The sequence below is a fragment of the Knoellia tibetensis genome, from assembly GCF_048606415.1.
Classification (GTDB): Bacteria; Actinomycetota; Actinomycetes; order Actinomycetales; family Dermatophilaceae; genus Knoellia; species Knoellia tibetensis.
Map to the genome: position 1 here is coordinate 1,302,913 of NZ_JBMBWF010000001.1, position 111,379 is coordinate 1,414,291.

Sequence of the window (111,379 nt, forward strand, 5' to 3'; positions counted from 1 at the left end):
GAGGTGTTGGCGAGGGTGCGTCCGTCGGCCCCGGGCCGGGGCAACCGCTCGACGAACGAGCCCGCGTGCAGGGTCACCCCGGTCTCGGTCGCCAGCGCCGTCATGGCCTGCACCCACGGCCCGTCGATCGGCTCGGCTGCGTCCTCCCACCGGCGGTAGTCGAAGCCGGTGGGAGCCCAGAGCTCGGGCAGGACGACGAGGTCGGGAGCCTCCGAGGCGCCTTGCGTCCGGCGTTCCGACGTCCTGGCCACCACATCTGCGGACGCAAGCCCACGACCTCCTTGCGTCCGGCGATCCGACGTCCTGGCCCCCACATCTGCGGACGCAAGCGAGCGCACCATCGCGGAGACGCGCTCGACCCGGGCGCCGAGGGTCTCGTCGTCGTCGTAGGCCACCTGCACCAGGGCGATCCGCATCGTCACTCGACCTCCTTGGCCTGTGAGCCGAGCCGCTGGAGTCGCGCGTTGTAGGCGCGCAGCGCGGCGTCGTCGTCGCGGTCGGCCTGCCGGTCGAGCCGCACGCTCTCCTGCTTCTCGCGGCGGAACCACTGCCGGGCGACGAGGATCGCGAGGACGAGTGTTGGCGCCTCGCCGAAGCCCCAGGCGATCTCACCCGCACGCTGCTGGTCGGCGAGCGGGTCCGGACCCCACGGCAGGTTGATCTGCTCGAAGAAGTCGGGCGCGAGAACGAACGACGTCCCGGTGAGCGCGACGCCGAAGAACGCGTGGAAGGTGATCGTCGCGAAGAGGATGAGCAGCAGGATCGCCGGCGACCACTTCGGCGGACCCGGGTCGATGCCGATGAGCACCCAGGTGAAGAGGTAGCCGGTGAGGAGGAAGTGGGCGAGCATGAGCAGGTGCCCCGTGTGCGTCGTGAGGGCGAGCTCGAAGAGCGGCGACCAGTAGAACGCGGCGAGGCTGCCGAAGAAGAGCACCGCGGCGACGACCGGGTTGGCGAGCACCCGCATCGCCCGCGAGTGGACGACCTGGAGGATGAGCTCGCGCGGACCCCACGTGCGGTCCGGGCGTGACCGGAGCGCGCGCAGGGCGAGGGTGAGCGGCGCCGCGGGCACGAGCAGCAGCGGCACGATCATCGCGACGACCATGTGCATGACCATGTGCACCGAGAACTGCACGCGGCCCCAGATGTCGGGAGCGCCGCTCGTCGCCCAGACGAAGGCCAGCCAGCCGAGGGTCCACAGGACGGTGCGGTGGACCGGCCACGCATCTCCGCGACGGGTGAGGCGGCGGGCACCGGCGACATAGAGCCCCACCGCGACGGCGGCGATAGCGAGCATGAGCCAGTTGGGCCGCCACTGCGTGAGCCAGTCGGAGGTCGACATCGGGCCGGGGTCGGGGAAGCCGGTGATCGAGAGCACCGCGCTCGGCGACTCCTCGGAGTCCGGCACCGGTGGAGGCGTCCGGCTGAGGACGGCGCCGAGCCCGAACGCCGCGCCCATGAGCCCGAGCTCGACGAGGACGAGCCGGGCGAACCCGCTGCCGTCCCGGCTGATCGAGGCGATGACGCGGCGACGCTGCTGCCAGCCCATGACGCCGAGCACGACGAGGATGACGGTCTTGGCGACGACCATGGCGCCGTAGGCCGACGCAACGCCGGACGGTCCGCCGAGCCGGATAAACGCCTGCTGCAGACCGGTGACCGCGACCGCGGCGTAGGCCCAGCCCGCGAGCACCGAGTAGCGCGAGACGGTCGCGGCGAGGTCCTGCCCGATCCGTGGCTGCATGAGGGCGACCGCGAGGAGGCCACCGACCCAGACGGAGACGCCGAGCAGGTGCACGCCGAGGGAGTTGACCGCGTCCTCGTGGCTCGCGCTGCCCGCCGAGTGACCGGTGAGCGCGACGACGACGATGCCAGCGAGCGCGACGGCCGCCAGCCACGCGTATGCCGTCCGCGTCCTTGCGAGGAGCGCGCCGGTCGTGACGACGAGGGCGACGCCGGTCGAGATCGACAGGACGCGGGTCACCTCGAGCGACCACACGAAAGTGAGGAACTGACGGGCGAGCTCGGGGTCGCCGAGGCGGAGGCCGGCGAGCGAGGCGAAGGTGAGGAAGACGCCGAGCCCGGCGGCGACGAACCAGACGACACCGGTGACGGCGGCGAGGCGGGACGCCTGGACGCGCCGCTCGGTCGTGCGCCGCTCCGGCACGAGGAACGCCGCGAGCACGAGGAGGCCGAAGGTCGCCGCCGAGGACAGGTCGCTCACGACCCGCACGAGCGGGAGCGCCCACCGCACGACCGGGCCCGGGTCGTCGAGGACGAGCGGGGCGAGCACCCCCGCGAGGGACGCCGCGACGAGGGCGACGACGAGGCCGCTCACACCCACGACGGCCGCGGGGCCGAGGGGTGTGCGGGCGATGGCGGGCGCGGTGCTCATGGCTCCCAGCGTAGGCAGCGCGCGGTCGAGCCGGTCCGCCACCCATCCCTGGCTCACCGCCCGTGCGGCCTCCCGTGCTGCGAGACTCGGTGCCGTGAGACCTGCGACCGCGTCCCTCACCCTCGGCCTCGACGTCGAGGCGCCGGCCGACGTCGTCTGGGACCTCCTGGTCCGCCTGTCCGAGTGGCCGGCGTGGGGACCCACCGTGCGCGGCGCCACGCTCGACGACGGCAGCGAGGTCCTCACCGCGGGAGCCACCGGTCGCGTCCGGACCGTGGCCGGACCGGAGCTGCCCTTCCGGGTCGAGGACTGGGCTCCCGAAGGAGCGGTGCGGCACTGGTCGTGGCGCGTGGCCGGCATACCGGCGACGGGTCACACGGTGAGGGTGCGTGGGTCCGGGTGCCGCGTGGAGCTGTCCGCTCCGTGGTGGGCCGGCGCCTACACCCCCGTCCTCTGGCTGGGCCTGCGGCGGATCAGAGCTCGGGCGGAAGGACGTCGAGCTGGAGCAGGCACCACGGGCTGACGTCGCGCCGGCCGGCGAGGGCGTCGGCGCGGAACGTCGCCCAGTCGACCCACTCGTGCTCGGCCACCTCGTCGGCGTCGGGGTCGAGCGAGCCCGGGTCGGCGCACCGTGCGACGAAGACCGGGCAGACCTCGTTCTCGACGACACCGTCGGGCATCACGGCGCGGTAGCGGAAGTCGGGCAGGACCGCCCGCAGGCCTTCGACCTCGAGGCCCAGCTCCTGCCGGAGCCGCCGGCGCACAGCCTCCTCGACGTCCTCGCCGGGAGCGGGGTGCCCGCAGCAGCTGTTGGTCCACGCACCCGGCCACGTCGGCTTCGACCACGCGCGTCGGGTGACGAGGAGGCGTCCGGCGTCGTCGAGGACGTAGCACGAGAAGGCGAGGTGCAGGGGCGTGTCGGCGTGGTGCACCTCGCTCTTGAGCGCCTCGCCGATGGGGCGCGCGTCCTCGGACAGCAGGACGACCCGCTCCGCTGCCTGCGGACGCGCGGTCATGCCGGCCTGGCCAGCTGGTTGACCGCGGCCCGGAAGACTCCCGGCGCCACCCGCGCCGCGGGGACGACGGCCCGGCGCACCGGGCGCAGCCGTGTCGCCGAGACGAGCCCGAGGGTGAGGAGGTCGTGGGTCCGGCCGAGCCGTCGCCACGTCGACTCGTATGCCGTCGGCTTCCCCGCCGCGACCGCGCGGACCGCTTCGCGGGCCTGGGCGAGGCCGAGCGCGAGCCCCTCACCGGTGAGGGCGTCGACGTAGCCGGCGGCGTCGCCGACGAGGAGCACCCGGCCCTCGACCCGCCTCCGCGAGCGCTGCCTCAGGGGACCCGCGCCGAGGACCGGCGACCATGGGTGACCGGTGAGCCGGTCACGGACGGCGGGGAAGGCGTCGAGGAGCTCCTCGAACGGTCGCCGCTCAGCACTGAGGAGGGCGACGCCGACCTGGTCGTGCCCGACCGGGGTGACGTAGGCCTCGCCCACGGGAGACCAGTGCACCTCGACCATCGACGTCCACGGTGCGGTGTCGACGTGGACGCGCAGGCCGTAGCGGCGCAGACCCGGACGACGCATCCGCGTCCCCGACCTCGCCGCGTCGAGCCCGAGCATCCGCCGGACCGGTGAGTGCAGCCCGTCGGCCGCGACGACGTGGCGCACCGGCTCACCGTCGACGAGGACGTCGTCGTCGCGCTGCTCGACCTTGCGGACACCCCGGGGCACCACCTCCACCCCGGCTGCGTGCACCGCGTCGAGCAGAGCCGCGTGCAGCCTGGTGCGCCGCACGCCGAGCCCGGGTCCGGAGGCGAAGGGAGCGTCGACGGCGTGCCGGCCGTCGAGGTAGCGGATCCCGTCGATCGGCCGGCCCTCGACCTCGACGCCGAGGTCGCGCAGCGCCGCGAGCGCGCCCGGCATGAGGCCCTCCCCGCACGCCTTGTCGATGATCCCGGCCCGCGGCTCGCGCACGGTGACAGCGAGACCGGAGCGGACGGCATACAGGGCCGTCGCGAGGCCGACGGGCCCGCCACCGACGACGAGGAGGTCATGCACGGCGGGCCGCCTCCAGGGTCGGAAGGGTCGCGAGCGCGGCGTTCTCCGTGCGCAGCCGGACCGCGAGGAGGGCGGCGTTGGCGACGGTGAAGACGAGGGCGGTGACCCAGCTGGCGTGCACGAGTGGCAGTGCGACGCCCTCGGCGACGACCGCGACGTAGTTGGGGTGGGACAGCCAGCGGTAGGGGCCCGAGCGCACGGGTGCGAGGCCGGGCACGACGATGACGCGGGTGTTCCAGCGGCGGCCGAGGGTGGCGATGCACCACCAGCGCAGCGCCTGGGCGGCCACGACGACCGTGAGCATCGACCACGCCAGGGCTGCGGGCACGACCGGTCGGCGCACGAACGCCTCGACCAGCATGGCGACGAGGAAGCCGGTGTGGAGGACGACCATGACCGGGTAGTGCCCCTGCCCGGTCTCGACACCGCCGCGCGACAGGCTCCACGAGGCGTTGCGCTTCGAGACGACGAGCTCGGCGAGGCGTTCGAGCCCGACGAGCAGCACGACGACGACGAAGGCGGTGAGGGTCGTCATCGCGCCCCGTCCTGCTCGTCGACGTCGAGGGCGCGCAGCAGCACGAGCTCGGAGCAGAAGCCCGGGCCCATCGCCATGAGCAGCCCGTGCGTGCCCGGTGTCGGCGGCCGGTCGGCGAGGGTGTCGGCGAGGACGTGGAGGACCGAGACGGACGAGAGGTTGCCGATGCGCGAGAGGCTGTCGCGTGTGAGCGAGACGTCGTCGTCGGTGAGCCCGAGGGTGTCGCGCAGGGCGTCGATGACCTTGGGGCCGCCGGGGTGGCAGACCCACCAGCCGATGTCCTTCCGGGTGAGCCCGTGGTCGGCGAGGAAGCGGTCGACGTCGCCGCCGAGGTGGCGCGAGACGATGGCCGGGACCTGGGCGTCGAGGACGATGCGCAGCCCGGAGGCGCCGACGTCGAAGCCCATCGTGCGCTCGCTGTCCGGATAGAGGCGGCTGCGGGAGTCGAGCACCTCGACCCGGCTCTCCCGCTCCGGGCCGCCGAGGACGACGGCCGCGGCGCCGTCGCCGAAGAGCCCGCTGGCGACGAGGTTGGCGGTGCTCGTGTCGTCGGGCTGGACGGTGAGAGAGCAGAGCTCGACGGCGACGAGGACGGCGACGTCGTCCGGGTGCCCGAGGAGGTGGTCGTGGACCCGGGCGATGCCCGCGGCTCCGGCGACGCAGCCGAGGCCGAAGAGCGGTATCCGCTTGACGTCCTCGCGCAGGCCGACGACCCCGGCGATGCGGGCGTCGAGCGAGGGGACGGCCAGGCCGGTGACCGTCGTCGAGACGATGAGGTCGACGTCGGTCGGGGTGAGCCCGGCGGCCTTGAGCGCGTCCTGGAGGGCGCGCGACCCGAGGGCGACGGCGTGATCGAGGAAGAGGTCGTTGGCCTCGTCGAAACCACCGAGCCCGGCGTAGGCGTCGAGCGGGAGGACGAGGTGGCGCTGGGCGACGCCGGCGTTGCCGTGGATCGAGCGCAGCAGCCGCGAGCTCACCTGGCCGCGCGCGCCGACGACCTGCTCGAACATGTCGGTGATCTCGCCCTGTGTGTGGCGGTGCGGTGGGAGGGCCGTCCCGACGGACAGCAGGCGGGTGCGCACAGGTGCCTCGCTTCGCGCCGATCGGCTCATCGGGCCACCAGGAGGACGACGTCGGTCAGGGCGATCCCGACGGCGGAGTAGAAGGGTGCCCGGCCGCGGCCGACGAGGGCGAGCGCTGCCAAGCCTGCCACGACGAGTGCCCCGACGGCGGACCCGGCGAGGCCGATCGTGCCGGTGACGAGCAGTGCGGTCGTCGCGCTGACGAGCAGCAGGACGGCGAGAAGGGTGCTGCCTCGGGCGCCGAGCCGGTGCGGCAGCCCGCGCACGCCGGTGGCCTCGTCGTCGGCGAGGTCGGGGACGACGTTGAGCAGGTGGGCGCCGACGCCGAGCAGCGCTCCCCCGGCGACGACCTCGGCCGGCGGCGTCGAGCCGCCGGCGAGGTGGACGAAGATGGGCAACCCACCGAACGACACGGCATACGGCAGCCACGACGCGGCGGTCGCCTTGAGCCAGAGGTTGTAGGCCCACGCCGAGGCGACGCAGAGCAGGTGCACGAGTCCGGGCGCGACACCGCAGGCGAGCGAGAGCACGACGGTCGCGACGACCGCGAGGGCGCACGCCCCCTGGACGAGCCGCACCGAGAGCTCGCCGGTCGCGAGCGGCTTGTCCGCCCGGCCGACGGCGGCGTCACGCGACCGGTCGCGCAGGTCGTTGGACCAGCCGACCGAGAGCTGCCCCGCGAGAACTGCGGCGGTGACGAGGATCGCCCTCGCGGGCCCGAGACCTGCGGAGACGGCGAGGAGCGCGGTCAGCACGGTGACCGCGAGCGCCGGACCGGCATGCGCCGCACGCAGCAGGGCACCCGCGCCGGTCGTCACCACCCCTTCACCCTAGGCACTCACTAGGGTGACGGCATGACGCTGCACCCGGCTCCACCCGAGGACCTGCCCGCGCTCACCGCGGCCTACGCCCAGACGGTCCAGGCGATCAGCGACCTCGGGCACTCCCTGCGTCCGGGTGACGCCGAGCGCGACACGGCCTGCCCCGGGTGGACCGTCCTGGACCAGTTCGCCCACGTCGTGAGCCTGGAGGCGTGGGTCCAGGGCGAGGACCCGCCCGGCCTGACGGCGGAGACCGAGGCGGGCTCGCCGCAACACATCGACGACATCGTGGACCGCTTCCTGCGCTCGCGACGCGGCCGCTCGCTCGAGGAGCTGCTCGAAGAGCTCGACGCGCTCGTCGCCAGCCGTGTCCGCCACCTTGAGGCGGAGACGACCGCGCCCGACGACCCCGCGACCGGGCCCTTCGGCCCGACGACGCTGCTCGGTCTCATGTCGAGCCGCCTCTTCGACCTCTGGGTGCACGAGCAGGACATCCGCGAGGCCATCGGCCGGCCCGGCAACCTCGACACCGCGGCCGCCGCGCACACGGTGAACCTCCTCTTCCGCGCCCTCCCCCGCATCGTCGCCCGCACCGCGGCCGTCCCCGCCGGGCACGCGGTCATCCTCGACCTCACCGGACCCGTCGTGGGCCGGTCCGGCGCCCGGGTGGAGGAGCGCGACGGCAAGGCGCACGGCATACCTCTCTTCACCGGCGACGCCGAGCAGCACCCGGACGTCGTCACGACGACGCTCACGATGTCGACGCAGGCCGCGACACGGCGAGCGGCCGGACGGGTGAGCACGGCCGACACCCACGTCACCGTCACCGGCGACGAGGAGATCGCGCGGCGCGTCCTCGACGCGCTCGTCATCGCTCCCTGACCACTCCGGTCCGCACCGGTTGCGGGTCCTCGCCGAGCTCGGTTGTGTGGTGCAACCATCGGGTGCACACTTGCTTGTATGCCGCAACCACCTGACAGCGCGTCGGTGCGCTCCTCCTTCGGGGACTCCCTCGTCCGCGCGATGAAGCTCATGGGCGCCGTGAAGCAGCGCGCACCCCGGGTTCACCCTCAGGTCGACCCCGTCGGCTACCCGCTGATGTTCAACCTCACCGGCGATCCCCGCCGGGTGTCCGAGATCGCCGAGCGCGTCCATCTCGACATCTCGACGGTGAGCCGCCAGGTGAGTGCCCTCGTCGCCCAGGGCTACGTCTCGCGTATCGCCGACCCGCGCGACGGGCGGGCGCACATGCTCACCCTCACCGATGAGGGTCGCGAGCTCCTCACGACCATCCGCGACCGGCGCAACCAGTGGCTCGGCGAGGTGACGTCCGACTGGAGCGAGGACGACATCGCCACCTTCGACACGTTGCTGCGCCGGTTCGCCGAAGACGTCGAGGCGCACCCGCTCTTCACCCCGCGAGACCCGTCCGCGAAGGACACCTCGCCCAAGGACCTTCCTGCCGAGGCCCTCGCCATCGAGGACCCCTCCGCCACGAACCTCTCCGCCACAGACCTCTCGAGCAAGGACCGTGCATGACCGCCGCCACCGACGAGCCGCTCACCCATCGGCAGATCGTCACGATCCTCGTCGGGCTCATGTCCGGCATGTTCCTCGCGGCGCTCGACCAGACCATCGTCGCCACCGCGATCCGCACGATCGCCGACGACCTCAAGGGCCTCGAGCACCAGGCGTGGGCGACGACCGCCTACCTCATCACCTCGACGATCGTCACGCCGCTCTACGGCAAGCTCTCCGACATCTACGGCCGCAAGAAGTTCTTCACCGCGGCCATCACGATCTTCGTCATGGGGTCGGTGCTCTGCACCTTCGCCACGTCGATGTTCGGGCTCGCGGCGTTCCGCGCGGTCCAGGGGCTCGGCGCCGGTGGCCTCTTCTCGCTGGCCCTCGCGATCATCGGCGACATCGTGCCGCCGCGTGAGCGCGCCAAGTACCAGGGCTACTTCCTCGCCGTCTTCGGGACGTCGTCCGTGCTCGGCCCCGTCATCGGCGGCTTCTTCGCCGGCGCCGACACGATCCTCGGCATCACCGGCTGGCGCTGGGTCTTCCTCGTCAACGTGCCGATCGGCATCGCCGCACTCGCGCTCGTCTCGCGGACCCTGCACCTGCGTCACCAGCGCCTCGACCACCGCATCGACTGGACCGGCGCCGCACTGCTCTCGGTCTCGCTCGTCCCCCTCCTGCTCGTCGCCGAGCAGGGCCGCGAGTGGGGCTGGGGCTCGACCAACGCCGTGCTCTGCTACGCCATCGGCATCGTCGCCGGCGCCCTCTTCTTCTGGCAGGAGAACCGGATGGGTGACGAGGCGATCCTCCCGCTGTCGCTCTTCCGCAACCGCACGGTCGCTGTGTCCTCGGCCGCCTCGATCCTCATCGGCATCGCGATGTTCGGCGGCCTCGCCTCGCTGCCGCTCTACCTCCAGATCGTCAAGGGCGCCTCGCCCACCGAGGCCGGTCTGCTCCTCGTGCCGATGACGCTCGGCATCATGTCGGGCTCGATCATCTCGGGTCAGGTCATCAGCCGCACCGGCCGCTACCGCTGGTTCCCCATCGTCGGCGTCGGTTTGCTCATGGTGTCGCTCTTCGTCTTCCACTACGTCGAGTTCGACACGCCGCTCTGGCAGACGATGATCGTCATGGTCCTCTTCGGCCTCGGGCTCGGCTTCAACTTCCAGCCGCTCACCCTCGCCGTCCAGAACGCCGTGCCGCCGCAGCAGATCGGTGTCGCCACCTCGACGGCGACCTTCACCCGTCAGATCGGCGGCACCATCGGGACCGCTGTCTTCCTCACCATCCTCTTCTCGCTCGTCCCGGAGAAGATCGCCGCGGCGATGCGCACCGTCGCGCCGACGCCCGAGTTCCAGGCGGCCCTGCGTGACCCCGCCAACGCCGAGTTCGCCCGCCAGATGGCGCAGTCACAGGCCTCGGGTGACGCCTCGGCCGCTGCGAGCAGCGGTGTGCTGCAGGACAGCTCGTTCCTGAGCACACTCGACGAGCGGCTCGCCAAGCCGTTCCTCATGGGCTTCTCCGAGGCGATGGACCACGTCTTCCTCGTCGGGGCCGCCGTCATGGTGGTGGGCTTCGCCATCATGTGGTTCCTGCCCGAGGTCGAGCTGCGCAAGGGCTCGGCCTACCAGGAGCGCAACGAGGCCGACGCCGAGGCTGCGGCCGGCCACTGAGGCGGTGAGACCGGCCCGCAGGCCGGCCCTGGGCCGCACGCACACCCGGCCGCGCGCCGCGCGATCAGGTGCGCGGGACCACGCCGGAGCGGCCGAGCCGGAAGCCGGCCGAGAAGCGCGAGCGAACCTGGAGGGCCTCGAGGATCTGGGCGATGTCGGAGCGGACCGTGCGCACGCTGACCTCGAGGCTGCGGGCCATCGCCTCGTCGGTCAACCCGGCCTGCATGAGCCCGACGATCCGGTGCTGGCGGTCGCTCAGCTGTGGGTCAGCGGCACGCTCCTGCCCGCAGGCGACGGCCGAGGACATGACGGCGTTCCAGTAGCGCATCGCCAGCTCGAGGACGCGCGGTGAGCGCACGACCATGACGGAGTAGTCGTCGCCGACGGTCGGGCCGTCGAGGAGCACGACCTCGTGGTCGACGACCTTCATCTGCGTCTCCGTGAGGCCGAAGAGGTAGTCGCCGACGGGCTCGTCGATGATGAGCTGGCGGGACTCGTCGTCGAGGCGCTCGTAGTCGAAGACGCTCACCATCTCGAGGCCCCGGAGCACCATGTCGCGGTTGTGCGGGAGGCTCAGCCGCAGCTGGGCGGCGGTGGCGGTCGGCCTCACCGAGAGGAGGTGGCGCCAGCCACGCGACTCGGACTGAAGCCAGGGGTTGACCTCGTCGCCCACGGCGCCCACGACGCAGTCACGCGCAGTGCCGTCCTCGATCGACTGGCAGAGCTGGCCGCGGGCGGCCCACAGGGCCATCCCCGCGTCGAGGACGGAGGCCCGCTGCGCGGGCGAGAACCGCGAACGCGGCCACGGCCTGTCGGTCTCCATGACGCCCCCTCCTGACTCCGGCCCGGAACGTCCCCACATTAGGACCTCAGGGCGTGGCGTGCCGCACGCCGGCGGCGATGCGCCGGCCCCAGGCCGCGGCGATGAGCGCCGCGAGCAGGGCGGCGCCCACCGGCAGGGCGAAGGTCTCGTGCGCGCCCCACCTGTCGACGAGCACCCCGCTGAGCGCCGTCCCCGAGGCAAGGCCGATGAGCAACCCGGTGATGACGACGGCCATGCCCTCGGTGAGGAAGGCACGCGGCACGAGGTGCTGGACGAGCGTCATGCCGGTGATGAGCGTCGGTGCCGTGGCCGACCCGGCGACGAACATGAGACCGGCGAGGCCCCACAGGTCGCCGACGAGGAGCACCGGCACCTCGAGGACGAACATCGCCGTCGCGCACCAGACGAAGCGCCGGGCGATCGAGCCCGAGAACCGGCGGGTGCCGAAGACGACCGCGGAGATCGCCGAACCGAGGGCGAACGCCCCGAGGATGACCGAGCTCATGCCGGTGCGTCCGGCCTCGTCGGCGACCGCGACCGCGACGACCTCGTTGCCCCCGAAGACGCCGCCGACCATGAACATCGCCGCCGCGACCGCCGCCACCCCGGGCCGGGCGATGGCGAGCCCGTGGGGACGCTCGTCGTGCGGGACGACCGGCGGCTCGGACCGCCTCTGCGAGAGGAAGAGCACCGATCCCGCGGTGAAGACGACATAGGCGAGCAGCAGCCCGGCCTCGGGGAAGAGCACCGTCGCCGCGAGCACGCCGAGCACCGGCCCGAGGACGAATGCCGCCTCCTCGACGACCTGCTCGAGCGACATCGCCGCGTGCAGCGCGTCGGGCTCGTCGCGCAGCAGCCAGGCCCACCGTGCCCGCGACATCGGCCCCATCTCGGGGAGGAAGGCCGAGACGGCATACCCGACGAAGAGGGTCCACGCGGGTGCGCCGACCGCGGAGAGGACCACGGTGACGAGCCCGGCGACGAAGGTGAGGAGGATGAACGGCATGGAGGCTCGTCGCTGGCCGTGCTTGTCGACGAGCCGTCCGATGACCGGCCCCGCGACAGCGAGGACGACGATGCCGCCGGCCGAGACGGCGCCGGCGAGGCCGTAGGAGTCGCGCCGGGTGGCGATCATGACGATGATCGCGACGCCGAACATCGCCCCGCCCACCCTCGACAGGGCTCCCGCGGCGAGGAAGCGCCACGCCCCGGGGATCGCGAACAGGGGGCGGTACGTCGAGAGCACCCGCCAACTCTGTCACGGGTCAGCGGGTGCTCTCGACCGACGTCGGTCCGGCGGGGTCAGCCCCAGACGAGGGCGCGCGAGGGGTCCTCGAGGATCGCGGCGACGTCGGCGAGGTAGCGCGACCCGAGCTCGCCGTCGACGAGGCGGTGGTCGAAGCTCAGCGCCAGCGTCGTCACAGACCGCGGCACGATGCGCTCCTCGCCGGACTCGTCGGTGACGACCCACGGGCGGCGGCTGATCGTGCCGAACGCGAGGATCGCGGCCTCACCGGGGTTGAGGATCGGCGTGCCCGCGTCGATCCCGAAGACACCGATGTTGGTGATCGTGATCGTCCCGCCCGACATGTCGGCCGGCTGCGTGCGCCCCTCGCGAGCGGTCGCGGTGAGCTGGCCGATGGCCTCGGCGAGCCCGCGGAGGTCGAGCCGGTCGGCGTCCTTGATGTTGGGGACGACGAGACCGCGGGGGGTGGCCGCGGCGATGCCGAGGTTGACGTAGCTCTTGAGGACGATCTCCTGGGCCTGCTCGTCCCACGCCGCGTTGATCTCGGGGTTGCGGCGCGCGGCGAGGACCATGGCCTTGGCAAGGATGAGCAGCGGCGTGACCTTGACCTCCTTGAACTCGCGGTCCTTCTTCAGCCGCGCGACGAGGTCCATCGTGGCGGTGACGTCGACGGTGACCCACTCGGTGACGTGCGGCGCCGTGAACGCGCTGCCGACCATCGCCTGCGCGGTCATCTTGCGCACGCCCTTGATCGGCACGCGCAGTTCGCGCTCGCCGGACGAGAACGGCCCGTATGCCGGTGCGGCAGAACCGATCCCGGCCGCCGGCGCCGTCGTGACCACAGCGGCGGGCGAGCCGGCGGCGGCGGGCGAGCCCGCGGCATACGACTCGACGTCGGCGCGCGTGACGATGCCGCCGTCACCCGAGGCGGGGACGGAGGCGAGGTCGACGCCGAGGTCCTTGGCGAGCTTGCGGACCGGCGGCTTGGCGAGCACCTTCCCGCTCGCGCCCGCCGGAGCGGCGGCCGGCGCCGCGGACGGCGCCGGCTCGGGAGCAGGAGGGGCTGGAGCAGCAGGAGCCGGAGCGGCGGGATCAGGGGCCGCCGAAGCGGAAGCCGCGGAGGGGGCCGCGGCCTTGCGGGCGCGACGGGTCGTGCCACCGGCCTTGGGGCCGTAGCCGACGAGGGTCTTGACCGGCTCCTCCTCGGCCTCGGTGTCAGCCGCAGCCGCGGCATTGCCCGGGCCGACCTCGACCGAGCTCTGCGCGCCGGCCGAAGCCAATGCCGACGTGGGGGCCGGTGCGGCAGAACCGGACTCGCCACCCTGGCCGTCGTCGATGGTGATGATCGGAGTGCCTACCTCGACCTCGTCGCCGACGTTGACGAGCAGCGCCGAGACGGTGCCGGCCCACGGGATGGGCAGCTCGACGAGCGACTTGGCGGTCTCGATCTCGACGACGATGTCGTTGACCTTGACGGTGTCGCCGACGGCGACCTTCCACTCGACGATCTCGGCCTCGAGCAGGCCCTCACCGGGGTCGGGGAGGTTGAAGTGCTTCGCACCCATGGGTGTGGTCTCTCCTCAGCGTCGGGTCAGTGGGCGAGCGCGCGGTCGACGCCGTCGAGCACGCGGTCGAGGTCGGGCAGGTAGTGCTCCTCCAGCTTCGATGCCGGGTAGGGCGTGTTCCAGCCCGCGACCCGGATGACCGGCGCCTCGAGCGAGTAGAAGCAGCGCTCCGTGACGAGCGCGGCGATCTCGGAACCCACCGACACGAACGACGGCGCCTCCTGGGCGACGACGAGCCGGCCGGTCTTCTCGACCGAGCGGGTGATGGCGTCGATGTCGAGCGGGCTCACCGAGCGCAGGTCGATCACCTCGAGCGAGGTGCCCTCCTCGGCGGCCACCTTGGCGGCGTCGAGGCAGGTGCGGACCATGGGTCCCCAGCAGGCGACGGTGACGTCGGTGCCCTCGCGCACGGTGTGGGCGGAGAAGAGGTCGCGCGGGGCGGCGGGAGCGTCGAGGTCGACCTCGCCCTTCTCGTGGTAGCGCCGCTTGGGCTCGTAGAAGATCACCGGGTCGTCGCACTCGATGGCCTGCTGGATCATCCAGTAGGCATCCTCGGGGTTGGAGCAGAAGACGACGCGCAGCCCGAGGGTGTGCGCGAAGTAGGCCTCGTTGGACTCGCTGTGGTGCTCGACCGCGCCGATGCCGCCACCCATGGGGATGCGGACGACGACGGGCACCTTGACGGCGCCGCGCGAGCGCGAGTGCAGCTTGGACAGCTGCGAGACGATCTGGTCGAACGCCGGGTAGACGAACCCGTCGAACTGGATCTCGACGACGGGGCGGTAGCCGCGCAGCGCGAGGCCGATGCCCGTGCCCATGATCCCCGACTCGGCGAGCGGCGTGTCGATGACGCGGTCCTCGCCGAAGTCCTTCTGGAGGTGCTCGGTGATGCGGAAGACTCCGCCGAGCTTGCCGATGTCCTCGCCCTGGAGGATGACCTTGGGGTCCTTCTCCATGGCCTTGCGCAGCCCGGCGTTGAGCGCCTTGGCGATGGTCGTCTTCTGCGTGGTCATGCCTGCGCTCCTTCCGTCTCGAACGACTCGTGGTAGGCGGTGAACGTCGCCTTGTCGTCCTGCACCTGGCGGTGCGGCTCGACGTAGACCTGGTCGAAGATGTCGGACACGTCGGGGTCCTCCATCGACACGGTCGCGCTGCGAACGTGCTCGCCGAGCTCGTCGGCCTCGCGGTCGACTCCGTCGAAGAAGTCGGCGTCGGCGATGCCCTCGGAGGTGAGCCAGCGGCGGTAGCGGGCGATCGGGTCGCGCAGCTTCCAGATCTCCACCTCGGCGGAGACGCGGTACTTCGTCGGGTCGTCCGACGTCGTGTGGGCGGCCATGCGGTAGGTGAACGCCTCGATGAGCGAGGGGCCCTGGCCGGAACGCGCGCGGTCGAGCATCGCGGTCGTCACGGCATACACAGCCAGGACGTCGTTGCCGTCGACGCGGATGCCGGGGAAGCCGAAGCCGTCGGCGCGCTTGTAGATCGGGGCGCGGGTCTGGCGCTCGTTGGGCTCGGAGATGGCCCACTGGTTGTTCTGGCAGAAGAAGACGACCGGGCTGTTGTAGACGCCGGCGAAGACGAACGACTCGTTGTTGTCACCCTGCGCGGTGGCGCCGTCGCCCATGCAGGCGATGACGGCGGCGTCGCGCTCGGGGTCGTCGGTGCCGACGGCGCCGTCGCGCTGGATGCCCATGGCGTAGCCGGTGCCGAGCAGGCTCTGGTTGCCGATGACGATCGTGTAGGGGTGGAAGCCGAACTCCGCCGGGTCCCACGCGCCCTTGTCGACACCGCGGTACATCGCGATGAGGCGCATCGGGTCGACGCCGCGCGCCCAGGCGATGCCGTGCTCGCGGTAGCCGGGGAAGCAGTGGTCCTGCTTGCGCATGGCGCGACCGGCGCCGATCTGGGCGGCCTCCTGGCCGAGGAGCGAGGCCCAGAGGCCGAGCTCGCCCTGTCGCTGGAGGGCGGTGGCCTCCTGGTCGACGCGGCGGATGAGGACGAGGTCGCGGTAGAGACCGCGCAGGTCGTCGTGGCTCATCGCGTCGATGACGGCGTCGTAGTCCGCGTGCGCGAGGCGCTCACCCTCGGGGGTGAGCAGCTGGACCATGTCGGGGCCGCCGTCGGCCGCCGCACGGGGCTCGGTCTGTGCTGCCGGGTCCACCGAGACGTGGTGGTCGATGCCACCGGTCGGCGGCGTGGCAGCGACGTCGGTGTCGCTCACGGGGGCTCCTGTTCCCTGGGACGCCCGCTCGTGGCGGTCGTCCGGTTCGGGCCGCCGGCTCCTCGCGCTCGTGCGCGCGCGGCCCGGACGGCGGTGTCTGGGGAGGGGCGTTCGGGGTGTGAACGACGCTTCCCAAGCCTGCTGGGCCAAACGTACCGCGAGGGTGGCGAGACCTCCCAAACGTGCTGGCCGCCGCGGCACGGAACCGCGGACCGATCTCGTCGCGTCGTAGGTTCGTGACCATGTCGCCGCGCCCGCCCCACCTCACGATCCCGTATGCCGTCACCGCGGCCTGTGTGCTCGGCCTCCTCACCGCGTGCGGCTCGGGAACCGGTGGCGACGGCGGGTCCGTGGGACCCTCGAGCATGCCCTCGTCGTCACCCTCGTCGTCGTCGCCCTCGTCGTCGTCGCCGACCCAGTCCGCCGGCGGGCCCGGGTCGACGACGCCGAGCATGCCGCCGTCGGGGCGCGCCCGCCCCACGACGATGAACGGCCGGGTCACGAGCACTGAGGGTGGCTGCACCGCCTTCAAGAACGACCGCGACGCGACGGTGTGGGTCCTCATCGGCGAGACGGGCACCCTCCGGGCCGGGACGGCATACCGGGTCGACGGGGTCGCGATGGACTCGATGGACCCGGCGTGCCCGCAGGGGCTGCCCTTCCACGTGAGCAGGGCGATCGAGGGAGGGTTCGTCGAGGACCTGCCCGTGCTGCCCACCCCACCGGTCGTGGGACAGACCGAAACGCTCACCGGCGTCGTGTCACCGGGCGTCGAGGCCGGGTGCCGCGTCCTCCAGAGCGACCAGGGTGCCTTCGTCCTCGTCGGCACGGTCACCGTCCCCGAGGGGCAGCGGGTGAGCGTTCGCGGCGTGCGCCGGGACGACGTCATGACGACGTGCCAGCAGGGACCGGCGTTCGAGGTGCAGACGGTTCTGCCCGTGCAGTGAGCCGACGCCCTCCGGCGTCGAGGGCCACCGGCGTCGAGGGCCACCGGCGTCGAGGGCCACCGGCGTCGAGGGCCACCGGCGTCACGACGCCGAGGACGGCGAAGGGCCCCGCGGCGAAGGTTCGCCGCGGGGCCCTCTGCGTGGGTCAGACCAGGGTCACGGGGTGACCGAGCCGATGAGGACCGCACCGGTGCCGAGCAGCGCGCCGGCCTCCGAGAGGACCTGCATCTCGCCGGAGACCTGGCGGCCGGAGGCGGGGACCGCCGCGACCGTCAGCTGACCGGTGACCGCCGTCGACGCACCCGTCGCCAGCTCGGTCGTCGTTGCGGGCACCGAGAGGGTGCCGAGACCGGCCGAGTAGAAGACGTCGAGGTAGTCGTACTGGCTCGAGCCGGCAGGGACCGAGTAGCCGTCGACCTCGACGGTGTAGGTGCCGGCGGCCGGTCCGTTGATCGTCACGGCCTCCTCGCTGTCACCGTCGGCCTGCTGGGCCACGATCGTCCCCGCCGCGTTGCGGACGAAGAGGTCGAGGTCGGCAGCCGGGTCGGCGGTGTTGCCGATCTTGGCGACGAACTTGGTCGCACCCTCGGGGATCGTGACCGTGAACTTCTGGAGCTCGTGGTTGGCGATCGTCTTGCGCTCCGACACGGCCGAGCCGAGCGGCCCGCCCTTCGGGGCGACGGTGACGGGCGCGAGGTCGTTCGTGACCGTCCACGAGACCGGGGCGGCCTCGCCGACCTTGGCCGACGGGACCGTCTGGGTCGCCGGGTTCACGGTGACGCCCTGGGCGCTGGCCGTGATCTCGAACGGGTTGTCCGTCGGGACCGTGGTGCGACGCGCCTCGACCTGGAGCTCCCAGATGCCCGGGAGCGGGTTCGAGTAGCTGCGCGACGTCGGGTTGCAGCCACCGCCGTCGTTGTAGTTGGTGAAGCAGACGAGCGACGACGTCGACTCGACCGGGTTGCCGTACGGGTTGTAGGCGATCCAGCGGACCTGCGACCCGTCGGCGTACTTGCCGAGGTTGACCTGGAGGGCCTTGGCGCCCTCCGGGACCGTGACGAAGAACTTCTGGAAGAGGTTGCGCTCCACCGTGCCGGTCTTGGACACCGAGTAGGTCGGGGCCTTGACGTCCTGCGCGAGGACGACCGTGAGGAGGACGCGCTTGTCGACCACAGAGGTGTTCGGGTCGTCGATCTCGAGGATCGCCGAGTGGACGCCGGGCTTCGAGGTGAGGACCTTGACCGGGATGTCGACCGAGCTGCCGAGCGGCTGCGGGCGCTGGGTCACCGGGAGGGTGAACGTGCCGTCGTTGCCGACGAGCCGCAGGTTGTGCTTGACGTTGCCCTTGACGCCGGAGGTGCGCGTCGAGGTCAGGGTGACGTTCTTCGAGACACCGGCGGAGAGGCCACCGGCGTCGGCGGCGCAGCGGTTGTAGAGGCCGGTGCCCTGGTGCGGCGTCGCGAGGAAGCCGGACAGCGGGGTGCAGACCGGCGCCGTGACGGTGTAGTCCTGCGACTTCGGGGCCGTCTTGAGCAGCGTCCACGCCTCGGGGACGTCGACGAGTCCGGCACCCTGGCCGATGGCCTCGATGTTGTCCTTGTAGTCCGCGGTCGTGTAGAGCGAGTCACGCAACTGACGCGGGGTCACCTTGACGTTCGTCGCCTTGGCGGCCGACAGGAGCAGGGCCGCGGCACCCGCGGTCTGCGGAGCGGCCATCGAGGTGCCGTTGAAGTGGGCGTAGCCCGCGGGCAGGGCGTAGCCGGCCTCGGGGACCGGGCCACCGGGCTGCCACGTCGGGATCGACGAGACGGCCGAGCCGGGCGCCATGACGTTGGGCTTGAAGCCACCGTCCTCGCGCGGGCCGCGCGAGGAGTAGTTGTGCAGGGCGATGTCCGAGGTGACGGCGGCGCCGTAGTTCGACTTCCACGTCTCCTTGGTGATCGAGGAGGCGACGGAGACGACGTCGGTGGCGACCGACGGGTCACCGATCGAGTTGATGCCCGGGCCGCTGTTGCCGGCCGAGATGACGATCTGGACGCCGTACTCCTTGATGAGGGAGTCGTAGAGGCGGGCGCGCGCGTTGTTGCCGTCGTTGAGGGCCGGGAGGCCACCGATCGACATGTTGACGACGTCGACGCCACGGTTGGCGACGAGGTCGACCATGCCGTCGGTCAGCGCGACCGCGGTGCAGCCACCGCCCCACGAGCAGGCGCGCGTCGAGACGAGCTTGGCGCCGGGCGCCTGGCCGTTCATCGTTCCGCCGAAGAGGCCGTTGGCCGCCGTGATGCCGGCGACGTGCGTGCCGTGCGCGGACTCGACGACGCCGATGTTGACGAAGTCGGCCTTCTGGCCGGGCATCCCGGCCGCGGTGAGGTCGACGTCCTCGCGGTACTCGACGACGAAGGGCATCGACTCGGCGATGTCGGTGGCGGGGTCGTCGACACCGAAGTGGCCGATGTCGAACTTCTCCTTGTAGGGACGCATCTTCTCGCTGTCGGAGAAGACGAAGTCCTGGTTGGCATCGACCCAGATGTCGTGGGTCGCCTCGTCGTAGAGGATGCCCCAGCGGTCGTTGGTGTCACCGTCGCGGTTGAAGTCACCCTTGGCGTCGGAGGCTGTCGAGATGTTCTCGGAGACGCGCTGGAACTTGTAGGTTCCGGCGGGCGCCGTGTAGGTGCCGACACCGTTGAGGGTGAAGGAGGGCCCGGTGACGGTCGTGAGCATCGCGCGCCAGGAGCCGTCGCTCTCGAGCAGCGGGTGCGTGCCGGTGACCCAGTCGACGATCTTGCGCTCGCCCGTCGAGGTCTTCTGCAGCGCCGGGTGGCCGAGGTCGACGCCCGAGTCGATGATGCCGATCGTCGTGCCGCGGCCGTCGAAGGTGGGGTTCGCCTTCTTGAAGGCGATCGACCCGATGTCACGGGTCGGCATGAAGGGGTTGTCGTCCGGGGTGGAGGCACCGGGGGCGGGAACCGACGCGGCCTCGGCACCGGACGCGGACTCGGCCTCGGGGCGGGGCAGAGCGATGCGCTCGTTGAGGTCGACCGCGACGATCGCCGCGTTCTTGGCGACGGCGTCCACCTTGCCGGTCGGGACGCTCGCGCTGATGTAGCCGACGCGGTCGTTGACCGTGGCCACCTGGCCACCGCTCGCCTCGATGGCCTCGACCGCGGCTGCGGTCTCGCCCTTCTCGGTCGAGATCATGACGACGACACGGGAGGTGTTGGCGTCCGCAGCCTTCTCGAGGAGGTCACGGTCGTGACGTCCGAGCTTGTCTGCCGGCTTGGCCTTTTTGGGCGTGCTGTTGGGCGACTGCGCGTTGGGCGCCTTCGCAATGGTGATCTCGCGGTCGCTCGGCGCAGCCCCGGACGGGGGTGCGGCTGCCGTGGCGGCGAGCGCCGCGGCAGCGAGTCCGGCAACCGTCGTCAGGCCTCGGCGCAGGGGGCGTCGGGTCACGTCGGTGTCCTCTCGGGTTCGCTCATGGACACCCCGAACGGCCCCCACGAGTCACCCGCTGTCGCGGGCATGAGAAGCAGTGTGACCTCTCGCCGCCCGACCCGCCAGAGGGTGGACAAAGAAATGTGTGCATTGTTCGGCGCGTCGCCGAACTTCCACCCCTAGGGGTGGGCCTGACCCGCCACACCACCCGCTCGGGCCGGTGTCGCCTGGCCAGTCCGGACCCGCCGCGCGGCCCGAAGGGCGCATGGTGGCTGGGGCCCCCGCGCACCGGCGCGTCTGGCACCCGGTTCCCGTCAGCCTGACGCGCGGCGTCCCGTCTCCCGCAGGGCGGCGACCGTCCGGCGGACGACCGCCCGCTCGGCCCGGTCCGGACGCGACATCGCCACGACCCACCGGCGCGCGTTGACCCCGCGCAGGGGCCGGGGCACGACGCCCTCGCGTGGCCGCGTCGTGAAGCGGGGCAGCAGGGCGAGCCCCGTGCCGGCCACGACGAGCGCCTCGGCGATGCGGTTGTCGCGGATGCGCTGGGCCACGGCGACCGACCTGCCCGTCGCCCGCTCGACCGACTCGAGCACGGTCGCGAAGGGGTAGCCGTCCGGCACACCGACCCAGGTCTCGTCGACGACGTCGCGCGGCCGGAGCACGTCCTTGGCCGCGAGCGGGTGGCCGGTCGGCACGGCGACGTCGAGCGGCTCGCGCAGGAGCACGGTGCGCACGAGGTGCTCGGCCCCCTGCGGGACCGGTCCGAGGAGGCTGTGGCCGATGACGACGTCATGGTCGGCGACGAGCCCGGCGTAGTCCGACTCGGAGACGTCGGTGTCGGTGAGCTCGACCTCGATGCCGTCGGCCGAGAGCGCGCTCATCGCACCGGGGACGAGGACCTCGGCAGCGCTCGTGAGGGCCGCGACGCGCACCCGGCCGGTCGGCCGGCCACGGAAGTCGTCGAGCCGAGCCTCGACCCGCGCCAGCGCCGCCTCGACGTCGAGGGCGGCCTCGGCGAGCAGCCGCCCCGCGTCGGTGAGCCGCAGCCCACGACCGGCCGGCTCGACGAGCCGCACGCCGAGGTCGCGCTCGGCGGTCCGGAGCTGCTGGGAGACGGCGGAGCCGGTGCGGTGCGTCGCCGCCGCCACGGCGGTGACGCTGCCCCGCTCGGCGAGCTCGCGCAGCAGGCGGAGGTGTCGCACGTCCATGCAGTCAACCTAATGGTTCTTTTCACAACGTTTCAGTAGACCGAAACAGTCCAAGCGGTCAGGCTGGACCGGTGCCCGCCCGCCACCGACTTCTCGCCGTCCTCGTCGCCGTCCTCTGGGGCGTCAACTTCATCGCCATCCACGCCTCGCTCGAGCAGTTCCCACCCTTCTTCACCGTGGCGTTGCGCTGGGCACCGCTCGCCCTCGTCGCGCTCCTCTTCGTCCCGAGGCCGGACGTGCCGTGGTGCTGGGTGCTCCTCTACGGCCTCGGCTTCGGCGTCCTCCAGTTCGCCTTCCTCTACTGGGGCATGGCATCGGGTATGCCGGCCGGTCTCGCCTCGCTCGTCCTGCAGAGCTCCGCGCCGTTCACCGTCGTGCTCGGCGCCCTCCTCGGCGAGCACCTCTCGGGCCGTCGCGGTCTCGGCGTGCTCGTGGCGATGCTCGGACTCGGCGTCGTCGGCTCGCAGCGCGGCGACGTCTCGGCGGTGTGGCCGTTCGTCCTCACCGTCCTCGGCGGGCTCGGCTGGGCGCTCGGCAACCTCGCGGTCCGTCGCGCCCGCTCGAGCCACCCGGTGCGGCTGACGATGTGGATGAGCGTCGTGCCACCGCTGCCGATGCTCGCCCTCAGCCTCGCCGTCGAGGGCCCTGGGCGCATCGGTGACTCGCTCTCGAGCGTCGTGTCGCCGGTCGGCGCCGCGGCCGTCGCCGGGCTGCTCTACACGAGCCTCGTCGCCACCGTCGTCGGGACGGGCATCTGGTCGTGGCTCATGGCCCGCCACCCCGCCGGCACCGTCGCGCCGTTCTCCATGCTCGTGCCGGTCACCGGCCTCACCGCGGCCTGGGTCGTGCTCGGCGAGCGTCCCTCAGGAGTGGAATGGCTCGGGTGCGCCGTCGTCGTGGCCGGCGTCCTGCTCACGGCCGGCGGGGGTCCCACGAGCCGGGTGGGACGGCATACGCCATCGGTCGTCGACGGCAGCAGCGACGCGCGTCAGGAACGCGGGAAGGCCGCCGCGACCTCGAGCAGCCGGTCGTTGGCCTCGGGCTCGGCGATCGTCACACGGACTCCGTCGGTGCCGTAGGGACGCACCGTGAGGCCGGCCTGCTGGAACGCCGCGGCGAGCTCGGGCGTGCGCTCGCCGACGCCGAACCAGACGAAGTTGGCGTCGGTGTCGGGGACGTCCCAGCCCTGATCCTCGAGCCCGGCGAGGACGCGGGCCCGCTCGGCGACGAGCTCCTTGACCCGCACGTCGAGCTCGTCCCAGGCCTCGAGCGAGGCGATCGCGGCGGCCTGGGCGAGCGAGTTGACGCCGAAGGGTATGGCCGCCTTGCGCAGCGCCTCGGCCACCGGCTCGTGCGCCACGGCGTAGCCGACGCGCAGGCCGGCGAGGCCGTAGGCCTTCGAGAAGGTGCGCAGGACGGCGACGTTGGGCCGGGCCCGGTGGACGGCCAGGGCGTCCGGCGCCTCCTCGCTCGTGACGAACTCGAGGTAGGCCTCGTCGAGGACGACGAGGACGTCGTGCGGCACGCGGTCGAGGAACGCCTCGAGCTCGTCGGCGCGCACGCTCGGGCCCGTGGGGTTGTTGGGGGTGCAGACGAGCACGACCTTCGTCCGGTCGGTCACCGCAGCCGCCATCGCGTCGAGGTCGTGGCGGGCCTCCGCCGTGAGCGGCACCTGCACGGCGGTCGCACCGGCGAGGGCGACGAGGATCGGGTAGGCCTCGAAGCTGCGCCACGCGAAGACGACCTCGTCACCCGGGTCGCACAGCGCGGTGATGATCTGGCCGAGGACGCCGACGCTGCCCGGACCGGTGGCGATCCGCGCGGCCGGCACGTCGAGCCGCTCCGCGAGCGCCTGCGTGAGGGCGGCGACGCCCATGTCGGGGTATCGGTTGATCTGGCCGGCCTGCTCCCGCACGACGTCGAGGACCGACGGGAGCGGCGGGTACGGGTTCTCGTTGGACGACATCTTGTATGCCGTGATCCCGGCCTGCGCTGCCGCCGGCTTGCCGGCGACATAGGCGGGCACGGCGTCGAGCGCACCCCGCAAGCGTACGGTGCTGGAGGGGGTCGGGGTCGGGCCGTCGGTCATGCCCGCCACTGTAGGGCCCGGCTCCGCGCACGAGAGAGACACCACATCCCGGGGAGGTTCACCCGGGACGCGGCCGGCTCGTGGGACCATGACCGCGTGCAGAACTTCCTGATCCGCGTCCTCATCAACGCCGTCGCCCTGTGGGTGGCGGCCTGGCTCGTCGCCGGCATCAGCTTCGGTGACGACGACGCGTGGACGAGCAAGGTCGTCACGGTCGTCCTCGTCGCCCTCGTCTTCGGGCTCGTCAACGCCGTCATCCGGCCCATCGCCAAGGTGTTGTCGTTCCCGTTCATCGTGCTCACGCTCGGCCTGTTCACGTTCATCGTCAACGCGTTCATGCTGCAGATCACCGAGTGGATCGCCGAGCCGCTGGGCCTGGCGTTCACGATCGACGAGTTCTTCTGGGACGCCGTCATCGGCGCCGTCATCATCACCGTCGTCTCGTGGCTGCTCAGCGTCGTCCTGCCCGACGGCGACGACGACTGACCGCGCCCCTCCCCGCCACTCGCCCGAACAGCGCCATCCCATGGGTCGTCACCACGCGCAGACCGCTGCGCCCAGCCAGCGCGGCGTCGTCGCCGCCCTCGTCGCCGGAGCACTCGTCATCGCCGGGGGCGCCTATGCGCTCGGCACCGGCACCGGGGCGTCCGACGAGGCGCCCGAGGGCAGTGGCGCCGCGTGCACGGCCGCACCGCTGCGGGTCGAGGTGGCGACCGAGCTCGCGGACCTCGTCAAGACCCAGCTCGCCACGGTCACCCGGGTCAACCCCTGCCACCGCTACGAGGTGACCGGCAGCCGGTCGTCGAGCGTGGCGAGCCGGATCCGCCAGGGCAAGGCCCCCGACGCGTGGGTGCCCGACTCGTCGGTCTGGCTCGACCAGACGACCGCGGGCAGCACCGGCTCGGCGGTCACGGCCGACTGGGTCGGGGCCGCGTCGCTCGCGCACAGCCCGGTGGTCCTCGCCAACCCGGTGACGAGCGCGGACAGGCTGGCCGGCGACTTCACGTCGTGGGACGACCTCGTCAACAAGGGCGGGGCGATCCACCTCGCCAACCCGCACCTCGACACAGCCAGCCGGCTCGCCTTCCTCGGCTCGCGCGCCGGCGCGGAGGCGACGACCAAGGACGTCACGGCCGGCCAGCGCATCATCCTGCTCTCCCGCTTCGCCGCCACCGGTACGAGCGACCTCCTCGCCGGCGCGAAGGACCCGTCGGGATCGACGACGACCCGCAGCGAGCCGTTCCCGATCAGCGAGCAGGCCCTCGCCGCCCATTCGCTCACGAGCCCGGGGCTGCTGCAGCCACTCCTGCCGAAGGCGGGGACCTACTCCTTGGACTACCCGTGGGTGCCCGCACCGGACCTCACGCCCGCGCTCAAGGAGGTCGCCGACGCCGGCCTGCGCGCGGTGACCTCGCCGGCCGCGGTCGAGGCCCTGGCGAAGGCGGGCTTCCGCGGCACCGACGACGCCGGCGGCCCGACGATCGAGGGCGTCGAGGCCGCGAGCTTCACCCCCCTCGGCCAGATGGCCGCCGCGGGCCGGCTCGCCGCCCTGCGCCAGTGGGACGTCCTCAAGGCCGACGCCCGCATGCTCGCGATCATCGACGTCTCCGGCTCGATGACGACGGTCGCCAAGGACACCGGCGGCAAGACCCGGGCCAAGGTCGCCGAGGAGTCGCTCGTCACGGCTGTGCAGCGCCTGCCCGACGGCAGCCAGGTCGGCGGCTGGATCTTCTCGACCGACAAGGGCGGCAAGGGCAAGGACTGGGCGCCGATCGCCCCCATCGCCCGGCTCGACGAGCCCGAGGGTGGCGGCACCCACCGCGACGCCATCGTCGGGGCGCTCAAGAAGTTCCCGAGCTACATCAGCGGCGACACCGGCCTCTACGACACCACGGCCGCAGCGTTCGACGAGATGACCCGCACCTACGACCCCGAGTACTTCAACTCGGTCGTCATCATCACCGACGGCAAGAACGACGACCCGGGTGGCGGTCTCGAGCTCGACCAGCTGCTCGCGAAGATCAAGCAGGGCCACGACCCGACGAGACCGGTGCGCATCATCACCATCGGCATGGGCGAGGCGGACCCCAGTGCGCTCCGGGCCATCGCCAGCGCGTCGGGCGGCGCGAGCTACACCGCGAACACCTCCGACGACCTGCTCACCGTCTTCGTCCAGGCCCTCCTCGCGCGGGAGCCCTCCCAGGCGCAGTGACCGCTCAGGTCCGGTGACCGCCGCCGTCGGACGGCACGTCGGGCGGCTCCCGGCACGCCGCCTCCGGGCGGCACGTCGGCCGGCGCGCTACTTCGGCGTCTTCGTCGGACGGTTCGTGAACCCGGGCGGGGTGGGCTTGGGCTTCCTGGTGTTCGTCGGCGTCCCGGACGGCGCCGACGCCCTCGTGCCGGCCGGCGCGGGATCGGTGCCCGAGGTCGCACCCGGACCCGGCGTCGGCGGCGCGACGGCTTCGGTGCCCACGGGCGAGTCCGTCGGCGAGGCGCCGGGGGACGTCGCCACCGGCGTCGGTGACACCGTGCCGCTCGGGGACGACGTCGATCCGGTCGGTGAGGCCGTGCCGGATCGACTGGTCGGTGTCGTGGCCGGGCCCGAGGGCTCGTGGTCCCCGGACCGCAGCGCGAACGTCCCCGCGAGCACGAGGCACGTGCCTGCCGCGGCGAGCAGCACCCAGCTCCGCCGTGCGCCCGCGACGGCGGGGGCGGCGTGGCGGGGTGCGTGGCCTCTCGTCATGACGCTCGCCACGCTAACCACGTCGCCGCCGCGGGCCCAAGTTGCGTGCTCGGGCGGATCGGGAAGCGGCGCCTGGGGAGCGGGCGGAGGGCGGACGGCATACGGGGGGGGGGTTGCGACTACTACGCATCGTCGTATTACTATGGGTCGTAGTAGAGGAGCGGACCGCCGCATCAGGCACCGAGCACGGAGGAGACCGATGGAGCCCGTCGACCTGGCGAGGTGGCAGTTCGCCATCACGACCGTCTACCACTTCCTCTTCGTGCCGGTGACGATCGGGCTGTCGTTCGTCGTCGCCGTCACGCACGTCGCATGGGTGCGCACCCGGCGCGAGGAGTGGCTGCGGCTGACGAAGTTCCTCGGCAAGCTCTTCACGATCAACTTCGCGCTCGGGCTCGTCACCGGCATCGTCCAGGAGTTCCAGTTCGGGATGAACTGGTCGGACTACTCGCGCTTCGTCGGTGACGTCTTCGGTGCGCCGCTTGCGCTCGAGGCGCTGCTCGCGTTCTTCGTCGAGTCGACCTTCCTCGGGCTGTGGATCTTCGGGTGGGGGCGGATTCCCGAGAAGCTGCACGCGGCGACGATGTGGGTCGTTCACGTCGGCACGCTGCTCTCGGCCTACTTCATCCTCGCCGCGAACTCGTTCATGCAGAACCCCGTCGGCTTCCGCTACAACCCCGAGAGCGGGCGGGCGGAGATGACCGACTTCGTCGCGATCCTCACCAACAAGGTGCAGCTCGTCGCCTTCCCGCACGTCATCACCTCGGCCTACATGGTCGGTGGCGCCACCGTCATGGGTGTGTGCCTGTGGCTCTGGCGCCGGGCCGCGACGCCGGGGGCGCACGACGCCGCGGACGTCCCGATGTACCGCCGCGCCACCCGGCTGGGAGCCGCCCTCACCCTCGTCGCGAGCCTCGGCGTCGTCGTCAGCGGTGACGTCCAGGGCAAGATCATGACCGAGGTCCAGCCGATGAAGATGGCCGCGGCCGAGGCGCTCTACGAGACCGAGGCCGGCGCCGGCTTCTCGATCCTCACCATCGGCTCGCTCGACGGCACGCAGGAGCACCTCGCGATCAAGGTGCCCAAGGTGCTCGCGTTCATGGCGACCGGCAACCCGAACGGCACCGTCGAGGGCATCAACGAGATCAAGGCCCGCAACGCCGAGCTCGTCGCGTCGATCGAGCGGACCTACGGCCCTGACGTCGCCGCGATCACGACCGACGCGGACTACACGCCCAACGTGCCACTGGCCTACTGGACCTTCCGGCTCATGATGGGGCTCGGCTTCGCATCGATGGCGCTGTCGGCGTTCCTGCTCTGGGTGACGCGCGGGACGGCTCGGCCGCCGGTGTCGCGCTGGTGGGTCTGGGCCGGGATCGCCGCACCCCTGCTCCCGGTCTTCGCCAACAGCTTCGGCTGGATCTTCACCGAGACCGGCCGCCAGCCGTGGCTCGTCAACGGGCTCATGACGACCTCCTTCGGCGTCTCGCCGTCGGTGTCGACGACCGAGATCTGGATCTCGATGTCGGTCTACACCCTCCTGTATGCCGTGCTGGCGGTCGTCGAGGTCCGTCTCTTCCTGCGCTACGTCGCCCACGGCGCGGAGCCGTTCCACGAGCCGGAGCAGGTGCGCGAGCCCGACGCCCCGCTCCAGTTCTCCTACTGACCCCCGACTGCTCGACACCGCTGCGAGAGAGGCGTTCTCGACATGGACTTCCCCTTCATCTGGTTCCTCCTCATCGGGGTGCTGTGGACCGGCTACCTCGTCCTCGAGGGCTTCGACTTCGGGGTCGGCGCCCTGCTCCCGGTCCTCGGTGGCCGGGGTGCGCGGGTCGGCTCGGCCGTCGACGAGTCCGACCGCCGCCGCCGGGTCATGCTCACGGCGATCGGCCCGCACTGGGACGGCAACGAGGTGTGGCTGCTCACCGCCGGTGGTGCGACGTTCGCGGCGTTCCCCCACTGGTACGCGTCGATGTTCTCGGCCTTCTACCTCCCGCTCCTCCTGCTCCTCGTCGCGCTCATCGTCCGCAACATGGGCCTGGAGTACCGCCACAAGCGCGACGACGACGAATGGCGCCGCTGGTGGGATGCCGCGATCATCGGCGGTTCCGTGCTCGCGCCCTTCCTCGTCGGCGTCGCCCTCACCAACGTCGTCCGGGGCATCCCTCTCGACGCGGACTTCGAGTACGTCGGCTCGCTCTGGACCCTGCTCAACCTCCCCAGCCTGCTCGGCGGCGTCACCTTCGTCGCCCTGTCGGTGACGCACGGCGCCGTCTTCCTCGCGCTCAAGACCGAGGGGCCGATCCGCGAGGACGCCCGACGGGTGGCGAGCCGGGCCGGGGTGGTGTCGGCGGTGCTCGCCGTCGCGCTGCTCGCCTGGCTCGTCGGGACCCGGGGCAGCGCGGGCGTGCTCGCCCTCGCGGCCCTCGCCGCCGTCGCGCTCGTCGGTGCGCTCGTCGCCAACGCCGCGGGCCGCGAGGGCGTCGCCTTCGCCGGGACCGCGCTCACCTGGGCTGCGGCAGCGACGGCCTACTTCGTCGCGCTGCACCCGGCGGTCCTGCCGACGACGCTCCCGGGTGGCGCCTCGCTCACCATCGAGAACGCCGCCAGCACGACGATGACGCTGCAGATCATGACCGTCGCGGCCCTCCTCTTCGTGCCGATCGTCCTGCTCTACACCGCGTGGACCTACTGGGTCTTCCGCCGCAGGCTCTCGGTCGAGCACATCGCCGCGCCGGTCCTCGTGAAGTGAGCGGACGGCATACGCGATGAGGCCCTTCGACCCACGACTGCTGCGCGCGGCACCCGAGCTGCGGCGCCCGGTCGCCGCGCTCACGGTCGTCGCCGCGCTGCAGGGAGTGGCCGCGATCGCCCTCGCGTTCTTCCTCGCCCGGCTCGTCGTCGACGTCGTGTCCGGCGGTGACTGGCAGCGGAGCGGAGCCTGGGTCATGGGCGCCTTCGCGGCGAGGGCGGTGCTCGCGGCGCTCGTCGACCGGGTGGGCGCGAGCGCGTCGCACCGGGTGAGCGCGGGGCTGCGCCGGCGTCTGCTCGCGCACTGGCTCGCAGCGCCCGTCGAGTCCCGCCCGGAGCCCGAGCGCGCCTCGACCCTCGCGGTGCAGGGCGCGAGCGCCGTCGAGCCGTATGCCGCGCGCTTCCTCCCCGCGCTCGTCGCCGGGGTCGTCGTGCCGGTCCTCGCGGTGGGCGCGCTGGTCCTCGTCGACCCGCTGAGCGCGCTCGTCGTCGTGCTCACCCTGCCGCTCCTGCCGCTCTTCGCCGCGCTCATCGGGCGCGAGACCGAGGACGACACGAGGAGCCGCTGGCGGGCGCTCGAGCAGCTCGCCGGCCACTTCGGCGACGTCATGCGCGGGCTGCCGACCCTCGTCGCCTACGGTCGCGCGCGTCGCCAGGTCGAGGTCGTCGGTGCCGTCTCGGAGCAGCACCGGACGGCGACGATGCGCACGCTGCGGGTGGCGTTCCTCAGCTCGTCGGCGCTCGAGCTGCTCGCGTCGATCTCGGTGGCGATCGTCGCCGTGACCGTCGGGCTGCGGCTCACCCACGGGTCGATGACGCTCGAGGCCGGGCTGCTCGCGATCCTGCTCGCGCCCGAGGCCTACTGGCCCATCCGGCGGGTGGGCGCCGAGTTCCACGCGGCCGCCGACGGGGCCACCGCCGTCGACGCCATCCTCACCGCGCTCACCACCGGGCCCCCAACCCCGACTTCTTGCCCGCAGACCACCCAAACGGCGCCGGATCCGGCTGCTTTCGGTGGTGCGGGGGCAATCAGTCGGGTGGTGGTGGAGGGGGTGGCGTATGCGTACCCGGGGTCGGAGCAGCTCGTCCTCGACGGGGCGGCTCTGGACGCCGGGCCCGGGCTCACCGTCGTCACCGGCACCTCCGGCGCGGGCAAGTCCACCCTCCTCGACCTCGTCGCCGGGCTGCGCATCCCGACCGCCGGCCGGGTGGTGTGCTGCGGTGCGGTCCACTACGTCACCCAGCGGCCGTTCCTGCCCGACGGGACCATCGCCGAGGCGCTGCGGCTCGGCTCGACGACCCCGCCTCCCGACTCCGCGCTGTGGTGGGCGCTTCGGCGAGTCGGCCTGGGGGAGTTCGTCGCCGGTCTGCCGGACGGACTCGACACCGCGCTCGGCGACGACGGCTTCGGGCTCTCGGCCGGCCAGCGCACCCGCCTCGCCCTCGCCCGTGCGCTGCTCTCGACCGCGCCAGTGGTGCTCCTCGACGAGCCCACCGCCCACCTCGACGGCCCATCGGCCGCGCTCGTACGCGACGTCGTGCGGGAGCTCGCCGACGAGCGGTGCGTCGTCGCCGCGACCCACTCCCCCGACCTCGTCGCCGCCGCCGACGTCCACGTCCACCCCACCGGATCGGCCCTCGAGGCGGTGCCGGCATGAGCGGGCGGCTCGCGGGCCTGTGGGGCGGCCTCGCGCTCACCTCGGGCGTCGCGCTCACCGCGACCTCGGGCTGGCTCATCGTGCGAGCCTCCGAGCGCCCGGTCATCCTCACCCTGCTCACCGCCATCGTCGGTGTGCGCGCCTTCGGCATGGCGCGACCGTTCTTCCGCCACCTCGAGCGACTGCGGTCGCACGACACCGCCCTCGGCGACCTCGCGACGGCAAGGACGAGCGTGTATGCCGGCCTCATCCCGCTGACTCCGGCTCGCCTCGGCCGCCGGTCGCGCAGCGCAGTCCTCACCGGCGTGGTCGACGACCTCACCGACGTCGTCGAGGCGCACGTGCGGGTGCGGGTGCCGCTGCTGTCGGCCCTCGTCGCCGCCGTCTTCGCCACCCTGCTCACCAGCGTGCTCGAGCCCGCCGCCGGTCTCGTCGTCCTCGTGTGGGTCGGGCTCGTCGTCGCCGTCGGCCAGGCGGGGCTCGTGCTCGAGCGCTCTGCTCAGGCGAAGCTCGGCCAGGCGCGGGCGGAGGTGGGCCGGGCCGCGGAGCTCGTGGCACGGCATACGGCCGAGCTGCGGGCGATCGGTGCGGAGGGTGACGTCCTCGCCCGTCTCGACCGGGCCCACGACGACCTCGGCTCGGCGCTGCGGCAACAGAGCCGCGGCAGGGCGGTGGTCACTGGCGGCGTCCTCGCGCTCACCGGGCTCGCGACGCTGGCCATGGCCCGGGTGGCCGTCGGTGCCGACGTGTCCCCGGGCGTCATGGCGCTGCTCGTCGTCGTCCCCGCCGCGCTGGCGGACGCGCTCCTGCCGGTCGCCGACGCCGTGCGGGCGCAGGCCCGCGCAGAGCAGGGCGAGCAGCGCGTCGACGCCCTCCTCGACCAGCGACCCGCCGTCGCCGCGACCGGCAGCGACCGTCCCGCCTCGACCGTCCCCCACCTCCGGCTCGAACGCATGGGCGCAGGGTGGGTCGACGGTCGCGAGGACGTGAGTGGCGTCGATCTCGACCTGCCGCCGGGGCGCCGGGTGGCGATCGTCGGAGCCAACGGGTCCGGCAAGTCGACGACCCTCGCCGTCCTCGCCCGCGCACTCGACCCGCAGTCGGGACGGTTCCTCGTCGACGGCCGTGACGTCGCCGACCTCGACCTCGACGCCGTCCGCGACCTCGTCGCCGTCGTCGACGACGAGCCGCACGTCTTCGCCGCCGACCTGAGGGCCAACCTCCTCCTCGCCCGTCCGGACGCGACCGACGCCGAGCTCGTCACCGCCCTCGCGAGCGCGGGACTGGAGAGCTGGTTCGACAGCCTTCCCGACGGTCTGGACACCCGCCTCGGCGCCGGTGGACGTGGCGTCTCCGGTGGCGAGCGAGCGCGCCTGGCGCTCGCCCGCGCCGTCCTGTCCGAGCGCCCGGTCGTCCTCCTCGACGAGCCCGTCGCCCACCTCGACCATCCCACCGCCGTCGCCGTCATGAGCGACGTCGGCGCCGCGCTCGCAGGGCGTACCGTGGTGGTCGTCAGCCACCGCGACGAGGGCCTCGACGCCCTCGACGAGATCCTCGACCTCACGCCATCCCGCTAGGACCACGACGTGCCTCCCACCACCCCCGCACCCCGGCTCGGCGACCTCGAGCGCTCCGTCATGGAGCAGCTGTGGGACTCGACGACGACCCGGCCCGCCGGCTCGAGCGTGCGCGAGGTGCTCGAAGGGCTGCCCGGTGAGCGCGGGCTGGCCTACACGACCGTCATGACCGTCCTCGACCGGCTCTCCAAGAAGGGGCTCGTCACCCGCGAGCGCGACGGGCGAGCCTGGCGCTACACCCCGGCCGGCACGCGCGAGTCGCTCACCGCCGAGACGATGCGGGCCTCGCTCGGCGACGTCACCGACCGGCGCGCGGCACTCCTGCACTTCCTCGACGGAGCCACCTCGGAGGAGCTCGACGACCTGCGGGCCGCGCTCTCCGAGGTCGAGCAGCGACGCGGCTGACCCGGACCCCCGGTGTACGCCCTCCTCCTGGCCGCCCTCGCGGTCCTGCTCTCGGGGGTCGCGCCGCGGCTCATGGCCCGGCTCGGCAGCTTCCGGCGGGCCCCGCGCGCCGCGCTCGTCGCGTGGCAGGCCGTCTCGTTCGCCGGCGTCCTCGCGGCCCTGCTCGCCGCACCGGCGGCGGTGCCCTCACTCCGTGGCGTCGGCTGGTTCGCCTGTGGCGGTGACTGCACGCTGGCCCTCGCGTGGTTCGGGGCACGCGGGTGGGTCATCGTCGGCCTCGCGGGCGCCGTGACGCTCGCGATGCTCGGGCGCCTCCTGCTCTCTGGCCACCGCATCGGCACCCGGCTGCGCGCCGCGCGGGCCCGCCACCGCGACCTCGTCGACGTCCTCGGGTCACCCGCGGGCCAGGGGCGGGCGGACGGCATACGCGTCCTCGACCACGCGACACCGACGGCCTACTGCCTCCCCGGGCGCCGGTCGCGGGTCGTCCTCACCGAGGGCGCGCTCGCCGCCCTGCCCGACGACGAGCTCGCCGCCGTCCTCGCTCACGAGCGGGCGCACCTGCGCGGACGGCACGACCTCCTGCTCGAGTACTTCACCGTCCTGCACCACTCCGTCCCCGAGCCGGTGCGCTCACCGGCGGCGCTGCGCGAGGTGCGGCTGCTCGTCGAGGCGCTCGCCGACCGCGCCGCCGTGCGCACGTCCGGGCCCGTGACGACGGCACGAGCGCTGCTCACGCTCGCGCAGGGCCAGGCACCGGAGGCCGGACTCGGCGCCGGTGGCGACGGCACGACGGCGACCCGGATGCGGCTCCTCGCCGAGGACGCGCTGCCGGCGCCGACCGTCGCCGTGATGTACGCGTATGCCGTCGCGGTCGTCGCGCTGCCCGTCGCCCTGCTCTGGCTCGCCTGGCGCTGAACCCGGTCACGCCGGGTCAGCGCTCGACGTCCCAGGTGACGTGGACGGCGTGCGGCGACACCCGCACGCCGCGCTGGGTGAGCCGGCGAGGGGTCGTGGCGTCGAAGAGCGGGGTTCCCTCGCCGAGGACCAGCGATGAGATGTGGAGCGACAGCCGGTCGACGACGCCGGCGTCGAGGCAACCACGGACGACCTCACCACCGCCCATGACGTAGACGTCCTTCTGCCCTGCGACGGCCCGTGCCTGCTCGACCGCTGCCGCGGGTCCGTCGAGGACGAAGGTGAAGTCGTGGCTCTTGGCGAGCCGCACCGACTCGGGCTCGGTGCTCGTGACGACGAAGAACGGCGGCCTCGCCGCGTGCCCGGCGCCGTAGCCGACCTTGTCGTTCCAGCCGTCCGGCCCGTCGATGACGTCGAAGAGGTGGCGGCCCATGACGACCGCCCCGGTGGCAGTCGTGGCGTCCTCGAGCACGGCCCGGTCGACCTCGTCGTCCGAGAAGACCCAGGCGTGCAGCCCCTCGGCGCCGTCGCCGAGACCGTTGTCGGGCCCGGCACCGGGTCCGGTGACGAAGCCGTCGACGGAGACGGAGATGTCGGCCACCACGCGCGTCATGCCCTCACCCTGCCCCCACCCCCGACCGGGGGCAAGGTTCGCCGGCCGTCGGGCCGACCGGCGGGGCGGCGCTCGCAGGCCCTCTGGGAGGATGAGCACCATGGCCTCCCTCGCTGACGTCACTCCCCCCATCGCGCTCGGCGCCCTCGACGGTCGCTACCGCGGAGCCGTGGCGCCGCTGGTCGACCACCTCTCCGAGCCGGCGCTCAACCGGCAGCGGATACACGTCGAGGTCGAGTGGCTGATCCACCTCACCGACCGCGGCGTCGTCCCGGGCGTCCGGCGGCTCACCGACGACGAGAAGGCATCCTTGCGTCGCGTCGTCGAGGACTTCGGACCCGACGAGATCGCGGAGATGGCCGAGACCGAGAAGGTCACGCAGCACGACGTCAAGGCGGTCGAGTACTTCCTCAAGAAGCGCCTCGCGCAGATCGCCCCGGCCGACGAGGACAAGGGGCTCGCCGAGCTCATCCACTTCTGCTGCACGAGCGAGGACATCAACAACCTCTCCTACGCGCTCATGGTCCAGGGAGCCATCGAGGACGTCTGGCTGCCGCGCGCCGCCGCCCTCGTCGAGGCCCTGTCGACGATGGCGTCCGACCTGCGCGACGTGCCGCTGCTCTCGCACACGCACGGCCAGCCGGCGACGCCGTCGACCCTCGGCAAGGAGCTCGCCGTGCTCGCCTGGCGGCTCCAGCGCCAGCTCCGCCGGGTCGAGGACGCCGAGTTCCTCGGCAAGCTCAACGGCGCCACCGGCACCTACGGCGCCCACCTCGCCGCCGTGCCCGAGGCCGACTGGGAGGACGTGAGCGAGTCGTTCGTCGAGGGGCTCGGCCTCACGTGGAACCCGCTGACGACCCAGATCGAGAGCCACGACTGGCAGGCCGAGCTCTATGCCGACGTCGCCCGCTTCAACCGGGTGCTGCACAACATGTGCACCGACGTCTGGACCTACATCTCGATGGGCTACTTCGCCCAGGTCCGCGGCCAGGGCACCGTCGGCTCGTCCACGATGCCGCACAAGGTCAACCCGATCCGCTTCGAGAACGCGGAGGCCAACCTCGAGGTGAGCAACGCCCTGCTCGACGTCCTCGCCTCGACGCTCGTGCAGTCCCGGCTCCAGCGCGACCTCACCGACTCCTCGATGCAGCGCAACATCGGCGTCGCCCTCGGCCACTCGCTCCTCGCGCTCGACAACGCGACCCGCGGCCTCGCCGGGCTCGACGCCGTGCCCGAGGCGATGGCGCGGGACCTCGACGCCAACTGGGAGGTGCTCGGCGAGCCGATCCAGTCGGCGATGCGCGCGCTCGGCGCCCAGGGTGTGCCCGGCATGGAGGAGCCCTACGAGCGGCTCAAGGAACTCACCCGCGGCCGCCGCATCGGCCAGCCGGAGCTCGTCGGGTTCGTGCGCGGCCTCGGCCTGCCGGCCGATGTCGAGGAACGCCTCGCGGCGATGACGCCGGGGACCTACGTCGGCATCGCGCCGGCCCTCGTCGACCACCTGGGCTGACGCCACGGCCTACACAGCGAAGCGCCCCGCCGGACCGGAGTCCGTGCGGGGCGCTCTCGCGTGCCGGTCGTATGCCGTGCCGTCGCCTCAGAGGGTGACGGGACCGTTGGGGGTCTCGAAGGTCACCGACATGATGCCCGGGTTGCCCTTGGGCGAGACGAAGTTGAAGTCGATGCCCTCGGGCACGTAGTCCTGGTCGACGCCGACCCAGTCGCGCACGCGCTCGGGGTCGCCGGCGATCTCCAGCGACTTGAGGGCCACCTCGGTGTCGCCGACGCCGGACGGGTGCGGCACCTCGGCGTCCCACTCGACGAAGAACGGCAGCTGCGGGTCCGACATCAGGCCCTTGACGCCCAGCTGCTTCCATCGGAGCTCGACACCGTCGGGGCGGTGACGGCTGCCGATGACGGACTCACGCCCGAGGCGCTGCTCCTGCCGCGTGATGTCGTCGACGGCGAGCACCCAGCCGAGCCAGCCGCCGCCGGACTCGGAGCGGGCACGAACGACCTGACCGAACGGCGCCTTGTCGGACGCGGGGTGGTCGAGCACCTCGACGACCTCGAGGTAGCGGTCACCGAGCAGCGGCAGGATGACGTTGCGCGTCCCGAAGCGCGGGTGCACACCCCCGTCGACGGGCTGGACGCCGAGCTGGGCGGCCAGCCGCTCGGCCGTCGCTCGCGCCCCGTCGTGCTCTGCGGCATAGACAACATGGTCGACTCGCATGCCGATCATGTTGGCACATCTCGGAGGGTGCTCTTGACACAGGGGCTGGTCACCGTCGGTCCTCGCGCTCCGCGACCCCGCCTCCAGCGTTCAGGACGACCGCTGGCGGACGGCTTCGTAGACGACGATCGCGGCGGCCGCGGAGGCATTGAGCGAGTTGACGCTGCCGTGCATGGGGATGCGCACCCGCACGTCCGCGGCCCGCAGCGCCTCGTCGGTCAGACCGAACTTCTCGGTCCCCACGGCGATCGCGACCGCGCCCGTGAGGTCGGCGCCGGTGTGCAGGGTCTCGGTGTCGGGGGTGGTCGCCACGAGGCGTATGCCGTGCGCCCGCAGCCAGCCCAGCGTCGCGTCGAGCGTCGCGCTGGCGACCGGGACGGAGAAGACGGTGCCCTTGGAGCCCCGGACGACGTTGGGGTTGCCCCAGTCGGTGACCGGGTCGACCGCGATGACGGCGTCGACCCCGGCGGCGTCGGCGGTGCGGAGCATGGCGCCGAGGTTGCCCGGCTTCTCGAGCCCCTCGCAGACGAGGATGAGCGGCTCCCCGGGCAGGTCGAGGTCGGCCAGCCCGGCCCGGACCGCGGGCACGAGGGCGAGGAAGCCGTCGGGCCCCTCGCGGTAGGCGACCTTCTCGAAGGCGGTGCGCGACACCTTGACCGTCTCGACGCCCGAAGCACGCACGTCGTCGACGACCCGCAGCTGCTCGTCCGCGTCGAGCATGAGCTCGGGGGCGTAGAAGAGCGTGCGCGGCCGGATGCCCGCGTCGAGCGCGAGCCCGAGCTCCTCGAAGCCCTCGACGACGGTGATTCCGGCCTCGTCACGCGCCCGGCGTCGGCGCAGCGACACGAGCTGCTTGAGGCGCGGGTTGGCCGGTGAGGTGATCTCGAGGTCAGGACGGGACGGCATACGGGTCATTGTGGGTGACGGGGACGAGCGGCGTCAGTCGGCCTTCGCCTGGCCCCAGCCGTGCCAGTGCTCGACCTCGACCCAGCAGCTGACGCGCGGGCGGTCGCGCACGCGGTAGGGGTTGCCGGTGTAGTGGACCGAGAGGCGGTCGATGTCGGCGAGCCCGCGCTCGGGGTCGTCGTCCCAACGCACGACGCGGCCACGGATGCTCACGTGGGTGTACCACTCCCCCTCCTTGAGCGCGGTGAGGGCGACCTCGGGGCGCTCGCGCATCCAGTCGAGGCGGGCGCGGCCGGCGTCCATGTTGAGCAGCACGGTGCCGTCGTCCTCGACGAGGTACCACGTGGCGACCGACATGGGGTCGCCGTTCGGGCGCAGCACGGCGACGACGGCGGGGTTGGGCCGGGCGAAGAGCTCGGCGACGTGAGCGGGCAGCGGTGCCTTGGGCATGCGGCCCATCCTGCCGGTCGGGGGCGTCGAGCTCGGACCCGGCCCACCGCCGCCCGGCCCGGGCCCGGCCCGGCCCTCAGAGCTTGGCGTGCTTCGCCTGGGCGAACGCGAAGATGCCGTAGGCGGCGATCCCCAGCGCCACGAGCGTGAGCAGGACTGGCCCGAAGGGCTGGTCGCGCAGGGTCTTGAGGGCGGCGTCGAGCCCGCCCGCCTCGGCGGCCCGGGACGACAGAGCGGCCGAGCCGAAGAGGACGCCGACCACGGCGAGGGCAACGCCCTTGGCGACGAAGCCGGCCTGGCCTGAGCGCACGGCCCACTGGCCGGGGTGGCTCTCGAGGTCGTCCATGAAGCCCTTGGTCCAGCCCTTCCAGACGTGGTATCCGGCAGCGCCGAGGAGCGCGAGGGCGACGATGCTCACGAGGATCCGGCCGCCCGGGCTCGACAGCAGGCCCGCGGTCGTCTCGTCGGTCTTCTTCTCGTCGGACGAGCCCGAGCCGCGGCCCACGGAGAGGGCCGACCACGCGAGGAACGCATACATGACGGCCTTGCCCGCGGCCGTCGCGCGGTCCTTCGCCTCGCCACCGTGCCGCCCGACGACGGCCTCGCTCGCCTGCCAGAGCGCGAGGAGCGCGAAGCCCACGACGACCAGCCCGATGAGGAAGGGGCCGGTCGTGCCGTCGGCCACTGTCTGGAGGGCGCCGGACTTGTCGGCCGAGCCGCCACCGAACCCCCAGGCCACCTTGAGGGCGATCCAGCCGATGACGAGGTGGATGAGGCCGCTCACCGCGAAGCCGAGCCGAGCCCCCTTCTCGACGACGGCGTTGTCCCCGACCTTCGAGGCGGTCCGCTTCGCTGAGTTGCTCACAGCAGAGATTGGAGCACGGGAACGAGCCCGTCGTCGTCGACGTCGAGGGTGATCTCGTCGGCGACCGCCTTGACCTCGTCGGGCGCGTTGCCCATCGCCACCCCGCGAGCCGCCCAGTGGAGCATCTCGAGGTCGTTGCGTTGGTCGCCGACGGCGACGGTGAAGGCCGGCTGCACCTCGAGGTGGCGGCGGACGAGCTCGAGCGCCGAGCCCTTGCTCACGCCCTCGGGGTTGATGTCGAGCCAGGCGGTGAACCCGACGGCGTAGTTGACGCCGTGGAGGCCGATCCGCTCGGCGAGGCCCATGAAGTCCTCGGCGGTGCCGTTGGGGTCGCGGAAGGTGACGCGGGTGACCGGCTCGGCGACGAGCTCCTCCCACGGCACGACGGTGATGTCGCCCTGGAGCTCGCCGTCGGGGAAGGGCGCGTTCACCTTGAACCCGACCCCGAGGTCCTCCACGGCGACGACCGCGTCGGGGCGCTCCGAACGCAGCAGGTTGAGCGCGGGCGCCGGGTCGAACGTCACCGCCTCGATCACCTCGTAGCCCTGGGGCAGGGCGGGGTCGAGCCGCAGCGTGACCGCCCCGTTGGAGCACACGGCATACCCGGTCTCGAGCGAGAGCTCACGCAGGATCGGGATGGTCGCGACGATCGAGCGGCCGGTCGCGATGGTGACGTGGTGACCGGCGTCGGCCACGGCACGCACCGCGTCGCGGACGACCGGCGACATCTCGCCGGCGTGGGTGATCGTCGTCCCGTCGACGTCGAGCGCGACGAGGTGGGGGGTGACCGTCATGCCCGCAACCTACCCAGCGGGTGCGTCAGCCACGCTCCTGCCCCAGCTTCCAGTAGCCCGAGAAGAGGACCTTGCGCCGGTCGACCCCGGCCTGCTTGACGAGCTGTCGGCGGCCCTCGGTGACCATCCCCGACTCGCCGCAGATCCACGCGTAGGAGAGGTCTGCCGACGGCAGCTGGCGCAGGGCCGGCAGGACAGCCGACCCGGGGACGCCGTCGGTGCGCACGTGCACCTGCACGTCGGCTCCGCCGAAGCCGTATGCCGTGAGCACGGCCTCGTCGGCCACCTCGACGTGGATCGTGGCCCGGGACAGGCACTCCGGGTGCGCGTCGAGGATCGCCGCCAGGGCGGGCACGGCCGTCTCGTCGGCGACGAGCACCATCGAGCCGTCGCACTCGTGCCCGCGGAAGAGGGCGCCACCCGACCGGAAGCCGACCCGGTCGCCCGGCTGGGCCGCGCACGCCCACGCCGAGCCCGGGCCGGAGTCGCCGTGGGTGACGACGTCGACGTCGATCGTGCGGTTCACGGCGTGGTGGGCGCGGATCGTGTACCAGCGCAGGTTGGGGCGCTCGGCCTCGGGCATGTCGGCGATGGCCGCTCGGACGTTCTCGCGGGCGGGGTCCGGCATCGTCAGCGCGGCCCCCGGGCGCGGCATGACCAGGCCGAAGTACTCGTCGGCACCCACGCGGCGGAAGTCGCCCAGCTCCTCGGCGGCAAAGGTGATCCGGCGCATGCCGCCACCGAGGTCGCTCACCGCGGCGACGGTCATCTCGAACTGGGAGTCGCCCTCGCGGTAGACCGGCGTGGCCATCGTGAGGCGGGCGTAGGCGGTCGCGGCCTTCATGGCGACCTTGTCGAGCACGGTCATGCGGTCTCTCGCTTCCTGCGGTGGGGGATGACGACGGGGTCGCCGGTCGTCGGGTCGGGGACGACGGACGCCGCGATTCCGAAGACGGACTCGACGACGTCGGGGGTGACGATGTCGGCGGGCGCGCCCTCGGCGACGATGGCACCACCGCTCATGGCGACGAGGTGGTCGGCGTAGCGCGCCGCCATGGCGAGGTCGTGCAGGACCATGACGACGGTCGTGCCCTCGCGGGCGTTGAGGTCGCGGACGAGCTCGAGCACGTCGATCTGGTGGGCGATGTCGAGGAACGACGTCGGCTCGTCGAGGAGGAGCACCGGGGTCCGCTGGGCCAGGGCCATCGCGATCCACGCGCGCTGGCGCTGGCCGCCGGAGAGGCTGTCGACGGGCACGCCCGCGAGGCCGACCAGCTCGGTCATCTCGAGCGCCGCGGCGACGACGGCCTCGTCCTCGCGCGACCACTGCCGGAAGAGGCCGTGGTGCGGGTAGCGGCCGCGCTCGACGAGCTCGGCGACGGTGATGCCCTCGGGGACGATCGGCTGCTGCGGCAGCAGGCCGAGGCGTCGGGCGACCTCCTTGGTCGACAGCTCGCCGATGGCCTGGCCGTCGAGCAGCACCCGCCCCTGCGCGGGCGAGAGCAGCCGCGACAGGCCGCGCAGCAGGGTCGACTTGCCGCACCCGTTGGGACCGACGACCGCAGTCACCCGGCCGGTCGGGACGGCGAGGTCGAGGCCCTCGACGACGACCCGCTTGTCGTAGGCGAGGCTCAGCGACTCGGCGCAGAGGACTGATGACATGACGTCACTCATTTCTCGGAGATCGACCGGCGGCCGGCGACCAGCAGCCACACGAGGACGGGGGCGCCGGCGAGGCCCGTGACGACGCCGACGGGGAACGCGGTGCCAGGCACGGCATATGCGCTGACGTAGTCGGCCGCGAGCACCATGGCCGCACCCACGAGCGCAGCCGCGGGCACCGAGGTGCGGCCGCCGGTGAGGCGGCGCGCGATCGGTCCGCTGAGGAAGCCGACGAAGGCGATCGGACCGCACACCGCCGTCGCGGACGCGGTGAGCAGGACGACGAGGGCGGTGACGACGAGCCGCAGCCGCGGCGCCCTCACGCCCAGTCCGGCCGCCAGGTCGTCGCCGAGGCCGAGCACTCCCAGCTGGCGCGTCGCGACGGTGAGCAGCGGCAGGCCGACCGCGACGACGACCCCGAGTCGCGCGATCTCGTCCCACGAGACCGTGCCGAGGCTGCCGGTGAGCCAGACGAGGGCGTCCTGCGCGCGGTAGATGTCGGCACGCAGGAGCACCCAGTGGACGACCGAGCTGAGCACGGCGGCCAGCCCGACACCGACGAGGATCATCCGGCCGGTCGCCGCCCCGCCGCGCCCGGCGAAGCCGTGGATCGCCGCCGCGACCGCGACCGCCCCGGCGAAGGCGACGACCGCGACGGGCGTCCCGCGCCAGCCGAGGAGGACGACCGCGAAGACGGCCGCGGCGCTCGCCCCCAGGTTGATCCCGAGGACGTCGGGGCTCGCGAGCGGGTTGCGCAGCATCGACTGGAAGGCCGCACCGGCCGAGGCGAAGGCGGCGCCGGCGAGGACCGCCATGCACGCCCGCGGCAGCGTCGACTCCATGAAGATGAACGACGCACCCGGGATCGTCGTCCCCGACACCATGCGTATGCCGTCCACGAACGAGATCCGGTAGTCGCCGAGCAGCGCCCGGACGAGGAAGAGACCGACGACGAGCAGGGTGAGGGCGGCGAGGAGGACCCGGCGTCGACGGTGGACCCGACGCCGCGCAGCGCGGAGGGTGGCGACCGTGGCGGTCGCGCCGGTGGCGCCGGTCGCGCCGGTGCCACCGGTGGCGCCGACGCCACCGGTCGAGAGGAGAGAACCCGCCGCGTATGCCGTGCCGCCGGCGGCGTGTTCTCTCCTCTCGACCAGCTGTGGTCCGCCGGTAGTCATGCCACGTTCATCCGGCGGACGAGGGCGATGAGGAAGGGCGCACCGACGACGGCGCAGACGATCCCTGCCTGGACCTCGCTCGGCGCAGCGACAACCCGGCCGAGGGTGTCGGCGGCGACGACGAGCACGGGCCCGGCGAAGAGGGTGCCGAGCAGGATCCGGCGGTGGTCCGGGCCGACGACGGCGCGCACGACGTGCGGGACGACGAGGCCGACGAAGGCGATCGGTCCGGCCAGCGCCGTGGCCGAGGCGGCCAGCAGGATCGCGCCGGTGGCGGCGAGCAGGCGGTGCAGCAGGACCCGCTGGCCGAGACCGCGGGCGAGGTCGTCGCCGAGGGCGACGGTGTTGAGCACCGACCCCGAGGAGAGGGCGAGGGCGAAGCCGACAAGAAGGAAGGGCGCGACGTCGAGGACGATCGACGCGTCGCGACCGGCGACCGAGCCGACCTGCCAGAAGCGGAAGACGTCGAGGGCGCCCTGGTCCGAGACGAGGATGGCGCCGACGAGGCTCGTCGACGTGGCCATGACCGCGGCGCCGGCGAGGGCCATCGTCACCGGCTGGGCGCGCACCGGGGCGAGGAGGGCGAGGAGCTGGACGACGACGGCGGTGACGACCGCGCCGAGAAGCGCGAACCAGACGTAGCCGCCGACGGTCGAGATCGCGAAGAGCTTGATGCCGGCGACGACGGCGAGCGCGGCCCCGGAGTTGATGCCGAGGATGCCGGGCTCGGCGAGGGGGTTGCGGGTGAGGCCCTGGAGGACGACACCGCAGACGCCGACCGCCGCACCGACGACGAGACCGATGAGGGTGCGGTCGAGGCGCGAGTCGACGATGCCGCGGACCTCGTCGGAGACGACGCCACCGGTGAGGGCGTCGAGGATGCGGTCGGGCGAGACCGACTGGGTGCCCACGAGGACCGAGGCCACGACGGCCAGCGCCACGGCGACGGCGCCCCCGGCGACGACGACGCCCACGGGCAGGCGGCCGCCCCGGGCCGACTCCACGAGGAGTCGGACCGAGGCAGCCGACCGGGCGCGGTTCCCACGCTCTGCGTGGGCCGGCATACCGGGCACCGTCGTCGCCCGGACGCTCACTGGGCCGGGGTTCCGTCCACGGCCGAGGCGATCTTAGGGAGGAACTTCTCGAGCGCGACCGGCATCGAGATCGGCGACGGGGACGACATCGTCAGGGCGACGGCGTTGTCGGCGCTCGCGACGTAGTGGTTGGTCTTGAGCGCGGGGATCTGGCCGAGGAGCGGGTGCTTCTTGAGGGTCTCGACCTCCTCGGGCTTCTCGACATAGAAGATGAGCGCGTCGGCGGCGAGGGTCGAGGACTTCTCAGCCGAGAGGTTGGCGCTGAACTGGGTGTTGCCCTTGCTCAGTGCGGCGACGGTCGGGGCGTCGACCATGCCGAAGCGGCGCAGGATCTGCGGGCGCAGGTCCTGGCTCGTGTAGAGGCTGACGACGGAGAGGTCGGTCGGGGTGAACCATGCCCACGCGGCCGACTTGCCCTTGATCTGGGGGTACTTCGCGACGGCGTCGTCGATGGCCTTGTTGGTGTCGGCGGTGACCTTGGTCGCGAGCTCGGTGCGGCCGAGGGCCTGTCCGACGAGCTCGACGCTCTTCTCCCACGAGGTGCCCCACGCCTGGCCGGGGTAGGCGACGGTCGGGGCAATCTTGGAGAGCTTGTCGTAGTCCTCCTTGGTGATGCCCGAGTTCACGCCGAGGATGAGGTCCGGCTTGGCCGCCGCGATCTCCTCGACCGGGACGCCCGCGGTGTCGTCGTAGCGGGCGATCTGGGCGTCGGCGTCGAGCTTGGTCACGGCCGCGTCGAACCAGTCGGTCGAGCCCTTGGCGTTGCCGCCCCACGTGATCTTGGTGGCGCCGACGGGGATGACCCCGAGCGAGACGACGACGTCGGCGTCGTTCCAGCCGACGGTGGCGACCCGCTTGGGCTCGGCGCTGATCGTCGTCTCGCCGAACGCGTGCTTCACGGTGGTGGGGAAGGCGTCCTTGTCGACCGCGGAGGCGTTGGACGTCGCCGGGTCGGCAGAGGCCTCGCTCGTCGGTCCGGTGGAGCAGGCGGTGAGGGCGAGGGCGGCGACGCCGGAGGCGGCGGCCGCGACGAGGGAGCGACGTGTCAGCATGGAGCCTTCTGGGTTCGGGCCGCGCCCCAGAGCACGGCGACAAGGTCAGTAAGGTAAACCTAATTTAGGTTGACCTTCCCTTGTCAAATCCCGTCCATCGACCGCTTGCGTCCGCACCTCTGGTGCCCAGAGCGTCACCGGGCCGGACGCCACGGCGGCCGATCGCTGACGTCCGCAGCTGTGGTGCCCAGGCCGTCACCGTGCCGGACGCAGACAGGTATGCCGTCCGCTCACTCCGGCGTCGACCACGCCTGCCGCACGGTGAGCCGTCCCTGCGTCTGGAGCAGCGAGCGCTGGTAGAGCCGGGCGGCTGCCCGCACGACGAGCGCAGCAGCGCCGACCAGCAGCGCGAGCGCGATGAGGGCGTGCCACCACGGCGCCGACCCCTCGAGCACGCGGATCGGCATGAGCACAGCCGAGAACGGCGGCAGGAACGAGAGCACGACCTTCGTGGTGCCCGTCGTGACGAGGGCCGCGAAGAAGACACCGAGCGTCAGCATCGTCAAGGGGGTCGAGGTCGTCTGCACGTCCTCGGTGCGCGTCGCGAGTGCGCCGGCGACGGCCCAGAGGCAGGCGAGCAGGCCGAACCCGACGACGAAGAAGACGACGAACCAGCCCAGCGCCCCCGAGATCGCCGGGAGGAAGGCGTCGTAGTCGGTGAAGGTGAGGCCGATAAGCCCGACGGCGACGAAGAGCGCCATCTGTGCGAAGGCGAGGACGAGGTTGCCGGCCACCTTGCCGGCGAGGAGCTGGCGGACGGCGATCTTCGTCGTGATGATCTCGACGATCCGGCTGGCCTTCTCCTCGACGACGCTGTTGGCGAGCGCGAGCCCGAAGGTGAAGGACGCGAGGTAGAAGAGCATCGCCAGCGCGAAGCCGACCGCCTTGGCCACCCCGGCCAGGTCGGCGTCCCCGTCGAGGATCGTCGTGCGCAGCTCGGAGCCGCGAGTGAGAGCATCGACCGTCGTGCCCGCCGCCGCCGCGTTGGCGTCGAGCGTCGCGTCGCGGATGGCCGTGGTGGCGGCGCTGCGCAGCTCGGGCGCGACGTCCTCCCTGCCGGTGATGACCCAGCCGTCGCCGTCCTCGTGGAGCCACACGTCGGCGGTGCCGTCCTCGACGGCGCCCTTCGCCCCGCCGTCGTCGGCAGCGGCTTCGAGCGTGACGGCGAGGTTGTCCCCGGATGCCTCCGCGACCGTCTCGACCTGCTCCGCCATCCGGTGCGCCGCAGCGGAACTCGTGACGACGGCATACTCCGTCGTTCGCGAGCCGAGCCACGCCTGGACGCCGAGGACGCCCGCGATGATGACGACGAGGCCGAAGGTGCTGAGCAGGAACGTGCGGTCGGTGAGCTTGGTGACGATCTCGCGGCGGGCCACGGTCGTCCACGGGGCGGCGGTCATGCCGTGACCTCCCGGTAGATGTCGGACAGGGCGGGCACCTGGCGGGCGAAGTCGCGCACGTCGCCGCGGTCGAGGGCGGCTCGCAGCAGGGCCTGCCGGGCACCATCGTCGTCCGGCTCGACGAGCGCCGTGTTCCCGTCGACGTCGTGGACGTGTATGCCGGCCACGTCCCGGACCCAGCCCGCGTCGCCTCCGAGGGTGAGCCGGTAGAGCTCGGGGCCGCGGCCGCGCAGCTCGTCGACCGTGCCGGTCGCGACGACCCGCCCGTGGGCGAGGACGACGAGCCGGTCGCAGAGGCGCTCGACGAGGTCGAGCTGGTGCGAGCTGAAGAGGACGGGGATGCCGCGCGAGGCGTGCTCGCGTAGGAGGTCGGCCATCGAGTCGACGGCGGACGGGTCGAGGCCCGAGAACGGCTCGTCGAGGATGAGGCCGTCGGGGGTCGTCATGAGCGCGGCGATGATCTGGACCCGCTGCTGGTTGCCGAGGGAGAGCTTCTCGACGCGCTCGCCGGCCCGTTCACGCAGCCCGAAGCGGTCGAGGTGCTCGAGGACGGAGGCCTTGGCGTCGGCGGCGCTCATGCCCGACAGCTCCCCGAGGTAGACGAGCTGGTCGAGGACCTTCTGCTTGGGATAGAGGCCGCGCTCCTCGGGCATGTAGCCGATGCGCCTTCGCACCCGGGTCGTCATCGGCTCGTCGCCCCACCGGACCTCTCCCCCGTGGGCGGCGAGCAGCCCCATGATGAGCCGCATCGTCGTCGTCTTGCCCGCGCCGTTGCCGCCCACGAACCCGGTGAGGACGCCGCCGGGGACGGTGAAGCTCACGTCGTCGACCGCCCGGAGCTCGCCGAAGGTGCGGGTCAGGCCGGTGACCTCGATCGGTGCCATGTCGCCACGTTAGGGAGGACGCGGGCCCGGCGGATCAGCCCCGGGGGTGAGCGCGGCTCTCCCCCGTCAGGCGGAGTCGGTCCATGACTGCGCCTGCGGGTTCCCGTGCTGAACCGACCAGGGAACACGTGGACGGACAACGGCGCGACCCATCTGCAGCAACCTGCAGTGGACGGGCGGACACACCTCAGCCTCACTACGTTCCGACCATCCGGTCCGGCAGACGGGCCATGAGACAGGGGAACACCGACATGACATGGAAACGACGCCGCACTGCTCTCGCTGCACTGGCCGCCTCGGCGGCAGCCTTGACGGGGGCGCTCACCGTGGCCACCCCCGCGCAGGGCGCCGGAGCGGTGATGTTCGCCGACGGGTTCGACGGAACGACGCTCAACACGGCGGCATGGCAGGTCATCGGGCCGCAGCAGGCGCCCAACTTCGGGACGAAGTCGCAGGCCTGGCTGCTCCCGGAGAACGTCCGGGTCGAGGGTGGCCTGCTGCGCATCGCCGCCCGCCGCCACTGCACGTCGGGGACACCGACGATGGCCAACGTCTCCTCCAGCCCCTGCAACAACCTCGCCAACACGAAGTACTCGACCGGTCGCGTGCACAGCCGTTTCAGCACTCCATGGGGCTCGGCGTTCGAGATGCGCGTGTCCGCTCGCATCCCCGCCGGCATCCAGCCGGGGACCCGGGCAGCGATCTGGACCAAGAACAACCAGCCCTACTGCGAGAGCGTCAACGCCAAGACCAGCATGGGCGAGTTCGACCTCATCGAGGCCTACGGCACTCGTCCCACTCTCGGTGACAGCACGACACACATGTCGTGCAGCGGTGTCGGAGGCAACCCGTGGGCGAGGGAGTCCTCTCAGCACAAGGTGTCGTTCTCCCCCGGGTCCTTCTACGAGTGGATCGTCCAGCGCGAAGGCAACTGGGTCTCCTACTTCATCAGCCCCGGCGGGGGCGCCTACACCCACATCGGCTCGCACGTCTGCGGTCAGGGCGAGTTCGCCTTCAGCCAGGCGCGATGCGACGAGATCATGAACGACCCGTTCACCCTGATGCTGCAGCAGGAGGTCTTCGCGCAGAACGCAACCGGCACCGATGTCACGCCCGGGCCCAAGGCCACGTCGCACTTCGGAGTCCAGTACCTCGACGTGGACTGGGTGCAGATCTCGTACCTCCGCTGAGCCACAGCGGGGTCGCGAACCCTCCGACGCGAGGGGCCCGCCGGGTGGTGGGTCCCTCGCGCCGGTTCAGCTCTCAGCCGGGCGAATGAGGCCGGTCTCGTAGGCGAAGACGACGGCCTGCACCCGGTCGCGCAGGTGGAGCTTGGCGAGGCAGTTCGAGACGTGGGTCTTGACGGTGGCCTCGCCGAGGAAGAGCTCGCGGGCGATCTCGGCGTTGCTCCTGCCCCGGGCCATGAGGGCGAGCACCTCGCGCTCGCGCTCGGTGAGCCGGTCGAGCTGCTCCGCCGAGCCGACGTGGGAGGTCGCCCGGCTCTCGGTGGTTGCGGCGGTCGCACTGGTCGACGTCGAGGGACCGCCCTGGGCGACCATCGCGGCGATGACGCGGGTCGTCACCTCGGGGGCGAGGAGGGCGTGGCCACCGGCGACGGAGCGCACGGCGTCGACGAGCTGCTCGGGCTCGGCGTTCTTGAGCAGGAACCCGCTCGCGCCAGCCCGGAGCGCGTCGAAGAGGTAGTCGTCGCGGTCGAACGTCGTGAGGATGACGACCCGGCCGAGGTCGGCGTCGACGACGACGCGGGTCGCCTCGATGCCGTCCATGACGGGCATCTGGACGTCCATGAGGATGACGTCGGGACGCAGCTCGCGCGCGGCGGCGACGGCGAGCTCGCCGTTGGCGACGTCGCCGACGACGTCGATGTCGTCCTCGACCGAGAGCATCATCGTGAAGCCGGAGCGGACGAGGTGCTGGTCGTCGACGATGAGCACACGGGTCGGCGCCTCGGGCGTGGGCGTGGGTGTCTCAGTCGCGGACATCGCTCTCCCCCAGTGGCACTCGCACCCGGACACGGTAGCCACCCAGCGGCCGCGGCCCGATCTCGACCGTGCCGTGGTGCGACGCGGCGCGCTCGCGCATGCCGAGCTGGCCGAGGCCCGACCCGGACGTGCCGGCCCGTGGGCGGCCGTTGTCGACGATCTCGACCTCGGCGTAGGGCGACCCCGGCCCCTCGTCGACGACCCGGGTGACGACGTCGGCGCTCGTCGCGGTCGAGTGCCGCGTGACGTTGGCCAGCGCCTCCTGCGCCACCCGGTAGAGCGTGAGCCCCACCTGTGGCGGCACCGCGGCGTGCGCCCCCTCGTGCGTCTCGACGAGCCGGTATGCCGTCCGCAGCGTCGCGTGGTCCCCCGCGGCGACGAGGTCGGGCAGGTCGGCGAGGGTGGGCTCGGGGCTGCGCCGGCCGGGGGTCGGGGTCGCAGTCGGCGAGGACGTGTGCGCCGGGGTCGGGTTCGGGTCGAGGGGCGCGTCCTCGAGGTCGCGCAGGGTGCCGAGCAGGTTGCGCATCTGGGTCACGGCGTCGCGCGAGCTCAACTCGATCCGGGTGAGCGCCGTGGCGGCGTCCTCGGGCCGCCTGTCGAGCACCCGCCGGGCGGCACCGGCCTGGATGCCGATGACGGCGACGTGGTGGCCGACGACGTCGTGGAGCTCGCGGGCGATGCGGAGCCGCTCGTCGACGATGGCCCGACGCTGCAGCGAGTCGGACTGCGCGGCGATGGTGTCCGCCTGCTCCTCGAGCCGGGCGCGCTGCCGGGCGCTGCGCCAGGCCACCTGGCCGACGAGGATCGCCCCGACGAAGTAGAAGGCGTTGACAGCCATCGACGTGACGACGGCCCCGACCGCCGGGCTGAACCACCCGTCGGTGCCCTCGGCCCGGGCGTCCTCGGTGAGCTCGTCGATGCCACCCCCGAGGGCGAGCTGCCACCCGACCCAGAGCAGCATGAAGACGGTGATGCCGGCCACGACGAGCAGAGCCGACCGGCGGTGCCGGCTCCACGCGACCGCGGCATAGATCGCGACGAAGTAGACCGTCTGGAGCGCGAGCTGGCCCATGACCTGGGGCATCGTCACCCCGACGGCGAACATGTGCGCCGCGGCGGCCCCACCGACGGCGACGGGATGGCGGCGGCGCCACACGAGGAGCATCGCGCCGGAGACGATGGCCAGCCACTGCACCCAGTGCGGCTGGCCCCCGGCGTCGATGTCGACGACGCTGCGCATCATCTCGAGCAGCAGGATGCCGACAAGGGCCAGGCCGACGCCGACCGCCCAGTCGAGCGGGCCGATGGGCGGAGCCGGGCGCTCCCAGTCGTCGTCGACCGCGAAGAAGTCACCGACGGTCGTCGATAGCGAACGGCGGGCGGACGGCATACGGGTCAGCCTAGGGACGGAGGCGCGAGGTGCGGATCCGCCGTGGGAGGGAGCGGGTTCGTCCGAACCGCCTGCGGTCGGTCCGACCGGGTGGTATCCAAGTGCTCATGGAGCCATCACGTCTGGCTCGAAGTGCCACCGACCTCGCCCACGCGGCCGCGCAGGGCGAGCCGGTGCTGGCTGACGTGCTCCACCTTCTCGACCGGGCGGTGGGGGCGGACGTCCTCAACTCCTCCGTGGCCGTGCCCATGGACGGCGCTCCGCCGCGGACCACCGTGACCATGCTCCACGCACCGCCGCTCACGCCGGACGAGGAGGCCGGGTGGGTCCGGCTCGTCCCGACCCACCCGTTCGCCCGCTCGCTCGCCGACGGCCGCCTGCGGACCGCACGCCTCACCGACACGATGACGATCCGGGAGCTCGAGTCGCTCGAGGTCTGGGAGACGCTCCTGCGACCTCGTGGCAGCCGCTACCAGCTCGCGGCGACGCTGCAGGCCGACGCCACCGCCCTCACCCTCATCTCACTCTGGCGAGAGCACCGGGACTTCTCCGCCGAGGAGGGGGAGCTCGTCGAGGTCGTCCGGCGGGCGCTCGTCGCGGCCCTCGAGTTCCACTCGGCCATGGACCGGCTGCGCGCGCTCGCCGGTCCGCCCGAGAGCGGCGACGTGCTCACGCCCCGGCAGGCCCAGGTCTGCGCGCTCGTCGCGCGCGGGCTGACGAACGCGCAGGTCGCCACACGCCTCGGGCTGAGCGAGCGCACGGTGCGCAAGCACGTCGAGGACGCCTTCGCCCGCACCGGGTGCACGAGCCGGACCGCACTCGCGCTGTGGTGGCGCTCGTCGGGGATGGTGGCGGATCCGCCACTGTCGCCCCGGGCCTCCCCGACCGCATCCTGAGGGTGGCCTCGAGAAGGTGGGCCGAGCGAGACTTCCTCAGGCAGGGGTGAGGACGTCGAGCCCGATGAACGGACGCAGCGCCTCAGGGACGACGACGGAGCCGTCCGCCTGCTGGTGGTTCTCCAGGATGGCGACGAGCCAACGCGTCGTGGCGAGCGTCCCGTTGAGGGTGGCGGCGACCTCGGTGCCGCCACCCTCGACCCGGTAGCGGGTCTTGAGGCGGCGGGCCTGGAAGGTCGTGCAGTTGCTCGTCGACGTCAGCTCGCGGTGCCGGCCCTGGGTGGGGACCCACGCCTCGCAGTCGAACTTGCGCGCGGCCGGGCCACCGAGGTCGCCCGCGGCGGTGTCGATGACGCGGTAGGGCAGCTCCATGAGGTCGAGCATGTCGCGCTCCCACTGCAGGAGGCGCTGGTGCTCGGCGGCGGCGTCCTCGGGGCGGCAGTAGACGAACATCTCGATCTTGTTGAACTGGTGGACGCGGATGATGCCGCGGGTGTCCTTGCCGTAGCTGCCGGCCTCGCGCCGGTAGCAGGTCGACTGGCCGGCGTAGCGGACCGGGCCCTTGGACAGGTCGATGATCTCGTCGGCGTGGTAGCCCGCGAGCGCGACCTCGCTCGTGCCGGTGAGGTAGAGGTCGTCGGCCTCGAGGCGGTAGACCTCCTCGGCGTGGTGGTCGATGAACCCGGCGCCGGCCATGACCTCGCTCTTGACGAGCGTGGGGGTGATCATCGGGACGAAGCCGGCCTCGATGGCCCGCTGCATCGCGAGGTTGAGCATCGCCATCTCGAGCCGGGCGCCGACACCCTTGAGGAAGTAGAAGCGCGAACCCGACACCTTCGCGCCGCGCTCCATGTCGAGCGCGCCGAGACCCTCGGCGAGGGTGAGGTGGTCCTTGGGCTCGAAGCCCTCGGCCGCGAAGTCCCGCGGGGTGCCGACCTCCTCGAGCACCACGTAGTCGTCCTCGCCGCCGACCGGGACGCCGTCCTCGATGACGTTGCCGATCGTGCGGGTGAGGGTCGCGAGCTCGGTGGCGGCCTCGTCGGCGGCGGCCTGGTTGGCCTTGACCTGGGTCGCGACCTCCTTGGTGCGCGCGAGGAGCGCCTGCTTCTCGTCGCCCTGCGCCTGCGCGACCTGCTTGCCCATCGCCTTCTGCTCGGCGCGCAGCTGCTCGTATGCCGTGAGGCTGGACCGCCGCTTCTCCTCCGCGGCGAGGACGGCGTCGACGACGGACTCGTCCTCGCCCCTGGCGCGCTGCGAGGCGCGCACGCGGTCGGGGTTCTCACGGAGCAGCTTGAGGTCGATCACGCCGGCCAGCCTAGTGGGCGCGCGAGACCCCGCCGCGACCCGCCGCGACCCGCCGCGGTCCGCCGACCCCCGACCCGCCTGCCGCCTGCCGCCCGCCTGCCTGCCGGCCGCCTGCCGGCCGAGACCGTGGCACCGCGGGGGGTCAGCGTTCGAGGATCGCCTTGAGCCGCTGCAGGTCCTTGGTGGTCGCGCGCCGCATGGCAAGGCTGAGCACGGGGGCGCTCATCCTGCTGAACCCCGAGGGCGTGCCGGTGTTGCGCAGCGTCATCCGGGTGCCGGCAGCGGTGTGCTCCCACGTATAGGTGGTGCGCATGGGGAACGGACCCTGGGCCGTCTGCATGACGAGTCGCCGGCCGGGCACGAGGTCGACGACCTCGTAGGTGTAGGCCAGTCGCCGGCCGAGGAACGTCGCGACGAATCCATCTCGGAGCCGATCCGGAGCGGCGGGTCCGTGCGCCACTCGATCGACCGGATGTTCGCGTACCACTGCGGCGCGTTGTCGGGGTCGCCCGCAAATGCCGCCACGACGGCGACCGGCCTGTCGATCTCGGCCGGCACCTCGACGTCGACCTTCATCCTCGGATCCTAGGTCGCTCACGGTCAGCTGCGGGAGGCCGCTCGTCTCTGCGACTGCTCCCCGCGCTCCTGCCACCCCATCGCCCATGGGGCGGTGAAGCCGTGGAGGTAGACCGACACGACGACGGTGAACGCGATGACCGACCACAGCCAGCGGGCCTCGGCGAACTCGGCGTGCGTGACGGCATACCCGATGTAGAAGATCGAGCCGACACCTCGCACGCCGTAGACGGCGGCCACGAGTCGCTCGCGGGCGTCGAAGCCCGCGAGTCCGCGGGAGCGGCGGTGCCCGACGAAGGACGCCACACCCGCGAGCGGGCGGATGACGAGGAGCAGCGCCAGGGAGAGGACGACGCCCCGCCAGTCGAGGTGCGCGAGCAGGCCGTTGGTGAGGGCCATGCCGAGCAGCAGGAGGACCACGAGCGTGAGGAGCCGCTCGAGACGCTCGATGACCTCGTGCATGTCGTGGTGGTAGGCGCTCTTGCGCTCGAAGCTGCGGATCGCCATGGCGCAGGTGAAGACGGCGAGGAACCCGTAGCCCCCGCACACCTCGGCCAGCCCGTAGGCCGCGAGCAGCGCCGCGATGGCCACGAGGGGCTCACCGGTGGCGGCGAACCGGATCTCCTCCGCGCGAGCGGTGAAGGCCAGCCGGGCCACGACCCAGCCGAGGGCTACGCCCACGGCGACGCCGAGGACGGTCTTGCCGACAAGCTCCCAGGCGACCCACCCGGCGCCCCACTCGGACACGGCGCCGACACTCGCGAGCAGGATGGCCGCGTGGACGAAGGGGAAGGCGAGGCTGTCGTTGAGCCCCGCCTCGCTCGTCAGGGCGAAGCGGACCTCGTCCTCCTCGTCGACCTCGGCGGCCTCGGCGTCGGGCTCGGGCTGCGCCTCGTTGGGTCCGCCGACCTGCACGTCGGAGGCGAGGACGGGGTCGGTGGGCGCGAGCGCGGCTCCGAGGAGCAGGGCCGCGGGCGCGGCCACGCCCATCGGCCCCCAGGCCAGGAGGGCGACGCCGCCGATGCAGAGCGGCATCGCGATCCCGAGCAGCCGCCAGGTCGGCGACCACGATCGCCAGGAGCCTCGGTCGCGGAAGCTCAGCGGCCGGTCGATGGCCAGCCCGACACCCATGAGCGAGACGAGCACCGTGAACTCGGAGATGCGGGTCACGGCCTCGCCGTGGGCGACGGGGTCGAGGTCGAGCTCACGGAAGCCGGGCAGCAGACCGAGCACCAGGCCCAGCGAGACGAGCACGATCGGCGCGTTGAGCCGCCACCGGTCGAACAATGGGGGCAGGGTCACCGCGAGGAACAGGGCCAGCCCGAGGGCGAGGTAGAACCGGGCCGGGTTCACCCGTCGACGTCCCAGAGGTGGTGGGCGAGGTCGTGCAGGGCGTACTGCCCCAGGGTGAGGACGGTGAACTCCGAGCCGTTCGAGCGCACCCCGCGCCGGTTCCACTGCGGACCGGACAGGCCGGCATACGCCTCGCTGAGCCGTGCGGCCGCAGCCGGGATCTCGTCGGCGACGACGGAGGGCGACTGGGCGGCATACGCGCTCTCGACCGCGGTGACGTCCTGGTCCCAGTTCGCGAAGCGCGCGCCGTCCTCGTCGAGCATGAGCCGCACCCGCGCCGCGAAGAGGTCGCACACGTCGCGCACGTGGCACGCGTACTCCAGGGGCGACCACGTCGTCGGGTCCGGTCGCTGGGCGACGTCCGGCCGGGAGAGGACGTCGTTCCACGGCGTCGTGTATGCCGTGACGAGCCCCGCGATGTCGTCTCCCGTCACGCTCGAGGCGTCGAAGCCGCAGTCGGGGCAGGCCCGCACCAGCGTCCAGGTCCAGTCCTTGCCGTCGGGGACGATCTCGCTCATCACCTCAGGGTAGGGCCGCTGCTGCGACGACGGCGTGGGGCATGTGACCGTGGGGTACGGTCCCTGCGTGACCGACTCCTGGCCCGTGATCGCGGCGATCCTCGGACTCCTGCTGATCATCGGCGTGGGGGTGGCGCTCGCGGCGAACTGGGGTGGGTCGCGCGGACGCCATGCGTCGCCCAAGCGCCCCGCACGCTCGACCTTCCGGCAAGCGCAGGACGACGTGCCGCCGCCGAAGAAGCGGGTCGCGGTCATCCTCAACCCGACGAAGTTCGTCGACGTCCCCGCTGCGCACGCGCTCGTCCGCGAGACGGTGCTCGCCCACGACGGCTGGGACGAGCCGATCATCAGCGAGACCACCCTCGAGGACCCCGGCTTCGGGCAGGCCCGGGCCGCGCTCGCCGACGGGGTCGACCTCGTCTGCGCCATCGGGGGCGACGGCACGGTCCGCGCGGTCGCGCACGTGCTCACCGGGACGTCGACGCCGATGGGGCTCATCCCCGCCGGCACCGGCAACCTCATGAGCCGCAACCTCGGGCTGCCGCTCGACGTCGCCGGCGGACTCGACGTCGCGCTCACCGGACGCAACCGCCACATCGACGTCGGCTGGCTGACGATGGACCCCGACGTCGAGCAGGCCTCGACCGAGGAGCTCGCCCCCGACCACGACGGGCCGACCGAGCCCGACGTCGGCGCCGACGACGCGCACGGCTCGGACCCGGCGCCCAACCAGCACGCGTTCCTCGTCATGGCCGGTCTCGGCCTCGACGCGAGCATCATGCACGCAACGACCGAAGAGGCGAAGGCCCGCATCGGCTGGGCGGCCTACGCCGCGACCGGCGCGCGCAACCTGCTCGGCGCGCGGTTCGCGACCCGGCTCCGCATCGACGGCGGCGAGCCCATCGCCCACACGGCCCGCACGATCGTCGTCGGCAACTGCGGCCGGCTCACCGGCGGCATCACCCTCATGCCCGACGCCGAGGTCGACGACGGCATCCTCGACGTCGTCGCCGTCACCCCCAAGGGCATCGTCGGCTGGGCCGGCGTCGCGGTGCACGTGCTCGCCAAGCGCGGTCAGAACCACCCCAAGCTCGACCGCTACCGGTGCCAGTCGATCCTCGTCTCGCTCGACGCGCCGCAGATGGTCGAGATCGACGGCGACGTCATCGGCGAGGCGCGGCGGGTGCGCTTCGAGGTGCGACCCAAGTCGCTCATCGTCCGCACGTCGGGCACTGCGGTGAGCGACGACCTCGGCCGCTACGTCTGAGCCGAGGCTCGACGCCTCAGCGCCCGGCGCCTTCTCAGCGCCTCAGCGCCCGGCGCCTTCTCAGCGCCGGGCGCCACCCTCGATGGGTGACTGGGGTCCGGGGTCGGGGTTCTTGTCGCGCCACTTCCGCTCGAACGGCAGCCGCCACGTGTGCGGCGAGACGAGCTGGTGGATCTGGTTGGGCCCGTAGGTGCCCGCCTCGTAGGGCCGGACCACCGGAGGGTTGTCGAGCAGCGGCTGGCTGACCTCCCAGAGACGCTCGATGCCCTCGGCCGAGGTGAAGAGGGTGTGGTCGCCGCGGACGGCGTCGTAGATGAGCCGCTCGTAGGCCTCGAGCACCGCTCCCGCCCAGTGCGTCTCCTGCATGGCGAACTGCATCGACAGCTTGTCGAGCCTCATCCCGGGGCCCGGCCGCTTGCCGTAGAACGACAGCGACATCCGCGCCTTGTCCGCGAGGTCGAAGGTGAGGTGGTCGGGGCCGTGGTCACCGACGCCGGACCCCGGCGGGAACATCGACTGCGGCGGCTCGCGGAAGGCGATCGAGATGATCCGCGCCCCCTCGGCCATCCGCTTGCCGGTGCGGAGGTAGAACGGCACGCCGGCCCAGCGCCAGTTGTCGATGTAGCAGGTGAGGGCGATGAAGGTCTCGGTGTCGGAGTCGGGCGCGACACCGGGCTCGTCGAGGTAGCCGAGGTACTGCCCGCGCACGACGTCCCTCGGCGAGATCGGCTGCATCGACTCGAAGACCTTGTTCTTCTCCCGGCTGATCGCGTCCGGCTCGAGCGAGGTCGGTGGCTCCATCGCCGTGAAGGCGAGGATCTGGAAGAGGTGGGTGACGACCATGTCGCGGTAGGCACCGGTGGCCTCGTAGAAGTCGCCGCGCGTCGCGAGGCCGAGGGTCTCGGGCACGTCGATCTGCACGTGCGCGATGGAGTTGCGGTGCCAGATCGGCTCGAAGAGCCCGTTGGCGAAGCGGAACGCGAGGATGTTCTGCGCCGGCTCCTTGCCGAGGAAGTGGTCGATCCGGAAGATCTGCTCCTCGGCGAAGACCTCGTGCAGCTGGCGGTTGAGCTCGACCGCGGAGGCGTAGTCGGTGCCGAACGGCTTCTCCATGACGACCCGGCTGCGCTCGACCAGGCCCGCCTCGGCGATCGTCCGGATCGCCGGGAGCGCAGCCTTCGGTGGCACCGAGAGGTAGTGCAGCCGCAGCTCGGTCTCACCGGGCAGCTGTGACTCGGCCGCCTCCACCGCCGCCGCAAGCGCCTGCGGGCCGGCGGACAGCGGGACGTAGTCGAGGCGCACGGCGAACTCGTTCCACTCCGCCTCGTCGAGCTCGCGCGTCGAGAACTCCTTGATGGCCGCGTGCGCGAGGTCGCGGAAGCCGTCGACATTGATCTCGTCGAGCGAGGTGCCGACGATGCGCAGGTCGTCGAGCAGGCGCGACTGGAAGAGGTGGAGCAGGCCGGGGATGAGCTTGCGCTTGGCGAGGTCCCCGGTCGCACCGAAGAGGATGACGGTCGTCGGCGCTGTCGTCGGCTCGCTCATGGGTCCACTCTGGCACCGAGACGGTCGCGGATCGCGGCATAGACCGACTCGTCCCGCACCAAACCGAGGTGGCTGACACCCGGGAGCACGACGACGTCCTCCGCCGGGAACCGCCGGTGCTCCGGCGACCTCCGCCCTTCACCCCGGGCGCTGGCAGCCGTGACGATCCCGTCGCCGAGGAGCTGCGCGACGCGGCTGTCGATCTTCTTGCCGAGCAGCCCGACCACCGCGAGGTGCCGTATGCCGGGGTGCAGCGGGACGTCGACCCGTCGCCCCACGCGGTCGACCGGGTCGGCGCCGTCCCACTCCTCGTCGAGGATGTTGCCGTGGCGCAGGTCCTGGATGCCGACGCTGCGTGAGGACAGGAGGCGGGCCAGCGGACGCACGTGGCGCAGGGTGCCGGCGGCGCGCGCGGTGGTGTCGGCGAGGCGCTCGAGCGGGGCACCCACGTGCGGCGAGCCGAGGGTGACGGTGTCGCTCACGAGGTCGACCCAGGCGCTGCCCGGACCCTCGACGTCGGCCTGCGCGAGGGCGCTGTGGACGACGAGCCCACCCATCGAGTGACCGACGAGGACGAGCCGCGTCACCGGCACCGGCCAGTGTGCGACGAGCCGGGTGAGGATGCGGTCGAGGTCGTGGCCGTTGTGCGAGATCCGCAGCCCGGTGTTGTAGCGCACCGTCACCGGTGTGAGCCCGAGGTCCTCGCGCAGCCGGTGCCCGAACCGGCCCTGCTGCCAGAACGTCTCGGTGACGAGGAGCCCGTGGACGAGGACGACGACCTCGCCCGTGGCTTCGGGGTATGCCGTCGCGAGTCCTTCCCGGGTCAGCGGCACCGACCGCCCGCGTCGGCGCACGCCCATGGTGTGCGACAGGGCGGAGCCGGCGACGTCGAGCCGGTCGCCGAAGAAGGCGTTGACGAAGGCACGCGCCCCGTTGGGCCCGCGGTGGTGGACGATCTCGTCGGTGACGCCGGCGACCCGTTCGATGCCGCGCATGACGGTCCGCTCGACCCGGGTCGACTCCTCCCCGCTCCTCCCGGCGCCCTCGCCGGCGCCGTCACCCTCGCTCATGCCCGAAGGGTGACACGCGCCTGTGCGCCGCGTCATCCCTGCGCCCCTCACCACGCCACCGTGCGCGGCAGCTCCGTGCGGCGCGGCCGTCCCTCCACGGCTTGACCAACGGTGCCCGCGGGCAAGAATGGAGCCATGGGTGACGACAGGGCGCCAGTCGGCTCGGACCTTCCGGGACAGCTCGACAAGGTCCGGGCTCGGATGACGCAGAACCGCGCAGACATCGACCGGCTGCTCGAACGGGCCGATGCCTCGGACGACCGGGCCGATCGGAGCGAGGCCCTGTCGGCGGACGACCGGAGCCGCCTCGATGACCTGGACGAGCGCGCCGAGGTGGACCGCGTACTCATCTCCGAGCTGCTGGCCGAGGGCCTCCTCCAGCATGAGCACGTGCAGAACCTCGAGGTGGCGTTGCAGAGCTCCCGCACCATCGGTGCCGCGATGGGCATCATCATGGCCAACCGCAGGGTCGACGAGGCAGCAGCGTTCGCGATCCTGCGTCAGGCCAGCCAGGACTCCAACACCAAGCTCCGGTCCGTCGCCACCGATGTCGTCACGACCGGTGACGTGAGCGAGCTGCCCACCCGCTGATCCCGCCCGGCGGCCCCGGATGCCGACTCCGGGTGGGAGCCTCGTACTTCGCAGGGAACCGTTCCCACCTCCACTTCGAGGACCCACCTCAGGCGGCGGGCCCCACGCTCTGCGTGGGCATGTTGGGGGGCGGGCGCGACGAGGAGGCCGAAGGGGGCGCAGCGTCAGCGGTCGAGGAGGGCGCGGAGGTCATCGGCGGAGAGGGCGCTCGACAGGAGCTCCCCGTCGTCGACGACCCGGGCGAAGAGGTCGCGCTTGCGCTGCTGCAGGGCGACGACCTTCTCCTCGATGGTGTCGCTCGACACCATCCGGTAGACGTTGACCGACTTCGTCTGGCCGATGCGGTGGGCCCGGTCGATCGCCTGGTTCTCGGCCGCGGGGTTCCACCACGGGTCGAGGACGAAGACGTAGTCGGCCTCGGTGAGGGTGAGACCGAACCCGCCGGCCTTGAGCGAGATGAGGAAGGCGGGCGCGTCCCCCTCGCGAAAGCCCCGCACGACGTCGGCGCGGTTGCGGGTGCGGCCGTCGAGGTAGGAGTGCGCGATGCCCTCCTCCTCGAGGCGGGCGCGCACGATGGCGAGGAACCCGGTGAACTGGCTGAAGACGAGCGCCCGGTGTCCCTCGGCGGCGAGCTCGACGAGCTGCTCGACGAGGGCGTCGACCTTGGCGCTCGGCCCTGCCCCTCCGTAGGCCTCGGCGTCGACGAGCGTCGGGTCGAGCGCCATCTGACGGAGCACGGTGAGCGCGCGCAGGATGGCGATGCGGTTGCCGTCGAGGTCGTCGATGAGCCCGAGGAGCCGCTGGCGCTCCCGCGAGAGGTGCCGGTCATAGATGGCGCGGTGCTTCGGGTGGAGCCCGACGTGGAGGACCTGCTCCTGCTTGGGTGGCAGGTCCGCGGCGACGGCCTCCTTCGTGCGACGGAGCATGAGCGGCTTGATCCGGCGCCGCAGAGTGGCGAGCGCCTCGGGTGACGAGCCGTTCTCGATCGGCTTGGCCCACTGGTCGCGGAAGACCTGCGGACGCGGGTGCAACCCGGGCGCGACGATCGACAGCAGCGACCACAGGTCCATGAGCGAGTTCTCGAGCGGGGTGCCGGTGAGGGCGAAGGTGACCCGTGCGGGCAGCCTTCGCATCGCGGCATACGTCTTGGCCTGGTGGTTCTTGACGAACTGCGCCTCGTCGAGGACGGCCGCCGACCACGTCACGGTCCGGAAGTCCTCGGCGTCGATCCGCCCCACGGCATACGTCGTCACGACGAGGTCGGCACCGGCGATCGCGTCGGCCATCGCCACCTTCGCCTTGCCGCGGGTGCGGTCGAGGACGGCGATGCTGAGGTCGGGGGCGAACTTCGCGACCTCGTCCACCCACGTGCCGAGCACCGACGTCGGCGCGACGATGAGCATGGGGTCGGCGAGCTCACCGCGCTCCTTGGCCCGCAGGGCGGTGGCGATGACCTGGACGGTCTTGCCGAGGCCCATGTCGTCGGCGAGGACGCCACCGAGCCCGAGGTCCCAGAGCAGCGACAGCCATCGAAACCCCTCCTCCTGGTAGGGCCGCAGCGTCGCCTTGAGCGTGGTCGGCACCTCGGCCGGCGGGGGCGCGTGCTCGGTGTCGAGGCCGAGGAGGGCGTCGACCGACTGGCGCCAGCGCGTCGACTGCTCCTCGACGACGCCGATCTCGACGAGGTCGTCCCACAGCCCGGCGTGCAGCACCGAGAGCCGGAGCGGCCCGGACGCCTTGTCCTGCAGCGTCCGCGCCTCCTCGACGAGCGCGCGCAGCTTGTGCAGCTCCGGGGAGTCGAGGGTGAACCAGGCGCCGTCGGGCAGCAGCATCCGCTCCTCGTCGCGGGCAAGGGCGGTGACGAGGTCGGCAAGGGGCACCTCGTGGGCACCGACCGTCACCGAGATGCGCAGGTCGAACCAGTCGTTGCCCTCCTCCGACTGCGTCGTCGCCACCGCGATCCGCGGAGCCTCCGTCACCTCCGCGTATGCCGTGCGCGTGCCCTTGACCTCGACCTCCACCTCCTCGTGCGCCTCGAGTGCGGGCAGCAGCTCGGCGAAGGCGACGGTGTCGAAGTCGCCGAGGGTGGCGTCGGGGCGCAGCCGCCAGCCGAGCCGGGTGAGGTCCCAGAGGGCGGGCAGGTCCGCGCGGGAGGGCGCGAGCGCGAGCAGCTCCGCCTCGCGTACCGGGTCGCGGAACGCCGCCGGGTCTCGGAACGACACGTGCTCGCGCTCGATCGGCACCGTGACGGGTGCGTCGAGCGGGCCGTAGTGGAAGGACCACACGAGGTGCGCCGCGTGCTTCGCGCCGAACCGGACCGCCAGATGGAGCCGTGGCGGCGCGACCTCGGGCAGCGTGAGCCCGCCGTGGGTGCGGACGGTCGCGCGCCGGCGCAGGACCGGCAGCTTCTCGATGGCGAAGCTCGACCAGTCCTCGCGCGGGATGGCGAACGGCCCGCGCTCGACGACGCGCGCGGCGGCGAGGTCGACGTCGGCGGCGAACCCACCGAGCCGCAGGTCACGACCCTCGCGTCGGAACCACCCCGTCGGGGGCTCGCCCACGACCACGACGTCACCCTCCCCCTCGGGCAGGTCGAGGCTCGGGACCGCGCGGACGCCACCGTCGTCGGCCGGGGACAGGTCGAGGACGAAGTGCGCCTCGTCGCTCTCGAGGACGACCTCACCGCCACTCGTCGGGTCGGCCACGAGGACGACCCCGGCGTCACGCGCGCGGGCCAGCAGGTCCACCCACCCCCGGCCGAGGGTCGCGAGCGGGATCGAGGCCGGCATACGCCCGTAGGACGACATGCGGCTCCCCCGGCGGTGGGCGTCGGCGATCGCGGTGAGGGCGTCGAGGGGAGGCCCGTCGAGACGGAAGGCGTACGAGGCGTAGTAACCACCGGCCACGGCCTCCCAGGAGATGCCGGTCTTGATCCACCGGCCGGGGACGGCGCCGGGCACGACCGGCCGCAGCTGCACGCGCGGGCTGTCGGCGCCGGTGTGCCACGGGCTGGGCCGGCTGCGCGGGGTCTCCACGTCGAGGAGCAGGCCGACGGTGCCGCGCTCCGTCGGGGGCTCGGGGTCGACGACGTCGAGCAGCTCGTCGAGGACCTCGCGCCACGACGCGGTCCGCGCACCCGTCCCGGGCTCGTCGGCGTCGACGTCGGAGCGCCACGGCCGCTGGGTCCGCAGGGCGATGACGAGCGCCGCCGCGTGCTTGCAGGCGGTGCCGATCGGACACGTGCAGTCGCTGTCGAGGAACGGGCCGTGGTCGTCGCTCGTCAGCGACACCTCGGTGCGGTAGATCGCGGGTCCGTTGCCGATGACCCGGGCCGCCGCCCGCCGGCCGCCGTCGGCGAGGACGATGCTCGTCACCCGGCCCGCGCGGGCATAGTCACCGGCGCGCACGAGGGTCTTGGCGTCGAACGCCGCCGCCAGCTCGCGGTCGGTGACCTCGGCCAGGGTGTCCGCCTCACGGTCCACTGCCGGTCACCTCCTCCGTGCGCGCAGCCGACGACCACCGTATGCCGTCGCGCCGACACCCTCAGCCCGTCGTCCACAGGGTCGACCGGGGTTCCCAACGCCCCGAACCCCGCCACCATTCCACCCGCAGCACCTCACGGCTGCGCTCGCGCGCGCCCCGGGTGGGGCGGTCAGGACTCGTCGGGGAGGCGGCCGTCGGGGTAGGTCGCGCGGAGCTCCTCGAGCGTGGGCACCTGCTGCTCGCGCGCCTCCGGCGGGAGCAGGTCGCTGATCGCCGACATGATCCGCTTCGTGTCGGCGGCGGCCGAGCGGTAGAGGAGCTCGACCGGCTCGCCGACGCGGATGCGCACGGTGGGCGGGTCCGAGAGGTTGAGCAGGTTGGGCAGCTTGGACGAGCGCGGCCAGACCTTCTCGGTGCCCCACATCCCGACGGGGATGACGGGAGCACGGCTGGCCGCCGCCAGCCGAGCCGCACCGGTCTTGCCGCGCAGCACCGGGTCGAAGAAGGCCTCACCACGCGGGATCGTCCCCTCCGGCAGCAGGCCGACCATCTCGCCTCCCTCGAGCGCGAGCGCCGCCATGTCGTAGGACACCTGCCCGCCCTCGCCCCGGTCGACGCGGATGCCGCCGGCGGCGGAGATGAACGAGCCGAGGACCGGCACGTCGAAGAGCTCCTTCTTGCCGAGCACCCGCGCCGTGCGGCCCGACCGGCGGACGACATTGGCCATCGCGACGACGTCGAAGTAGCTGCGGTGGTTGCCGACGAGGATGACCGGTCCGTGGCGCGGGATGTTCTCGACGCCCTCGATGTCGAACCGCGCGCACGGGAAGAAGGTCGAGCGCAGACCCTCGAGGATGAACCGCTGGAGCTCGATCCCGAGGACCGGCACCTTGAAGACACCCGGCGACACGTCGAAGTGCACGATCGGCCAGCGGCGCGCCACGGCATACATCGTCAGTCGCGGGTCGGGGTTGACCGCGGCGGGCGAGCCGACGGCCTCGAGCAGGGGGACGTCGAAGATCGAGTCCGAGTAGGCGAAGCTCTCGCGCAGGTCGATGTCGTGCCGCACCGCGAAGTGCCGCACGGCGCTCAGCTTGCCGGTCGACCAGACGAACGGCCCGCGGATGGAGCCGTCGAACCGGCCGTCCTCCTTGGTGCCGTAACGGGTCGCGAGGACGTGGTCGAAGCCGAGCCGGTCCGCGAGCGGCTTGATGAGGTGCTCGGGCGTCGTCGTCGCCATGACGACCATGCGACCCTCGGCCTTGTGCTGCTCGATGAGCGCGAGGGCGAAGGGGTGGACGAGCTCGGCGATGACCTCGGCAGCGTTGGCCGCGGCCGCGTCGAAGCTGCGCGAGTCCTTGCCGCGCGCCACGAGGGTGGCCTGCCGGGCGAGGAAGATCGACGGCAGGTTCTCGCCGACGAGGTCGAACGCCTTGAAGAGCAGGCCCTGACCGGGCAGCGAGCGCGGCACGAGCCCGAGGTCGACCATCGCCTGGCTGAGGTGCGGACCGGTGCCGCCCTGGAGCAGGGTCCGGTCGAGGTCGAAGAACGCGGCACCTGGCATGGGCCCACCCTAGGACTGCACCCCAACGCACCATCCACCGTGCGACGCACACCCCACGATGCGACGCACCCCACGGTGCGACGACCCACGGTGCATAGGCTGGCCGGCATGACGACGGCATACGTGCTCGGCGGCGGTGGGGTGCTCGGCACGACCCAGCTCGGCATGCTCCGCGCCCTCGCCGAGCGCGGTCTCCAGCCCGACCTCGTCGTCGGCACGAGCATCGGCGCGCTCAACGGCGCGTTCGTCGCCGCCGACCCCTCGGTGAACGGCATCCGGGCCCTCGCGGAGGCGTGGCGGGCGGTCGGGTCGAGCGGGGTCTTCCTCGAGAACCCGATGCGCTCCGCGGCCCGGATCGCCCGCTTCCGCACCCACCTGCTCACGAGCGCGCCGCTGCGCTCGATCGTCGACGACCACCTCCCGGTCGACACGTTCGAGGAGCTCGAGGTGCCCTTCCAGTGCGTCGCGGCGTGCATCGAGACGGCCGGGTCGAGGTGGTTCTCGAGCGGCGAGATCGTCGACCCCGTCGTCGCGTCGTGCTCGGTGCCCGGGCTCTTCCCGGCGGTGGAGATCGACGGGCACCACTACCTCGACGGCGGGCTCGTCCACTCGATCCCGGTGGGGCGCGCGGTGAGCCTCGGCGCCGACCGCATCTTCGTGCTCCAGGTGGGCCGGGTCGAGCAGCCCCTCGCTCCACCACGCCGGCCGTGGGAGGTCGGCGTCGTCGCGTTCGAGATCTCGCGGCGCCACCGCTACGTCCACGAGATGGAGTCGATCCCCGAGGGCGTCGAGGTCCACGTCCTGCCGAGCGGCGCACCCGAGTCGCCGTCCGTCGCCCTCGGCTACGGCCGCCAGTCGCGCCTCACCGAGCGCGCCGAACAGGCGTATGCCGCCTCGACCGCCTACCTGGCCCACCTCTGACGGTTCCGTCCGGCATACCCCTAGGGTCGAGCCATGGGTCTCGCGGGAATCCCGAAGCCGCCCCGGCTGGTCCGCCGGGTGCTGCCCGTCGTCTGGCCGGTCGGCGCCGCCGCCCTTACCGGGCTCGCCGCCCCGGTCGTCGTCGCCGGGGCGTTCGCGTCGTTCGTCGACAAGCGGGCCCGGCTCTTCAGGGTGAGCGTCCTCGGCGTCGGGCTCGTGTGGGTCGACGTCCGCATGCTCCTCGACTGCTGGCGGCTGCGGCTCAAGGACCCCGAGGGCACCGGACCGACGTGGGAGGACGACCACGAGGAGGTCTTCCTCGCCGGCCTCAACCGGGCGATGATCCTCGGCAAGCGCTGGGTCGGCTTCGAGGTTCGCCTCGACGACCGCATGCACTTCGGCAACGAGGGCGCCCCGCTCGTCGCCTTCGCCCGGCACGCCGGCCCGGGTGACTCGGTCGCCCTCGCGTGGCTCCTCGGCCACACCGCCGGGCGGATGCCCAAGATCGTCCTCGCCGAGGCCCTGCGCTGGGACCCGATGGTCGACACGCTGCTCACCGAGATGCGCTCCTACTTCGTCCCCTCGCGCACCGGCGCCGGCGACGACCGCGTCGAAGGGGTGCGGGCCCTCGCCCGCGGCCTCAAGCACGACGACGTGCTCCTGCTCTTCCCCGAGGGCCAGAACTTCTCGCCGGACCGGCGCCGACGCCTCATCGACCGGATGCGCGAGGCCGGCCAGGAGCTGCGCGCCCGCCGGGCCATCTCGCTCTTCAACACCCTGCCCCCCAAGACGAAAGGGGTCGTCGCCGTCCTCGACGAGCGACCCGACGCCGACGTCATGATCGTCGGCCACGCCGGGTTCGGCCAGCTCTCGACGCCGAAGGAGATCTGGGACGCCATCCCCTTCACCGGCCGCCCGTTCCTCGTGCGCACCCACACCTACGCCGCGGGCGACGTGCCCGACGACGCCCCCGCGATCGAGGAGTGGCTCGACGAGAGGTGGACCGAGATCGACGAGTGGGTCACGGCATACGAGCACTGATCCCGTATGCCGTCCGCCCGCCTCGCGCGGACCGCTCGCCTGCTGAGCACCGTGCGCGGCAAACGACGCGCGCTCGGTGACGGCGCCGAGCCGTCCTCAGCGGGCGGCGGGACGGAGCTCGGCTCGGTTGCCGCGTGGCGTGCCCACCGGCGGCGTCGAACTGTGCAGGCTCAGGTGCCGCGCAGCGAGTGGAGCCAGTCGCGGGCGCCGGCGAAGTCCGCGTCGGTGGTGAGCGGGGCGACGTCGACGGCCGCGCCGTCCTCGCGCGGGTAGGACCCGAGGAAGCGCACCTCGGCACACACGCGCTTGAGCCCCATGAGCGCCTCGCCGACGCGCTCGTCGAGGACGTGCCCCTCGAAGTCGATGGAGAAGCAGTAGGAGCCGAGCGAGTTCTTCGTCGGGCGCGACTCGAGGCGGGTCATGTTGATGCCGCGCACCGCGAACTGCTCGAGCAGCTCGAGGAGGCCACCGGCGCGGTTGTGCCGCTGGAAGAGCATGACCGTCGTCTTGTCGGCGCCGGTGCGCTCGGGCAGAGTGCCCGGCCGCGACACGAGGACGAACCGGGTCACCGCGCCGGCCCGGTCGCCGATGTCGGTGGCGAGGACCTCGAGCCCGTGGTTCTCGGCGGCGATGGGAGCGCACACGGCGGCGTCGTAGGCCTGGGCGACCTCGCCCGAGAGCCCGGCCGCCGCGGCCGCGGTCGAGAGCGTCGGGACGTAGGCCGCGCCGGGGAGGTTGACGCCCATCCAGCCGCGGACCTGGGCCCACGCGTGCGAGTGCGTGCCGACGGCCCTGACCTCCTCGCGGCGCGTCCCCGCAGGGGCGGCGAGGACGAAGGTGATCGGCACGTTGACCTCGCCGATGACGACCAGCGGGTCGCCGCTGGCGAGGGCGTCGAGGGTGGCCGACACCCCGCCCTCGACCGAGTTCTCGATCGGCACCATCGCCGCGTCGATCTCGCTGCGGCGCAACGCATCCAGCGCCGAGTCGACCGATCCGAAGGGCACCCGCTCGCCGTCGTGGGACTCGCCCCAGGCGAGCAGCGCCATCTGGGTGAAGGTGCCCTCGGGCCCGAGGTAGCCGTAGCGGGTCATCCCTTCGCTCCTGTCCGTGCGGCGCTGAGCGCCTGCTGCTCCTCGGGCGTGAGAGTGGCGTCGGAGCCGCCGCCGGTGATGCCCTTGGCGTAGGTCCGGGACTCGCCGCGCGCGTGGATCGAGGAGAGGACGACGCCGTCGCCGCTGTCGTCGACGATCGCGGCGCTGAAGCTCAGCCGACCGCCCATGTCGCCGAACGCGTCGTAGCGCACGACCGCCACGTGCCGCAGCGCCTGCCCGATGTCGGCACGCAGCGCCGCGAGCTCGCCGGCGCCGACGGGCCGCTGCCGCTCGAGGTGGTCGACCCGTGCCCGCAGCCGCGCGACGGCCACGAGGAGCACGACGAGCAGCGCGACCGGCACGAGCACGAGGACGGCCAGGAGCACCGCCTCGACTGCGTTGGTCCCGAACATGACGGCCAGCGTATGCCGTCCGCCCACGACCGGCTCGCGGCCCACCGACCCGTGGACTGGCGTCCGGCGCAGCGGGTCCTGACTCGTAGGCTCCTGCCCATCATGGGCATCGACCTCGTCACCATCGCCATCGTCTTCGGCACGATCTTCGTCGTCGAGCTCCCCGACAAGACCTTCATCGCCACGCTCGTCATGGCGACGCGGTTCCGTCCGTTGCTCGTGTGGGTCGGGGTCGTCGCGGCGTTCTTCGTCCAGACGCTCGTCGCCGTGGCCATCGGTGGCGTCCTCAACCAGCTCCCCAAGCGGCCGATCGAGATCTTCGCGGCGCTGCTCTTCCTCGTCGGCGGCATCATCCTGCTGCGCGGGGCGAGCAAGGCCGACGAGGAGGAGGCCGAGACCGAGGAGGAGTTCGGCGCGAAGTCGGCGGCGAAGCAGCTCGCCGGGTGGAAGGTCGTCACCTTCTGCTTCACCGTGCTCTTCCTCGCGGAGTGGGGCGACCTCTCGCAGATCCTCACCGCCTCGATGGTGCTGCGCTTCGACGACGCGGTGTCGGTCTTCATCGGCGCGTTCCTCGCGCTCGCCGCCGTCTCGGGCCTCGCGGCGCTGCTCGGCCGCACGCTGCTCCAGCGGATCCGGCTCTCGACGATCCGCCGGGTCGGCGGCGCGGTGTGCCTCGTCCTCGCGGCGGTCAGCGTCCTGCAGATCCTCGGAGTCTTCTGACCCGCTGAAGGCGCGCACCCGGCATACCCCTTGCGTCCGGCACGATGACGCCCTGGCAACCACAGTTGCGGACGCAGGCCAGCGCGTATGCCGTCCCCTCCCCTTGCGTCCGGCAAGGTGACGGCCTGGCCACCAGAGCTACGGACGCAAGGGCTCGGGGTCGGGGTCTGCGTCGTTCTCGCGGGTGACCCACCAGAGCAGGCCCAGCGCGACGAGGCCGCCGGCGACGTCGGCGTTCTGGAGGATGCGGCCGGGGAGCTCGGGCCAGTCGGGGTGGTTGAGCCAGGAGATCCCCCACCACGGCATCCGCATGAGGAACCATGCGGTGACCACACCCGCAGCCACCAGCCGACGCGAGCGCCACCACGGCGCTGCCGGGTCTCCGCGACGCCACGGCTGCGCACCGAGCAGCGCGAAGATGACGACGACGACCCAGTGGAAGTGGTGGATCCACGCCACCGGCGAGAGCAGGCAGGCGAGCAGCCCGACGACCGCGACCTCGCCGACCGAGTCGTCGCGCAGCCACATCCGCCGCGCCAGCCGGGACCCGAAGACCCCGACGACCGCGACGAGCACGAGCCACAGCGCCGTCCCCAACAACCCGTCGGGCCCGACGCGCAGGAGGAACCCGCGTATCGACTGGTTCGACGTGCCGAAGTTCGGCCCGAGCCGGGCCGGGTCCTGCAGCGCCCCGCCCCAGAAGGCGAACGACGCCTCGGGCAGGAGCACCCACGACCCGAGCGTCACGCCGACCGCCGTGCCGACCGCGGTCGCCGCCTCGCGCCAGCGCCGGTTGACGAGGTAGTGCACGACGAAGACGCCGGGCGTGAGCTTGATCGACATCGCGAGCCCGACGAGGACACCCGGCGGCACGTGCCGCAGCAGACCGGGTCGCGGCCGGCGCAGGTCCATGAGGCAGGCGAGCACCATGAAGGCGTTGACCTGCCCGAAGCGGATCCCGTCCGACACCGGGTGCAGCCACAGCATCGGCGCGACGAGTGCCGCGAGCGCGAGGGGCACCCAGCCGCCGGCGCGAGAGATGAGGCGCCACCCGGCATACCAGACGATCGCGGTGGTCGCCGCGACCTGGGCGGCGGTCCAGAGCCACCCGGCCACCCCGAACGGCACCCACGCCAACGGAATCGCGAGCAGAGCCGCGAAGGGCGGGTAGGTGAAGGGCAGCAGCTGCGGCGCCTCGGTCATCGCGGCATAGATCGGGCGGCCGGTGAGGATCGAGACCCCGGCCTCGCGGTAGACCTCGACGTCGACCTGCCACTGGTCGAGCGGCCAGAAGACCATGTAGCGCAGCACCGCCGGCAGTGCCGCGAGCGCGATGACGACGACGGCCAGGGGCCACTGCACCCGCGCGGGCAGGGGGCGCCGGCGCACCGGTGGGGTCGAGGTCACGGGCCCATTCTGTCTTCACCGGTCGCACACATCCTCACCACCTGACCCGCGAAACGCCGCACGTAGGATCGCTGCCGTGACTCGTCGAGCCCTGTCGGTACTCCTCGCAGCCGTCGCGGCCGTCCTCGGGCTCGTCGGCGCGGCGTTCCTCGCGACCCCCGCGTCCGGGGCATCCGGTCGCCCCGCGGCACCCGAGCCGTTCGGCGCCACGGTCCTCATCGGCACCGGCGGCATCACCTGGACCGACGTGTCCGAGGAGGACACCCCCAACCTCTGGATGCTCCTGCGCGACGGCTCGAGCGCGGCGATGTCGATCCGGTCGGTCGAGACCAACACCTGCCCCGTCGACGGGTGGCTCGGGCTCTCGGCCGCCAACCGCGCCGCCGCCCCTCGCGAGGGCGAGGGCCGCGCCCAGCTGCGACCCTGCGCCCCGATCGAGGAGCCGAGCGGCGGGGTCGTGCCGGGCTGGTCGACGTTCGAGCAGGCCGCCGCGTCACGCAAGTTCGACAGCCAGCTCGGGCTGCTGGGCCAGTCCGCCGCGCGGTCCGACGTCTGCATCAAGCCGGTCGGCCCCGGCGCCGCCATCGCCGCCGCGATGCCCGAGGGCACCGCCGACCGCTACTCCCCGTGGTCTCCCGACACGCTCCTCGTCGACATGAACACCTGCCCGCTGACGATCGTCGACGTCGGCAGCGTGCGCGACCCCGACGACATCGCCGAGGGCGAGGAGACGGTCGGCGGCTCGCGCGAGGAGCAGGTCAAGGCGGTCGACGAGCGGATCGGGCAGGTCATCACGGCCGCTCCCGGCGGCGCCGACTTCATCGTCGCGAGCCTCTCGGACGCCGGCGTCACCGAGCGCCTCCGCCTCGCCGTCGCCCGTGGACCGCACTACGGGTCCGGCCGGCTCAACGCCCCCTCGACCCGCCAGCCCGGTCTCGTCCAGGCCCAGGACATCCCCGTGACGGTCATGTCGCTCACCGGGATCACCGCCCCCGGCGGCCTCGGCGGCACGACGATGACGAGCGAGCAGGCCCCCGACAACTCCGAGCGCCGTGCCACCGACCGCCTCCAGAGCCTCGTCGACTACGACCTCGCGAGCCACGAGGTGCACAGCCTCGTGCCGCCCTTCTTCAACACCTTCGCCTACGGCCAGCTCGTCATCTACCTCCTCGTCCTCCTCGTCTGGAAGGGCAAGATCGGCGGCCCCGACACCCGCCGCAAGGTGCTCGGCATCGTCCGCGTCATCGCCGTCGCCGCGGCGTCGGTGCCCGCGTCGACCTTCCTCGCCAACCTCCTGCCGTGGTGGCGCTTCCCCCTCCCGATGCTCTCGATCGTCGCCGCCGTGGGTCTCTTCGTCGCCCTCATCGCGTATGCCGGCCTGCGCGGTCCGTGGGGACGCTCGGCCCTCGGGCCGCTCGCCTTCGTCGCCGCCGTGACGATGGCGGTCCTCGCCGGCGACGTCATGACGGGGTCGCGGCTCCAGCAGTCCTCGCTCATGGGGCTGCAGCCGGTCGTCGCCGGACGCTTCTACGGCATGGGCAACGTCACCTTCGCGCTCTTCGCCACCTCGGCGATCCTCCTCGCGACGGCGGTGTCGAGCTATCTCGTGGCCCATCACCGCGAGCGCATCGCCGCGGTCGTCGTCCTCTGCATCGGCATCTTCACGGTGATCGTCGACGGTGCGCCGTTCTGGGGCGCCGACGGCGGCGGTCCGCCCGCCTTCATCCCGGGCATCGCCTACCTCATCCTCTCGATCCTCGGCCTGCGGATGACGTGGAAACGGATCCTGCTCATCGGCGTGGGGTCGGCCGCGCTCTTCTTCGGCGTCGCGTTCCTCGACTGGCTGCGCGCGCCCGACGACCGCAGCCACCTCGGCCGCTTCATCCAGGCGATTCTCGACGGCAACGCCCTCGACATCGTCATCCGCAAGGCGGAGCAGAACTGGAGCATCCTGCTCGGCAACGCGCCGCTCACGCTGCTCGTCCCGGCGGCGCTGCTCTTCGTCATCTATGTCCTCGCGCGCCCGACGTCGTGGGGCTCGCGCGGGCTGGGCAAGTCCTTCGAGAAGATGCCCACCCTGCGCGCCGGACTCATCGCGCTCGTCATCACGCTCACGATCGGCTTCCTCATCAACGACTCGGGCACCGCCATCCCCGCCGTCGGCGCGACCGTCGCGGTGCCGCTCATCGTCAGCGTCGTCGTGCGGAACCTCGAGGAGGACCTGCGAGCCGTCGCCGGGACCCGGCGCGCACGGCGCTCGTGACGAGCCACAGCCAGGTCGCGAGGAGCAGGACCGGCGCGACGGTCGTGCGCGCCGTCATCGTCACGTCCTCCACCCCGGGAGTCATGCCGAGCACCCGTCCCGGCGTGTAGGCCATCGACATCACCCACAGCCGCGCAAGCAGGACGAGGTCGGCGATGCCGGGCAGGGCCGCAGGCAGGGCGGCCCAGACGATGACGTCGTACCACGGCAGCGAGTAGGGCGCGGCGAGCGCATAGGCGCCGGTGAGCACCGCGACGGCGGTCAGCGCACGAGGACCCACCGCTGCGTCCGGCACGGTGGTGGCCAGGGGCGCCACCTTGCCGGACGCAACGGTCGGGGTGGACCGCACGAGCCGCATGAGGCAGAGCGCGAAGACGACGGCGGTGACCGCTGCGAGCATCGAGACGGTGCTGCGTGCGGCGACGTCGCGCCCGAGCGCCTCGAAGACCGTCCGCCACGGTGTGGCGAGCGAGACCGCCCGGGCCGACCGTCCGATCTGGTCGTAGACGTTGGGCCCCGCCCACAGGTGCAGCGCGCCGGCGACGACGGCAGCCACCGCGAGCATGACGCTCGAGCGGGCGACCCGCCGCGACGAGAAGGCGACGACGAGCGCGAGGAGCACGACGGCATACGTGAACTTCGACGAGAGGGCGAGCGCCGCGAGGGTGCCGGCGAGCGCGGCACCGCCGAGACCGGCATACCGGTGCGCCGCCCAGACGGCGGCGACGGCGAGCGCGGCGGCGAGGAGGTCGACGTGGGCGCCGAGGACGCCGACCGAGAAGACGAGGGGGTTGGCGGTCCACAGCGCGTCGATGCGGGCCTCGCGGCCGGGCAGCACGCGGCGCAGGCACCAGCGCACGGCGAGCCACGACGCGATGACGACGAGCTGCCACAGCCAGACCGTCTCGCGCAGGTTGTCGCCGCCGCCGAGCGAGGTGAGCCCCTGGACGATCGTCGCGAACGGCCCGTAGACGCTGGGCTCCTCGGTCCACGGCGCCTCGACGGCCGAGACGACGGGGTCGGTCCCGCCGCGCCACCCCACCGGCGACTCGAGCCAGGGGTTGTCGCCGAGCGCGAGGATCCGGCCGTAGGCGGCGTAGCTGACGTGGTCGCCCGAGCCGAACGGCGCCGTGAGCGCCGCGCCGACCGCGAGCGCCGCGACGAGCGGGCGGGGCAGCCCGGTGCTGCGCCCGAGGATCCCGAGGAGCACCCCGAGACCACCGAGCACGTATGCCGTCCACATCGCAGCCGTGACGGCCGCCGGTCCCAGCGTGACCGGCAGGAGGGTGCCCGGCGCCCAGCCGCGAGGGCCCAGGTCGGGCGCGGCGGCGTGCGGGAGGGCGAGGCCGACGAGGAGGAGCAGCGCGAACGACGCGACGAGCAGTGCGACGCGGACGCGCTCCGCGCGAGCGGTCGCGGCAGCGCCGAGGGCCAGGCGGCCGTCGGGTCCGGCCTCGCTGGCGTCAGCCGCGGGCTGCGACACCGGGTGCACGCTCGGTGAGGACTCGGCGGAGCCGGCGTGCGAGGCGGCGCCGGGTGAGGGCGCGCCAGACGTCGCGGTACTGCTTCGCGCGGTGCACCTGTGCCCGCCAGTCGCGGCCGGAGACGCGATGGTGCAGCTCGCAGGGCACCTCCTCGACGCGCAGCCCGGCGGTGAGGACGTCGACGGTGAGCCCGACCTCGACGCCCCAGCCGGGCGCGAGCGGGGTCGCGGCGTCGAACGCCTCGGCCGTGAGGCAGCGCATGCCCGAGAGGGGCTGCACGGGGCTCCAGCCGGTGAGCCGCTCGATGCCGTCGCGGGCGAGGCGGACGACGAAGCCGTGGCCTCCGCCGGCGACCTTCTGCGGGGGCAGGGTCGCGATCGTCATGTCGGCGCGGCCCGCGAGGACCGGCGGGACGAGGACGCCGAGGTTGGCCGCGGAGGCCTCGAGATCGCCGTCGACGAAGAGGAGGTGGCGCGGGGTGCGAGGGTCGGTGTCGGGGATGGCGCCCTCGGCGGCCTCGAGCTCGCGCAGGTGCCGGACCCCGGTCGCGAGCGCGGCGGCCTTGCCGGCGTTGCGGGCGTGGACGACGACGTCGGCGCCGGCGGAGTGGGCGACGGCGGCGGTGTCGTCGGAGCTGCCGTCGTCGACGACGACGACCCGGTCGACGCCCTCGAGCCCCAGGACGGCGGTGACGGTGGCGGCGATGCGGTCGGCCTCGTCCTTGCACGGGACGATCGCCGCGACCGCCCGGCTCGTCACGAGATTCCCGCCTGAAGTGGGTTCCTCGCACTTCGGGTGGGAACAGTTCCGCTCCGAAGTGCGAGGTTGCCGCCTGAAGTCGCCACGCCACCCGCAGGGGGCACGCGAACAGCCCGACCGAGCCCGGGCGTCATCAGCGCAGGGTCACCTGGCGGCTGAGCAGGCCAGAGCGGGCTCGGCGCTCCTCCGCGGTGAGCGCCTCCTTGGACGCGAGCGCCGTCGCGTAGCGGGTGCCGAACGCCCCAAGCGCCTCCTCGTGCTCCGCCGGGTCGCTGTCGGCCGGCACCTCGAAGACGGGCACGAGCAGCCCGCACGCCCGGAACGCGCCGAGGAGCCGCGTGCCGTCGCCCAGACCGGACTCGGCGGCGGCGTGCAGCCGGGCGAGGGCGTCGGTCGCCGTGTCCTCGTCGTCGGGCAGGACGAGGCGGATGTAGGTGCGCTCGCCGATCCGGACCCAGTAGGCCGACGGCAGCGCCGACATGCGGCGGGTCGGGACGACGGACTCGTTGGCGCGGTCGAGCGAGGCCTGGCCCTCCTCGTCGAGCTCCTGCCCCTCGACCCAGAAGTCGAAGCCCTCGTGCACGACGAACTCCAGCGGCTCGCTCGTGTCGAGCAGGTCCTGCAGGCGCGGCGTCTCGGCGGTCGCGGCAGGAACGTGCTCGACGGCGCTGCCCGGCTCGACCGCCGCACCGGCGAGCAGCTGCGCCGCGAGGTCACGGCTCGGGTCGCCGGTCGACGAGCCCGACTGCGTGCCGATGAGCACGGTGCCGTCGGCGCGGTGCAGCGCCGGCCACGCCATCGGCAGCACGGTCGCGACGGTCGCCCCCTCGACGCCCTCGGGCGCCTGACCCTCGGCGAACCGCACCGCCACCGTGGCCGCGGGCAGGATCTCGCGGATCGCCACCCACTCGGTCTCCTGCGGAAGTCCCTCGAAGGGACGGTTCACGTAGGGGACGGCCGCCGTGCGCTGCCTCCTCGAGGGAGCGCCCTGGTCGTCGGTGGTCCTGCGTCGTCGCGAAGCCTTGCCCATGGGCGTCAGCGTAATGGTGGCGCGAACCTCCCAGTCGCAGGCGTCGCCACAACGGCACGTGCGCCGGCACGGGACGGGCGCACCCGGCATACCTCCGCTTGCGTTCGCAGCTGTGGTGGGTATGCCGTCACCTCGCCGGACGTTGCCGGCGCACCTCCGCTTGCGTCCGCAGCTGTGGTGGGTATGCCGTCACCTCGCCGGACGTTGCACGGCACCTGCGTCCGGCGACACGTCAGGTGGCGCGGCGGCGGCTCGGACCACCCATGGCGGCCCAGACGACCTGAGCGCCCTTGTCCTCGCCGACGCCCCACTCGTGGGCGAGCGAACGGACGATGCGCAGCCCTCGGCCACTCGTCAGCCACACGGCGGCGGGCGCGGGGAGAGGCGTCTTCTCCCCGCCGCCGTCGGTGACCTCGATCTCGACGACCTCGCCGCGGACCTTCCAGCGGACGCGCAGGCAGCCGTCCTGGAGCGGGCGGGCGTGGCGGATGGCGTTGGTCATGAGCTCGGAGACGACGATCTCGGACTCGTCGATGGTCTGCTCATCGAGGTCGCGGGCGCGCAGGTCGGCCACGACGGCCTTGCGCACGCGGGTCACGGTCGAGGGTCCCCAGGGCGCACGGATGGTGCGCACCTGTCCCTGGCCGATGGTCCCGCCGAACTCGTCGAGCTCGGGCTCGTTCTTTGAGGTCACGCGGGGACTCTAACCCAGCAGACCGAGCACGTCCCCGGGCCGATCGCTGATGATGACGTCGACACCGAGGTCCGCGCATCGCCGCACGTCATCGGGCTCGTTGACGGTCCAGACGTAGACCTCGTGCCCGCGACGCTGGTGCGCGCGCACGACCGACGGTGTGCGGCGCACGATCCGGACGTCGAGACCGATGATGTTGACGCCACGCGGCAGCGACCCGTCCCACGAGAACCGCGGCGCCGTCGCCTCGACGAGATAGACGAGCGGCACCTGCGGCGCGAGCCCGCGCATCCGCATGAGCGCGAGGATCGAGAACGACATGACGCGCACGTGCGGCAGCTGCGGCAGGTCGCCGGTCGTGAGCCCCTGCTCGCGCAGGACGGTGACGAGCTGGCGCTCGACGAGCCCGCCGTAGCGCGTCGGGTGCTTGGTCTCGATGAGGGTGAGGAGAGGCTGGTGCTGGGAGACGAGCGAGTCGAGCAGCCGTCGCAGGGTGAGCAGCCGCCCGCGCTCGGGGTCCGCGTCGGCACCTTCCTTGGCCGTGCCGTCGTCGAGCTTCTTCCAGCTCGCCCAGTCGAGCTCCTCCAGGCGGGCGAGCTCGAGCGTCGAGATGACGCCGTTGCCGTTGCTCGTGCGGTCGGCGCGGCGGTCGTGCACGCAGACGAGGTGGTGGTCGGCGGTGAGCCGGACGTCGCACTCGATGCCGTCGACGCCGTGCGAGTAGGCCCGGGTGTAGGCCGTGAGCGTGTGCTCGGGCTCCTCGGCGCTCGCCCCTCTGTGGGCGACGACGCGAGGTCGCCCGCGGCCCCCCGGTGGGGGCCCAGCCGCACGCGCCTCCATTGCCCCATCGTGGCAGCGCGCACACCTCGGCGGTGGCAGCGACTCACACGACGACACGGCATACCGTTCAACCATCGTGAGCCTGCCGCCCTTCCAGAGCCTCGTCGACGCGCACTGGCGCGACGTCGGCCGGCTCGCCCATGCCCTCGCCGGCCCGACGCTCGGCGACGACGTCGCGCAGCAGGCGTGGGTGCAGGCGCTCGCGGCCTACCCGCGGCTCACGTCGGCACGCAACCTGCGCGGCTGGCTGCTGACGATCACGCACCGCTGCGCGATGGACGCGCACCGTGCCGCCCGCCGCACGACTCCCCATGACGACCCGGCCTCGCTTGCCGCGGCGCCCGTCGTCGGCGCCCCGACCGCGCCCGACGACGGGCTGTGGACCCGGGTCGGGGCACTGCCCGAGCGCCAGCGCGAGGCGGTCGTCCTCAAGTACGTCGCCGACCTCGACCACCGCGCGGTCGCGGCCGCTCTCGGCACGACCCCCGCGATGAGCCGCCGGCTCGTGTCCGACGCCCTCGCCACCCTGCGACTCGACCTGGAGGACCTGCGATGACCACCACTCCCTTCTCGGACTTCGCGCCCGCCGTGCGCCGGCCCGTCCTGCCGGAGACCGACGTCTCGTATGCCGTCGAGGACACCCCCGTGGGCCGCCTCCTCCTCGCGGTCCGCCAGGACGGCCGGCTCGTCACCTCTGCCTACGTCACCGGCGAGGCCGAGGAGTCCGTGTGGCTCCAGCGGCTCGCCGACCACGTCTCGCCCCGGGTCCTGCGCCACGCGAAGCCGCTCGACACCGCGCGACGCGAGCTCGCGGCATACCTCTCGGGGCAGGCGACCGGGTTCTCGGTGCCGGTCGACCTCGTCCTCGCGAGCGACTTCCAGCGGTCGGTGCTCACCGGGCTCGCGGCGCGGGTGGGCTACGGCGCCTCGACGACCTACGGCGAGCTCGCCACGACGATCGCGCGCCCCGGCGCCTCGCGCGCGGTCGGGACCGCGCTCGGTGGGAACCCGGTGTGCGTCTTCGTGCCGTGCCACCGCGTGCTCCCGGCCGGCGGTTCCGTGGGTGGTCGCGTCGGTGGGTATGCCGGCGGGCCGGCTGCCAAGGAGTTCCTCCTCACGCTCGAGGCGAGGACCGCTCCAGGCGCGTGACGGGTGGAACCATGAGGTGATGGCCCGTTGGGCCCGTCGGGCGTACTCTGGACAAACCATGTACACCATCAAGCGTGCGGCGGAGCTCACCGGCATCGGACTCCCGACGCTGCGCGCGTGGGAGCGCCGCTACGGCGTGGTGGCACCGGTCCGGTCGGAGGGCCACTACCGGCTCTACTCCGACTCCGACGTGCGGGCGCTGTCGATCATGGCGGCGCTCGTCGCCGACGGGTGGACGGCGAGCGAGGCCGCGGCCGAGACGAAGCGGCGTGTGGCGGGCACCGACGGGGTGCAGCGGCCGGTGGCCGACTCGTCGCTCGTCGACGCCCCTGCCGTCGAGCCCGAGGGGCTGGACGAGGTGCTCGCGGCGGCGCACGACCTCGATGCACAGCGGCTGGGGCACGCGCTCGACCGCGGGCTCGCGGGAGTGCTTGGCCAGGAGGGCGACGGGAGCGAGGGGACCGACGGTCGGCTCGCCGAGTTCACGCGGGTCGCGCACGAGTGGCTGCTGCCGGTCCTCTTCGCGGTCGGTGGGGCGTGGGCCGACGGCCGGATCACCCCGGCGGGCGAGCACCTCGTGAGCAACGCCGTCCAGCGCCGGCTCGCCGCGCTCTACGACGCGGAGCCGAAGACGACCGACGGCCCGCTCGTCGTGCTGGCCCTGCCTGCGGGTGCGCGTCATGAGCTCGGACTCCTGGCCTTCGCGGTGGGTGCGCGGCGGGCGGGTCTGCGGACCGCCTACCTCGGCGCCGACCTGCCGGCCCAGGACTGGGTGAGCGCGGTCGCCGGGCGCCGCGCGGGCGCGGCGGTGCTGTCGGTGCCGCGACAGGCGGACGTCGCCGGCGCGCAGGCCGTCATCGACCGGCTTCGGCTCGACGCGCCCCGCGCCGTCGTCGCCGTCGGCGGGCGTCACCAGGACGAGACGCACGGCGCCCTGCTCCTCGGTCATGACCTCGGGGACGGCGTCGAGGCGCTCCGCTCCGCGCTCGAGGGCGCACCCGTTCCCTCCTGACGCCTGTGGGGCCGGGGAGCCGGGCAGCAGTGCGCCGCCCCTCACCCGGCTGCGTGGTGAGGGGCGGCGCTGGCAACCCGGTGCGTGGGGGAAGGGGCGACCCCGCGTCAGCACCAGGGGTAGATGAACAGGCTGTCGTCACCCGCGCGGTGGTCGGCGAGGACGACACTCAGCGGCAGCGGGTCCGGCAGGGAGGCCACGTCGGTGCCCTCGCGCGGGGCGACTCCGACGCTCACGGCGGTGGCGATGGGCAGGCCACCCTTGGCGACAGCCGACAGCAGGCCCGCGTCCTTGAGGACGGCGAGGCCGGCGCGCTGGCAGGCGGTGTCGGGAGCGGCGCTGGCCGCGGGTGCGGAGACGACTCCGATGGCGAGGGCGGCGGCTCCAGCGGCGGCAGTGGCGACGAGCTTCTTCATGACGTTCCTCCTGTAGGGCGTGGGCCCCGGGGGAGGGCCTCGCCGACCACACAACTCCCCTGTGCAAGGTTTGTCAAGGGTTTGTACAAGGTTGAACGCCCAGCGGTCGCGGGTCCCGTTCAGTCCTTGGGGAGATCCGGTCCGTCGATGTCGTAGCCGCCGAGCAGCTTGGCCATGGCGAGGTGGGGTTTGGCCTCCTCGTGCCGGCTCTGGCGCTGGAGGGTCCGGCCGAGCAGCAGCAGCGCGTAGTGGTCGTCGCGGTTGTCGACGAGCATGGCGCGAAGGATCTCCTCGGCCCGGGCGAGCTGGGCCGAGTGGTAGTAGGAGCGCGCGAGGTAGAGCCGGAGCTCGGTCGTTCCGTGCAGCGGCGGCTCCAGGGCAGAGCGGTCGACGAGCTCGGCGAAGATGACCGCGGCCTGCTGGTACTCCCCCAGCTCGAACCGCTCGCGGGCGCGCTCGTAGTCGGTGGCGAAGGCGCTGTCAGGGCCGGGCGCGTCCTGTGCGCCGAAGGCGTTCTCGGTCATCGTTCCCTCCTCGATGCCTACCGCTAGCGTCTTCTAGCAGCAGGCCTAGACACTGCTATCCGGACCGATCGAAGCCCTGATGCGACGTCACCGGAACGCGGGGTGCCCGGTGAGCGCCTGGCCGACAACGAGCTGGTGGACCTCTGATGTTCCCTCGTAGGTGAGGACGGACTCGAGGTTGTTGGCGTGGCGCATCGGCGAGTACTCGAGCGCGATCCCGTTGGCGCCGAGGATCGTCCGGCACTCGCGCGCGATGGCGATGGCCTCGCGGCAGGAGTTGAGCTTGCCGAGGCTGACCTGCTCGGGGCGCAGGGTGCCGGCGTCCTTGAGCGCGCCGAGGTGCATCGCGAGGAGCATGCCCTTGCCGAGCTCGAGGGTCATGTCGGCGAGCTTGGTCTGCGTGATCTGGTAGCCGGCGAGCGGCTTGTCGAAGATCTCGCGCTCCTGTGCGTAGGCGATCGCCACCTCGAGGCAGTCGCGGGCGGCGCCGAGCGCGCCGAAGACGATGCCGAAGCGCGCCTCGGACAGGCAGGACAGCGGTCCGGAGAGGCCCCGCGCCTCGGGGAGCATCGCCGACGCCGGCAGTCGCACACCCTCGAGGACGAGCTCGGAGGTGATGGAGGCACGCAGCGAGAGCTTGCCCTTGATCTCGGGTGCGGAGAAGCCGGGGGTGTCGGTCGGCACGACGAAGCCACGGACGGCCGCGCCGTCGGTGTCGTCGGTCCGGGCCCAGACGACGGCGACGTCGGCGACCGAACCGTTGGTGATCCACATCTTCGAGCCGTCGAGCACCCAGTCGTCACCGTCCCGCCTGGCCCTGGTCCGCATGCCCGCCGGGTTCGAGCCGAAGTCGGGCTCGGTGAGGCCGAAGCAGCCGATGGCCTCGCCCGCGGCCATCCGCGGCAGCCACTCCTGCTTCTGATCCTCGGTGCCGAAACGGTGGATCGCGAACATCGCGAGCGATCCCTGGACGCTGACGAGGCTTCGGATGCCGGAGTCGACCGCCTCCAGCTCCGCACAGGCCAGCCCGTATGCCGTCGCGCTCGTCCCAGCGCAGCCATAGCCCTCGAGGTGCATGCCGAGCAGGCCGAGCTCGCCGAACGTCGGGGCGAGCTCCTTGACGGGGACGGAGCCGGCCTCGAACCAGCCCGGGACGTGGGGGCGGACCTCGGCGTCGAGGAAGGCGCGCACGGTGTCTCGCATGTCGCGGTCGTCGGCCGAGATCAGCCCGTCGATCCCGAAGAGGTCCAGTGGGTGCTGAGCAGCGGCGGCCATGTGCTTCAACCTACCCGCGGGCGCCCGACACGCATCCCGACGCCGACGTCCCGACGACGACGCTCACACCCGTTCGACGCGGTCGGCCTGTGGCCCTCGATCGCTCTGTCGGATCTGGTAGCGGACCCGGTCGCCGTACTCAAGCGCCTCACCGTCCCTGATGACCGACGCGTGCACGAACAGGTCCGCGCCTCCCGCATCAGGGGTGATGAACCCGAACCCTCGCTCCGCGTCGAAGCGCGCGACCACCCCCTCGCCGCCGCGCACCGGGAGGTCAGAGGTCACCGTCCGTCCGGGCCGAGCCCTGGTCTGCGACGTCGAGGCTGCACGCGATGCGGAGCCGCGCGCGAGGCGCACGTCGCGAGCCTGCGGGCCCTTCTCGCTCATGACGACGTCGTAGGTCACGCGGTCGCCCTCGCCAACCTCGGGGACCCCGTCGGCCAGCTCCCGGACGTGGACGAAGACATCGGCGCCGCCCGAGTCAGGCGCGATGAAGCCGAAGCCCTTGTCCGTGTCGTACCAGGACACCGTCCCGTCCGCCCCGTCGGACGTCGCACCCTGCTGGGAGGCCTCGGCTCCCAGCGGCAGGAGGTGGTCCGCCTGCGGCCCCCTCTCCCCGTCGACGACGAGGAACGCCACCCGCTGCCCGTCCGAGAGGACACCACCACCCACGATGGCCGAGCTGTGCACGAAGATCTCGGCGTCACCGCGGTCGGGCGTGATGAAGCCGTAGCCCTTGGCCGGCTCGTACCAGGAGACGGTGCCGAGCACCCCCAGCGGGGTGTCGGCGGCCCGGTCGGCCGTGACCCGGACCCGGCGTGCTTGTGGGCCTCGGTCGCCCTCGCCGATCTCGAACTCGACCACCTGCCCCTCGCGGAGGTGCTTGTTGACGTCGTCGCTGACGATCTCTGACGCATGCACGTAGAGGTCGGCTGCGTCCTGCCCGAGGGCGATGAAGCCGAACCCCCGGTCGGTGTCGAACCAGCGGACGGTTCCCTCGGTCACGGCTACTCCTTGTCGAGGCTGCGGTCGGTGTTCCTCTCATTGTCCCCGACGGTCAAGGTGACCGGCGCCCGCGAAATCTCAGGTGACGGGACGGCATACGGGCTTGGACAATCGACTCCCGTGGCACATCTCGAGGTCAACCAGGTCGGGTTCACGCTCCCCGACGGACGTCCCCTGCTCGACGGCGTCCAGTTCCGCGTCGGCGACGGGCAGCGCGTCGCGCTCATCGGGCCCAACGGGACGGGCAAGACGACGCTGACCCGGATCATCTCCGGCGACCTCGCGGCCCACGACGGTGCGGTCACGCTGAGCGGCACGCTCGCGGTGATGAACCAGTTCGTCGGCAAGGTCCGCGACGAGTCCACCGTGCGCGACCTGCTCATCACCGTCGCACCCGAGCGCATCCGCAAGGCGGCCCTCGCGGTCGACGCCGCCGAGCTGCGGATCATGGAGGTCGACGACGAGCCGGCGCAGATGGCCTACGCGCAGGCGCTCGCCGACTGGGGCGACGCGGGCGGCTACGAGTTCGAGACGACCGTCTGGGACACGGTGACGACCCAAGCCCTCGGTATGCCGTTCGAGCGGGCCCAGTGGCGCGCCGTCACCTCCCTCTCGGGAGGCGAGCAGAAGCGCGTGGTGCTGGAGGCGCTGCTCAGCGGCCCGGCCGACCTGCTGCTCCTCGACGAGCCGGATAACTACCTCGACGTGCCGGCCAAGCGCTGGCTCGAGGAGCGGCTGCTCGCGAGCGACAAGACGGTGCTCTTCATCAGCCACGACCGCGAGCTGCTCTCGCGCGTCGCGACGGCCGTCGTCACCCTCGAGCCCGGCGCCAACGGCGCGACGGCGTGGACCCACCCGGGCTCGTTCGCCACGTGGCACCAGGCGCGCATCGACCGCAACGACCGGCTCGAGGAGATGCGCCGCCGCTGGGACGAGGAGCACGCCAAGCTCAAGGCGCTCGTCGTCATGTATCGCCAGAAGGCGGCCTACAACTCCGACATGGCCTCGCGCCTCCAGGCCGCGGTGACGAAGCTCGACCGGTTCGAGAAGGCCGGACCGCCGGAGAAGGTCGCCATCCCGCAGAACGTGCGGATGCGGCTCACGGGCGGGCGCACGGCCAAGCGAGCCGTCGTCTGCACGGGCCTCGAGCTGCTCGCCCCCGACCCGAACTCCGGTGCGGACGACCTCATGCGGCCGTTCGACCTCGAGGTCTGGTTCGGCGAGCGCGTCGCCGTCCTGGGCTCCAACGGGTCGGGCAAGTCGCACTTCCTCCGGCTCCTCGCCGCGGGCGGCAGCGACCCCGACGTCGAGCACCAGCCGGTCGGCGACATCGCACCGGAACCGGTGCGGCACAGCGGTTCTGCGCGTCTCGGGTCGCGCGTCCGCCCCGGGTGGTTCGCGCAGACGCACGACTCGCCAGCGCTGCGCGGGCGCACGCTGCTCGAGATCCTGCACCGAGGAGACGAGCACCGGGCGGGCCGCGGGCGCGAGGAGGCGAGCCGCGTCCTCGACCGCTACGAGCTGGCGCGGCAGGGTGAGCAGACCTTCGACTCGCTCTCGGGCGGGCAGCAGGCGCGGTTCCAGATCCTCCTGCTCGAGCTGTCGGGCGCGACGCTGCTGCTCCTCGACGAGCCGACGGACAACCTCGACCTGCACTCGGCCGAGGCGCTGGAGCAGGCGCTCACTGCGTTCGAGGGCACGGTGCTCGCCGTGACGCACGACCGCTGGTTCGCCCGCGGGTTCGACCGGTTCCTCGTCTTCGGCAGCGACGGGCGCGTCGTGGAGACACCGGAACCCGTGTGGGACGAGGCCCGCGTCAGCCGGGTGCGCTGAGGCCCGAGTCGCCCGCGTCGCCCGCGTCGCCCGCGCCACCCGCGTCGCCCGCGCCGCCGGCAGCGAACCCGACCTCGGGTTCGCTGCCGGCGCTCGGGGTCATGAGCGAGAACTCCTCGCCGTCGGGCCCGGCCACGGTGACGATCCGCCCGGACTCGACATCGACCGGCTCGGCCGGCGCCGACCCGCCGGCGTCCAGCACCCGTTGCACGGCCGCATCCACGTCGTCGACCGCGAACGTCACGCACCACCGTGGACCGGCGACGTCCCCGTCGACCTGGTCACCCACCCCTCCCGCCGGCCACGCCGCACCGGGCGGCGTGAACGTCGCATAGCCGATGCCCGGAACCGACAGGTCGTCGAACGAGTAGCCGAAGACCCCCCGGTAGAACGACTTCGCCGCGCGCAGGTCCGGCGTCACGAGGTCGACCCACGACACCGCACCGTGCTCGTCGTGGACGCCGAACCCGTTGTGCTCCAAGGACTCCCACGCGCCGAACGCCGCCCCAGCCGGGTCGACCCACAGGCCCACCCGTCCGAAGGCCGCGATGTCCATCGGCTCCATGACGACCCGCGCTCCCGCACCAGCAGCGAGCTCCGCGGTCACCTCGACGTCGTCGGTGGCGAGGTAGGTCGTCCACACCTTCGGCCAATCCTCGACGCCCTCGAGCGGTGGCGACATCCCCGCAACGCGGCGACCACCGACGAGCGCGTTGTTGTAGTGCCCGTAGTCGGGCCCGCTGTCCTCGAACTGCCACCCGAGCACCGCCGCATAGAACGCCCGGCTCCGCGCGAGGTCGCTCACGGTGATCTCCACCCAGCAGGGGGAGCCGGCCGGCCACCGTCCGTCGTGCGTCGCCATGGCCCGAACCGTATGCCGTCCGCTTCCCACCCCGCCACCGCTCCCCTCCCCCCGCCGAGCGGGCTACGTCGAAGGCCCGGACGCACGCAAGCCGTGCGGTCCGGAAGGGGTCGGACCACACGGCATACGTGGGCTTGTGCCGGACGCGCCCCGCGAAGGGCGCCCCGGGTCAGGCGGTCTTGAGGGTGAGGCCGTAGACCGAGAGGATCTCGCCAATCGGCTGGAAGTAGGCGATGTTGGGCTGGCCGACCTTCTGGCCGCAGACGCCGTTGGAGCCGTAGCCGGCTCCGCCGCTCGTCACGCCCTGGGCGAGGTTGCCCGCCATCCACGAGCCGCCGGAGTCGCCACCCTCGGTGCAGGTGTTGGACTTCGTCAGGCCGCTCACGGTCGAGTAGGTGCCGTCGCCGTTGTCGTAGTTGACGGTGACGTTCTTGGTCTGGACCGAACCGCAGGTCCAGCCGGTGGTGCGGCCCGACTTGCAGATCGCGGTGCCGACGGCGGCGTTGCTCGACCCGGTGACCGAGCGGGCGCTCGTGCCGTTCCAGAGGTCGACGGCGCCGATGCCGGTCCAGCTCGAGGTGAGGCTGGAGTAGGCGTAGTCGTTACCCGGGAAGGACCAGCCGCGGGTCGTGCCGAGGGTCGTGCCGTTGCGCGTGAAGGTCTGGTTGCCCTCGGCGCAGTGGCCGGCGGTGATGAAGACCGGGGTGCCGGACTTCGTCGCGTTGAAGCCGAGCGAGCAGACGTAGCCGCTGAACTCGATCTGCTGGCCGCCGTAGACGTTGGCCTGCGTCGACACCTTCGCGTCGGTGCCCTGGATCGTCACCGACGGGTCGCTCGTGCGCGCCTTCGCGGCTGCGACGTCGGCCGAGGCCACGGTGACGACGACCTTGTTGGTCACCGGGTCGACCGAGGAGTCGACGACCTTGGTGCCGAGCGCCTTGGTGACGGCGGCCTGCGACCTGGCGAGCTCGGCCCGGTCCCGGCCGACGACGCGGGCGGTCGCGCCGGCCTTCTGCACCCGGGCCGCGGCGGCGGCGTCGGTGACGTTGACGACGAGCACGCCCCGCTCCTGGTCGATCCACGAGCCGACGGCGCGGGCGCCGAGCGACTTCTCGAGCGCCTCCGCCTGGCGGCCCTTCGCGTCCTGGGTGGCGACGCGCTCGCGAGCGGTCTCGATGCCGAGGCCGTACTCCTTGGCGAGCCACTGGGCCGACATCTCGGCGACGGAGGCGCCCGAGTCGGTGGCGAGGGGGCCGGTGCTCGGCTCCGGGCCGGCCGCGGAGGTGGCGGCGGTCGCGGGCGCGACGCACAGGGCGGTGGCTGCCGCCGCGGCCGAGAGGCCCCCGGCGAGGACGGTGAGACGTCTGCGAGACATGCGTGGATCTCCTGTCGTGGGACGCCGGACGGTGTTTCCGCCGACCCTTTCGACGCTAGGAACCCGCGTCCACGCGCCCGGTCAGATGCCGCCCCGCATTGCCCCAGCGCTTGGTCAAGACGGCGCAAAGAGGGTCAAGACCTCGTACCCGGCGTGCGGGACCGGCGATCGCGCGGACAATGGCGGGCGTGAGCGAGGTGACCATCCGGGACGCGACCCGGGCCGACGCCGAGGCGTGCGCCGCGATCTATGCCCACTACGTCGAGCACACGACGGTGACCTTCGAGGACGTGCCTCCGTCGGTCGACGAGATCGCTGCCCGGATCGCGGCGGCGCAGGAGCGGCACGCGTGGCTCGTCGCGGAGCGTGGCGGAGTCGTCGGCTACGCCTACGGCGGCTCGTTCAAGGCTCGCGCGGCCTACCGCTGGTCGTGCGAGGTGAGCGTCTATGTCTCCGATGCCGCCCGTGGCGGCGGGGTCGGCAGGACCCTGTATGCCGTCCTGCTCGCTCGGCTGGAGAGGCTCGGCCTGCGCATGGCGTGCGGCGGCGTCACCCTGCCCAACGACCCGAGCATCGCCCTGCACCGGGCACTCGGCTTCGAGCCGGTCGGCACCTACCGCCGGATCGGCTGGAAGCACGGGTCGTGGCGCGACGTCGCGTGGTTCCAGAAGCCGCTCGGCGACGACGGCCCACCGGGTGGCCCACCGGACGGCGGGGTCGCTCCCGGATGACCCGGGGGCGCGGTCAGTCCGTCGCGGTGCTGGGCCGGGCGCCGTAGACGAGCGGCACGTAGTCGCGGTGCCGCTCGATCCAGCCCTTGATGAAGGGGCAGAGCGGCAGCACCTTGCGGGTGCCGGCCTCGCGCACGTCGTCGAGGGCGAAGCGAGCAAGAGCCGAGCCGACGCCCTTGCCCTCGAACTTCGGGTCGACCTCGGTGTGCGTGAAGACGATGAGCTCGTCGGTCAGCTGGTACTCCGCGAACCCCGCCAGCTCCTCCCCGAGGCGAGCCTCGTAGCGCTTCTCCGACTCGTTGTTCGTCACGACGACGTCATCAGCCATGCTGGTCATGACACCACACCATCCGGCGAGGAGCCCGCAGTGTCCGACACCAGCACGTCCCAGGTCCACGTCCTCGCTCCGCGCGAGGTCCCCCTCGGCGGCCCTCGCGCCATGACCGTCCGCCGCACGCTCCCCCACCGCGACCGGTCCTTCATCGGGGCCTGGTGCTTCGTCGACCACTACGGCCCCGACGCCGTCGACGCCACCGGAGGCATGGACGTCCCCCCGCACCCGCACACGGGCCTGCAGACGGTGAGCTGGCTCTTCGAGGGCGAGGTCGAGCACCGCGACAGCGGCGGGGTCCACGCGATGGTCCGCCCGGGCGAGGTCAACCTCATGACGAGCGGCCACGGCATCGCCCACTCCGAGGTGTCCACGGCGGCGACGAGCACCCTGCACGGCGTCCAGCTCTGGGTCGTCCTCCCCGAGGCCGACCGCGACCTCGAGCGCGAGTTCCAGCACCACGCTGCGCCGACCGTGCCTCTCGCGGCCGGCGTCGAGGGGCGCGTCTTCGTCGGGTCACTCGCCGGTCACACCTCCCCCATCCGGACCCGCACCCCGCTCCTCGGGGCCGAGGTGACTCTCGCGGCAGGCGCGACGTGGACAGTCCCGGTCGAGACGGCATACGAGCACGGGGTGCTGGTCGACACCGGCAGGGTGACGTTCGGCGGCACGACGCTCGAGCGCGGCGACCTCGGCGTCGTCGACGCCGGCCCGGCCGAGCTCACCCTCGTGGCGCTCGAGCCGAGCCGCGTCGTCCTCCTCGGCGGCACGCCCTACGAGGAGTCGATCGTCATGTGGTGGAACTTCATCGGGCGCGACCACGACGAGATCGTCGCCTTCCGCGACGCGTGGCAGTCACGCGCCGAGCGCTTCGGTGAGGTCGACGGGTATGCCGGCCGGCTCACCTGGCTGCCCGCGCCCGAGCTCCCGGGTGGTCGCCTCCGCAGCCGCACGAGGCACGGCCGCGAGGGCTGACCCTCCGGGAACCCCTGGATCGCGAGCGGCTCAGAACTCGAGCCGGTTGACGACGGCCTTGTGGTCGCTCGCCGTGCCGACGTAGGCGCGGGAGACCTGGCCGAGGTTGCGCCGGACGACGTGGTCGAGGCTCTCGCCGTTGTCGTGCGTGGGCTCGGTCGACCAGCCCACGAGGTCGATGTCCTTGAGCGGCTGAAGCAGCGGCCAGCTGCCGGGACCGTTGAGGTCGCCCATGAGGACGACGGGCATGGGGTGGGTCGCCGGGCGGCCGATGCGGTCGACGAGGGCGGCGACGTGGTCCTTGACGTGGTCGACGCGGCGCTGCTTCTCGGCATCGGAGAGGTCGTTGCGACGGGCCGACGGGATGAAGTGCGTGTTGAGCACGCGCACGTTGCGGCCCGAGGCGCGGTGGTGCAGGACGAAGGCGGTGACGAACTTGGGCTTGGACTCGTCGGGGCCGGCGCCGTCGGGCCCGAGGTAGCGAGACTCGACGGCGAGGAAGCCGCCGCACGCGGTCTCGAGGGACCAGATGTCGGAGTCGTACATGATCGGCACCGACGGGGCGCCCGGGTCGTCCGGCCGGCACCAGCGCCACGACGCCATGCCCGCGCGGTCACGGACCCTGGCCAGGAGGTCGGCGCGGTCCCCCGCCTCCTGGAGGCCGAGGATCGAGACGCCCCGGTCGCGGGACAGGGCCGTGATGTTGCTCGCGAGGTCGGCGTCGGTGGCGTCACCGAGGTTGAGCGTGGCGGCGGTGAACTGAGGGCCGGCGGCCACGGCGGCCTGCGCGGTCGGCAGCGTCGGTGCGGCGAGCGCCGCGAGTGACACGGCGACGGCGCCGAGGACGGCGCGCCGGGCGGGGTGGGTGGGTCGGTTCATGTCGGGTCTCCTGGTGTCGAGCCGGTGGATGGACCCATCCCACGGGGCGGCGATGTGGAACCGCTGCGAATGCGCTGCGGGGCGCTCGCAGCGCCGTCCGGGCGTCGCCGGGACCCGAGGGGTGACAGATACCCAAGGGGGGTATAGTATCGAGCCATGACCGAGCACGCGGACCACCACCAGCACGCCTACATCGAGTCCGGCCACAAGGAGGACTACCTCAAGCGCCTCCGTCGGATCGAGGGTCAGGCGCGCGGCCTCCAGCGGATGGTCGAGGAGGAGAAGTACTGCATCGACATCCTCACGCAGGTCTCCGCGATGACCAAGGCGCTCCAGTCGGTCGCCCTCGGCCTGCTGGACGAGCACATGAGCCACTGCGTCGCCGACGCCGCGCGCAAGGGCGGCCCCGAGGCCGACGCCAAGCTCAAGGAGGCGAGCGACGCCATCGCCCGCCTCGTCAAGTCCTGACCCGCAACCCCCGAGCGCGGCCTCTGCCGCTCCCGCCCGAGAAGGAGAACCCCCATGAGCACCCAGACCTTCACCGTCACCGGCATGACCTGCGGCCACTGCGTCGCCTCCGTCACCGAGGAGGTGAGCGAGCTCGACGGCGTGCAGAACGTCGACGTCGACCTCGCGACCGGGTCCGTGACCATCGAGAGCACCACGCCGCTCGAGGACGACGCCGTGCGCGCCGCCGTCGAGGAAGCCGGCTACCAGCTGGCATGAGCACCCCGGTGCGGGTCGTCGGCTTCGTCGCCGCCCTCGTGGCGGTGCTCGTCGTGAGTCTCACAGCAGGCCGGCTCGTGGGAGCGGTGGGTCCCATCGGCCGGGCCGCTCCCGCCGAGGCGGCCGGAGCGCACGGTTCGGACGGCCACGGCGGCGATACCGCCCCGGACGGCCACGGCACCGGGGCCGACGCGGCCGGCGGCGCAGGTCACGCCGCCGAGGTCCCAGGCGGGCTCCAGGTGTCGCAGGACGGCTACGCCCTTCGCCTCGACCCCGACCAGCTCGCCAGGGGTGCGCACGACCTCGCCTTCGTCGTCGAGGGTCCTGACGGACGCCCCGTGACGACATACGACGTCGAGCACGAGAAGGAGCTCCACCTCATCGTCGCGAGCCGCGACCTCGCCCGCTTCCACCACGTCCACCCGGTGCGCGACGCCGCGGGCACGTGGAGCGTCCCGCTCGACCTCGGACCGGGCGCCTGGCGGGTCCTCGCCGACTTCGCGCCGCGCGGGCACGAGGCGATGACCTTGGGGGCCGACCTGCTCGTCCCCGGCGCCTGGACGCCGGCACCCGCACCCTCGGCCGACCGCCTCACCACGACGGTCGACGGCTACACCGTCGCGCTCGAGGGTGAGCTCACCCCCGGTACCGACTCCGACGTCACCCTCACGGTCAGCCGAGGCGGCCGCCCGGTGACCGACCTCGAGCCCTACCTCGGTGCCTACGGCCACCTCGTCGCCCTGCGTCACGGCGACCTCGCCTACCTGCACGTCCACCCCGAGGGCACCCCCGGCGACGGGTCGACGACGCCCGGCCCGGACGTCGCGTTCGGCGCAGCCGTCCCGTCGAGCGGCACCTACGCCCTCTTCCTCGACTTCAAGCACCGAGGGGTCGTGCGCACGGCAGCCTTCACGCTCACCGCCGGCACCCCCCTCGAGACCGCAAAGGAGCACGGTCACTCATGACGCAGAGCGTCGACCTCGACATCACCGGCATGACCTGCGCCTCGTGCGCCAACCGCATCGAGCGCAAGCTCAACAAGCTCGACGGGGTCACGGCCACGGTCAACTACGCCACCGAGAAGGCGCGTGTCGATTTCCCCGAGACCGTCTCACCCGAGCAGCTCCTCGAGACCGTCTCACAGGCCGGGTATGCCGCGAGCCTGCCTCCCCCTCCCGAGTCGCCGTCCGCGGTGGCCGGGGACGAGACCGGGGCGGACCCGACCCGCTCGCTGCGGAACCGGCTGCTCGTCTCGACGGTCCTCTCCGTCCCGGTCGTGGCCATGGCGATGGTGCCGGCGTGGCAGTTCACCTACTGGCAGTGGCTCTCGCTCGTGCTCGCCGCGCCCGTCGTCGTGTGGGGCGGCTGGCCCTTCCACCGCGCCGCCTGGGTCAACCTGCGGCACGGCGCGACGACGATGGACACGCTCGTGTCCGTCGGCACGATCGCCGCGTTCGGCTGGTCGCTCTACGCCCTCTTCCTGGGGACCGCCGGCACGACCGGCATGACCCACCCCTTCGAGCTCACCATCGAGCGGACCGACGGGCTCGGCAACATCTATCTCGAGGCCGCCGCCGGCGTGACGACCTTCCTCCTCGCCGGGCGCTACGCCGAGGCGCGCGCCAAGCGCCGCTCGGGCGCCGCCCTGCGGGCACTGCTCGAGATGGGCGCCAAGGAGGTCGCGGTGCTGCGCGACGGCGTCGAGCACCGGATCCCGGTGGCCGACCTCGCCGTCGGCGACGAGTTCGTCGTCCGTCCCGGCGAGAAGGTCGCCACCGACGGCGTCGTGACATCGGGCTCCTCGGCGATCGACGCCTCGATGCTCACCGGCGAGTCGGTCCCGGTCGAGGTGGGGGTCGACGACGCGGTCGTCGGCGCCACGGTCAACTCCGGCGGGCGCCTCGTCGTCCGCGCCACGCGCGTCGGCGGCGACACCCAGCTCGCCCAGATGGCCCGGCTCGTCGAGGACGCCCAGAACGGCAAGGCAGAGGTCCAGCGTCTCGCCGACCGGATCTCGGGGATCTTCGTCCCCGTCGTCATCGCGCTGGCAGTCGCCACCCTCGGCTTCTGGCTCGGCAGTGGCGGCGGCTGGACGGCCGCCCTCACCGCGGCGATCTCGGTCCTCATCATCGCCTGCCCCTGCGCGCTCGGCCTCGCGACGCCGACGGCCCTCATGGTGGGCACCGGGCGTGGGGCGCAGCTCGGCATCCTCATCAAGGGACCCGAGGTCCTCGAGTCGACCAAGCGCGTCGACACCGTCGTGCTCGACAAGACCGGCACCGTGACGACCGGGCAGATGTCGCTGCGCGAGGTCGTCCCCGCTCCCGGCGAGGACGCGGCCGAGGTTCTGCGGTTCGCCGCCGTCCTCGAGGACGGGTCGGACCACCCCATCGCCCGCGCCGTCGTCGCGGCCGGTCGGGACGCCGGCGTCGCCGCCACACCGGTCGAGGACTTCGCGAGCATCGACGGGCTCGGGGTGCAGGGTGTCGTCGACGGGCACGCCGTCGTCGTCGGGCGTCCGCGCCTGCTCGCCGACTGGTCCCTCGACCTCGGACCCGAGCTCGAGGAGGCCCTCCGCGCGGCTCGGGCCACCGGTGCGACACCCGTCGCCATCGGCTGGGACGGCCGGGCACGTGGCGTGCTCACCATCGCCGACACGGTCAAGCCCACGTCCGCCCAGGCGATCACGCGGCTGCGCGAGCTCGGCCTCACCCCGTGGCTGCTCACCGGCGACAACGCCGAGGCGGCGAAGGCCGTGGCGGCCGAGGTCGGCATCGACGCCGACCACGTCGTCGCCGACGTCCTGCCCGCAGACAAGGTCGACGTCGTCCGCGGGCTGCAGGACAAGGGTGCCGTCGTCGCCATGGTCGGTGACGGTGTCAACGACGCAGCCGCCCTCGCGACCGCCGACCTCGGACTCGCCATGGGGACCGGCACCGACGTCGCCATCGAGGCGAGCGACCTCACCCTCGTCCGAGGGGACCTGCGGGTCGCCCCCGACGCCATCCGGCTCGCCAGGCGCACGCTCTCGACGATCAAGAGCAACCTCTTCTGGGCCTTCGGCTACAACGTCGCCGCGATCCCGCTCGCCGCGGCCGGCCTGCTCAACCCGATGCTCGCCGGTGGCGCGATGGCGCTGTCGTCGGTCTTCGTCGTGACCAACAGCCTGCGACTCAGGGCATTCCGCGCCGAGACCTGAGTTCGGGACCGGTCGGGAGTCGGGTCACGACGCGGAAGCGACGGTCCTGCCTTTGGCAACCGGGCAGGGACCGAGAGCTGCCGGGTCACCGCGGGGGAGGTCGGGACGCCGAAACGGTTCAGGCGAGGGACTCCGCGAGCGTGGCCAGTCGGTCGAGCGAGGCACGGAGCTGCGGCTCACCGGTGGCGCGGGCACGCGTCATGCGCCGCTCGTCGGCGAGCTCGGTCCAGTCGTAGGTGTGCGTGACGCGGGAGGTGCGCTCGTCGACGGGCTCGACCTCCCACCGCCACTCGTGGCCGGCCGGCGGGCCGCCGGCGTCGCCCGGGCGCCACGCGATGCGCCGGCCCTCCTCGAAGTCGGTGACGAGGTTGTCGCGGTGGTTGCCCTTCGTCGTCCGCATCGCGAAGACCTGGCCGGCGGCGCTGATGCGGTCGCCCGAGATGACCTCGACGAGGTTGTCGTTGCCGTCCCACTCGGGCTGCCGGCGCGGGTCGGCGATGAGCTCGAAGACGATGGCGGCAGGGGCGGCGATGTCCCTCGTGGCACTGACGACGCGGTTCTCGGTCTCCATCGGGCCATCGAACCACGACCCGCCCGCCCGACCCAGGTGCCGACCTCGGCGCCGCGCGAAAACCCCGGCGACGCGCCCCGTCGCCCCTGACACGATGGCCGCATGACGTCTCCCCTCAGGACGGCGATGCGGTCCGCCCTCACCGACGCGATGCGGTCGCGCGACCGGGTCGCCGCCTCCGCGCTGCGCTCCGGGCTCGCCGCGCTGGACAACGCCGAGGCGGTCCCGGTGACGGACGCCGTGCCGCTCGATGGCAGCTCCCCCATCGCCGGAGCGGCCGTGGGCGTCGGCGCGACCGAGGCGACGCGCCGCGAGCTCTCGGCCAGGGACGAGCACGCCCTCGTCCGCGCCGAGGTCACCGAGCGTCGCGCGGCCGCGGCCGAGGTCGAGGCGGCGGGCCGGGCCGACCGCGCGGCCGACTTGCACCACGAGGCCGACGTCCTCGAGACGGTGCTCGCCCAGGTCGCGCGCACCTGAAGGCTGCGCCTGCGGGCCGCCGGACCCGTCGTGGGTGACACGATCGAGGCATGACGTCGATCCTGTGGCTGCGCCGCGACCTTCGACGGAGCGACCACCCGGCCCTGCTTGCGGCGCGCGATGCTGCCGACGGCGACCTCGTCGTCGCCTTCGTCGTCGACCCCGCTCTCTGGGAGGGCGGCGGTCCAGCCCGCCGCGCCTGGCTCGCCGCGACGCTCGAGGCCACGAACGAGGAGTACGACGATGCCCTCACCCTCCTCTGGGGCGACCCCGTCACGGTCGTCCCGGAGCTGGCCGCGCGGGTCGGGGCGTCGTCGGCCCACGTCACCCGCGAGACCACACCCTTCGGCCACCGGCGTGACGAGGCCGTCGCCCAGGCCCTCTCGGCCGCCGGCGTGGAGTGGGTCGAGACGGGAACGCCGTATGCCGTCGGCCCCGGTCTCGTGACGAACGGCAGCGGCTCCGCCTACAAGGTCTTCACCCCCTTCGCCAGGGCCTGGCGCTCGCACGGCTGGCCGGAGCCGGCCGCGCGGCCGACGAGCCTGCCGCTGCGCCAGGCGCGCAGCGACGCCAAGGCGACCGACGCACTGCGCGAGGCACTGGCCGCACCCGGCCTGCCCGAGATGCCCGGTGCGGGTGAGAAGGCCGCGGCCGCACGATGGCGCGGGTTCGTCGACGACGCGCTGCCGGCATACACGACGGATCGAGACCGTCCGGGCACGGACGGAACGTCACGAATGTCGCCCTACCTCAAGCTCGGGGTGGTGCACCCGCGCACGCTGCTGGCCGACCTCGCGAGCCGGCGCGGGCCGGGCAAGGAGACCTATGTCGACGAGCTGGCGTGGCGCGAGTTCTACGCAGATGTCCTGTGGCACAACCCCTCCAGCGCGTGGAAGGACCTGCGCGACGCGCTCGACGGCATGGCCTACGACGATGAGTCCGACGCCGTGGACGCGTGGCGCGAGGGGCGGACCGGCTACCCGATCGTCGACGCGGGGATGCGTCAGCTGCTCGCCGAGGGGTGGATGCACAACCGCGTCCGGATGATCACGGCGAGCTTCCTGACCAAAGACCTGCACGTGTGGTGGCCGGTCGGGGCGCGGCACTTCCTCGACCACCTCGTCGACGGCGACATCGCCTCGAACAACCACGGCTGGCAGTGGGTGGCCGGGACGGGGACCGACGCGTCGCCCTACTTCAGGGTCTTCAACCCGGTGACGCAGGGCGAGAAGTTCGACCCCGACGGCGTCTACGTGCGGCGGTGGGTGCCGGAGCTCGCGCACCTCGAGGGCAAGGCGGCGCACCAGCCGTGGGAGCACGAGGACGGCTACGAGCAGGGCTACCCCGAGCGCATCGTCGACCACGCCGAGGAGCGGCGCGAGGCGCTGCGGCGGCTCGAGGCGACGAAGGGCTAGGCCGGCTCGGGCGCGGTCGACCCCGCCGTCGTGACGGGCGCGGAGGCCGCGGCCGCGGCGTAGGCGTCGGCGAGCTGCCGGTAGGGGCGCGAGGCGAAGGCGACGAGGACGGCCACGAGCATGATGAGGCTGGCGAGGACGAAGACAAGCGCGATGCCGCGGGCATCACCGTCGCCGAGCAGCCAGCCGAACCGGTCGCGACCGACGTCGGTCTCCATGTAGGGGATGAGCCAGAACTGCGCGATCGGCCCGATGAGGAAGGCCGACACCGGGCTCGCGGCGGCCTCGACGCTCTGTGCGAAGCCGAAGACCCTGCCCTGGACGCGGAACGGGATGACCCGCTGGAGGATCGTCTGCTCCGCGGCCTCCGCAACCGGGATGATGCACATGAAGACGAGGATGCCGAGGGCATAGACCCACCACGCCTCGCGGATGGTGAAGAGCATTCCGAGCACGGCGACGCCGACGTTGGCGAGCAAGAGCGTGCGCAGCGGGCGCGGGCCGAGGCCGAACCTCGCGACGAGCCCGCCGCCGATCATGAAGCCGATGCTCGTCACGCCGAGGACGATGCCCCACGACTCGACCGAGAAGAGGGTGAGGCCGTAGGGGTCCATGAGCGCCATGAACACGCCCCCGACGAGGTTGTTGAACGTCGTGAAGACGATGAGCGCGACGAGCCCCCGCACGGTGCGGATCGCCGCGAGCGCGCCGCGGACGTCCATGACCGGCCTGCGACCGCCCTCGTCCGGCTCGGGTCGCCGCTCGGGGACGGGCACCGTGAGGAGGTGCGCAAGGGCCACGGCCGTGAGCGCGATCGAGATGGCGAGCGTCCAGCCCATGCCGAGCAGGCCGATCGACAGGCCGCTGAAGACGCTCGTCACCATGAAGGCGAGGCCCTGGACGGTGCCGACGAGACCGTTGGCCTTGTCGCGGTCGCCCGAGGGGACGAGGAGGGTGACGGTCGTCGAGAGGGCGATGTTGCGCATGCTCTCGACGACCCCGCCGAGGAGGATGACGGCGACGAAGACCCAGAAGACCGGGCCGTTCCAGTCGACGAGCCGGTCGGTGTCGAACGCGACGTAGAGCCCGCCGGCCACGACGAACATCGCCAACGGGATGAGACCCGACGCGATCATCACCTGCTTCTTGAGGTGGCGGTCGACGACGGTGCCGAAGACCATGCCGAACGCCGCGACGAGCAGCATGTAGGAGCCGCCGATGATCGACGTCGCGAGGACCGACCGCGTCTCGAGGTAGGCCCAGAAGGTGAGCGCGAACCAGAGGTAGCTCGTCGTGACGTTGGCGACGAGGGCGTTGACGAGGAGCAGCCGGAAGGCGCGCACCGTCTCGGGTCCGCGCTCGACGCCGGGCAGGAGGTGCGCCTCCGCCTGAGGCGTGCCGGGCACGGCGGGCCCGTCCGGCACGGCGGGCCCGTCCGCTACGGCGGGCCCGTCCGGCACGGTGGGCGGGTCCGGCACGGCGAGTGCGTCCGCCGCCCCGGTGTCGGTGCCACCCCGCGGCACGCGGCCGTCGTCGGGCAGGTGGGTCATGCGCCCACGCTAGAGGCCCACGCCGACACCGTCACCCGACTTTGGTGGGGCTCGAGCACCTCACCGCTCAGCCGACGGCGCGGAGGAACGCCTCGAGCAGCGGCCCGGCCGTCGTCGCGCCACCCTCACCCTCGACGACGAGGACCGCCACGGCGAGGTCGCCCTGGATCCCGATCATCCACGCGTGCTCCTTGAGGGCCCCGGCCTCGCCGAACTCCGCGGTGCCCGACTTGGCGAGCACCGGAGCCCCCGGGACGTCGCGGAGGAAGGTGCCGCTGCCGGACTCGACGACGCCGCGCATCAGCGACCTCAGCTGGCCGGCCTCGGCCGCGGTCACCGGCTCGGCCGGCGCCTTCGGGGCCGTCGTCGCCGCAGCGGACGGGGAGGCGGAGGGGGACACTCCGCCCTTGACACCCTCCCCCGCCTCGACGAGCACGGGTGCCACCGGCCGGCCGGCCGCGATCGAGGCTGCGACGGTCGCCATGCCGAGCGGTGAGGCGAGCACCTTGGACTGGCCGATCATCGAGGCCGCCGCGTCGGTGCCCGGCTTCGGCTCGGGCACCGAGCCGAGGAAGGCCGGGATGCCGAGCGCAGGCTCGCCCGTGAGCCCGAGGCCGGCGCCGGCGGTCGGCAGGTCGGCCGGCTCGAGCTTCTCACCGAGCCCGATGAAGGCGGTGTTGCACGAGTTCGCGAAGGCCGTGGCGAACGGCACCGCGCCGAGCGCCGAGATCGGGAAGCCGTCGACGTTCTTGAAGGTCCGCCCGTCGACGGTCGTCGTCGGGGGGCACTGCACGGTCGTCGACGGCGTCACTCCGGAGCGGAGCAGCGCGAGCGTCGACACGGTCTTGAAGGTCGACCCCGGCGCGTAGCGGCCCTGCGTCGCCGTCGAGATGCCCTTGCTGCCCGGGCCGCTCGCGGCGGCGAGGACGCGACCGGTCGAGGGCTGGATGGCGACGACGGCCGACGCGGGCTCGACCTTCTCGAGCACCGTCTCAGCCGCGGCTTGGGTGGCGATGTCGAGGGTCAGGGTGACCGGCGAGCCGGCCTCGGGCTCGGTCGAGAAGAGGGTGCGGCTCTCAGCGCCACCGGAGGTGACGACGCTGTAGCCGGGGGTGCCCGCGAGCTGGGTGTCGTAGGCCCCCTGGACGCCGCCGATGCCGACCCGGTCGCCGGCCGCGATCCGACCGTCGGACTTCTCGACGATCTCGGCGGTCGCGTCACCGACGACCCCGAGGATCGGGCGGGCGAAGGTCGACGTCGGTGCGAGCGGGATCCTCGCGCTCACGAGGAAGGTGCCCGGGGCGTCGACCTCGCGCGCCGCCTGCTCCTGCGAGCTGCCGACGCGGGCGGTGATCGCCTCGACGAACGCCTGCTCCCCCGCCTTCTGCACGGACGCGACGAAGTTCTCGACGTTCACCCCCACGGCCTGGGCCAGCACCCGCGCCGACGACACCGCCTCGGCGGGCGTGGCCTTGGTCTTGTCGATGCCGATGCGGACGACGTCGCGCAGCTCGACGATCGGCCGGCCGCCGGCGCCGAGGACCTCGGCGCGCTCCGGCTGCTTGCGGGTCGTGCGGAGAGCCTCGCCCTCGGCGAGGTCGGGGGCGACGACGGCGGGGCTCCACACGCCGGCCCACTCCCCATCGGCCTTGGCGAGCTCGAGGGGTGTCTCGTAGGTCCACGCCTCGTCGGTGCCGGGCAGGGTCCAGGTGTGGGCGAGCGTCGCCCGCGCGGAGCCACCGTCGGGGTCGGTGACCGAGCGGACGGTCACCTCGTGCGTCGCCTCGCCCATCCCCCGGAGGATCGGCTCGAGGTCGGGCGGGCCACCGGAGGAGTCGCGCATCGCGCCCGAGTCGCCGAAGCCACCCCGGGACAGCCCCTCCGCGACGGATCGAGCGGCCTCCCGGACCGCCGCCCCCTCACGGTCCCGCCACCACACGAACACCCCCGCCGCGGCCGCGACGAGCGCGAGCACCACGACGACGACCCCGACCTTGACTCCCCACCCACGCGAACGCACTGCACAACCCCTCGTCGATCCGACACGGTCCGAACCGCAGCCCGGCAGCCGGGCGCGGCGACGTCGTCACTCTGTCATCCGACCCTGTCCGAGGTCGCGTCGAGACCCGCCACCGGTGTGGATCTCCACCGGTTCTTCACCTCGCCCGCACTCGTCGGCCGGCAGCATCGACCACGCCAGCCCGTATGCCGTGCCCTTCGCCCGCGCCCTTCAGCTGTCGACGACGCAGCGGACCGCCCAGGGCCGCGCCTCGAGGCGCTCGTCCCCGATCGGGCCGCCGCAGACCTCGCAGGTGCCGTAGGTGCCGTCGTCGACCCGCTCCAGCGCGGTCCTCACCTGGGCGAGGGTGGCGAGCAGCCGCTCCTGGACCGAGACCGAGGTCAGCCGGTCGACCGCGATCGACGTGCCCTCGCCGATGCGCTTGCCGAAGGAGATCGACCCGGACTCGCCCAGCGGGCGGGTCACGGTGGCGAGCTCGTCGAGCAGCGACTGCTCCTTGGCGCGCAGCACGTCAGCTGCCCTGGAGGTGTCCATCGACCGACTCTAGACGCGGTTCCCTTCGGCCGGCCCCGCCGCCTCAGGCGTGCGCGAACCTCCGCGAGACCCGCTCGACGACGAAGGCGACGACGAGCGCGAGGCCCGCCCCGAGTGCGCCGGCGAGGAGTGCGTTGTCCTCGACCCAGCTGCCCGCCAGCGTCCCGAGCGCGATCGACCACGCCGCCCAGAGGCCGGCCGACAGCACCGTCCACGCCGCGAACCGCGGCTGCGAGTAGCCGGTGGCCCCGGCCATGAGGTTGACGGCCGCACGTCCGATGGGGATCCAGCGACCCACGACGACGATGAGCGCGCCACGGCTGCCGAAGCCGCGGGCCGCCCAGTCCATCGTCCGTCGGCCACGCTCCCGGCGCCGCAGGAACCGGTCGAGCCCGGTGCGTCGTCCCACGAGGTAGGCGAGGTTGTCACCGACCCAGGCACCGGCCCACGCGGTGAGCAGCAGCCCGAGCCAGTGCGGGGCACCGGTCGAGGCGCCGATGGCGGCGAGCGCGATGAGGACGCCCTCGCTCGGCAGGGGCGGGATCACCCCGTCGACGGCGAAGTAGACGAAGAGCGCGGGCAGGAGCCAGCCGGCGCCCGCGTGGGCCTCGATGAGCTCGTTGACCGACTCCAGCATGCGCCCCAGTGTGACCGCACCGCCGCGCGGCCCGGGCCGCGGGTCGCGGGTCGCGGGCTCAGCCGCCCTGCAGGTCGCCGACGAAGAGGCAGAACGTGTGGCCGGCCGGGTCGGCGAGGACGTAGAGCGGCTCCTCCTCGTCGTTGCTGCGGTCGAGCCTCAGCTCGGCGCCGAGCCGGAGCGCCTCGTCCTTGTGGTGCTCGAGCTCCTCGACGCTCTCGACGAGGTAGTCGATGTGCAGCTGCTGGGGTACCTCGTGGTCGGGCCATGTCGTGCCGCGGTGCTCAGGCTCCTCCTGGATCGCGAGCTGCCGGGTGCCGTCGGGCCGGGTGAGGACGAGCCAGTCGGCCTCGTCCGGGCTGCCGTCGGTCGGTGGCTCGTCACCGGCGCGGTAGACGAGACCGAGCAGCTGGCGGTAGAACTCCGCGAGCTCGCGCGGACGCTGCGTGTCGAGGACGGTGTGCACGTATGCCGGGTGCGATCCCATGCCTCCACCTCACCGCGGATGCCCCTCACGTGCAAGAGGTCGCCTTGCGCTCGCAGCGGCCCCGCAGCGACACCGCAGCGGTCGCGCAGTCGTTCCGCAGCGGCACACCGGATCGTCGTCGGCGCGCGGGCACCCGGCCCGCCGGAGACGGAGGAGATCATCGTGAGTCTTGCGACGAGGACGAGGAAGGCCCTGTATGCCGGGGCGACGGCAGCGTTGCTGGGCGCCACGCTCGTGGGGGCGAGCGCCGCACCCGCGAGCGCCGAGCCGCGCGACGGGACGTGCAACGCGGGCGAGTTCTGCCTCTACTACGGGGAGGGCCAGAGCGGCGCGGTCGCGGACTTCGCCAACAGCAAGCGCGACTACACCGAGAACGGCTCGTGCATCAGCTTCCGCGGTGCGGGCAAGGCCGGCGCCGGCGTCTGCGTCCAGAACCACGCGAAGTCCGTGTGGAACCGCACGGGCGCCACGGCATACGAGTTCTACAACTCCAACTTCGGCGGGACGCACGACGTCATCCCCGCGGGGACGCAGGCCAACCTCAACGCCAACGTCTACAACGACAACGCCTCGCACATCCTGGGCGACGCCTCGCTGCGCTTCCCGCTCAACGTCACGCAGGCGCAGATCAAGAACCGCTCACCGCACTGGTGCTGGGACAGCAAGACGAACTGCCACCACGACTACAACGCGGCCGACATCTTCGCAGCGACGGGCACGGCGGTGGTCTCGCCGGTCGCCGGGACGGTCATGACGAAGAACATCCGGTCGAGCGGCGTCGGGAGCACGGTGACGGTCAAGGACCGCTTCGGGCGGCTCTGGTACTTCGCGCACATGCACCACAGCCCGGCTCCCGTCGTCAGCGTTGGCCAGCACGTCGAGAAGGGGACCCGGATCGGCACCGTCGGCACGTCGGCCCACGCCCTGGGCACGCCCGCCCACCTGCACCTCGACATGCGGGTCGGCGTCGACGAGCGCGTCGGCTGCAGCGGGTCGGGCTGCGCGTCCTACGGGTTCGTCAACAACCAGCCGCTGCTGCGCACCGCGTTCCTCGCCCGTCCGGCGAGCTGAGTCCGGCTCGGCCGGAGGAGGGGACCGGCTCAGTCGCAGGCGGCGAGCAACCGCTCCGCCAGGGCGCGCACCGCCGCCCGCACCTCGTCCCCCTGCTCGACGCGGAATGCGCCGGGCAGGGAGGCGAGGTCCGCGGCATACGAGGTCGGGTTGCTCGTGCTTCCGACGAGGCGGCACGTCGTCCCGGTCACCGGCTCGACGCGGCCCATCGTCGTGGGGATGCACCGCTCGACGAGGTCCGCAGGGGCCTCGACGGCGACCTCGACGGGGTGGTCCCAGCCCTCGCCGAGGTGACGCACGAGGGCGGTGACGGGGTCGAGGTCCGGTGGCGGCGTGAAGGTCCCGTCGAGGAGGACGACCCTCGTGACCCGGTCGATCCGGTAGGCGCGGGTCGCGTCCGAGGTGAGCGAGTGGCACAGGAGGTACCACCGGCTGTGCCGCACGACGACCGCCCACGGCTGCACGTCGAGGACGAGCTCGCGACCGGCCTCGGTGCGGTAGTCGACGCGCACCTCGCGCCCGTCGGCGCAGGCCCGGACGAGGGTCGCGGTGGGTCCGGGTGCCGGCCGTGCATCGGCGCGGTCGGGGACGGGTGCCGCGACGCGGCGCACCGCATCCGCCTGTGCCGCAACGGCTTCGGGCAGGGTGCGCAGGATCTTGGCGATGCCGCTGCCGACCGGGTCGTCGGTGTCGTCGGGATCGTGGTGGCCGTCGAGCACGGCCATGACGAGGCCGAGGGCCTCGGCCGAGCTGAAGACGACAGGCGGTGGCCGCAGTCCTCGCCCCGGCGTGTAGCCACCCGCGGGACCGCTCACGGACGAGATGGGTATGCCGGCCTCACGCAGCGTCGCGACGTAGCGCCGGGCGGCTCGGGCCGTGACCCCGAGGCGGTCGCCGAGCCGGTCGGCGGTGATACCCGGCTGTCCCTGGATCAGCTCGAGGGCCCGGAGTGCGCGGGCGGTGGGACCGGCCTCGGCGAGGTCGGCATCGAAGGTCGCGGACGGCATACGCAGAGTTTTTCGCAGATCGGAACATTGCGGAAGCCTTCCGTCCGCAATCCGTCCTACGTTGGCGTCATGACCGACATCGTCCTCTTCCACCACATCCAGGGCCTCACTCCCGGCGTCGTCGCCTTCGCCGACGCGCTGCGCGGGGTCGGCCACACCGTCCACACGCCCGACCTCTTCGAGGGGCGGACCTTCGGGTCGATCGACGAGGGCGCGGAGTACTGCGGCAGCGTGGGCTTCGGCGAGGTGCGGGCGCGCGGGGTGCGCTCCGTCGCCGACCTCCCGACCGCCGTCGTGTATGCCGGCTTCTCCCTCGGCGTCATGCCGGCCCAGCAGCTCCTCGAGACCCGGCCGGGGGCGCTGCGCGGGTTGTTCTACCACGGGTTCGCGGACCCGTCGGAGTTCGGGACGTGGCCGCCGGGGGTGCCGGTGCAGATCCACGCGATGGACAAGGACCCGTTCTTCGTCGACGAGGGCGACATCGACGTGGCGCGGCCGTTCGTCGAGTCCACGCCCGGGGCCGAGATGTTCCTCTACCCCGGCGACGGCCACCTCTTCGCCGACAGCTCGCTCGACGGCTACGACGAGGGAGCGACCCGGCTGGTGCTCGAGCGGTCGGTCGAGTTCCTGAGGACGTTGTGAGCTCCGGGGCGCCCGTGGATGGGTCGGCGGACGGAGGTTCCGGCGGGGCCTCCGGCGCGGGCGTGCGTGAGTTCCGCGACGAGGAGCTGCTCGGCGCCGTCCTCGACCACGTCGACCTCAGCGGGTCGTCCTGGAACCGCGTCGACCTCACCGGCTCGACGATGACCTCCATCGACCTCAGCCGGGTCGACCTGCGCAACGTCGCCCTCGAGAAGGTGAGGGTGCGTGGCGCCTACCTCGCCGGTGTCGAGATCTGGGGCGAGGTCGAAGGGCTCACCGTCAACGGCATCGACGTCGGTCCTCTCATCGAGGCCGAGCTCGACCGGCTCCACCCCGAGCGCGCCACCCTGCACCCCACCGACCCGGACGGCTACCGCGCGGCGTGGGAGACCCTCGATGCTGTGTGGGCGGGCACGGTCGAGCGGGCCCGCCGGCTCGCGGACACCGACCCGGAGGTGGTGCACGAGAGCGTCGAGGGAGAGTGGTCGTTCGTTCAGACGCTGCGGCACCTGCCCTTCGCGACGAGCTCGTGGCTGAGCCGCGGCATCCTGGGCGACCCGTCGCCGTGGCACCCGCTCGAGCTGCCGTGGGACGAGATGCGGCCGACGCCCGGCGTCCCGCAGGACCGCGACGCCCGCCCCTCGCTCGACGAGGCGCTCGAGCTGCGGCGCGACCGGTTCGAGAAGGTCCGGGCCTTCCTCTCCGGGCTCACCGACGGGAGGCTCGCCGCGACGACGGACCCGGTCGACGGGGTCGGATGGCCTCCGGCGGGTGAGAGCTTCCCCGTCAAGGAGTGCCTCGACACCCTGCTCAACGAGGAGTGGTGGCACCGTCAGTTCGCCGAGCGCGACCTCGCCGTCCTCGAGTCCCGGATGCAGGCAGAGGCGACCGGCGCGGACGGGACGAGCGTGCCGGCGACGGGCGCGGACGGGACGGACGTGCAGGCGACGGGCACGGGCGCGACCGGCGCGGAGGCGACGTGCGCGGACGGGACGGGCGCGGAGGCGACGGGCACGGACGGCACGGGCGCGAACGGGACGGGCGCGCAGGACGGGGGCGGACGGCATACGGACGGTCGTTCCGGTGCCGGGGAGGGGTCGTGAGCGACCCGGTGCCGGGCAGCGAGGAGACGCCGTGGGAGCCGCCGTTGAGCGGGACCGAGGCGGAGCACGTGGTGGGCGCGCTCGACCGGCTGCGGTGGACGTTCCGGTGGAAGGCGGACGGGCTCGACGCCGCCGGTCTCGCCGCCACGCTGGGGCCCTCGACGCTGTCGCTCGGGGCGCTGCTCAAGCACCTTGCCGTGCAGGAGGACTACGCGTTCTTCGTCAAGCTCGCGGGTGAGGAGATGCCGCCGGACTGGGACGACAACGGGTGGGACGAGGACGAGGACTGGGACCTCACGCTCACGCCGGAGGACTCGGTCGAGTCGCTCTACCGGCGCTACAACGCGGCAGTCGCGCGCTCCCGCACCACGCTCGCCCGGCTCGTCGCGCAGGGTGGGCTGGACCAGCCGATCGCCCGCACCGGCCCCGACGGCGAGGCGGTAAGCCTGCGTCGGCTCGTGCTCGACCATGTCGAGGAGTACGGCCGCCACACCGGGCACGCCGACCTGCTCCGCGAGTCCGTGGACGGGCGCGTCGGCGAGGACCCGCCACCCGGCTGGCGGCCGCGGTCCGGATCCTGAGCGCTCTCGGCACCCCTGGGTTCGCGGGTGGCGGGTTCAGAACGGGATGACGTCGCGGCGTGGTTCGGGTGGTGGCGGCGGCTCGTAGGCCTGTTGCGGCCATACCCAGTCCGGCGGGCGGGAGGGCGCGCCGTCGTGGAGCTCGTCCGCTTCGAAGGTGATGTGCCGGCTGAAGCCTCGTGAGTGGCGCCGGCGTTGGGCGCCTCGGGCGAGGTGATCGATGAGGAGTTCGGAGAGGTCGTCGTCGAGGAGACTGAGGTCGATGTGCCGCCGCGGTGCGGGCGAGCCCGGGTGCGACAAGGGCGCGGCCTGGCCCGGAGGCGACATGGGCGCGGCCGGGTCCGAACCCGCAGTGGGGGAGGTCGCCGCCAGGTGGAGGTGGTCGACGGGCATCGTCGTGGACGTCCTGCCGGTGGGGTCGGTCCAGGTGACGGTGGCGTCGGGGTGGAGCCGGACGGTCCAGCCGTCGCGTTGCTTGATGCGGTGGTGGCGCCGGCACAGGCAGATGAGGTTCGTGGTGGCGGTGGGTCCGGTGGGCCAGGGTCTGACGTGGTCGAGGTCGCACTGGCGGGCGGGGGTGGAGCATCCGGGGAACCGGCAGGACCCGTCGCGCAGCCGCACGAACCGGACCATGGCCGCAGCCACCCGGTAGGTCGAGCACGACTGCCCGACCTTCGTATCGGTCGCGTCGGCGGGGCCTGTGGGGACGGTGCGGGTGAGGTCGCCCCCGGGGGCGAGTCCGGCGGGGACGTGTCCGTCGGTCAGCGCTCCCGTGCCGGGGTGGCAGGCGAGTCGCGGTCGGTGGTCGCGGGATCGCGGGGCGCCCGTGGAAGCAAGCGCGTCGGCCGGCACGAAGGCCGTACCGGGAGCACCGAAGCCGCCGACCTCGACCCATCCGGACGTCTCCGAAGGTTCGGGGGCGGTTCGAGCGCTGGGGGTGACATCACCCACGACGTTCTCGGCCCCGGCGGCGCGGGTGGCGTGGAGGACGACCTTGACGTCGCTGTGTCCGAGGATGAGCCGAGTCATCGCGTCCGAACGCGCCTGCGCCAACGAGTCGGCGTGGCCTTCACGCACGAGCCGGCGGGCGAGCTCGGTGACGGCGGCCCACGCGGGGCGCGACTGCTCGACGAGGACGTCGCCGCGCCACGTGTCGACGCCGTGCTCACCGGTGACCCGGGTCAGGGTCCGGCGTGCCCGGACCCGCTCGGCCTCGTCGGCGACGGTCTCGGGGAAGAGCCGGGCGACCGTGCGGGCGGCGAGCCGCCGCAGCGGGCCGACGGTGACACCACCCCAGTGAGGTGCCAGCGCCGTGACCACGGTTGCTGCCTCCTCGCCGGAGAGGAACTCGGTCTCGTCGGTGACGACCGCGGCCCGGCGCAGGTCGAGCTCGCCCGCGGCGAGGGCGTCGACGAGCGCGGGGGTGCGGGTGAGCTGACGGACCGCGTCCTCGACGCGGGTGGTGGCGACATGGACCGAGATCCCGAGCCGGGAGGCGGCGAGCTCGGGGGCGTCGAGCCGCTGGTGCCCGAGGCCGCGGTTCACCTCGACCGTCGTCCCGTCCTCCTGCAGTACCGGTTCGATCGCCGACAGGTGCGCCAGCGCCACGGCCTGGCGGGCGTGGGCGGCGTCGACCTCGCGCTGGGCGTCCTCGACGACGTCGAGCAGCTGCTCGGTGGTGAGGCTGGCAGCATCCGCGAGCAGGCCGGCATACCGGTCCTGTCCGCTTGCGAGGCTGCTCGTCGTCATACAGGGATTCTACTCGAACAACAGTTCGAAACGGTGGCTTGTCCACAGCGGATTCCGCTGAGCGGGAACCACATCCGACATCGGTCGCCCGCTGGGTACGTCACGCTGGAAGGTCAGGCCTCCGAGGTCTCGGCCGCTCCGTCAAGTCGCTGCGCCAGCGCGACGATGATGCCCTCGGGGCCGCGCACGTAGGTCATCCGCCAGATGTCCTCCCACTCGCCGATCCCGCCGACGAGCCCGTAGCCGGCCTCAGCGAGACGCTCGACGACGGCGTGGAGGTCGTCGACCTGGAAGGCGATGTTGCGCAGCCCGACCTCGGTCGACATGTTCTGCGGCGAGCCGGGTTCGTGGTCCGGGTGGACGAATCGAGACAGTTCCAGCTTGGTGCGCCCACCGTCCCGGCCGCCCGCGCCTCCCTCGGGCAGGAAGAGCGTCGCGATCTCGGAGCGGGAGCCCGGGATCCCGATGACCGTGTCGACGAACTCGCCCTCCATGAACATCCGTCCCTCGAGCTCGAACCCGAGGCTCACGAAGAAGTCGAGCGCGGCGTCGAGGTCCGCGACCGTGAGCCCGACATGGTCGAAGTGCGTGATGCGTGCCATCGGCCCATTCTGGCGCTGTCTCGGCGCCCGAGGGTTCCGACCGCCTCACGCGAGCGCGCGTAGGTGCGAGACTCGAGGCAATGCCAACCACGTCGGGAGACTTCGAGCTCACCACCGGTGAGCTCCGCACCGTCGTCGCGTATGCCGTCGCGTGCGCCGAGCCGGCCCTCTTCCTCTTCGAGCGCGCGAACCCCGGCGACCCCCGTCCCGCGGCCGCGCTCGACGCGGCCCGGCGCTTCGTCGACGGCGCACCGCGCAGCCGGCTCCAGCGGACCGCGGCCACGGACGCCCACCGCGCCGGGAAGGAGACGTCCGACGAGGCTGCGGGGCACGCGGCGACCGCTGCGGGCGACGCGTGCGCCGCGGCATACCTGCATCCCTTGGCGAAGGCCACGCAGGTGCGCCACATCCTCGGCGCGGCCGCGCACGCGGCACGGGCCGGCGAGGTCGCGCGCGACGGGGACGCGGTCGTCGGCGAGTACCTCCTCGTCGCCTCGCAGAAGCGGGCCACGCCCGAGCTCGTCGAGATCCTCACGCGCTACCCGCGGGCACCCGAGGGACGCAGCCGCGTGGCCGTCCTCATGCGGCGGCTCGACAGCCTGCTGCGCGACCCGCCGCCGACGCCGCGACCGGTCGACGACCCCGGCCCGTTCTTCCACGGGACGCGTGCCGACCTGCAGCCGGGAGACCTGCTCACGCCCGGCTGGGGCACCAACTACGGCTCGGGCAAGGCCTCGCGCAACATCTACCTCACGGCGTCGCGGGACGGCGCCCCGCTCGCCGCAGCCCTGGCGCTCGGCGACGGCCCGCCGCGGGTCTACCGGGTCGAGCCCGTCGGGACGATCGAGGACGACCCCAACGTCACCGACAAGCGGTTCCCCGGCAACCCGACCCGCTCCTACCGCACCAAGGAGCCGCTGCGCGTCGTCGAGGAGGTCACCGGGCTGACGTTCCCGCCGGACGAGACGGTGCGGCACATGCGCGCTCGCATGGCCGAGCTGCGGGAGCTCGGCGTCGAGGCGATGGACGACTGACGGGCGCGGCGTCCGGCGTCAGACGGCGCCGAGCGAGCGCCAGTAGGCGTTGAGCGCACCGTTCGTCCTGCCGGGCGCCCCCGGCGACAGGACGGGGAGGACGTGCCCCAAGATGTGCCCCATGCGCAACCCCCTCGACAGCCGCTACATGGACCTCGTCCGTCTCCTGCGCCGCTACGGCCGGTCCGACCTCATCTCGGGGGCGCAGCTCGACGAGTTCGCCGCGGACGGCCCCGACGCCGACGACCCGGTCACCGGCGACCAGGAGACCGCGGAGCGGTTCGCGGCCGACCTCGAGCGGATGGGGCCCACTTTCATCAAGCTCGGGCAGCTGCTGTCGACGCGCTTCGACCTGCTCCCACCGGCATACACGACGGCCCTGACCCGGCTCCAGGACACGGTGGAGCCGATCCCCTTCGCCGAGGTGCGCGAGGTCGTCGAGCGAGAGCTCGGCGCCTCGATCGGGGACCGGTTCAGCGACTTCTCGGTGGACCCGTTGGCGTCCGCCTCGATCGGCCAGGTGCACGCCGCGACGCTGCGCAACGGGCACGAGGTCGTCGTCAAGGTCCAGCGACCGGGGGTGCGCGAGACCGTGCGGGGGGACATGGAGGTGCTGGCCCGCCTGGCGACCGTCGCCGACAGCCGCACGGAGGCGGGTCGCCGCTTCGGCTTCGGGCAGCTCCTCGGCCAGTTCAGGCGGTCCCTGGCGGGGGAGCTCGACTACCGGCGAGAGGCCAAGAACCTCGTGACCTTCGGGCGCCTCACCGAGGACTACGAGCACCTCGTCGTGCCGCAGCCGGTGATGGAGTACACGACGAGCAGCCTGCTCACCATGGACCGCATCGAGGGGCGCAAGGTCACCGAGATCGGGCGGTTCGGTCTCACCGACCTCGACGCCCGGCCCATCGTCGAGGAGCTCTTCCGCGCCTACCTGCGGATGATCCTCGACGAGGGCGTGCTCCACGCCGACCCGCACCCCGGCAACCTCCTCCTCACCGACGACGGACGGCTGGCCCTGCTCGACCTCGGCATGACCGCGTCGGTCTCGCCGCGCCTGCAGGACGAGGTCGTCAAGCTGCTGCTGGCGATCAGCGACGGTGACGGCGAGGAGACGGCCGCGATCCTCGCGGCGATGGGCCACCCGGTCGAGGGCTACGACGCCGCGGCCTTCCGCGACGACGTCAACCACCTCGTCTCCGAGGCCGTCGCGAGCGGCGCCGACCTCGAGGTCGGCACGGTGCTCGTCGACCTCAGCCGCGTCTCAGGGGTCCACGGCCTGCGGCCGCCCGCCGAGATGTCGATGATCGGCAAGGCGATGCTCAACCTCGACCAGGCGACCTCTCACCTTGACCCGACCTTCGCCCCGGCCGAGTCCATCCGCGACAACGTCATGGAGATCTTCGCCTCGGGTCTCAAGACCTCGCCGGGAGGTCTCCTCTCGGCGGCGATCGAGGCCAAGGACTTCACCGCCCAGCTCCCCCGCCGCGCCAACCGGATCCTCGACGCCATGGCCGACGGTGAGTTCCGGCTACGGATCGACGCCATCGACGAACAGCGCCTCCACCTCGTGCTGCAGCGGGTGGCGAACCGGCTCACACTCGGCCTCATCATCGCCGCCATGCTCGTCGGCGCGGCGTTCATGATGCGGGTGCCCTCGACCTGGACGGTGCTCGGCTACCCCGGGATCGCCATCATGTTCTTCCTCCTCGCGGCGGTCGCCGGCATCGTCATGGCCGGCTGGATCATCGCCACCGACCGCAAGGTCGCGCGCGCCGACCTCCACGGACAGGCTCCACCGCGCTGAACCCGCCGGTCCCGCCGGTCCGGCCGGTCAGCCGGGTCGGACAGTGAACCCGCCCGCCCGGTGGACATGGCAGCAACGTGACCACATCTGGCCGAAATCCGTGCGAAGGGTGTCGCACCCTCCGCCTACCGTTGCACGGGTGACCACGCTCTCGAACGGCGCCGCACCACCGCCCGTCGATCCCACCACGGCCGGCCCGACGGCCACCCGGCCCGCGTCCGACGTGCCCGCCTCCGCCGCGACCACGGCCGACCCGACCACGGCCGACCCGACCGGCGGAGCCCTCCAGTGGCGGGTCCTGCTCGCCATGGCGGTGACGCTCGTCCTCTGGGCCTCCGCGTTCGTCGCGATCCGCCACCTCGGCAAAGACGTGCCTGCGGGTGCACTCTCGCTCGGCCGGCTCCTCGTGGCCTCGCTCGCCCTCGGGGTCCTCGTCTTCCGGCGTCGCCCGACGTGGCCGGGGCGGGGCGACTGGTGGCTGCTCGTCGTCTGCGGTGTGGGCTGGTTCGGCATCTACAACCTCGCGCTCAACGAGGCCGAGCGCCGCGTCGACGCCGGCACCGCCGCGCTCATCGTCCAGATCGGACCGCTCCTCGTCGCGCTGTTCGCCACCGTCTTCCTCGGCGAGCGGATGACCCGGTGGCTGCTCGCCGGCATGGTGGTCGGCTTCGCGGGGGTCGCGGTGATCGCCCGGGGCTTCTCGGGCGAGGGGTCAGGCGACACCGTCGGGGTGTGGCTCACGGTCCTCGCGGCGGTCACCTACGCGATCGGGG

Annotated in this window: 107 protein-coding genes and 1 pseudogene (2 of these 108 running past the window's edge); 44 read left to right on the top strand and 64 right to left on the bottom strand. The window is 72.7% G+C overall.

Annotated elements, in window-relative coordinates; genetic code table 11:
* Together ACOJV7_RS06210 and ACOJV7_RS06215 are read right to left on the bottom strand one after the other, a co-directional pair.
* Nucleotides 1-416 carry the 5' end (the start) of a carbon-nitrogen family hydrolase gene (locus ACOJV7_RS06210; protein WP_420190379.1) on the bottom strand. It extends 499 nt beyond the left edge of the window, so the window shows 416 of its 915 coding nt (coding positions 1-416); the start codon lies at nucleotides 414-416; its stop codon lies beyond the left edge, outside the window.
* Between the two features lie 2 nt (nucleotides 417-418).
* A complete protein-coding gene (locus ACOJV7_RS06215; RefSeq protein WP_420189261.1) occupies nucleotides 419-2,395 on the bottom strand; it encodes a bifunctional copper resistance protein CopD/cytochrome c oxidase assembly protein in 1,977 nt (658 codons plus the stop codon).
* 94 nt (nucleotides 2,396-2,489) lie between these two features.
* Here ACOJV7_RS06215 and ACOJV7_RS06220 point away from each other — a divergent pair, with 94 nt between their 5' ends.
* Nucleotides 2,490-2,918, top strand: a complete 429-nt coding sequence (locus tag ACOJV7_RS06220) for an SRPBCC family protein (RefSeq protein ID WP_420189262.1) — start codon at nucleotides 2,490-2,492, stop codon at nucleotides 2,916-2,918.
* Here the strand turns inward: ACOJV7_RS06220 and idi are convergent.
* Genes idi through ACOJV7_RS06245 form a run of 5 tightly spaced genes read right to left on the bottom strand, consistent with a single transcriptional unit; the run spans nucleotide 2,869 to nucleotide 6,889 of the window.
* Nucleotides 2,869-3,411, bottom strand: a complete 543-nt coding sequence (idi, locus tag ACOJV7_RS06225) for an isopentenyl-diphosphate Delta-isomerase (protein ID WP_420189263.1) — start codon at nucleotides 3,409-3,411, stop codon at nucleotides 2,869-2,871. The genes ACOJV7_RS06220 and idi overlap by 50 nt on opposite strands.
* On the bottom strand, nucleotides 3,408-4,451 hold the full coding sequence (locus ACOJV7_RS06230) for an NAD(P)/FAD-dependent oxidoreductase (protein ID WP_420189264.1): 1,044 nt from the start codon (nucleotides 4,449-4,451) through the stop codon (nucleotides 3,408-3,410). The genes idi and ACOJV7_RS06230 overlap by 4 nt, the downstream gene beginning before the upstream one ends.
* The gene (locus tag ACOJV7_RS06235) at nucleotides 4,444-4,986 is read right to left on the bottom strand and encodes an isoprenylcysteine carboxyl methyltransferase family protein (protein WP_420189265.1); all 543 of its coding nucleotides are present in this window, start codon (nucleotides 4,984-4,986) and stop codon (nucleotides 4,444-4,446) included. The genes ACOJV7_RS06230 and ACOJV7_RS06235 overlap by 8 nt, the downstream gene beginning before the upstream one ends.
* Nucleotides 4,983-6,068, bottom strand: a complete 1,086-nt coding sequence (locus ACOJV7_RS06240; RefSeq protein ID WP_420189266.1) for a type III polyketide synthase — start codon at nucleotides 6,066-6,068, stop codon at nucleotides 4,983-4,985. The genes ACOJV7_RS06235 and ACOJV7_RS06240 overlap by 4 nt, the downstream gene beginning before the upstream one ends.
* 26 nt (nucleotides 6,069-6,094) lie before the next feature.
* Entirely contained in the window at nucleotides 6,095-6,889 is a 795-nt protein-coding gene (locus ACOJV7_RS06245; protein WP_420189267.1) for a UbiA family prenyltransferase, read from the bottom strand.
* Between the two features lie 33 nt (nucleotides 6,890-6,922).
* On the opposite strand from ACOJV7_RS06245, the gene ACOJV7_RS06250 reads away from it, so the two are divergent.
* The 3 genes from ACOJV7_RS06250 to ACOJV7_RS06260 all read left to right on the top strand — a co-directional run bounded on the left by ACOJV7_RS06250 (nucleotide 6,923) and on the right by ACOJV7_RS06260 (nucleotide 10,086).
* Nucleotides 6,923-7,771, top strand: a complete 849-nt coding sequence (locus tag ACOJV7_RS06250; RefSeq protein ID WP_420189268.1) for a maleylpyruvate isomerase family mycothiol-dependent enzyme — start codon at nucleotides 6,923-6,925, stop codon at nucleotides 7,769-7,771.
* A 78-nt stretch (nucleotides 7,772-7,849) separates the two neighbouring features.
* Nucleotides 7,850-8,428 carry a MarR family winged helix-turn-helix transcriptional regulator gene (locus ACOJV7_RS06255; RefSeq protein WP_420189269.1) on the top strand — a complete coding sequence of 193 codons (579 nt, stop codon included), beginning with the start codon at nucleotides 7,850-7,852 and terminating at the stop codon, nucleotides 8,426-8,428.
* Nucleotides 8,425-10,086, top strand: a complete 1,662-nt coding sequence (locus ACOJV7_RS06260; RefSeq protein WP_420189270.1) for an MDR family MFS transporter — start codon at nucleotides 8,425-8,427, stop codon at nucleotides 10,084-10,086. Before ACOJV7_RS06255 ends, ACOJV7_RS06260 begins: the two co-directional genes overlap by 4 nt.
* 64 nt (nucleotides 10,087-10,150) lie before the next feature.
* Here ACOJV7_RS06260 and ACOJV7_RS06265 read toward each other — a convergent pair whose 3' ends face one another.
* Genes ACOJV7_RS06265 through pdhA form a run of 5 tightly spaced genes read right to left on the bottom strand, consistent with a single transcriptional unit; the run spans nucleotide 10,151 to nucleotide 15,827 of the window.
* Nucleotides 10,151-10,909, bottom strand: a complete 759-nt coding sequence (locus ACOJV7_RS06265; protein WP_420189271.1) for a helix-turn-helix transcriptional regulator — start codon at nucleotides 10,907-10,909, stop codon at nucleotides 10,151-10,153.
* Between the two features lie 46 nt (nucleotides 10,910-10,955).
* Nucleotides 10,956-12,155, bottom strand: coding sequence for an MFS transporter (locus tag ACOJV7_RS06270; RefSeq protein WP_420189272.1), 1,200 nt, complete (start codon nucleotides 12,153-12,155; stop codon nucleotides 10,956-10,958).
* 56 nt (nucleotides 12,156-12,211) lie between these two features.
* Nucleotides 12,212-13,720, bottom strand: coding sequence for a dihydrolipoamide acetyltransferase family protein (locus ACOJV7_RS06275; RefSeq protein WP_420189273.1), 1,509 nt, complete (start codon nucleotides 13,718-13,720; stop codon nucleotides 12,212-12,214).
* Between the two features lie 26 nt (nucleotides 13,721-13,746).
* Nucleotides 13,747-14,733, bottom strand: a complete 987-nt coding sequence (locus tag ACOJV7_RS06280) for an alpha-ketoacid dehydrogenase subunit beta (protein WP_420189274.1) — start codon at nucleotides 14,731-14,733, stop codon at nucleotides 13,747-13,749.
* Entirely contained in the window at nucleotides 14,730-15,827 is a 1,098-nt protein-coding gene (gene pdhA, locus ACOJV7_RS06285) for a pyruvate dehydrogenase (acetyl-transferring) E1 component subunit alpha (RefSeq protein WP_420190380.1), read from the bottom strand. Before pdhA ends, ACOJV7_RS06280 begins: the two co-directional genes overlap by 4 nt.
* A gap of 356 nt (nucleotides 15,828-16,183) precedes the next feature.
* On the opposite strand from pdhA, the gene ACOJV7_RS06290 reads away from it, so the two are divergent.
* Nucleotides 16,184-16,888 carry a hypothetical protein gene (locus ACOJV7_RS06290; RefSeq protein ID WP_420189275.1) on the top strand — a complete coding sequence of 235 codons (705 nt, stop codon included), beginning with the start codon at nucleotides 16,184-16,186 and terminating at the stop codon, nucleotides 16,886-16,888.
* A gap of 156 nt (nucleotides 16,889-17,044) precedes the next feature.
* Here the strand turns inward: ACOJV7_RS06290 and ACOJV7_RS06295 are convergent, their stop codons facing one another.
* Complete coding sequence (locus ACOJV7_RS06295) at nucleotides 17,045-20,341, bottom strand: S8 family serine peptidase (RefSeq protein ID WP_420189276.1); 3,297 nt, start codon at nucleotides 20,339-20,341, stop codon at nucleotides 17,045-17,047.
* Nucleotides 20,342-20,637: 296 nt separating this feature from the next.
* The gene (locus tag ACOJV7_RS06300) at nucleotides 20,638-21,534 is read right to left on the bottom strand and encodes a LysR family transcriptional regulator (RefSeq protein WP_420189277.1); all 897 of its coding nucleotides are present in this window, start codon (nucleotides 21,532-21,534) and stop codon (nucleotides 20,638-20,640) included.
* A gap of 71 nt (nucleotides 21,535-21,605) precedes the next feature.
* Between ACOJV7_RS06300 and ACOJV7_RS06305 the strand changes: the two genes are divergently transcribed.
* Nucleotides 21,606-22,613, top strand: a complete 1,008-nt coding sequence (locus ACOJV7_RS06305) for an EamA family transporter (protein ID WP_420189278.1) — start codon at nucleotides 21,606-21,608, stop codon at nucleotides 22,611-22,613.
* Here ACOJV7_RS06305 and hisC read toward each other — a convergent pair.
* Complete coding sequence (gene hisC / locus ACOJV7_RS06310) at nucleotides 22,523-23,623, bottom strand: histidinol-phosphate transaminase (RefSeq protein ID WP_420189279.1); 1,101 nt, start codon at nucleotides 23,621-23,623, stop codon at nucleotides 22,523-22,525. The genes ACOJV7_RS06305 and hisC overlap by 91 nt on opposite strands.
* A 96-nt stretch (nucleotides 23,624-23,719) precedes the next feature.
* On the opposite strand from hisC, the gene ACOJV7_RS06315 reads away from it, so the two are divergent.
* Nucleotides 23,720-24,109, top strand: a complete 390-nt coding sequence (locus ACOJV7_RS06315) for a phage holin family protein (RefSeq protein ID WP_420189280.1) — start codon at nucleotides 23,720-23,722, stop codon at nucleotides 24,107-24,109.
* A 40-nt stretch (nucleotides 24,110-24,149) separates the two neighbouring features.
* Nucleotides 24,150-25,835, top strand: a complete 1,686-nt coding sequence (locus ACOJV7_RS06320; RefSeq protein WP_420189281.1) for a substrate-binding domain-containing protein — start codon at nucleotides 24,150-24,152, stop codon at nucleotides 25,833-25,835.
* A gap of 87 nt (nucleotides 25,836-25,922) precedes the next feature.
* Here ACOJV7_RS06320 and ACOJV7_RS06325 read toward each other — a convergent pair whose 3' ends face one another.
* Nucleotides 25,923-26,366, bottom strand: a complete 444-nt coding sequence (locus ACOJV7_RS06325) for a hypothetical protein (protein WP_420189282.1) — start codon at nucleotides 26,364-26,366, stop codon at nucleotides 25,923-25,925.
* A gap of 199 nt (nucleotides 26,367-26,565) precedes the next feature.
* Here ACOJV7_RS06325 and ACOJV7_RS06330 point away from each other — a divergent pair, with 199 nt between their 5' ends.
* From ACOJV7_RS06330 to ACOJV7_RS06355, 6 genes are read left to right on the top strand one after another with little or no spacing between them, the layout of a single operon-like run.
* Nucleotides 26,566-28,032 carry a cytochrome ubiquinol oxidase subunit I gene (locus ACOJV7_RS06330; protein ID WP_420189283.1) on the top strand — a complete coding sequence of 489 codons (1,467 nt, stop codon included), beginning with the start codon at nucleotides 26,566-26,568 and terminating at the stop codon, nucleotides 28,030-28,032.
* 42 nt (nucleotides 28,033-28,074) lie between these two features.
* Nucleotides 28,075-29,118, top strand: coding sequence for a cytochrome d ubiquinol oxidase subunit II (gene cydB / locus ACOJV7_RS06335; RefSeq protein WP_420189284.1), 1,044 nt, complete (start codon nucleotides 28,075-28,077; stop codon nucleotides 29,116-29,118).
* A gap of 16 nt (nucleotides 29,119-29,134) precedes the next feature.
* On the top strand, nucleotides 29,135-30,775 hold the full coding sequence (gene cydD / locus ACOJV7_RS06340) for a thiol reductant ABC exporter subunit CydD (protein WP_420189285.1): 1,641 nt from the start codon (nucleotides 29,135-29,137) through the stop codon (nucleotides 30,773-30,775).
* Entirely contained in the window at nucleotides 30,772-32,352 is a 1,581-nt protein-coding gene (cydC, locus tag ACOJV7_RS06345; protein ID WP_420189286.1) for a thiol reductant ABC exporter subunit CydC, read from the top strand. Before cydD ends, cydC begins: the two co-directional genes overlap by 4 nt.
* A 9-nt stretch (nucleotides 32,353-32,361) precedes the next feature.
* On the top strand, nucleotides 32,362-32,757 hold the full coding sequence (locus ACOJV7_RS06350; protein ID WP_420189287.1) for a BlaI/MecI/CopY family transcriptional regulator: 396 nt from the start codon (nucleotides 32,362-32,364) through the stop codon (nucleotides 32,755-32,757).
* Between the two features lie 12 nt (nucleotides 32,758-32,769).
* Nucleotides 32,770-33,675, top strand: coding sequence for a M56 family metallopeptidase (locus ACOJV7_RS06355; protein WP_420189288.1), 906 nt, complete (start codon nucleotides 32,770-32,772; stop codon nucleotides 33,673-33,675).
* A 16-nt stretch (nucleotides 33,676-33,691) separates the two neighbouring features.
* Here the strand turns inward: ACOJV7_RS06355 and ACOJV7_RS06360 are convergent, their stop codons facing one another.
* Nucleotides 33,692-34,288, bottom strand: a complete 597-nt coding sequence (locus tag ACOJV7_RS06360) for a dihydrofolate reductase family protein (protein WP_420189289.1) — start codon at nucleotides 34,286-34,288, stop codon at nucleotides 33,692-33,694.
* A gap of 100 nt (nucleotides 34,289-34,388) precedes the next feature.
* On the opposite strand from ACOJV7_RS06360, the gene purB reads away from it, so the two are divergent.
* Nucleotides 34,389-35,798 carry an adenylosuccinate lyase gene (gene purB / locus ACOJV7_RS06365; protein ID WP_420189290.1) on the top strand — a complete coding sequence of 470 codons (1,410 nt, stop codon included), beginning with the start codon at nucleotides 34,389-34,391 and terminating at the stop codon, nucleotides 35,796-35,798.
* An 87-nt stretch (nucleotides 35,799-35,885) separates the two neighbouring features.
* Here the strand turns inward: purB and ACOJV7_RS06370 are convergent, their stop codons facing one another.
* The 12 genes from ACOJV7_RS06370 to ACOJV7_RS06425 all read right to left on the bottom strand — a co-directional run bounded on the left by ACOJV7_RS06370 (nucleotide 35,886) and on the right by ACOJV7_RS06425 (nucleotide 46,803).
* Entirely contained in the window at nucleotides 35,886-36,521 is a 636-nt protein-coding gene (locus ACOJV7_RS06370) for a VOC family protein (RefSeq protein WP_420190381.1), read from the bottom strand.
* A 90-nt stretch (nucleotides 36,522-36,611) separates the two neighbouring features.
* A complete protein-coding gene (locus tag ACOJV7_RS06375) occupies nucleotides 36,612-37,427 on the bottom strand; it encodes a TrmH family RNA methyltransferase (protein ID WP_420189291.1) in 816 nt (271 codons plus the stop codon).
* A 33-nt stretch (nucleotides 37,428-37,460) separates the two neighbouring features.
* Nucleotides 37,461-37,877, bottom strand: a complete 417-nt coding sequence (locus ACOJV7_RS06380) for a pyridoxamine 5'-phosphate oxidase family protein (protein ID WP_420189292.1) — start codon at nucleotides 37,875-37,877, stop codon at nucleotides 37,461-37,463.
* Between the two features lie 76 nt (nucleotides 37,878-37,953).
* Entirely contained in the window at nucleotides 37,954-38,742 is a 789-nt protein-coding gene (locus tag ACOJV7_RS06385) for a DUF1206 domain-containing protein (RefSeq protein WP_420189293.1), read from the bottom strand.
* Nucleotides 38,739-39,536, bottom strand: coding sequence for an HAD family hydrolase (locus tag ACOJV7_RS06390; RefSeq protein WP_420189294.1), 798 nt, complete (start codon nucleotides 39,534-39,536; stop codon nucleotides 38,739-38,741). Before ACOJV7_RS06390 ends, ACOJV7_RS06385 begins: the two co-directional genes overlap by 4 nt.
* A 25-nt stretch (nucleotides 39,537-39,561) precedes the next feature.
* Nucleotides 39,562-40,404 carry a siderophore-interacting protein gene (locus tag ACOJV7_RS06395; protein ID WP_420189295.1) on the bottom strand — a complete coding sequence of 281 codons (843 nt, stop codon included), beginning with the start codon at nucleotides 40,402-40,404 and terminating at the stop codon, nucleotides 39,562-39,564.
* Nucleotides 40,401-41,198, bottom strand: a complete 798-nt coding sequence (locus tag ACOJV7_RS06400; protein WP_420189296.1) for an ABC transporter ATP-binding protein — start codon at nucleotides 41,196-41,198, stop codon at nucleotides 40,401-40,403. Before ACOJV7_RS06400 ends, ACOJV7_RS06395 begins: the two co-directional genes overlap by 4 nt.
* Before the next feature lie 8 nt (nucleotides 41,199-41,206).
* The gene (locus tag ACOJV7_RS06405; RefSeq protein WP_420189297.1) at nucleotides 41,207-42,373 is read right to left on the bottom strand and encodes a FecCD family ABC transporter permease; all 1,167 of its coding nucleotides are present in this window, start codon (nucleotides 42,371-42,373) and stop codon (nucleotides 41,207-41,209) included.
* Nucleotides 42,370-43,437 (bottom strand): FecCD family ABC transporter permease, encoded by a 1,068-nt coding sequence (locus ACOJV7_RS06410; RefSeq protein WP_420189298.1) that lies wholly within the window; start codon nucleotides 43,435-43,437, stop codon nucleotides 42,370-42,372. Before ACOJV7_RS06410 ends, ACOJV7_RS06405 begins: the two co-directional genes overlap by 4 nt.
* 26 nt (nucleotides 43,438-43,463) lie before the next feature.
* Entirely contained in the window at nucleotides 43,464-44,519 is a 1,056-nt protein-coding gene (locus tag ACOJV7_RS06415) for an iron-siderophore ABC transporter substrate-binding protein (protein ID WP_420189299.1), read from the bottom strand.
* Nucleotides 44,520-44,749: 230 nt separating this feature from the next.
* Nucleotides 44,750-45,919: an ABC transporter permease gene (locus tag ACOJV7_RS06420; RefSeq protein WP_420189300.1), complete on the bottom strand. Its 1,170-nt coding sequence runs from the start codon at nucleotides 45,917-45,919 to the stop codon at nucleotides 44,750-44,752.
* A complete protein-coding gene (locus tag ACOJV7_RS06425; protein ID WP_420189301.1) occupies nucleotides 45,916-46,803 on the bottom strand; it encodes an ABC transporter ATP-binding protein in 888 nt (295 codons plus the stop codon). Before ACOJV7_RS06425 ends, ACOJV7_RS06420 begins: the two co-directional genes overlap by 4 nt.
* A 326-nt stretch (nucleotides 46,804-47,129) precedes the next feature.
* Between ACOJV7_RS06425 and ACOJV7_RS06430 the strand changes: the two genes are divergently transcribed.
* Complete coding sequence (locus ACOJV7_RS06430; RefSeq protein ID WP_420189302.1) at nucleotides 47,130-47,993, top strand: glycoside hydrolase family 16 protein; 864 nt, start codon at nucleotides 47,130-47,132, stop codon at nucleotides 47,991-47,993.
* Nucleotides 47,994-48,059: 66 nt separating this feature from the next.
* Here the strand turns inward: ACOJV7_RS06430 and ACOJV7_RS06435 are convergent, their stop codons facing one another.
* Nucleotides 48,060-48,806 (bottom strand): response regulator, encoded by a 747-nt coding sequence (locus ACOJV7_RS06435; RefSeq protein WP_420189303.1) that lies wholly within the window; start codon nucleotides 48,804-48,806, stop codon nucleotides 48,060-48,062.
* A complete protein-coding gene (locus tag ACOJV7_RS06440) occupies nucleotides 48,793-50,196 on the bottom strand; it encodes a sensor histidine kinase (protein WP_420189304.1) in 1,404 nt (467 codons plus the stop codon). The genes ACOJV7_RS06435 and ACOJV7_RS06440 overlap by 14 nt, the downstream gene beginning before the upstream one ends.
* Nucleotides 50,197-50,303: 107 nt before the next feature.
* On the opposite strand from ACOJV7_RS06440, the gene ACOJV7_RS06445 reads away from it, so the two are divergent.
* Complete coding sequence (locus ACOJV7_RS06445; RefSeq protein ID WP_420189305.1) at nucleotides 50,304-51,092, top strand: helix-turn-helix transcriptional regulator; 789 nt, start codon at nucleotides 50,304-50,306, stop codon at nucleotides 51,090-51,092.
* A gap of 36 nt (nucleotides 51,093-51,128) precedes the next feature.
* On the opposite strand, the gene serS is transcribed toward ACOJV7_RS06445, so the two are convergent.
* On the bottom strand, nucleotides 51,129-52,397 hold the full coding sequence (gene serS, locus ACOJV7_RS06450; protein ID WP_420189306.1) for a serine--tRNA ligase: 1,269 nt from the start codon (nucleotides 52,395-52,397) through the stop codon (nucleotides 51,129-51,131).
* A 142-nt stretch (nucleotides 52,398-52,539) separates the two neighbouring features.
* Entirely contained in the window at nucleotides 52,540-52,857 is a 318-nt protein-coding gene (locus tag ACOJV7_RS06455; protein ID WP_420189307.1) for an SRPBCC family protein, read from the bottom strand.
* Between ACOJV7_RS06455 and ACOJV7_RS06460 the strand changes: the two genes are divergently transcribed.
* Nucleotides 52,849-52,986: a hypothetical protein gene (locus ACOJV7_RS06460; protein ID WP_420189308.1), complete on the top strand. Its 138-nt coding sequence runs from the start codon at nucleotides 52,849-52,851 to the stop codon at nucleotides 52,984-52,986. The two genes, ACOJV7_RS06455 and ACOJV7_RS06460, sit on opposite strands and share 9 nt — an antisense overlap.
* Nucleotides 52,987-52,997: 11 nt before the next feature.
* Here the strand turns inward: ACOJV7_RS06460 and ACOJV7_RS06465 are convergent, their stop codons facing one another.
* Together ACOJV7_RS06465 and ACOJV7_RS06470 are read right to left on the bottom strand one after the other, a co-directional pair.
* Nucleotides 52,998-54,326, bottom strand: a complete 1,329-nt coding sequence (locus ACOJV7_RS06465) for a cation:proton antiporter domain-containing protein (protein WP_420189309.1) — start codon at nucleotides 54,324-54,326, stop codon at nucleotides 52,998-53,000.
* Entirely contained in the window at nucleotides 54,323-54,844 is a 522-nt protein-coding gene (locus ACOJV7_RS06470) for a DinB family protein (RefSeq protein ID WP_420189310.1), read from the bottom strand. The genes ACOJV7_RS06465 and ACOJV7_RS06470 overlap by 4 nt, the downstream gene beginning before the upstream one ends.
* A 67-nt stretch (nucleotides 54,845-54,911) precedes the next feature.
* Here ACOJV7_RS06470 and ACOJV7_RS06475 point away from each other — a divergent pair, with 67 nt between their 5' ends.
* On the top strand, nucleotides 54,912-56,111 hold the full coding sequence (locus tag ACOJV7_RS06475) for a diacylglycerol/lipid kinase family protein (protein ID WP_420189311.1): 1,200 nt from the start codon (nucleotides 54,912-54,914) through the stop codon (nucleotides 56,109-56,111).
* Nucleotides 56,112-56,171: 60 nt separating this feature from the next.
* Here the strand turns inward: ACOJV7_RS06475 and zwf are convergent, their stop codons facing one another.
* On the bottom strand, nucleotides 56,172-57,656 hold the full coding sequence (gene zwf / locus ACOJV7_RS06480) for a glucose-6-phosphate dehydrogenase (protein WP_420189312.1): 1,485 nt from the start codon (nucleotides 57,654-57,656) through the stop codon (nucleotides 56,172-56,174).
* Entirely contained in the window at nucleotides 57,653-58,726 is a 1,074-nt protein-coding gene (locus ACOJV7_RS06485; protein WP_420189313.1) for an alpha/beta fold hydrolase, read from the bottom strand. Before ACOJV7_RS06485 ends, zwf begins: the two co-directional genes overlap by 4 nt.
* A gap of 135 nt (nucleotides 58,727-58,861) precedes the next feature.
* Here ACOJV7_RS06485 and ACOJV7_RS06490 point away from each other — a divergent pair, with 135 nt between their 5' ends.
* Nucleotides 58,862-59,317, top strand: a complete 456-nt coding sequence (locus ACOJV7_RS06490; protein WP_420189314.1) for an ANTAR domain-containing protein — start codon at nucleotides 58,862-58,864, stop codon at nucleotides 59,315-59,317.
* A gap of 164 nt (nucleotides 59,318-59,481) precedes the next feature.
* Here the strand turns inward: ACOJV7_RS06490 and ACOJV7_RS06495 are convergent, their stop codons facing one another.
* Nucleotides 59,482-62,799: a DEAD/DEAH box helicase gene (locus ACOJV7_RS06495; protein ID WP_420189315.1), complete on the bottom strand. Its 3,318-nt coding sequence runs from the start codon at nucleotides 62,797-62,799 to the stop codon at nucleotides 59,482-59,484.
* Between the two features lie 170 nt (nucleotides 62,800-62,969).
* Entirely contained in the window at nucleotides 62,970-64,364 is a 1,395-nt protein-coding gene (locus ACOJV7_RS06500) for an HAD-IB family hydrolase (protein ID WP_420189316.1), read from the bottom strand.
* A gap of 108 nt (nucleotides 64,365-64,472) precedes the next feature.
* Here ACOJV7_RS06500 and ACOJV7_RS06505 point away from each other — a divergent pair, with 108 nt between their 5' ends.
* Both ACOJV7_RS06505 and ACOJV7_RS06510 read left to right on the top strand, forming a co-directional pair.
* Nucleotides 64,473-65,285: a patatin-like phospholipase family protein gene (locus ACOJV7_RS06505; protein ID WP_420189317.1), complete on the top strand. Its 813-nt coding sequence runs from the start codon at nucleotides 64,473-64,475 to the stop codon at nucleotides 65,283-65,285.
* Nucleotides 65,286-65,318: 33 nt separating this feature from the next.
* Nucleotides 65,319-66,326 (top strand): 1-acyl-sn-glycerol-3-phosphate acyltransferase, encoded by a 1,008-nt coding sequence (locus tag ACOJV7_RS06510; RefSeq protein WP_420189318.1) that lies wholly within the window; start codon nucleotides 65,319-65,321, stop codon nucleotides 66,324-66,326.
* Between the two features lie 170 nt (nucleotides 66,327-66,496).
* On the opposite strand, the gene pheA is transcribed toward ACOJV7_RS06510, so the two are convergent.
* Together pheA and ACOJV7_RS06520 are read right to left on the bottom strand one after the other, a co-directional pair.
* Nucleotides 66,497-67,420 carry a prephenate dehydratase gene (pheA, locus tag ACOJV7_RS06515; protein ID WP_420189319.1) on the bottom strand — a complete coding sequence of 308 codons (924 nt, stop codon included), beginning with the start codon at nucleotides 67,418-67,420 and terminating at the stop codon, nucleotides 66,497-66,499.
* A complete protein-coding gene (locus tag ACOJV7_RS06520) occupies nucleotides 67,417-67,833 on the bottom strand; it encodes a DUF4446 family protein (RefSeq protein WP_420189320.1) in 417 nt (138 codons plus the stop codon). The genes pheA and ACOJV7_RS06520 overlap by 4 nt, the downstream gene beginning before the upstream one ends.
* A 102-nt stretch (nucleotides 67,834-67,935) precedes the next feature.
* On the opposite strand from ACOJV7_RS06520, the gene ACOJV7_RS06525 reads away from it, so the two are divergent.
* Nucleotides 67,936-68,553, top strand: a complete 618-nt coding sequence (locus ACOJV7_RS06525) for a TMEM165/GDT1 family protein (protein ID WP_420189321.1) — start codon at nucleotides 67,936-67,938, stop codon at nucleotides 68,551-68,553.
* A 138-nt stretch (nucleotides 68,554-68,691) separates the two neighbouring features.
* Here ACOJV7_RS06525 and ACOJV7_RS06530 read toward each other — a convergent pair whose 3' ends face one another.
* A complete protein-coding gene (locus ACOJV7_RS06530; RefSeq protein ID WP_420189322.1) occupies nucleotides 68,692-69,960 on the bottom strand; it encodes a glycosyltransferase 87 family protein in 1,269 nt (422 codons plus the stop codon).
* Nucleotides 69,961-70,036: 76 nt separating this feature from the next.
* Between ACOJV7_RS06530 and ACOJV7_RS06535 the strand changes: the two genes are divergently transcribed.
* The gene (locus ACOJV7_RS06535; protein ID WP_420189323.1) at nucleotides 70,037-72,223 is read left to right on the top strand and encodes a hypothetical protein; all 2,187 of its coding nucleotides are present in this window, start codon (nucleotides 70,037-70,039) and stop codon (nucleotides 72,221-72,223) included.
* Here ACOJV7_RS06535 and ACOJV7_RS06540 read toward each other — a convergent pair.
* The 5 genes from ACOJV7_RS06540 to ACOJV7_RS06560 form a co-directional block, all read right to left on the bottom strand.
* Entirely contained in the window at nucleotides 72,150-73,706 is a 1,557-nt protein-coding gene (locus ACOJV7_RS06540) for an MptA/MptB family glycosyltransferase (protein ID WP_420189324.1), read from the bottom strand. The genes ACOJV7_RS06535 and ACOJV7_RS06540 overlap by 74 nt on opposite strands.
* Nucleotides 73,687-74,466, bottom strand: a complete 780-nt coding sequence (locus ACOJV7_RS06545; RefSeq protein ID WP_420189325.1) for a glycosyltransferase — start codon at nucleotides 74,464-74,466, stop codon at nucleotides 73,687-73,689. Before ACOJV7_RS06545 ends, ACOJV7_RS06540 begins: the two co-directional genes overlap by 20 nt.
* A gap of 133 nt (nucleotides 74,467-74,599) precedes the next feature.
* Nucleotides 74,600-75,496 (bottom strand): DUF5926 family protein, encoded by an 897-nt coding sequence (locus ACOJV7_RS06550; protein ID WP_420189326.1) that lies wholly within the window; start codon nucleotides 75,494-75,496, stop codon nucleotides 74,600-74,602.
* 232 nt (nucleotides 75,497-75,728) lie between these two features.
* Complete coding sequence (locus ACOJV7_RS06555; RefSeq protein ID WP_420189327.1) at nucleotides 75,729-76,190, bottom strand: ATP-binding protein; 462 nt, start codon at nucleotides 76,188-76,190, stop codon at nucleotides 75,729-75,731.
* Between the two features lie 9 nt (nucleotides 76,191-76,199).
* A complete protein-coding gene (locus ACOJV7_RS06560) occupies nucleotides 76,200-77,030 on the bottom strand; it encodes a glycerophosphodiester phosphodiesterase family protein (protein WP_420189328.1) in 831 nt (276 codons plus the stop codon).
* A gap of 76 nt (nucleotides 77,031-77,106) precedes the next feature.
* Here ACOJV7_RS06560 and ACOJV7_RS06565 point away from each other — a divergent pair, with 76 nt between their 5' ends.
* Genes ACOJV7_RS06565 through ACOJV7_RS06575 form a run of 3 tightly spaced genes read left to right on the top strand, consistent with a single transcriptional unit; the run spans nucleotide 77,107 to nucleotide 79,191 of the window.
* Entirely contained in the window at nucleotides 77,107-77,586 is a 480-nt protein-coding gene (locus ACOJV7_RS06565) for an RNA polymerase sigma factor (protein ID WP_420189329.1), read from the top strand.
* Nucleotides 77,583-78,179 (top strand): methylated-DNA--[protein]-cysteine S-methyltransferase, encoded by a 597-nt coding sequence (locus ACOJV7_RS06570; RefSeq protein WP_420189330.1) that lies wholly within the window; start codon nucleotides 77,583-77,585, stop codon nucleotides 78,177-78,179. Before ACOJV7_RS06565 ends, ACOJV7_RS06570 begins: the two co-directional genes overlap by 4 nt.
* A gap of 58 nt (nucleotides 78,180-78,237) precedes the next feature.
* Nucleotides 78,238-79,191 carry a MerR family transcriptional regulator gene (locus ACOJV7_RS06575; RefSeq protein WP_420189331.1) on the top strand — a complete coding sequence of 318 codons (954 nt, stop codon included), beginning with the start codon at nucleotides 78,238-78,240 and terminating at the stop codon, nucleotides 79,189-79,191.
* Nucleotides 79,192-79,298: 107 nt separating this feature from the next.
* Here ACOJV7_RS06575 and ACOJV7_RS06580 read toward each other — a convergent pair whose 3' ends face one another.
* The 4 genes from ACOJV7_RS06580 to ACOJV7_RS06595 form a co-directional block, all read right to left on the bottom strand.
* Nucleotides 79,299-79,607, bottom strand: a complete 309-nt coding sequence (locus ACOJV7_RS06580) for a hypothetical protein (RefSeq protein WP_420189332.1) — start codon at nucleotides 79,605-79,607, stop codon at nucleotides 79,299-79,301.
* A 119-nt stretch (nucleotides 79,608-79,726) separates the two neighbouring features.
* Nucleotides 79,727-80,131: a tetratricopeptide repeat protein gene (locus ACOJV7_RS06585; RefSeq protein ID WP_420189333.1), complete on the bottom strand. Its 405-nt coding sequence runs from the start codon at nucleotides 80,129-80,131 to the stop codon at nucleotides 79,727-79,729.
* Nucleotides 80,132-80,218: 87 nt separating this feature from the next.
* On the bottom strand, nucleotides 80,219-81,406 hold the full coding sequence (locus tag ACOJV7_RS06590) for an acyl-CoA dehydrogenase family protein (RefSeq protein WP_420189334.1): 1,188 nt from the start codon (nucleotides 81,404-81,406) through the stop codon (nucleotides 80,219-80,221).
* Between the two features lie 63 nt (nucleotides 81,407-81,469).
* Entirely contained in the window at nucleotides 81,470-82,411 is a 942-nt protein-coding gene (locus ACOJV7_RS06595; RefSeq protein ID WP_420189335.1) for a cold-shock protein, read from the bottom strand.
* A gap of 120 nt (nucleotides 82,412-82,531) precedes the next feature.
* Here ACOJV7_RS06595 and ACOJV7_RS06600 point away from each other — a divergent pair, with 120 nt between their 5' ends.
* A complete protein-coding gene (locus tag ACOJV7_RS06600; protein ID WP_420189336.1) occupies nucleotides 82,532-84,244 on the top strand; it encodes an ABC-F family ATP-binding cassette domain-containing protein in 1,713 nt (570 codons plus the stop codon).
* Here the strand turns inward: ACOJV7_RS06600 and ACOJV7_RS06605 are convergent.
* Nucleotides 84,228-85,106, bottom strand: coding sequence for a VOC family protein (locus ACOJV7_RS06605; protein WP_420189337.1), 879 nt, complete (start codon nucleotides 85,104-85,106; stop codon nucleotides 84,228-84,230). The two genes, ACOJV7_RS06600 and ACOJV7_RS06605, sit on opposite strands and share 17 nt — an antisense overlap.
* A gap of 169 nt (nucleotides 85,107-85,275) precedes the next feature.
* Nucleotides 85,276-86,481 (bottom strand): S1 family peptidase, encoded by a 1,206-nt coding sequence (locus tag ACOJV7_RS06610; RefSeq protein ID WP_420189338.1) that lies wholly within the window; start codon nucleotides 86,479-86,481, stop codon nucleotides 85,276-85,278.
* A 188-nt stretch (nucleotides 86,482-86,669) separates the two neighbouring features.
* On the opposite strand from ACOJV7_RS06610, the gene ACOJV7_RS06615 reads away from it, so the two are divergent.
* Nucleotides 86,670-87,212, top strand: a complete 543-nt coding sequence (locus ACOJV7_RS06615) for a GNAT family N-acetyltransferase (RefSeq protein WP_420189339.1) — start codon at nucleotides 86,670-86,672, stop codon at nucleotides 87,210-87,212.
* Nucleotides 87,213-87,225: 13 nt separating this feature from the next.
* Here the strand turns inward: ACOJV7_RS06615 and ACOJV7_RS06620 are convergent, their stop codons facing one another.
* Nucleotides 87,226-87,540 (bottom strand): GNAT family N-acetyltransferase, encoded by a 315-nt coding sequence (locus ACOJV7_RS06620; RefSeq protein WP_420189340.1) that lies wholly within the window; start codon nucleotides 87,538-87,540, stop codon nucleotides 87,226-87,228.
* Nucleotides 87,541-87,579: 39 nt separating this feature from the next.
* Here ACOJV7_RS06620 and ACOJV7_RS06625 point away from each other — a divergent pair, with 39 nt between their 5' ends.
* Nucleotides 87,580-88,518: a pirin family protein gene (locus tag ACOJV7_RS06625; RefSeq protein WP_420189341.1), complete on the top strand. Its 939-nt coding sequence runs from the start codon at nucleotides 87,580-87,582 to the stop codon at nucleotides 88,516-88,518.
* 30 nt (nucleotides 88,519-88,548) lie between these two features.
* Here ACOJV7_RS06625 and ACOJV7_RS06630 read toward each other — a convergent pair whose 3' ends face one another.
* Entirely contained in the window at nucleotides 88,549-89,397 is an 849-nt protein-coding gene (locus tag ACOJV7_RS06630; RefSeq protein WP_420189342.1) for an exonuclease/endonuclease/phosphatase family protein, read from the bottom strand.
* A 156-nt stretch (nucleotides 89,398-89,553) separates the two neighbouring features.
* On the opposite strand from ACOJV7_RS06630, the gene ACOJV7_RS06635 reads away from it, so the two are divergent.
* Genes ACOJV7_RS06635 through ACOJV7_RS06650 form a run of 4 tightly spaced genes read left to right on the top strand, consistent with a single transcriptional unit; the run spans nucleotide 89,554 to nucleotide 93,322 of the window.
* Nucleotides 89,554-89,865, top strand: coding sequence for a metal-sensitive transcriptional regulator (locus ACOJV7_RS06635; protein ID WP_420189343.1), 312 nt, complete (start codon nucleotides 89,554-89,556; stop codon nucleotides 89,863-89,865).
* A 54-nt stretch (nucleotides 89,866-89,919) separates the two neighbouring features.
* Nucleotides 89,920-90,123 carry a heavy-metal-associated domain-containing protein gene (locus tag ACOJV7_RS06640; RefSeq protein WP_420189344.1) on the top strand — a complete coding sequence of 68 codons (204 nt, stop codon included), beginning with the start codon at nucleotides 89,920-89,922 and terminating at the stop codon, nucleotides 90,121-90,123.
* A complete protein-coding gene (locus ACOJV7_RS06645; RefSeq protein ID WP_420189345.1) occupies nucleotides 90,120-91,088 on the top strand; it encodes a hypothetical protein in 969 nt (322 codons plus the stop codon). The genes ACOJV7_RS06640 and ACOJV7_RS06645 overlap by 4 nt, the downstream gene beginning before the upstream one ends.
* Nucleotides 91,085-93,322 carry a heavy metal translocating P-type ATPase gene (locus tag ACOJV7_RS06650; RefSeq protein WP_420189346.1) on the top strand — a complete coding sequence of 746 codons (2,238 nt, stop codon included), beginning with the start codon at nucleotides 91,085-91,087 and terminating at the stop codon, nucleotides 93,320-93,322. Before ACOJV7_RS06645 ends, ACOJV7_RS06650 begins: the two co-directional genes overlap by 4 nt.
* Nucleotides 93,323-93,440: 118 nt before the next feature.
* On the opposite strand, the gene ACOJV7_RS06655 is transcribed toward ACOJV7_RS06650, so the two are convergent.
* Entirely contained in the window at nucleotides 93,441-93,893 is a 453-nt protein-coding gene (locus tag ACOJV7_RS06655) for an SRPBCC family protein (RefSeq protein WP_420189347.1), read from the bottom strand.
* A gap of 102 nt (nucleotides 93,894-93,995) precedes the next feature.
* Between ACOJV7_RS06655 and ACOJV7_RS06660 the strand changes: the two genes are divergently transcribed.
* Complete coding sequence (locus tag ACOJV7_RS06660; RefSeq protein WP_420189348.1) at nucleotides 93,996-94,370, top strand: hypothetical protein; 375 nt, start codon at nucleotides 93,996-93,998, stop codon at nucleotides 94,368-94,370.
* A gap of 50 nt (nucleotides 94,371-94,420) precedes the next feature.
* Complete coding sequence (locus ACOJV7_RS06665) at nucleotides 94,421-95,785, top strand: cryptochrome/photolyase family protein (RefSeq protein WP_420189349.1); 1,365 nt, start codon at nucleotides 94,421-94,423, stop codon at nucleotides 95,783-95,785.
* Here the strand turns inward: ACOJV7_RS06665 and ACOJV7_RS06670 are convergent.
* The 5 genes from ACOJV7_RS06670 to ACOJV7_RS06690 all read right to left on the bottom strand — a co-directional run bounded on the left by ACOJV7_RS06670 (nucleotide 95,782) and on the right by ACOJV7_RS06690 (nucleotide 101,013).
* Nucleotides 95,782-97,335, bottom strand: coding sequence for an MFS transporter (locus tag ACOJV7_RS06670; protein ID WP_420189350.1), 1,554 nt, complete (start codon nucleotides 97,333-97,335; stop codon nucleotides 95,782-95,784). The genes ACOJV7_RS06665 and ACOJV7_RS06670 overlap by 4 nt on opposite strands.
* A gap of 67 nt (nucleotides 97,336-97,402) precedes the next feature.
* Nucleotides 97,403-99,355: a penicillin-binding transpeptidase domain-containing protein gene (locus tag ACOJV7_RS06675; protein ID WP_420189351.1), complete on the bottom strand. Its 1,953-nt coding sequence runs from the start codon at nucleotides 99,353-99,355 to the stop codon at nucleotides 97,403-97,405.
* Between the two features lie 210 nt (nucleotides 99,356-99,565).
* Entirely contained in the window at nucleotides 99,566-99,889 is a 324-nt protein-coding gene (locus ACOJV7_RS06680; RefSeq protein WP_420189352.1) for a TraR/DksA family transcriptional regulator, read from the bottom strand.
* Nucleotides 99,890-99,932: 43 nt separating this feature from the next.
* Nucleotides 99,933-100,526 (bottom strand): DedA family protein, encoded by a 594-nt coding sequence (locus ACOJV7_RS06685; protein WP_420189353.1) that lies wholly within the window; start codon nucleotides 100,524-100,526, stop codon nucleotides 99,933-99,935.
* Nucleotides 100,527-100,584: 58 nt separating this feature from the next.
* On the bottom strand, nucleotides 100,585-101,013 hold the full coding sequence (locus ACOJV7_RS06690) for a VOC family protein (protein ID WP_420189354.1): 429 nt from the start codon (nucleotides 101,011-101,013) through the stop codon (nucleotides 100,585-100,587).
* Nucleotides 101,014-101,175: 162 nt separating this feature from the next.
* Between ACOJV7_RS06690 and ACOJV7_RS06695 the strand changes: the two genes are divergently transcribed.
* Nucleotides 101,176-102,084: a peptidoglycan DD-metalloendopeptidase family protein gene (locus tag ACOJV7_RS06695; RefSeq protein ID WP_420189355.1), complete on the top strand. Its 909-nt coding sequence runs from the start codon at nucleotides 101,176-101,178 to the stop codon at nucleotides 102,082-102,084.
* A 29-nt stretch (nucleotides 102,085-102,113) separates the two neighbouring features.
* Here ACOJV7_RS06695 and ACOJV7_RS06700 read toward each other — a convergent pair whose 3' ends face one another.
* Nucleotides 102,114-103,091, bottom strand: coding sequence for a helix-turn-helix transcriptional regulator (locus tag ACOJV7_RS06700; protein WP_420189356.1), 978 nt, complete (start codon nucleotides 103,089-103,091; stop codon nucleotides 102,114-102,116).
* Between the two features lie 69 nt (nucleotides 103,092-103,160).
* Here ACOJV7_RS06700 and ACOJV7_RS06705 point away from each other — a divergent pair, with 69 nt between their 5' ends.
* From ACOJV7_RS06705 to ACOJV7_RS06715, 3 genes are all read left to right on the top strand, one after another.
* Nucleotides 103,161-103,733, top strand: a complete 573-nt coding sequence (locus ACOJV7_RS06705; protein ID WP_420189357.1) for a dienelactone hydrolase family protein — start codon at nucleotides 103,161-103,163, stop codon at nucleotides 103,731-103,733.
* Between the two features lie 62 nt (nucleotides 103,734-103,795).
* Nucleotides 103,796-104,836, top strand: coding sequence for a DinB family protein (locus ACOJV7_RS06710; protein WP_420189358.1), 1,041 nt, complete (start codon nucleotides 103,796-103,798; stop codon nucleotides 104,834-104,836).
* Nucleotides 104,833-105,417, top strand: a complete 585-nt coding sequence (locus ACOJV7_RS06715; RefSeq protein WP_420189359.1) for a mycothiol transferase — start codon at nucleotides 104,833-104,835, stop codon at nucleotides 105,415-105,417. Before ACOJV7_RS06710 ends, ACOJV7_RS06715 begins: the two co-directional genes overlap by 4 nt.
* A 36-nt stretch (nucleotides 105,418-105,453) precedes the next feature.
* On the opposite strand, the gene ACOJV7_RS06720 is transcribed toward ACOJV7_RS06715, so the two are convergent.
* Entirely contained in the window at nucleotides 105,454-107,166 is a 1,713-nt protein-coding gene (locus tag ACOJV7_RS06720) for an HNH endonuclease signature motif containing protein (protein WP_420189360.1), read from the bottom strand.
* A gap of 113 nt (nucleotides 107,167-107,279) precedes the next feature.
* Entirely contained in the window at nucleotides 107,280-107,768 is a 489-nt protein-coding gene (locus ACOJV7_RS06725; protein WP_420189361.1) for a VOC family protein, read from the bottom strand.
* 80 nt (nucleotides 107,769-107,848) lie between these two features.
* On the opposite strand from ACOJV7_RS06725, the pseudogene ACOJV7_RS06730 reads away from it, so the two are divergent.
* From ACOJV7_RS06730 to ACOJV7_RS06745, 4 genes and pseudogenes are all read left to right on the top strand, one after another.
* Nucleotides 107,849-108,229 (top strand): annotated as a pseudogene (locus ACOJV7_RS06730) (putative immunity protein); the annotation flags it as partial.
* Nucleotides 108,230-108,349: 120 nt separating this feature from the next.
* A complete protein-coding gene (arr, locus tag ACOJV7_RS06735) occupies nucleotides 108,350-108,802 on the top strand; it encodes an NAD(+)--rifampin ADP-ribosyltransferase (protein ID WP_420190382.1) in 453 nt (150 codons plus the stop codon).
* Between the two features lie 121 nt (nucleotides 108,803-108,923).
* Nucleotides 108,924-110,606, top strand: a complete 1,683-nt coding sequence (locus ACOJV7_RS06740; protein WP_420189362.1) for an ABC1 kinase family protein — start codon at nucleotides 108,924-108,926, stop codon at nucleotides 110,604-110,606.
* 139 nt (nucleotides 110,607-110,745) lie between these two features.
* On the top strand, nucleotides 110,746-111,379 hold the 5' portion of the coding sequence (locus tag ACOJV7_RS06745) for a DMT family transporter (RefSeq protein WP_420189363.1). The gene runs 386 nt beyond the window's last position; 634 of the gene's 1,020 nt are visible here — the first part of the coding sequence; its start codon is at nucleotides 110,746-110,748; its stop codon lies off the right edge, out of view.

Bases quoted from the DNA above. Each gene is read 5' to 3' on its own strand.
- ACOJV7_RS06215 (WP_420189261.1), bottom strand. From the start codon at position 2,395: ATGAGCACCGCGCCCGCCATCGCCCGCACACCCCTCGGCCCCGCGGCC.
- idi (WP_420189263.1), bottom strand. From the start codon at position 3,411: ATGACCGCGCGTCCGCAGGCAGCGGAGCGGGTCGTCCTGCTGTCCGAG.
- ACOJV7_RS06235 (WP_420189265.1), bottom strand. From the start codon at position 4,986: ATGACGACCCTCACCGCCTTCGTCGTCGTCGTGCTGCTCGTCGGGCTC.
- ACOJV7_RS06250 (WP_420189268.1), top strand. From the start codon at position 6,923: ATGACGCTGCACCCGGCTCCACCCGAGGACCTGCCCGCGCTCACCGCG.
- ACOJV7_RS06255 (WP_420189269.1), top strand. From the start codon at position 7,850: ATGCCGCAACCACCTGACAGCGCGTCGGTGCGCTCCTCCTTCGGGGAC.
- ACOJV7_RS06260 (WP_420189270.1), top strand. From the start codon at position 8,425: ATGACCGCCGCCACCGACGAGCCGCTCACCCATCGGCAGATCGTCACG.
- ACOJV7_RS06265 (WP_420189271.1), bottom strand. From the start codon at position 10,909: ATGGAGACCGACAGGCCGTGGCCGCGTTCGCGGTTCTCGCCCGCGCAG.
- ACOJV7_RS06275 (WP_420189273.1), bottom strand. From the start codon at position 13,720: ATGGGTGCGAAGCACTTCAACCTCCCCGACCCCGGTGAGGGCCTGCTC.
- ACOJV7_RS06280 (WP_420189274.1), bottom strand. From the start codon at position 14,733: ATGACCACGCAGAAGACGACCATCGCCAAGGCGCTCAACGCCGGGCTG.
- pdhA (WP_420190380.1), bottom strand. From the start codon at position 15,827: ATGGTCCAGCTGCTCACCCCCGAGGGTGAGCGCCTCGCGCACGCGGAC.
- ACOJV7_RS06290 (WP_420189275.1), top strand. From the start codon at position 16,184: ATGTCGCCGCGCCCGCCCCACCTCACGATCCCGTATGCCGTCACCGCG.
- ACOJV7_RS06300 (WP_420189277.1), bottom strand. From the start codon at position 21,534: ATGGACGTGCGACACCTCCGCCTGCTGCGCGAGCTCGCCGAGCGGGGC.
- hisC (WP_420189279.1), bottom strand. From the start codon at position 23,623: ATGACCGACGGCCCGACCCCGACCCCCTCCAGCACCGTACGCTTGCGG.
- ACOJV7_RS06320 (WP_420189281.1), top strand. From the start codon at position 24,150: ATGGGTCGTCACCACGCGCAGACCGCTGCGCCCAGCCAGCGCGGCGTC.
- ACOJV7_RS06325 (WP_420189282.1), bottom strand. From the start codon at position 26,366: ATGACGAGAGGCCACGCACCCCGCCACGCCGCCCCCGCCGTCGCGGGC.
- ACOJV7_RS06330 (WP_420189283.1), top strand. From the start codon at position 26,566: ATGGAGCCCGTCGACCTGGCGAGGTGGCAGTTCGCCATCACGACCGTC.
- cydB (WP_420189284.1), top strand. From the start codon at position 28,075: ATGGACTTCCCCTTCATCTGGTTCCTCCTCATCGGGGTGCTGTGGACC.
- cydD (WP_420189285.1), top strand. From the start codon at position 29,135: ATGAGGCCCTTCGACCCACGACTGCTGCGCGCGGCACCCGAGCTGCGG.
- cydC (WP_420189286.1), top strand. From the start codon at position 30,772: ATGAGCGGGCGGCTCGCGGGCCTGTGGGGCGGCCTCGCGCTCACCTCG.
- ACOJV7_RS06360 (WP_420189289.1), bottom strand. From the start codon at position 34,288: ATGACGCGCGTGGTGGCCGACATCTCCGTCTCCGTCGACGGCTTCGTC.
- purB (WP_420189290.1), top strand. From the start codon at position 34,389: ATGGCCTCCCTCGCTGACGTCACTCCCCCCATCGCGCTCGGCGCCCTC.
- ACOJV7_RS06370 (WP_420190381.1), bottom strand. From the start codon at position 36,521: ATGCGAGTCGACCATGTTGTCTATGCCGCAGAGCACGACGGGGCGCGA.
- ACOJV7_RS06375 (WP_420189291.1), bottom strand. From the start codon at position 37,427: ATGCCGTCCCGTCCTGACCTCGAGATCACCTCACCGGCCAACCCGCGC.
- ACOJV7_RS06380 (WP_420189292.1), bottom strand. From the start codon at position 37,877: ATGCCCAAGGCACCGCTGCCCGCTCACGTCGCCGAGCTCTTCGCCCGG.
- ACOJV7_RS06390 (WP_420189294.1), bottom strand. From the start codon at position 39,536: ATGACGGTCACCCCCCACCTCGTCGCGCTCGACGTCGACGGGACGACG.
- ACOJV7_RS06395 (WP_420189295.1), bottom strand. From the start codon at position 40,404: ATGACCGTGCTCGACAAGGTCGCCATGAAGGCCGCGACCGCCTACGCC.
- ACOJV7_RS06400 (WP_420189296.1), bottom strand. From the start codon at position 41,198: ATGTCATCAGTCCTCTGCGCCGAGTCGCTGAGCCTCGCCTACGACAAG.
- ACOJV7_RS06405 (WP_420189297.1), bottom strand. From the start codon at position 42,373: ATGACTACCGGCGGACCACAGCTGGTCGAGAGGAGAGAACACGCCGCC.
- ACOJV7_RS06410 (WP_420189298.1), bottom strand. From the start codon at position 43,437: ATGCCGGCCCACGCAGAGCGTGGGAACCGCGCCCGGTCGGCTGCCTCG.
- ACOJV7_RS06415 (WP_420189299.1), bottom strand. From the start codon at position 44,519: ATGCTGACACGTCGCTCCCTCGTCGCGGCCGCCGCCTCCGGCGTCGCC.
- ACOJV7_RS06420 (WP_420189300.1), bottom strand. From the start codon at position 45,919: ATGACCGCCGCCCCGTGGACGACCGTGGCCCGCCGCGAGATCGTCACC.
- ACOJV7_RS06425 (WP_420189301.1), bottom strand. From the start codon at position 46,803: ATGGCACCGATCGAGGTCACCGGCCTGACCCGCACCTTCGGCGAGCTC.
- ACOJV7_RS06435 (WP_420189303.1), bottom strand. From the start codon at position 48,806: ATGTCCGCGACTGAGACACCCACGCCCACGCCCGAGGCGCCGACCCGT.
- ACOJV7_RS06440 (WP_420189304.1), bottom strand. From the start codon at position 50,196: ATGCCGTCCGCCCGCCGTTCGCTATCGACGACCGTCGGTGACTTCTTC.
- ACOJV7_RS06445 (WP_420189305.1), top strand. From the start codon at position 50,304: ATGGAGCCATCACGTCTGGCTCGAAGTGCCACCGACCTCGCCCACGCG.
- ACOJV7_RS06470 (WP_420189310.1), bottom strand. From the start codon at position 54,844: ATGAGCGAGATCGTCCCCGACGGCAAGGACTGGACCTGGACGCTGGTG.
- zwf (WP_420189312.1), bottom strand. From the start codon at position 57,656: ATGAGCGAGCCGACGACAGCGCCGACGACCGTCATCCTCTTCGGTGCG.
- ACOJV7_RS06485 (WP_420189313.1), bottom strand. From the start codon at position 58,726: ATGAGCGAGGGTGACGGCGCCGGCGAGGGCGCCGGGAGGAGCGGGGAG.
- ACOJV7_RS06490 (WP_420189314.1), top strand. From the start codon at position 58,862: ATGGGTGACGACAGGGCGCCAGTCGGCTCGGACCTTCCGGGACAGCTC.
- ACOJV7_RS06500 (WP_420189316.1), bottom strand. From the start codon at position 64,364: ATGCCAGGTGCCGCGTTCTTCGACCTCGACCGGACCCTGCTCCAGGGC.
- ACOJV7_RS06505 (WP_420189317.1), top strand. From the start codon at position 64,473: ATGACGACGGCATACGTGCTCGGCGGCGGTGGGGTGCTCGGCACGACC.
- ACOJV7_RS06510 (WP_420189318.1), top strand. From the start codon at position 65,319: ATGGGTCTCGCGGGAATCCCGAAGCCGCCCCGGCTGGTCCGCCGGGTG.
- pheA (WP_420189319.1), bottom strand. From the start codon at position 67,420: ATGACCCGCTACGGCTACCTCGGGCCCGAGGGCACCTTCACCCAGATG.
- ACOJV7_RS06520 (WP_420189320.1), bottom strand. From the start codon at position 67,833: ATGTTCGGGACCAACGCAGTCGAGGCGGTGCTCCTGGCCGTCCTCGTG.
- ACOJV7_RS06525 (WP_420189321.1), top strand. From the start codon at position 67,936: ATGGGCATCGACCTCGTCACCATCGCCATCGTCTTCGGCACGATCTTC.
- ACOJV7_RS06550 (WP_420189326.1), bottom strand. From the start codon at position 75,496: ATGGGCAAGGCTTCGCGACGACGCAGGACCACCGACGACCAGGGCGCT.
- ACOJV7_RS06560 (WP_420189328.1), bottom strand. From the start codon at position 77,030: ATGGAGGCGCGTGCGGCTGGGCCCCCACCGGGGGGCCGCGGGCGACCT.
- ACOJV7_RS06570 (WP_420189330.1), top strand. From the start codon at position 77,583: ATGACCACCACTCCCTTCTCGGACTTCGCGCCCGCCGTGCGCCGGCCC.
- ACOJV7_RS06575 (WP_420189331.1), top strand. From the start codon at position 78,238: ATGTACACCATCAAGCGTGCGGCGGAGCTCACCGGCATCGGACTCCCG.
- ACOJV7_RS06580 (WP_420189332.1), bottom strand. From the start codon at position 79,607: ATGAAGAAGCTCGTCGCCACTGCCGCCGCTGGAGCCGCCGCCCTCGCC.
- ACOJV7_RS06585 (WP_420189333.1), bottom strand. From the start codon at position 80,131: ATGACCGAGAACGCCTTCGGCGCACAGGACGCGCCCGGCCCTGACAGC.
- ACOJV7_RS06590 (WP_420189334.1), bottom strand. From the start codon at position 81,406: ATGGCCGCCGCTGCTCAGCACCCACTGGACCTCTTCGGGATCGACGGG.
- ACOJV7_RS06605 (WP_420189337.1), bottom strand. From the start codon at position 85,106: ATGGCGACGCACGACGGACGGTGGCCGGCCGGCTCCCCCTGCTGGGTG.
- ACOJV7_RS06610 (WP_420189338.1), bottom strand. From the start codon at position 86,481: ATGTCTCGCAGACGTCTCACCGTCCTCGCCGGGGGCCTCTCGGCCGCG.
- ACOJV7_RS06620 (WP_420189340.1), bottom strand. From the start codon at position 87,540: ATGGCTGATGACGTCGTCGTGACGAACAACGAGTCGGAGAAGCGCTAC.
- ACOJV7_RS06630 (WP_420189342.1), bottom strand. From the start codon at position 89,397: ATGAACCGACCCACCCACCCCGCCCGGCGCGCCGTCCTCGGCGCCGTC.
- ACOJV7_RS06635 (WP_420189343.1), top strand. From the start codon at position 89,554: ATGACCGAGCACGCGGACCACCACCAGCACGCCTACATCGAGTCCGGC.
- ACOJV7_RS06640 (WP_420189344.1), top strand. From the start codon at position 89,920: ATGAGCACCCAGACCTTCACCGTCACCGGCATGACCTGCGGCCACTGC.
- ACOJV7_RS06645 (WP_420189345.1), top strand. From the start codon at position 90,120: ATGAGCACCCCGGTGCGGGTCGTCGGCTTCGTCGCCGCCCTCGTGGCG.
- ACOJV7_RS06650 (WP_420189346.1), top strand. From the start codon at position 91,085: ATGACGCAGAGCGTCGACCTCGACATCACCGGCATGACCTGCGCCTCG.
- ACOJV7_RS06655 (WP_420189347.1), bottom strand. From the start codon at position 93,893: ATGGAGACCGAGAACCGCGTCGTCAGTGCCACGAGGGACATCGCCGCC.
- ACOJV7_RS06660 (WP_420189348.1), top strand. From the start codon at position 93,996: ATGACGTCTCCCCTCAGGACGGCGATGCGGTCCGCCCTCACCGACGCG.
- ACOJV7_RS06665 (WP_420189349.1), top strand. From the start codon at position 94,421: ATGACGTCGATCCTGTGGCTGCGCCGCGACCTTCGACGGAGCGACCAC.
- ACOJV7_RS06670 (WP_420189350.1), bottom strand. From the start codon at position 97,335: ATGACCCACCTGCCCGACGACGGCCGCGTGCCGCGGGGTGGCACCGAC.
- ACOJV7_RS06680 (WP_420189352.1), bottom strand. From the start codon at position 99,889: ATGGACACCTCCAGGGCAGCTGACGTGCTGCGCGCCAAGGAGCAGTCG.
- ACOJV7_RS06685 (WP_420189353.1), bottom strand. From the start codon at position 100,526: ATGCTGGAGTCGGTCAACGAGCTCATCGAGGCCCACGCGGGCGCCGGC.
- ACOJV7_RS06690 (WP_420189354.1), bottom strand. From the start codon at position 101,013: ATGGGATCGCACCCGGCATACGTGCACACCGTCCTCGACACGCAGCGT.
- ACOJV7_RS06700 (WP_420189356.1), bottom strand. From the start codon at position 103,091: ATGCCGTCCGCGACCTTCGATGCCGACCTCGCCGAGGCCGGTCCCACC.
- ACOJV7_RS06705 (WP_420189357.1), top strand. From the start codon at position 103,161: ATGACCGACATCGTCCTCTTCCACCACATCCAGGGCCTCACTCCCGGC.
- ACOJV7_RS06720 (WP_420189360.1), bottom strand. From the start codon at position 107,166: ATGACGACGAGCAGCCTCGCAAGCGGACAGGACCGGTATGCCGGCCTG.
- ACOJV7_RS06725 (WP_420189361.1), bottom strand. From the start codon at position 107,768: ATGGCACGCATCACGCACTTCGACCATGTCGGGCTCACGGTCGCGGAC.
- arr (WP_420190382.1), top strand. From the start codon at position 108,350: ATGCGGCGGCTCGACAGCCTGCTGCGCGACCCGCCGCCGACGCCGCGA.
- ACOJV7_RS06740 (WP_420189362.1), top strand. From the start codon at position 108,924: ATGCGCAACCCCCTCGACAGCCGCTACATGGACCTCGTCCGTCTCCTG.